Annotated in this window: 111 protein-coding genes and 4 pseudogenes (1 of these 115 running past the window's edge); 84 read left to right on the forward strand and 31 right to left on the reverse strand. The window is 49.9% G+C overall.

Annotated elements, in window-relative coordinates; translation table 11 throughout:
- The 8 genes from alaS to B5F07_RS06305 form a co-directional block, all read left to right on the forward strand.
- Nucleotides 1-2,115: the 3' portion of an alanine--tRNA ligase gene (gene alaS, locus B5F07_RS06270; RefSeq protein ID WP_087160425.1), read on the forward strand. Its footprint begins 525 nt before the window's first position; only the last 2,115 of its 2,640 coding nucleotides appear in the window; its start codon lies off the left edge, out of view; its stop codon occupies nucleotides 2,113-2,115.
- A gap of 145 nt (nucleotides 2,116-2,260) precedes the next feature.
- Nucleotides 2,261-2,437: a 30S ribosomal protein S21 gene (gene rpsU, locus B5F07_RS06275; protein WP_004054229.1), complete on the forward strand. Its 177-nt coding sequence runs from the start codon at nucleotides 2,261-2,263 to the stop codon at nucleotides 2,435-2,437.
- A gap of 237 nt (nucleotides 2,438-2,674) precedes the next feature.
- Nucleotides 2,675-4,009 carry an NADP-specific glutamate dehydrogenase gene (gene gdhA / locus B5F07_RS06280; protein WP_087160426.1) on the forward strand — a complete coding sequence of 445 codons (1,335 nt, stop codon included), beginning with the start codon at nucleotides 2,675-2,677 and terminating at the stop codon, nucleotides 4,007-4,009.
- A 275-nt stretch (nucleotides 4,010-4,284) separates the two neighbouring features.
- Nucleotides 4,285-6,906, forward strand: coding sequence for a cation-translocating P-type ATPase (locus B5F07_RS06285; protein WP_087160427.1), 2,622 nt, complete (start codon nucleotides 4,285-4,287; stop codon nucleotides 6,904-6,906).
- 76 nt (nucleotides 6,907-6,982) lie between these two features.
- Nucleotides 6,983-8,830, forward strand: coding sequence for an ATP-dependent zinc metalloprotease FtsH (ftsH, locus tag B5F07_RS06290; RefSeq protein WP_087160428.1), 1,848 nt, complete (start codon nucleotides 6,983-6,985; stop codon nucleotides 8,828-8,830).
- A gap of 131 nt (nucleotides 8,831-8,961) precedes the next feature.
- Complete coding sequence (locus B5F07_RS06295; RefSeq protein WP_087160429.1) at nucleotides 8,962-11,418, forward strand: cation-translocating P-type ATPase; 2,457 nt, start codon at nucleotides 8,962-8,964, stop codon at nucleotides 11,416-11,418.
- A 149-nt stretch (nucleotides 11,419-11,567) separates the two neighbouring features.
- Entirely contained in the window at nucleotides 11,568-12,350 is a 783-nt protein-coding gene (locus tag B5F07_RS06300) for a class I SAM-dependent methyltransferase (RefSeq protein WP_087160430.1), read from the forward strand.
- Nucleotides 12,351-12,498: 148 nt separating this feature from the next.
- The gene (locus B5F07_RS06305) at nucleotides 12,499-14,886 is read left to right on the forward strand and encodes a phosphoketolase family protein (RefSeq protein WP_087160431.1); all 2,388 of its coding nucleotides are present in this window, start codon (nucleotides 12,499-12,501) and stop codon (nucleotides 14,884-14,886) included.
- A 1-nt stretch (nucleotide 14,887) separates the two neighbouring features.
- Here B5F07_RS06305 and B5F07_RS06310 read toward each other — a convergent pair whose 3' ends face one another.
- On the reverse strand, nucleotides 14,888-15,952 hold the full coding sequence (locus tag B5F07_RS06310; protein ID WP_087160432.1) for an AraC family transcriptional regulator: 1,065 nt from the start codon (nucleotides 15,950-15,952) through the stop codon (nucleotides 14,888-14,890).
- A 66-nt stretch (nucleotides 15,953-16,018) separates the two neighbouring features.
- A complete protein-coding gene (gene fliB / locus B5F07_RS06315) occupies nucleotides 16,019-17,266 on the reverse strand; it encodes a flagellin lysine-N-methylase (protein ID WP_087160433.1) in 1,248 nt (415 codons plus the stop codon).
- Between the two features lie 180 nt (nucleotides 17,267-17,446).
- Here fliB and B5F07_RS06320 point away from each other — a divergent pair, with 180 nt between their 5' ends.
- From B5F07_RS06320 to B5F07_RS06330, 3 genes are all read left to right on the forward strand, one after another.
- On the forward strand, nucleotides 17,447-18,073 hold the full coding sequence (locus B5F07_RS06320; protein WP_087160434.1) for a DUF2975 domain-containing protein: 627 nt from the start codon (nucleotides 17,447-17,449) through the stop codon (nucleotides 18,071-18,073).
- The gene (locus B5F07_RS06325; RefSeq protein WP_087160435.1) at nucleotides 18,070-18,315 is read left to right on the forward strand and encodes a helix-turn-helix domain-containing protein; all 246 of its coding nucleotides are present in this window, start codon (nucleotides 18,070-18,072) and stop codon (nucleotides 18,313-18,315) included. The genes B5F07_RS06320 and B5F07_RS06325 overlap by 4 nt, the downstream gene beginning before the upstream one ends.
- A gap of 127 nt (nucleotides 18,316-18,442) precedes the next feature.
- Nucleotides 18,443-19,696 carry an MFS transporter gene (locus tag B5F07_RS06330; protein WP_162613059.1) on the forward strand — a complete coding sequence of 418 codons (1,254 nt, stop codon included), beginning with the start codon at nucleotides 18,443-18,445 and terminating at the stop codon, nucleotides 19,694-19,696.
- Nucleotides 19,697-19,707: 11 nt separating this feature from the next.
- Here B5F07_RS06330 and B5F07_RS06335 read toward each other — a convergent pair whose 3' ends face one another.
- On the reverse strand, nucleotides 19,708-20,760 hold the full coding sequence (locus B5F07_RS06335) for a helix-turn-helix domain-containing protein (protein ID WP_087160437.1): 1,053 nt from the start codon (nucleotides 20,758-20,760) through the stop codon (nucleotides 19,708-19,710).
- A 102-nt stretch (nucleotides 20,761-20,862) separates the two neighbouring features.
- Between B5F07_RS06335 and B5F07_RS22995 the strand changes: the two genes are divergently transcribed.
- The 27 genes from B5F07_RS22995 to B5F07_RS06470 all read left to right on the forward strand — a co-directional run bounded on the left by B5F07_RS22995 (nucleotide 20,863) and on the right by B5F07_RS06470 (nucleotide 48,012).
- Nucleotides 20,863-21,162, forward strand: coding sequence for a hypothetical protein (locus B5F07_RS22995; protein WP_242972446.1), 300 nt, complete (start codon nucleotides 20,863-20,865; stop codon nucleotides 21,160-21,162).
- A gap of 153 nt (nucleotides 21,163-21,315) precedes the next feature.
- On the forward strand, nucleotides 21,316-22,524 hold the full coding sequence (locus tag B5F07_RS06345; RefSeq protein ID WP_087160438.1) for a type I restriction enzyme HsdR N-terminal domain-containing protein: 1,209 nt from the start codon (nucleotides 21,316-21,318) through the stop codon (nucleotides 22,522-22,524).
- A 92-nt stretch (nucleotides 22,525-22,616) separates the two neighbouring features.
- A complete protein-coding gene (locus tag B5F07_RS06350) occupies nucleotides 22,617-23,057 on the forward strand; it encodes an AAA family ATPase (protein ID WP_087160439.1) in 441 nt (146 codons plus the stop codon).
- Between the two features lie 127 nt (nucleotides 23,058-23,184).
- Entirely contained in the window at nucleotides 23,185-23,403 is a 219-nt protein-coding gene (locus B5F07_RS06355; RefSeq protein ID WP_242972447.1) for a hypothetical protein, read from the forward strand.
- Nucleotides 23,400-23,750: a nucleotide pyrophosphohydrolase gene (locus tag B5F07_RS06360; RefSeq protein ID WP_087160441.1), complete on the forward strand. Its 351-nt coding sequence runs from the start codon at nucleotides 23,400-23,402 to the stop codon at nucleotides 23,748-23,750. The genes B5F07_RS06355 and B5F07_RS06360 overlap by 4 nt, the downstream gene beginning before the upstream one ends.
- Complete coding sequence (locus tag B5F07_RS06365) at nucleotides 23,747-24,310, forward strand: DUF6155 family protein (RefSeq protein ID WP_087160442.1); 564 nt, start codon at nucleotides 23,747-23,749, stop codon at nucleotides 24,308-24,310. Before B5F07_RS06360 ends, B5F07_RS06365 begins: the two co-directional genes overlap by 4 nt.
- A complete protein-coding gene (locus B5F07_RS06370; RefSeq protein ID WP_242972448.1) occupies nucleotides 24,307-24,888 on the forward strand; it encodes an O-acetyl-ADP-ribose deacetylase in 582 nt (193 codons plus the stop codon). Before B5F07_RS06365 ends, B5F07_RS06370 begins: the two co-directional genes overlap by 4 nt.
- Before the next feature lie 24 nt (nucleotides 24,889-24,912).
- The gene (mutM, locus tag B5F07_RS06375; protein ID WP_087160444.1) at nucleotides 24,913-25,806 is read left to right on the forward strand and encodes a bifunctional DNA-formamidopyrimidine glycosylase/DNA-(apurinic or apyrimidinic site) lyase; all 894 of its coding nucleotides are present in this window, start codon (nucleotides 24,913-24,915) and stop codon (nucleotides 25,804-25,806) included.
- A 90-nt stretch (nucleotides 25,807-25,896) separates the two neighbouring features.
- Nucleotides 25,897-26,826: an NAD(P)-dependent oxidoreductase gene (locus B5F07_RS06380; RefSeq protein WP_087160445.1), complete on the forward strand. Its 930-nt coding sequence runs from the start codon at nucleotides 25,897-25,899 to the stop codon at nucleotides 26,824-26,826.
- Between the two features lie 30 nt (nucleotides 26,827-26,856).
- Nucleotides 26,857-28,266: an MATE family efflux transporter gene (locus B5F07_RS06385; protein WP_242972449.1), complete on the forward strand. Its 1,410-nt coding sequence runs from the start codon at nucleotides 26,857-26,859 to the stop codon at nucleotides 28,264-28,266.
- Between the two features lie 74 nt (nucleotides 28,267-28,340).
- Nucleotides 28,341-30,728, forward strand: a complete 2,388-nt coding sequence (gene recQ / locus B5F07_RS06390; protein WP_087160518.1) for a DNA helicase RecQ — start codon at nucleotides 28,341-28,343, stop codon at nucleotides 30,726-30,728.
- The gene (locus tag B5F07_RS06395) at nucleotides 30,706-31,494 is read left to right on the forward strand and encodes a TraX family protein (protein WP_242972450.1); all 789 of its coding nucleotides are present in this window, start codon (nucleotides 30,706-30,708) and stop codon (nucleotides 31,492-31,494) included. Before recQ ends, B5F07_RS06395 begins: the two co-directional genes overlap by 23 nt.
- Nucleotides 31,495-31,599: 105 nt before the next feature.
- Nucleotides 31,600-32,280 (forward strand): SatD family protein, encoded by a 681-nt coding sequence (locus B5F07_RS06400; protein WP_087160446.1) that lies wholly within the window; start codon nucleotides 31,600-31,602, stop codon nucleotides 32,278-32,280.
- Nucleotides 32,273-32,524, forward strand: a complete 252-nt coding sequence (locus tag B5F07_RS23665; protein ID WP_087160447.1) for a DUF3307 domain-containing protein — start codon at nucleotides 32,273-32,275, stop codon at nucleotides 32,522-32,524. Before B5F07_RS06400 ends, B5F07_RS23665 begins: the two co-directional genes overlap by 8 nt.
- Nucleotides 32,484-32,882, forward strand: a complete 399-nt coding sequence (locus tag B5F07_RS22805; RefSeq protein WP_204248822.1) for a hypothetical protein — start codon at nucleotides 32,484-32,486, stop codon at nucleotides 32,880-32,882. Before B5F07_RS23665 ends, B5F07_RS22805 begins: the two co-directional genes overlap by 41 nt.
- 187 nt (nucleotides 32,883-33,069) lie before the next feature.
- Complete coding sequence (locus B5F07_RS06415) at nucleotides 33,070-33,618, forward strand: RNA polymerase sigma factor (RefSeq protein WP_087160520.1); 549 nt, start codon at nucleotides 33,070-33,072, stop codon at nucleotides 33,616-33,618.
- The gene (locus B5F07_RS06420) at nucleotides 33,615-34,298 is read left to right on the forward strand and encodes a zf-HC2 domain-containing protein (RefSeq protein WP_087160448.1); all 684 of its coding nucleotides are present in this window, start codon (nucleotides 33,615-33,617) and stop codon (nucleotides 34,296-34,298) included. Before B5F07_RS06415 ends, B5F07_RS06420 begins: the two co-directional genes overlap by 4 nt.
- A 182-nt stretch (nucleotides 34,299-34,480) precedes the next feature.
- Complete coding sequence (locus tag B5F07_RS06425; RefSeq protein ID WP_087160449.1) at nucleotides 34,481-35,653, forward strand: exonuclease SbcCD subunit D; 1,173 nt, start codon at nucleotides 34,481-34,483, stop codon at nucleotides 35,651-35,653.
- Nucleotides 35,650-38,856, forward strand: a complete 3,207-nt coding sequence (locus B5F07_RS06430) for an AAA family ATPase (protein WP_087160450.1) — start codon at nucleotides 35,650-35,652, stop codon at nucleotides 38,854-38,856. Before B5F07_RS06425 ends, B5F07_RS06430 begins: the two co-directional genes overlap by 4 nt.
- An 85-nt stretch (nucleotides 38,857-38,941) precedes the next feature.
- Nucleotides 38,942-39,481, forward strand: a complete 540-nt coding sequence (locus tag B5F07_RS06435) for a histidine phosphatase family protein (RefSeq protein ID WP_087160451.1) — start codon at nucleotides 38,942-38,944, stop codon at nucleotides 39,479-39,481.
- A gap of 31 nt (nucleotides 39,482-39,512) precedes the next feature.
- The gene (locus B5F07_RS06440; protein WP_087160452.1) at nucleotides 39,513-40,766 is read left to right on the forward strand and encodes a WYL domain-containing protein; all 1,254 of its coding nucleotides are present in this window, start codon (nucleotides 39,513-39,515) and stop codon (nucleotides 40,764-40,766) included.
- A 28-nt stretch (nucleotides 40,767-40,794) separates the two neighbouring features.
- The gene (locus B5F07_RS06445; protein ID WP_087160521.1) at nucleotides 40,795-41,703 is read left to right on the forward strand and encodes a WYL domain-containing protein; all 909 of its coding nucleotides are present in this window, start codon (nucleotides 40,795-40,797) and stop codon (nucleotides 41,701-41,703) included.
- Nucleotides 41,704-41,891: 188 nt separating this feature from the next.
- On the forward strand, nucleotides 41,892-43,409 hold the full coding sequence (locus tag B5F07_RS06450) for a DUF2828 family protein (RefSeq protein WP_087160453.1): 1,518 nt from the start codon (nucleotides 41,892-41,894) through the stop codon (nucleotides 43,407-43,409).
- Between the two features lie 19 nt (nucleotides 43,410-43,428).
- Nucleotides 43,429-44,643: an RtcB family protein gene (locus B5F07_RS06455; RefSeq protein ID WP_087160454.1), complete on the forward strand. Its 1,215-nt coding sequence runs from the start codon at nucleotides 43,429-43,431 to the stop codon at nucleotides 44,641-44,643.
- A gap of 161 nt (nucleotides 44,644-44,804) precedes the next feature.
- Nucleotides 44,805-46,289 carry an AAA family ATPase gene (locus tag B5F07_RS06460; protein ID WP_087160455.1) on the forward strand — a complete coding sequence of 495 codons (1,485 nt, stop codon included), beginning with the start codon at nucleotides 44,805-44,807 and terminating at the stop codon, nucleotides 46,287-46,289.
- Between the two features lie 51 nt (nucleotides 46,290-46,340).
- Entirely contained in the window at nucleotides 46,341-47,270 is a 930-nt protein-coding gene (locus B5F07_RS06465) for a NifB/NifX family molybdenum-iron cluster-binding protein (RefSeq protein WP_087160456.1), read from the forward strand.
- Nucleotide 47,271: 1 nt separating this feature from the next.
- Entirely contained in the window at nucleotides 47,272-48,012 is a 741-nt protein-coding gene (locus tag B5F07_RS06470; RefSeq protein WP_087160457.1) for a metallophosphoesterase, read from the forward strand.
- Nucleotides 48,013-48,020: 8 nt separating this feature from the next.
- On the opposite strand, the gene B5F07_RS06475 is transcribed toward B5F07_RS06470, so the two are convergent.
- Genes B5F07_RS06475 through B5F07_RS06485 form a run of 3 tightly spaced genes read right to left on the reverse strand, consistent with a single transcriptional unit; the run spans nucleotide 48,021 to nucleotide 51,171 of the window.
- Nucleotides 48,021-49,109: a DHHW family protein gene (locus B5F07_RS06475; protein WP_242972451.1), complete on the reverse strand. Its 1,089-nt coding sequence runs from the start codon at nucleotides 49,107-49,109 to the stop codon at nucleotides 48,021-48,023.
- A 53-nt stretch (nucleotides 49,110-49,162) separates the two neighbouring features.
- On the reverse strand, nucleotides 49,163-50,599 hold the full coding sequence (locus B5F07_RS06480; RefSeq protein WP_087160458.1) for an MBOAT family O-acyltransferase: 1,437 nt from the start codon (nucleotides 50,597-50,599) through the stop codon (nucleotides 49,163-49,165).
- Nucleotides 50,600-50,637: 38 nt separating this feature from the next.
- A complete protein-coding gene (locus B5F07_RS06485) occupies nucleotides 50,638-51,171 on the reverse strand; it encodes a hypothetical protein (RefSeq protein WP_087160459.1) in 534 nt (177 codons plus the stop codon).
- Between the two features lie 218 nt (nucleotides 51,172-51,389).
- Between B5F07_RS06485 and B5F07_RS06490 the strand changes: the two genes are divergently transcribed.
- A complete protein-coding gene (locus B5F07_RS06490; protein WP_087160460.1) occupies nucleotides 51,390-52,100 on the forward strand; it encodes a J domain-containing protein in 711 nt (236 codons plus the stop codon).
- On the opposite strand, the gene B5F07_RS06495 is transcribed toward B5F07_RS06490, so the two are convergent.
- The 11 genes and pseudogenes from B5F07_RS06495 to B5F07_RS06545 all read right to left on the reverse strand — a co-directional run.
- Entirely contained in the window at nucleotides 52,089-52,553 is a 465-nt protein-coding gene (locus B5F07_RS06495; RefSeq protein ID WP_087160461.1) for a low molecular weight protein-tyrosine-phosphatase, read from the reverse strand. The two genes, B5F07_RS06490 and B5F07_RS06495, sit on opposite strands and share 12 nt — an antisense overlap.
- A 162-nt stretch (nucleotides 52,554-52,715) precedes the next feature.
- Nucleotides 52,716-53,915 carry a site-specific integrase gene (locus B5F07_RS06500; RefSeq protein WP_087160462.1) on the reverse strand — a complete coding sequence of 400 codons (1,200 nt, stop codon included), beginning with the start codon at nucleotides 53,913-53,915 and terminating at the stop codon, nucleotides 52,716-52,718.
- A 225-nt stretch (nucleotides 53,916-54,140) separates the two neighbouring features.
- Entirely contained in the window at nucleotides 54,141-54,335 is a 195-nt protein-coding gene (locus B5F07_RS06505) for an excisionase (RefSeq protein ID WP_087160463.1), read from the reverse strand.
- Between the two features lie 14 nt (nucleotides 54,336-54,349).
- On the reverse strand, nucleotides 54,350-55,192 hold the full coding sequence (locus B5F07_RS06510) for an ATP-binding protein (protein WP_087160464.1): 843 nt from the start codon (nucleotides 55,190-55,192) through the stop codon (nucleotides 54,350-54,352).
- Nucleotides 55,189-55,923, reverse strand: coding sequence for a replication initiator protein A (locus B5F07_RS06515; protein WP_204248825.1), 735 nt, complete (start codon nucleotides 55,921-55,923; stop codon nucleotides 55,189-55,191). The genes B5F07_RS06510 and B5F07_RS06515 overlap by 4 nt, the downstream gene beginning before the upstream one ends.
- 133 nt (nucleotides 55,924-56,056) lie before the next feature.
- Nucleotides 56,057-56,445: pseudogene (locus B5F07_RS06520) on the reverse strand (cysteine-rich VLP domain-containing protein).
- Nucleotides 56,435-58,060: a relaxase/mobilization nuclease domain-containing protein gene (locus tag B5F07_RS06525; protein ID WP_087160465.1), complete on the reverse strand. Its 1,626-nt coding sequence runs from the start codon at nucleotides 58,058-58,060 to the stop codon at nucleotides 56,435-56,437. The pseudogene B5F07_RS06520 and the gene B5F07_RS06525 overlap by 11 nt, the downstream one beginning before the upstream one ends.
- Complete coding sequence (locus B5F07_RS06530; RefSeq protein ID WP_087160466.1) at nucleotides 58,032-58,430, reverse strand: plasmid mobilization protein; 399 nt, start codon at nucleotides 58,428-58,430, stop codon at nucleotides 58,032-58,034. Before B5F07_RS06530 ends, B5F07_RS06525 begins: the two co-directional genes overlap by 29 nt.
- Nucleotides 58,431-58,924: 494 nt before the next feature.
- Nucleotides 58,925-59,137: a helix-turn-helix domain-containing protein gene (locus B5F07_RS06535; RefSeq protein WP_087160467.1), complete on the reverse strand. Its 213-nt coding sequence runs from the start codon at nucleotides 59,135-59,137 to the stop codon at nucleotides 58,925-58,927.
- Nucleotides 59,130-59,354 (reverse strand): sigma factor-like helix-turn-helix DNA-binding protein, encoded by a 225-nt coding sequence (locus B5F07_RS06540; RefSeq protein ID WP_087160468.1) that lies wholly within the window; start codon nucleotides 59,352-59,354, stop codon nucleotides 59,130-59,132. Before B5F07_RS06540 ends, B5F07_RS06535 begins: the two co-directional genes overlap by 8 nt.
- Nucleotides 59,355-59,491: 137 nt before the next feature.
- Nucleotides 59,492-59,836: pseudogene (locus B5F07_RS06545) on the reverse strand (virulence-associated E family protein); the annotation flags it as partial.
- Between the two features lie 43 nt (nucleotides 59,837-59,879).
- Between B5F07_RS06545 and B5F07_RS06550 the strand changes: the two are divergent.
- A pseudogene (locus B5F07_RS06550) lies at nucleotides 59,880-60,260 on the forward strand (helix-turn-helix domain-containing protein); the annotation flags it as partial.
- Nucleotides 60,261-60,356: 96 nt separating this feature from the next.
- On the opposite strand, the gene B5F07_RS06555 reads toward B5F07_RS06550, so the two are convergent.
- The 10 genes from B5F07_RS06555 to B5F07_RS06600 all read right to left on the reverse strand — a co-directional run bounded on the left by B5F07_RS06555 (nucleotide 60,357) and on the right by B5F07_RS06600 (nucleotide 65,961).
- Nucleotides 60,357-60,902: an AAA family ATPase gene (locus B5F07_RS06555; protein WP_033126564.1), complete on the reverse strand. Its 546-nt coding sequence runs from the start codon at nucleotides 60,900-60,902 to the stop codon at nucleotides 60,357-60,359.
- Nucleotides 60,903-60,937: 35 nt separating this feature from the next.
- A complete protein-coding gene (locus B5F07_RS06560; protein WP_008981868.1) occupies nucleotides 60,938-61,447 on the reverse strand; it encodes a GNAT family N-acetyltransferase in 510 nt (169 codons plus the stop codon).
- A gap of 60 nt (nucleotides 61,448-61,507) precedes the next feature.
- The gene (locus B5F07_RS23265) at nucleotides 61,508-62,722 is read right to left on the reverse strand and encodes an AAA family ATPase (RefSeq protein WP_330397749.1); all 1,215 of its coding nucleotides are present in this window, start codon (nucleotides 62,720-62,722) and stop codon (nucleotides 61,508-61,510) included.
- A 13-nt stretch (nucleotides 62,723-62,735) separates the two neighbouring features.
- The gene (gene def, locus B5F07_RS06570) at nucleotides 62,736-63,194 is read right to left on the reverse strand and encodes a peptide deformylase (protein ID WP_033126562.1); all 459 of its coding nucleotides are present in this window, start codon (nucleotides 63,192-63,194) and stop codon (nucleotides 62,736-62,738) included.
- Entirely contained in the window at nucleotides 63,169-63,432 is a 264-nt protein-coding gene (locus B5F07_RS06575) for a helix-turn-helix transcriptional regulator (protein WP_008981865.1), read from the reverse strand. Before B5F07_RS06575 ends, def begins: the two co-directional genes overlap by 26 nt.
- A gap of 148 nt (nucleotides 63,433-63,580) precedes the next feature.
- On the reverse strand, nucleotides 63,581-63,958 hold the full coding sequence (locus tag B5F07_RS06580) for a TnpV protein (RefSeq protein WP_087160469.1): 378 nt from the start codon (nucleotides 63,956-63,958) through the stop codon (nucleotides 63,581-63,583).
- Between the two features lie 459 nt (nucleotides 63,959-64,417).
- Nucleotides 64,418-64,897: an MGMT family protein gene (locus B5F07_RS06585; RefSeq protein ID WP_087160470.1), complete on the reverse strand. Its 480-nt coding sequence runs from the start codon at nucleotides 64,895-64,897 to the stop codon at nucleotides 64,418-64,420.
- Between the two features lie 37 nt (nucleotides 64,898-64,934).
- Nucleotides 64,935-65,369, reverse strand: coding sequence for a hypothetical protein (locus B5F07_RS06590; protein ID WP_191404823.1), 435 nt, complete (start codon nucleotides 65,367-65,369; stop codon nucleotides 64,935-64,937).
- 14 nt (nucleotides 65,370-65,383) lie between these two features.
- Nucleotides 65,384-65,662, reverse strand: a complete 279-nt coding sequence (locus B5F07_RS06595; RefSeq protein WP_087160471.1) for a hypothetical protein — start codon at nucleotides 65,660-65,662, stop codon at nucleotides 65,384-65,386.
- Complete coding sequence (locus B5F07_RS06600) at nucleotides 65,659-65,961, reverse strand: DUF2089 family protein (RefSeq protein ID WP_087160472.1); 303 nt, start codon at nucleotides 65,959-65,961, stop codon at nucleotides 65,659-65,661. Before B5F07_RS06600 ends, B5F07_RS06595 begins: the two co-directional genes overlap by 4 nt.
- A 334-nt stretch (nucleotides 65,962-66,295) precedes the next feature.
- Here B5F07_RS06600 and B5F07_RS06605 point away from each other — a divergent pair, with 334 nt between their 5' ends.
- The 36 genes from B5F07_RS06605 (at nucleotide 66,296) to B5F07_RS22810 (ending at nucleotide 102,548) form a co-directional block, all read left to right on the forward strand.
- On the forward strand, nucleotides 66,296-67,504 hold the full coding sequence (locus B5F07_RS06605; RefSeq protein WP_087160473.1) for a D-alanyl-D-alanine carboxypeptidase family protein: 1,209 nt from the start codon (nucleotides 66,296-66,298) through the stop codon (nucleotides 67,502-67,504).
- Nucleotides 67,505-67,580: 76 nt separating this feature from the next.
- Nucleotides 67,581-68,243, forward strand: coding sequence for a deoxyribose-phosphate aldolase (gene deoC / locus B5F07_RS06610; protein WP_087160474.1), 663 nt, complete (start codon nucleotides 67,581-67,583; stop codon nucleotides 68,241-68,243).
- Nucleotides 68,240-69,133: a metallophosphoesterase gene (locus B5F07_RS06615; RefSeq protein WP_191404821.1), complete on the forward strand. Its 894-nt coding sequence runs from the start codon at nucleotides 68,240-68,242 to the stop codon at nucleotides 69,131-69,133. Before deoC ends, B5F07_RS06615 begins: the two co-directional genes overlap by 4 nt.
- Before the next feature lie 50 nt (nucleotides 69,134-69,183).
- The gene (locus tag B5F07_RS06620; RefSeq protein WP_087160475.1) at nucleotides 69,184-69,963 is read left to right on the forward strand and encodes a segregation and condensation protein A; all 780 of its coding nucleotides are present in this window, start codon (nucleotides 69,184-69,186) and stop codon (nucleotides 69,961-69,963) included.
- The gene (gene scpB, locus B5F07_RS06625) at nucleotides 69,932-70,501 is read left to right on the forward strand and encodes an SMC-Scp complex subunit ScpB (protein WP_087160476.1); all 570 of its coding nucleotides are present in this window, start codon (nucleotides 69,932-69,934) and stop codon (nucleotides 70,499-70,501) included. The genes B5F07_RS06620 and scpB overlap by 32 nt, the downstream gene beginning before the upstream one ends.
- A gap of 291 nt (nucleotides 70,502-70,792) precedes the next feature.
- Complete coding sequence (locus B5F07_RS06635; protein ID WP_087160525.1) at nucleotides 70,793-71,953, forward strand: D-alanyl-D-alanine carboxypeptidase family protein; 1,161 nt, start codon at nucleotides 70,793-70,795, stop codon at nucleotides 71,951-71,953.
- A gap of 178 nt (nucleotides 71,954-72,131) precedes the next feature.
- Entirely contained in the window at nucleotides 72,132-74,120 is a 1,989-nt protein-coding gene (locus B5F07_RS06640; protein WP_087160478.1) for a 2-isopropylmalate synthase, read from the forward strand.
- 234 nt (nucleotides 74,121-74,354) lie between these two features.
- Nucleotides 74,355-75,794, forward strand: a complete 1,440-nt coding sequence (locus tag B5F07_RS06645) for an acyl-CoA carboxylase subunit beta (RefSeq protein ID WP_087160479.1) — start codon at nucleotides 74,355-74,357, stop codon at nucleotides 75,792-75,794.
- 14 nt (nucleotides 75,795-75,808) lie between these two features.
- Nucleotides 75,809-76,591 (forward strand): OadG family transporter subunit, encoded by a 783-nt coding sequence (locus tag B5F07_RS06650; RefSeq protein WP_087160480.1) that lies wholly within the window; start codon nucleotides 75,809-75,811, stop codon nucleotides 76,589-76,591.
- 16 nt (nucleotides 76,592-76,607) lie between these two features.
- Complete coding sequence (locus tag B5F07_RS06655) at nucleotides 76,608-76,988, forward strand: biotin/lipoyl-containing protein (protein WP_087160481.1); 381 nt, start codon at nucleotides 76,608-76,610, stop codon at nucleotides 76,986-76,988.
- A 26-nt stretch (nucleotides 76,989-77,014) separates the two neighbouring features.
- Nucleotides 77,015-78,166 (forward strand): sodium ion-translocating decarboxylase subunit beta, encoded by a 1,152-nt coding sequence (locus B5F07_RS06660; RefSeq protein WP_087160482.1) that lies wholly within the window; start codon nucleotides 77,015-77,017, stop codon nucleotides 78,164-78,166.
- A gap of 18 nt (nucleotides 78,167-78,184) precedes the next feature.
- Complete coding sequence (locus B5F07_RS06665; protein WP_087160483.1) at nucleotides 78,185-79,600, forward strand: oxaloacetate decarboxylase subunit alpha; 1,416 nt, start codon at nucleotides 78,185-78,187, stop codon at nucleotides 79,598-79,600.
- A 135-nt stretch (nucleotides 79,601-79,735) separates the two neighbouring features.
- A complete protein-coding gene (locus B5F07_RS06670; protein WP_275533109.1) occupies nucleotides 79,736-81,520 on the forward strand; it encodes an aminopeptidase P family protein in 1,785 nt (594 codons plus the stop codon).
- Between the two features lie 64 nt (nucleotides 81,521-81,584).
- Nucleotides 81,585-82,568, forward strand: coding sequence for a MurR/RpiR family transcriptional regulator (locus B5F07_RS06675; RefSeq protein WP_087160484.1), 984 nt, complete (start codon nucleotides 81,585-81,587; stop codon nucleotides 82,566-82,568).
- Complete coding sequence (locus B5F07_RS06680; RefSeq protein ID WP_087160485.1) at nucleotides 82,561-83,802, forward strand: NAD(P)/FAD-dependent oxidoreductase; 1,242 nt, start codon at nucleotides 82,561-82,563, stop codon at nucleotides 83,800-83,802. Before B5F07_RS06675 ends, B5F07_RS06680 begins: the two co-directional genes overlap by 8 nt.
- 82 nt (nucleotides 83,803-83,884) lie before the next feature.
- Nucleotides 83,885-84,556: a (d)CMP kinase gene (cmk, locus tag B5F07_RS06685; protein ID WP_087160486.1), complete on the forward strand. Its 672-nt coding sequence runs from the start codon at nucleotides 83,885-83,887 to the stop codon at nucleotides 84,554-84,556.
- Complete coding sequence (ispH, locus tag B5F07_RS06690; protein ID WP_087160487.1) at nucleotides 84,553-85,407, forward strand: 4-hydroxy-3-methylbut-2-enyl diphosphate reductase; 855 nt, start codon at nucleotides 84,553-84,555, stop codon at nucleotides 85,405-85,407. The genes cmk and ispH overlap by 4 nt, the downstream gene beginning before the upstream one ends.
- Entirely contained in the window at nucleotides 85,388-86,473 is a 1,086-nt protein-coding gene (gene rpsA, locus B5F07_RS06695) for a 30S ribosomal protein S1 (RefSeq protein ID WP_087160488.1), read from the forward strand. Before ispH ends, rpsA begins: the two co-directional genes overlap by 20 nt.
- 293 nt (nucleotides 86,474-86,766) lie before the next feature.
- A complete protein-coding gene (rsxC, locus tag B5F07_RS06700) occupies nucleotides 86,767-88,086 on the forward strand; it encodes an electron transport complex subunit RsxC (RefSeq protein ID WP_087160489.1) in 1,320 nt (439 codons plus the stop codon).
- 17 nt (nucleotides 88,087-88,103) lie between these two features.
- The gene (locus B5F07_RS06705) at nucleotides 88,104-89,036 is read left to right on the forward strand and encodes an RnfABCDGE type electron transport complex subunit D (protein WP_087160490.1); all 933 of its coding nucleotides are present in this window, start codon (nucleotides 88,104-88,106) and stop codon (nucleotides 89,034-89,036) included.
- The gene (locus B5F07_RS06710; protein ID WP_087160491.1) at nucleotides 89,036-89,650 is read left to right on the forward strand and encodes an RnfABCDGE type electron transport complex subunit G; all 615 of its coding nucleotides are present in this window, start codon (nucleotides 89,036-89,038) and stop codon (nucleotides 89,648-89,650) included. Before B5F07_RS06705 ends, B5F07_RS06710 begins: the two co-directional genes overlap by 1 nt.
- Nucleotides 89,643-90,365, forward strand: coding sequence for an electron transport complex subunit RsxE (gene rsxE, locus B5F07_RS06715; protein WP_087160492.1), 723 nt, complete (start codon nucleotides 89,643-89,645; stop codon nucleotides 90,363-90,365). Before B5F07_RS06710 ends, rsxE begins: the two co-directional genes overlap by 8 nt.
- A gap of 22 nt (nucleotides 90,366-90,387) precedes the next feature.
- The gene (locus tag B5F07_RS06720; RefSeq protein ID WP_087160527.1) at nucleotides 90,388-90,978 is read left to right on the forward strand and encodes an electron transport complex protein RnfA; all 591 of its coding nucleotides are present in this window, start codon (nucleotides 90,388-90,390) and stop codon (nucleotides 90,976-90,978) included.
- Between the two features lie 12 nt (nucleotides 90,979-90,990).
- Entirely contained in the window at nucleotides 90,991-91,815 is an 825-nt protein-coding gene (locus tag B5F07_RS06725) for an RnfABCDGE type electron transport complex subunit B (protein WP_087160493.1), read from the forward strand.
- A gap of 71 nt (nucleotides 91,816-91,886) precedes the next feature.
- On the forward strand, nucleotides 91,887-92,243 hold the full coding sequence (locus B5F07_RS06730) for a NusG domain II-containing protein (protein WP_087160494.1): 357 nt from the start codon (nucleotides 91,887-91,889) through the stop codon (nucleotides 92,241-92,243).
- Between the two features lie 43 nt (nucleotides 92,244-92,286).
- Complete coding sequence (locus tag B5F07_RS06735) at nucleotides 92,287-92,778, forward strand: Gx transporter family protein (protein ID WP_087160528.1); 492 nt, start codon at nucleotides 92,287-92,289, stop codon at nucleotides 92,776-92,778.
- A gap of 56 nt (nucleotides 92,779-92,834) precedes the next feature.
- Nucleotides 92,835-93,446, forward strand: a complete 612-nt coding sequence (gene ruvA / locus B5F07_RS06740) for a Holliday junction branch migration protein RuvA (RefSeq protein ID WP_087160495.1) — start codon at nucleotides 92,835-92,837, stop codon at nucleotides 93,444-93,446.
- 33 nt (nucleotides 93,447-93,479) lie between these two features.
- Entirely contained in the window at nucleotides 93,480-94,484 is a 1,005-nt protein-coding gene (gene ruvB / locus B5F07_RS06745; RefSeq protein WP_087160496.1) for a Holliday junction branch migration DNA helicase RuvB, read from the forward strand.
- 66 nt (nucleotides 94,485-94,550) lie between these two features.
- On the forward strand, nucleotides 94,551-94,961 hold the full coding sequence (zapA, locus tag B5F07_RS06750; protein ID WP_087160497.1) for a cell division protein ZapA: 411 nt from the start codon (nucleotides 94,551-94,553) through the stop codon (nucleotides 94,959-94,961).
- 162 nt (nucleotides 94,962-95,123) lie between these two features.
- On the forward strand, nucleotides 95,124-97,604 hold the full coding sequence (locus B5F07_RS06755) for a U32 family peptidase (protein ID WP_087160498.1): 2,481 nt from the start codon (nucleotides 95,124-95,126) through the stop codon (nucleotides 97,602-97,604).
- A 39-nt stretch (nucleotides 97,605-97,643) separates the two neighbouring features.
- A complete protein-coding gene (locus B5F07_RS06760; RefSeq protein WP_087160499.1) occupies nucleotides 97,644-99,119 on the forward strand; it encodes an FtsW/RodA/SpoVE family cell cycle protein in 1,476 nt (491 codons plus the stop codon).
- Between the two features lie 37 nt (nucleotides 99,120-99,156).
- A complete protein-coding gene (locus tag B5F07_RS06765; RefSeq protein WP_087160529.1) occupies nucleotides 99,157-100,506 on the forward strand; it encodes a peptidoglycan D,D-transpeptidase FtsI family protein in 1,350 nt (449 codons plus the stop codon).
- A gap of 17 nt (nucleotides 100,507-100,523) precedes the next feature.
- Nucleotides 100,524-100,868, forward strand: a complete 345-nt coding sequence (locus B5F07_RS06770) for a hypothetical protein (RefSeq protein ID WP_087160500.1) — start codon at nucleotides 100,524-100,526, stop codon at nucleotides 100,866-100,868.
- Between the two features lie 6 nt (nucleotides 100,869-100,874).
- Nucleotides 100,875-101,900 carry a DUF2953 domain-containing protein gene (locus B5F07_RS06775; RefSeq protein WP_087160501.1) on the forward strand — a complete coding sequence of 342 codons (1,026 nt, stop codon included), beginning with the start codon at nucleotides 100,875-100,877 and terminating at the stop codon, nucleotides 101,898-101,900.
- 30 nt (nucleotides 101,901-101,930) lie between these two features.
- Nucleotides 101,931-102,347, forward strand: a complete 417-nt coding sequence (locus B5F07_RS06780; protein WP_087160502.1) for a GerW family sporulation protein — start codon at nucleotides 101,931-101,933, stop codon at nucleotides 102,345-102,347.
- A 63-nt stretch (nucleotides 102,348-102,410) separates the two neighbouring features.
- A complete protein-coding gene (locus B5F07_RS22810; RefSeq protein WP_191404661.1) occupies nucleotides 102,411-102,548 on the forward strand; it encodes a hypothetical protein in 138 nt (45 codons plus the stop codon).
- A 122-nt stretch (nucleotides 102,549-102,670) separates the two neighbouring features.
- On the opposite strand, the gene rpmB is transcribed toward B5F07_RS22810, so the two are convergent.
- Nucleotides 102,671-102,856: a 50S ribosomal protein L28 gene (gene rpmB, locus B5F07_RS06785; protein WP_087160503.1), complete on the reverse strand. Its 186-nt coding sequence runs from the start codon at nucleotides 102,854-102,856 to the stop codon at nucleotides 102,671-102,673.
- Between the two features lie 187 nt (nucleotides 102,857-103,043).
- Between rpmB and B5F07_RS06790 the strand changes: the two genes are divergently transcribed.
- From B5F07_RS06790 to B5F07_RS06820, 7 genes are all read left to right on the forward strand, one after another.
- The gene (locus B5F07_RS06790; RefSeq protein ID WP_191404674.1) at nucleotides 103,044-103,403 is read left to right on the forward strand and encodes an Asp23/Gls24 family envelope stress response protein; all 360 of its coding nucleotides are present in this window, start codon (nucleotides 103,044-103,046) and stop codon (nucleotides 103,401-103,403) included.
- A gap of 13 nt (nucleotides 103,404-103,416) precedes the next feature.
- Nucleotides 103,417-105,096 (forward strand): DAK2 domain-containing protein, encoded by a 1,680-nt coding sequence (locus tag B5F07_RS06795; protein ID WP_087160505.1) that lies wholly within the window; start codon nucleotides 103,417-103,419, stop codon nucleotides 105,094-105,096.
- A gap of 118 nt (nucleotides 105,097-105,214) precedes the next feature.
- Nucleotides 105,215-107,287 carry an ATP-dependent DNA helicase RecG gene (gene recG, locus B5F07_RS06800; RefSeq protein ID WP_087160506.1) on the forward strand — a complete coding sequence of 691 codons (2,073 nt, stop codon included), beginning with the start codon at nucleotides 105,215-105,217 and terminating at the stop codon, nucleotides 107,285-107,287.
- Between the two features lie 210 nt (nucleotides 107,288-107,497).
- Nucleotides 107,498-107,704, forward strand: coding sequence for an alpha/beta-type small acid-soluble spore protein (locus tag B5F07_RS06805; protein WP_087160530.1), 207 nt, complete (start codon nucleotides 107,498-107,500; stop codon nucleotides 107,702-107,704).
- A 169-nt stretch (nucleotides 107,705-107,873) separates the two neighbouring features.
- Nucleotides 107,874-108,443 (forward strand): 16S rRNA (guanine(966)-N(2))-methyltransferase RsmD, encoded by a 570-nt coding sequence (rsmD, locus tag B5F07_RS06810; protein ID WP_087160507.1) that lies wholly within the window; start codon nucleotides 107,874-107,876, stop codon nucleotides 108,441-108,443.
- The gene (gene coaD / locus B5F07_RS06815) at nucleotides 108,437-108,928 is read left to right on the forward strand and encodes a pantetheine-phosphate adenylyltransferase (protein WP_087160508.1); all 492 of its coding nucleotides are present in this window, start codon (nucleotides 108,437-108,439) and stop codon (nucleotides 108,926-108,928) included. Before rsmD ends, coaD begins: the two co-directional genes overlap by 7 nt.
- A gap of 2 nt (nucleotides 108,929-108,930) precedes the next feature.
- On the forward strand, nucleotides 108,931-109,512 hold the full coding sequence (locus B5F07_RS06820) for an ATPase (protein WP_087160509.1): 582 nt from the start codon (nucleotides 108,931-108,933) through the stop codon (nucleotides 109,510-109,512).
- Between the two features lie 5 nt (nucleotides 109,513-109,517).
- On the opposite strand, the gene B5F07_RS06825 is transcribed toward B5F07_RS06820, so the two are convergent.
- Nucleotides 109,518-110,516 carry a nucleoside recognition domain-containing protein gene (locus tag B5F07_RS06825; RefSeq protein WP_330397752.1) on the reverse strand — a complete coding sequence of 333 codons (999 nt, stop codon included), beginning with the start codon at nucleotides 110,514-110,516 and terminating at the stop codon, nucleotides 109,518-109,520.
- Between the two features lie 164 nt (nucleotides 110,517-110,680).
- On the opposite strand from B5F07_RS06825, the gene B5F07_RS06830 reads away from it, so the two are divergent.
- A complete protein-coding gene (locus B5F07_RS06830; RefSeq protein ID WP_087160510.1) occupies nucleotides 110,681-111,547 on the forward strand; it encodes a M23 family metallopeptidase in 867 nt (288 codons plus the stop codon).
- Between the two features lie 54 nt (nucleotides 111,548-111,601).
- On the opposite strand, the gene B5F07_RS06835 is transcribed toward B5F07_RS06830, so the two are convergent.
- On the reverse strand, nucleotides 111,602-111,832 hold the full coding sequence (locus B5F07_RS06835; protein ID WP_204248824.1) for a LuxR C-terminal-related transcriptional regulator: 231 nt from the start codon (nucleotides 111,830-111,832) through the stop codon (nucleotides 111,602-111,604).
- 7 nt (nucleotides 111,833-111,839) lie between these two features.
- Nucleotides 111,840-112,069 (reverse strand): annotated as a pseudogene (locus B5F07_RS22815) (hypothetical protein); the annotation flags it as partial.

Consider the following 112,069-nt stretch of genomic DNA (forward strand, 5'->3'; position numbering starts at 1 on the left):
AGAGGCGAAAAATACGGATGCGGCAAACCGGACTGCACGGTCGGCTGCGACTGCGACCGCTATATGGAGATCTGGAACAATGTATTCAGCCAGTTCGACAATGACGGAAACGGCAACTATACGGAGCTGAAACAGAAAAATATTGATACCGGAATGGGTCTGGAACGTCTGGCTTCCGTTGTCCAGGATGTGGATTCCATCTTTGATGTGGATACGATCAAGGCGCTCCGCGACCATGTCTGCCGTCTGGCAGGTGTGGAGTATGAGAAGGATTACAATACGGACGTTTCCATCCGTGTGATCACGGATCATATTCGTTCCGTTACCTTCATGATTTCCGACGGAATCATGCCTTCCAACGAGGGGCGGGGATATGTGCTCCGCCGTCTGCTGAGAAGAGCATGCCGCCATGGCAGGCTCCTGGGCATTTCCAAAGGATTCCTTCCGGAACTTGCCGAGACCGTGATTGCAGGTTCCAAAGACGGATATCCGGAACTGGAGGAGAAGAAAGAATTCATTCTCAAGGTGATTTCCAAAGAGGAGGAGCAGTTCAACCGGACTATCGACCAGGGACTGGGCATTCTCTCGGAGATGATTGAAGATATGGAGAAGAAAGGCGAGAAGACGCTGAACGGAGAAGACGCTTTCCGTCTGTATGATACCTACGGATTCCCGCTGGATCTGACGAAAGAGATTCTGGAAGAGAAGGGAATCGGTGTGGACGAGGAAGCATTCCGCGCTTCCATGGAGATCCAGAGGAAGAAGGCCCGTGACGCACGTGAAGTGACCAACTACATGGGAGCGGATGTGACAGTATACGAGTCCATCGATCCGTCTGTGACCAGTACATTTGTAGGATACGACAACCTTACATGGGAGTCTGATGTGACAGTTCTGACTACGGAGACAGAGCTGGCGGACGCTCTTTCAGAAGGAGAGAAGGGCACCATCTTTGTGAACGAGACGCCTTTCTACGCTACAAGCGGCGGACAGGAGGCAGATAACGGAGTAATCCGCACTGCGGAAGGCGAGTTCCGTGTCGAGGATACGGTGAAGCTTCTGGGCGGTAAGATCGGCCATGTGGGAGTTATGACAAAAGGCATGATCAAAGTGGGAGACAAAGTGACCCTGGAAGTCGATGCAAGAAAGCGCGCCCTCTCCGCAAGGAACCACAGCGCCACCCATCTTCTTCAGAAGGCGCTCAGAACCGTGCTCGGAACCCATGTGGAACAGGCAGGTTCCAGTGTAAATGAAGACAGGCTCCGCTTTGACTTTACCCATTTCTCCGCCATGACGCCGGAAGAGCTGAAGAAGGTGGAGGATATTGTAAACGAGCAGATCCGCAAAGGACTGCCGGTTATCATTAAGAACATGCCTATCGAAGAGGCGAAGAAGACAGGGGCGCAGGCGCTGTTCGGCGAGAAATACGGCGATATTGTGCGGGTGGTCAACATGGGCGATTTCTCCATCGAATTCTGCGGAGGAACCCACGTGAAGAACACTTCCGAGATCATGGCGTTCAAGATTCTCTCCGAGACCGGTGTCGCGGCAGGAGTGCGCCGGATCGAGGCACTGACCTCCGAAGGGCTTCTGAACTACTATGAGGAGACGGAGAACCGTCTGAAGAATGCGGCCCATCTGCTGAAAGCCACGCCGGAGAACCTGGGAGAGAAGATTACCCATATGATGGCGGAAAATAAAGCGCTCCACAGTGAAGTGGAGAGCCTGAAGAGCAAAATGGCACGGGATGCCGTGGGCGGCGTGATGGATCAGGTGAAGGAAGTCAAAGGAATGAAGATCCTGGCTGCACAGGTTGACGGTGTGGATATGAACGGTCTGCGCGATCTGGGAGATCAGCTCAAGGAGAAGCTGGGAGACGGTGTTGTCGTACTTGCTTCTGCAAACGAAGGCAAGGTCAGCCTGATGGTGACGGCAACAGACAGCGCTGTAAAGAAAGGCGCCCATGCGGGAAATCTGATCAAGGCGATCGCCGGGTGTGTCGGCGGTGGCGGCGGCGGACGGCCGAATATGGCACAGGCCGGAGGAAAGAATCCTGCAGGTATCGGAGAGGCTCTGGCGAAAGCGCCGGAAGTGCTGGAAGGGCAGATTCAGTAAAATCCTGTTAAAATCCCGCCTTTTTCGAGAAAAAAATGTTGACGGAAAAGAAAAATATGCTATAATCTTTTGTAGTGCAATAAATATACCCGAACAGTCGTATGATGCACAATACCAGGCTGGAGGGGAGGTTAGGTGTGAGACTATGTCAAATGTAATCGTTAAAGAAAACGAGACGTTAGATAGTGCCTTACGCAGATTCAAAAGAAACTGTGCGAAGGCTGGCATTCAGCAGGAGATCCGTAAAAGGGAACACTACGAGAAGCCAAGCGTAAGACGTAAGAAAAAATCTGAAGCTGCTAGAAAACGTAAATATAATTAATAAGTGCAGAAAAACAGGATGTCGTTCAAGGCGTCCTGTTTTTTGAATGAAGAAATTGCAGCCTGCCGGCGTGGTTTCCTGCAAATTCATCAAGATAAAGTGATAATACTGTAAAATGCTGAATTTTATGATTGACAAGGCTTCATTTTCCTTTTAAAATATACAGGTAGACAATGGTGTCGAAGAAGCGGGTAGATTGTCTGCCCGCTTCAATTTATTTTCAGGAGGTAGTTCAAAATGTCTTACGTTGATGAGGTAATTGATTTAGTCGTGAAGAAGAATCCGGCTGAGCCGGAGTTCCATCAGGCTGTAAAGGAAGTGTTGGAGTCTCTTCGCCCGGTGATCGAGGCGAATGAGGAGAAGTACCGCAAAGAGGCGCTTCTTGAGAGACTGACAGAGCCTGAGAGACAGTTCAAATTCCGTGTGCCGTGGGTTGACGACAACGGTCAGGTACATGTAAATACAGGATACCGTGTGCAGTTCAACAGCGCAATCGGACCATATAAGGGAGGACTTCGTCTTCACCCGTCAGTAAACCTTGGTATCATCAAATTCCTTGGATTCGAGCAGATCTTCAAGAACTCTCTGACAGGTCTTCCGATCGGCGGAGGAAAAGGTGGTTCTGACTTCGACCCGAAGGGAAAATCAGACAGAGAAGTTATGGCATTCTGCCAGAGCTTTATGACAGAGCTGTGCAAATACATCGGAGCTGACACAGACGTTCCGGCAGGAGATATCGGAACAGGAGCAAGAGAGATCGGATACATGTTCGGACAGTACAAGAGAATCCGCGGACTGTACGAGGGTGTTCTGACAGGTAAGGGATTAAGCTACGGCGGATCTCTCGTCCGTACAGAGGCTACAGGTTACGGCCTTCTCTACCTGACAGAGGAGATGCTCAAGCTCAACGGACAGGATATCGCAGGCAAGACTGTTGCAGTATCCGGTTCCGGAAACGTTGCTATCTATGCGACAGAGAAAGCGCAGCAGTTGGGCGCCAAAGTTGTCACAGTAAGCGACTCCAACGGCTGGGTATACGATCCGGAAGGAATCGATGTTGCAGCACTCAAAGAGATCAAGGAAGTAAACCGCGCAAGACTGACAGAGTACAAGAAATACCGTCCGAATTCCGAGTACCATGAGGGAAGAGGCGTATGGTCAGTGAAGGTTGACATCGCACTTCCGTGCGCAACACAGAACGAACTGCATCTTGAGGATGCGAAGATGCTGGTTGAGAACGGATGCATCGCAGTCGCAGAGGGTGCAAACATGCCGACAACCATGGAAGCTACAGAGTACCTGCAGCAGCACGGCGTTCTCTTCGCTCCCGGAAAAGCTGCAAACGCAGGCGGTGTTGCGACATCTGCACTTGAGATGTCCCAGAACAGCGAGCGCTTAAGCTGGACATTCGAGGAAGTTGACGAGAAGCTGAAGAATATCATGGTAAACATCTGCCACAATATGTCTGATGCAGCAGAAAAATACGGCTTCAAGGGCAATTATGTCGTAGGAGCAAACATTGCAGGATTCGAGAAGGTCGTTAATGCAATGGAGGCACAGGGGATCGTATAGGAATGTACCGATCCGGGGAATACTGTCACAAAGCAGTAAGAGTAAAGCCCTTATGTTAATGAGAAAAAATGATTGACAGATTCAGGAAAATCGTTTATATTATTTTTCAGATAAAAGGGAGTAACTTGCGCTTTGCAGTATTGAAGCGTTTGCGATATCGTCAGTACGATGGTTTCCATCCGTGTCGCGATTAAATGGTGAGACTTTTATTGCATGTAAGAGAGTGCAATAAAAGTCTCTTTTTTATTGCACCGACAGAAAAAAGGAGGATAAACATGAAAACTTACTATCAGTTGTCCGCTGAGGAGACGATGAAAGAGATCAACGGTTCCACGGAACCGCTCACGGACGAACAGGTCAGGGAACATCAGGAAAAATATGGTCCCAATGAGCTCGTGGAGGGAAAGAAGAAGACAACACTTCAGATTTTCCTTGAGCAGTATAAGGATTTCCTTGTGATCATCCTTATTATCGCCGCTATTGTCTCCGGAATTCTCGGAGATGCGGAGAGTGCAATTGTTATTCTTATCGTTATCACGATGAATGCGATTCTCGGAACCGTTCAGACGGTCAAGGCAGAACAGTCTCTGGCAAGCCTGAAGAAGCTCTCCGGACCGGAGGCAAAGGTGTTAAGAGGCGGTTCTGTTGTGCAGATTCCTTCTTCCGAGGTGACGGTAGGAGATGTGGTCATGCTGGATGCGGGAGACTATATCCCGGCGGACGGACGTATCATCGAATGTTCAAGCATGAAGGTCGATGAGAGTGCGCTGACAGGTGAAAGTCTCGGCGTAGAAAAGACAACGGATACGATTGAGGGCGAAGTGGCGCTTGGAGACCGTATCAATATGGCATACTCCGGAAGTTTCGTTACATACGGAAGAGGATCTTTCGTAGTAACAGGCATCGGTATGGACACAGAGGTCGGGAAGATTGCAAGTCTTCTGAAAACGACTTCCGAGAAGAGGACACCGCTTCAGATCAATCTGGATCAGTTCGGTCAGAAGCTTTCCATCCTGATCCTCATCTTCTGCGGAATTCTCTTTGGCGTCAGCATTTTCCGTGGAGACAATATCGGAGATGCGTTCCTTTTCGCAGTGGCACTGGCTGTTGCTGCCATCCCGGAAGCTTTAAGTTCCATCGTTACCATCGTTCTCTCCTTCGGAACCCAGAAGATGGCGCGGGAACATGCGATCATCCGGAAGCTGCAGGCAGTGGAAGGCCTTGGAAGTGTGTCGGTTATCTGTTCGGACAAAACAGGTACGCTGACCCAGAACAAGATGACAGTGGAAGACTACTATGTGGATGAGAGGTCCATCCGCGCAGATGATATCGACCTGGACGATGCGTCCCAGGCGAGACTGCTGATCAGCAGTATGCTCTGCAACGACTCCACCAATGAGGACGGAGTGGAGATCGGCGATCCGACAGAGACAGCACTGATCAACCTGGGTGTGAAGTTGGGACTTAAGACATCTGACGTCCGGGCAAAATACCCGAGGGAGAGCGACAATCCCTTTGACAGCGACAGAAAGCTGATGTCAACAAAGCATACAATGGAAGAGATCCCGACCATGATTGTAAAAGGGGCCGTGGATGTGCTTCTCGACAGAATGAACAAGATCTGTATCCGGGGAGAGGTACGTCCCATGACGGATCAGGACAGACGCAACATCGAGGAACAGAACCAGAAATACTCACGGGAAGGACTGCGTGTTCTTGCCTTTGCATTCAAGGAAGTATCCGACGAACTGGAGCTTTCGGTGGAAGATGAGTATGACCTGATCTTCCTGGGTCTCATCGCCATGATGGATCCGCCGCGTCTGGAATCCCAGGCTGCAGTTGCGGAATGTAAGAGAGCGGGTATCCGCCCGATTATGATCACCGGAGACCACAAGGTTACGGCTGCGGCGATCGCCAAGAGAATCGGAATCCTGAACGATGAATCCGAGGCCTGTGAAGGTTCTGTCATCGACAATATGTCGGACGAAGAACTGAAGGACTTCGTGGAAGGCATTTCCGTATACGCCAGGGTTTCACCGGAACATAAGATCCGTATCGTGCGCGCATGGCAGGACAAAGGCAATATCGTTGCAATGACAGGAGACGGAGTCAACGACGCTCCGGCCCTGAAACAGGCTGACATCGGCGTGGCTATGGGCATTACGGGAAGCGAAGTATCAAAAGATGCGGCTTCCATGGTCTTGACAGACGATAATTTTGCGACTATTGTAAAAGCAGTGGAGAACGGAAGAAACGTATACCGGAACATCAAGAATTCCATCCAGTTCCTGCTCTCAGGAAACTTCGGTGCGATCCTTGCCGTGCTGTATGCTTCGATCACGGCTCTTCCGGTACCGTTTGCACCGGTTCATCTGCTCTTTATCAACCTGCTGACAGACAGCCTTCCGGCAATCGCGCTGGGACTCGAGCCGCACTCCAAGGACGTGATGAATGACAAGCCTCGTCCGAAGAATGAATCGATCCTGACGAAGGATTTCCTTATTAAGATCGGAACAGAGGGACTTTCTATCGGTGTCACGACGATGATCGCGTTCCTGATCGGATATCACGGGGAGAACGAGCTCCTCGGAAGCACCATGGCGTTTGCAACACTGTGCTCGGCGCGTCTGTTCCACGGATTTAACTGTAAGTCAGACAAACCGGTTGTATTTACAAGAAAAGTGTTTAACAATATTTACCTGATCGGCGCATTCCTGCTCGGCATCGTGCTTATCACCTCAGTAGTCATGATTCCGGCCCTGCACGATATGTTCAAGGTACAGACGCTGACATTTACCCAGCTTCTTATCGTGTACGGACTTGCGGCAGTGAACATTCCGATCATCCAGCTTTTGAAGGCAGTCAGACTGGCATTAAAGAAGAAAAAAGACAGATAGGCAGCCGGCTACTGAAGAAGAAATTCCGGACTGCGGGATAATGCTGAGACTGTATGCCCTGTGAAGGAGGAATTGAATGAAACAGGTACAGAAACCCAAAAAACCGCTTATTTTTTATTACGTGATTGTCATCGTCATACTGCTTCTGCTGAACTGGTTCCTGATTCCGATGTTTACACCGAATCATATTACGGAAGTCGATTACGGAACATTTCTGACGATGGTGGAGAACAGAGAGGTTTCCAAGGTTGAGCTTCAGGGGGAGACAATTTATTTCACGGATAAGAGTGAAACAGCAAACTATTACGAGACTACGACTTTCGAGGACCCGGATCTGGTAAACCGTCTGGACGAGGCCGGATGCGAGTTCGGAAGAGTTGCGGAGGAACAGATGAACCCGATTCTGTCCTTCATCCTGTCATGGATTCTGCCGCTCCTGATTTTCTGGGGACTGGGACAGCTCCTGACAAGACAGCTCATGAAAAAGATGGGCGGGGGCGGCGGAGGCAATCCGTTCATGCAGTTCGGAAAGAGCAACGCAAAAGTATATGTACAGTCCACGACCGGAATCACATTTAACGATGTGGCAGGAGAGGACGAAGCGAAGGAACTGCTGCAGGAGATCGTCGATTTCCTGCACAATCCCGGAAAATATCAGGAGATCGGAGCAGTCTGCCCGAAGGGCGCTCTTCTGGTAGGCCCTCCGGGAACCGGAAAGACGCTGCTTGCAAAGGCAGTGGCAGGAGAGGCGGGAGTGCCGTTCTTCTCCATCTCCGGTTCCGAGTTTGTGGAGATGTTCGTCGGCATGGGTGCGTCCAAGGTGCGTGACCTGTTCAAGCAGGCGAACGAGAAGGCACCCTGTATCGTGTTTATCGATGAGATTGATACCATCGGAAAGAAGAGAGACAACCAGGGTTACGGCGGCAATGACGAGCGCGAGCAGACGCTGAACCAGCTCCTCACGGAGATGGACGGATTCGACGCCTCCAAGGGCGTTGTGATCCTGGCGGCAACCAACCGTCCGGACAGCCTGGATCCGGCTCTGCTGCGTCCGGGAAGATTTGACCGGAGGATTCCGGTAGAACTGCCGGATCTGAAGGGAAGGGAGGAAATCCTCAAAGTTCATGCCCGGAAAGTGAAACTGGGAGATGATATAGACTTTAATGCGATTGCAAGGGCGGCGTCCGGAGCTTCCGGCGCGGAACTTGCCAACATGGTCAATGAGGCTGCGCTGCGGGCGGTGCGGGAAAACCGCAAGTTCGTGACACAGTCTGACCTGGAGGAGAGTATTGAAGTCGTGATCGCGGGATATCAGAAGAAGAATAAGGTCCTTTCCTCCAAGGAGAGGCTGATCGTGTCCTACCATGAGATCGGGCACGCCCTTGTGGCGGCGCTCCAGACCCATTCCGCGCCGGTTACGAAGATCACGATTATTCCACGTACCTCCGGCGCTCTCGGGTATACCATGCAGGTGGATTCCGAGGAGAGAAACCTGATGTCGAAGGAAGAACTGGACAACAAGATTGCCACTCTGACCGGCGGAAGATGTGCGGAGGAACTGGTATTCCATTCCGTGACCACCGGCGCGTCCAACGATATCGAGCAGGCCACCAAGCTGGCCAGAGCAATGATCACCCGTTATGGAATGAGTTCCGAATTCGGAATGGTGGCCATGGAGACAGAGGTCAACCCCTATCTGGGCGGGGACAGCAGCTTAAGCTGTTCGCCTGAAACTGCGTCCGAGATCGACAGGATGGTTGTGGACACAGTGAAGAAAGCCTATGACAGAGCAATGAAGCTTCTGGAGGAGCATACGGCGAAGCTTCATGAACTGGCAAAATATCTGTATGAGAAAGAGACGATTACCGGCGAGGAGTTCATGATGATCCTGAACCGGCAGGAGCGTCTGGAAGATAAAAGTTAAGACTCTCGAAAGAAATCCAAAGATTTTCTTAGGATACTGGAAAATGAGGAGAAAGACTGATAAAATGTAGGAAATGCCCCGTGGAAGCACGGGGCAGGACTGTTTCATACAGAAAGGGAAGTTAGACAGATATGCCGGGAAGAAAGTTACAGAAGAGTACAGAAGAAACGAGAGACAGAAGGCTTCCGACGACGCGCTACAATCCGGATTACCGGAGCGGTCTTACCACACAGCAGGTGCAGGAGCACCGGCTTCACGGATGGACGAACCGCTCTGTGGATCCGCCGTCGAAGACCGTGCAGGAGATTGTCAGGGAGAACGTATTCACCTATTTCAACCTGATCTTTGCCATTCTGGCGGTCCTTCTGATTGTGGCAGGCTCGTTCAGGGATCTGACGTTCCTGCCCATTATCATAGCGAATACACTGATCGGTATCGGGCAGGAGGTGCGGGCAAAGCAGGTACTGGATAATCTGACCATGCTGAATGCGCCTCACGCTACGGTTGTGCGTGACGGGAAGAAGTCTGTTGTGGATGCGGAGGATCTGGTCATCGATGACATTGTGATCTTTAAGGCGGGAAACCAGGTCTGCGCAGATGCGGTTGTCTGCGCGGGCGAGGTCCAGGTGAACGAGTCTCTCCTGACCGGTGAGGCGGATGAGATTACGAAGCGCAAAGGTGCAAAGCTCATGTCCGGAAGTTTTATTGTCTCCGGACAGTGCCATGCACGTCTGGATAAGGTCGGGGAAGACTCCTATATCTCGAAACTGACTCTTCAGGCAAAGGAGATGCAGGAGGGGGAGCAGTCGGAGATGATCCGTTCTCTGGACAAACTGGTCAAGTGGGTCGGTATTGCTATCATCCCCATCGGGCTGATCCTCTTTTCCCAGGCATATTTCCTGCAGGATGAGACATTCCGCTCCAGCATCACCTCCATGGTGGCGGCAGTGATCGGCATGATCCCCGAGGGACTTTACCTTCTGGCAAGTGTGGCACTGGCAGTCAGCTCTGTCCGTCTTGCCCGGAAGAAAGTACTTCTCCACGATATGAAGTGTATTGAGACTCTGGCGAGGGTAGATGTACTCTGTGTGGACAAGACCGGTACGATCACGGAAAATACCATGAAAGTGCAGAAGGTCATAGAGACGGAGGAATATGATTCTGCAGAAATGCCTCCGCTGAACGAGATGATCGGCGATTTCGCCGCAGCCATGACGCGGGACAACATCACCATGGCGGCTGTGAAGGAATATTTTACAGCGGCTTCCGGAAAAAAAGCAGTTTCAAAAACCGGATTTTCCTCAGCTACAAAATACAGCAGCGTCACTTTTGAAGACGGGGTCTGTGTGATGGGCGCTCCGGAATTTGTGTTAAAGGAAAACTACGGGAACTATCAGGAGAAGATCACAGAACTGGCGGCTACCGGCGCCCGGGTCCTTGTGTTCGGGACTTACGACGGCGTAGCGGACGGCAAGCCTCTGAAAAAGCCGGTTACTCCGCTGGGATACATTCTTCTCGCCAATCCGATCCGGGAAGCGGCTCAGGAAACTTTCCGCTATTTTGCAGAGCAGGGCGTGGAGGTCAAAGTTATCTCCGGAGATAATCCGCTGACAGTATCAAGAGTTGCCTCACAGGCGGGGATTGAGAATGCAGACAGATATGTGGATGCTTCACAGCTGGATGACGGGACGATCGAGGACGCTGTGCTGAATAATACGGTGTTCGGGCGCGTGACTCCGGACCAGAAGCGGAAATTCGTGCGGATTCTAAAGGATGCGGGACATACGGTGGCTATGACGGGAGACGGAGTCAACGATGTGCTTGCCCTGAAGGATGCGGACTGCAGTATTGCCATGGCGTCGGGCAGCGAGGCTGCGGCGCAGGCGTCCCAGCTCGTCCTTCTGGAATCGGATTTTTCCTGTATGCCTAAAGTCGTGCTGGAGGGAAGACGGGTGGTCAACAACATTCAGCGTTCGGCAAGCCTGTTCCTGGTGAAAAATATATTCTCCCTGCTGCTGAGCCTGCTGTCGCTTGTGTTCATGTTTACGTATCCGTTGGAGCCGTCCCAGATCTCACTGATCAGTATGTTCACCATCGGTGTGCCGGCCTTCTTCCTGGCCATGGAGCCCAACAAGAACATTATCCGGGGCCATTTCCTTACCAATGTGTTCCTCAAGGCGCTTCCGGCGGCAATCACAGACGCACTGGCAGTTGGGGCGCTGGTAAAGTTCGGGGAGACGTTCGGCGTGGATTCTGCGGATATCTCTGTGGCAGCCACCATGCTTCTGGCAATTGTGGGATTCATGATCCTCTATAAGATCAGTGCCCCGATGAATGTGGTGAGAACAGTGATCCTGGGCGGATGCATTGCAGGGCTGATTTTCTGCAGCATCTTCTTAAATGACCTGTTTGCCATCACGGGAATGACCAGAGAATGTGTGATGCTGTTCGTTGTCTTTGCCATCGCCACAGAGCCGGTACTCCGGTATCTGACGCTCCTGGTGGGGAAGCTCCGGGAGCTTTATGTGAAGCTTAAGACAGAGGGAAAGGCAAAGATGTCAGAAGGGAAATTTGACTTTTTCGCATAAAAAGGAATATAATAACTTACCGGGATAGTATAATCGGCAGAGAAGCAGGTTATAACTATCCCGGTATTTGTTTTATTATCATGAACTTGAAAATACAGGCTTAAGATCCTTGCAGCTTTGCCTGGACAAGAAAGAGAGGATGATGGAAGATGATAGTAGAACACGGACTGATTTCTTTTTTACAGAAGTTTGACGAACAGCCGTTCCTTGTGAAACTGGGCGGCAAAGAGTACAGAATCGGCGAAGGAGAGCCTACATTTACAGTAAAATTCAACCGGGAGATCCCGTTGGGCGATCTTCTGAAAAGTACATCCATTGCCCTGGGAGAGGCTTATATGAACGGGGATCTGGAGATCGAAGGAGATTTATACGAGGCACTGGATCATTTCCTCGGCCAGATGGGGAAATTCTCTACCGACCAGAGCGCCCTGAAGAAACTGATGTTTACCTCCACCTCCAAAAAGAATCAGGAGAAAGAAGTGCGCAGCCACTATGATATCGGAAATGATTTCTGCCGGCTGTTCCTGGAGTGCGCCGACAAGGTGCTGAAAAAGGGCGGAGTATTCCTTCTGCATTTCATCAGCGCACTGAAGGAAAATCCGGGCGATGCGTGGATTAAAAAATATATCTTCCCCGGCGGAACGATACCGAGCCTGAGAGAAATGATCACTGCCATGGCAGATTACAATTTCCATACAATCGATGTGGAGAACCTGCGTCTTCACTATAACCGGACGCTGAGGTGCTGGAGGAAGAATTATCTGGAACACCTGGACGAGGTGAGAAAGATGTTCGACGAGAAATTCATCCGCATGTGGGAACTGTATCTGGCAGCATGCGCAGCTACCTTCCACAACGGGATCATCGACCTGCACCAGATTCTGATGACGAAAGGGATCAACAATGAACTGCCGATGGTGAGATGGTATTGATGACAGAATATAAGTCGCCACAGGTAACTTTTCTGAAAAAGAAACAGACGTGGGAAATTGCAGGCGGCGGAAAGATTGTCTAAAATATAACAAAGATAGGTACTATCAAACTAAAGAGAATTCAGATTATTTAAGGAGGACAGTCAGAATGTCAGATCAAAACATTGTTGAAAAGCAGCCGATCACAGAAGACTATCTGAAAAAGATGGACGCATACTGGCGCGCTGCCAACTATCTTGGTGCAGCACAGCTGTACCTGCTGGACAACCCGCTCCTTCGCGAGCCGCTGACCATGGATCATGTAAAGAAGAAAATAGTTGGGCACTGGGGAACTGTTCCGGGACAGAACTTTGTCTATGTACACCTGAACAGAGTCATCAAGAAATACGACCAGGACATGATCCTGATCTCAGGACCGGGACACGGCGGAAACTTCTTCGTTGCAAATACTTATCTTGAGGGAACTTACAGTGAAGTTTATCCGAATATCGGAGAGGATATGGACGGGCTGAAAAAGCTCTGCAAGCAGTTCTCATTCCCGGGCGGAATCTCAAGCCACGTGGCTCCGGAGACTCCGGGATCCATCAACGAGGGCGGTGAGCTCGGATACTCCATGGCTCACGCATTCGGAGCAGTATTTGACAATCCGGAACTGGTTGCTGCCTGTATCGTGGGAGACGGCGAGTCAGAGACAGGACCGCTTGCCACATCCTGGCAGTGCAACAAGTTCTTAAATCCGATTACAGACGGTGCGGTTCTTCCGATCCTTCACCTGAACGGATACAAGATCAGCAACCCGACGATCCTCGCACGTATCACACATGAAGAGCTGGAGCACTTCCTTGACGGATGCGGATGGAAACCGTATTTTGTAGAGATTGAGGATGACGGAAGCGATCACATGGCAATGCACAGAAAGATGGCGGATGCCCTTGACAAGGCCATGGACGAGATCAAGGCAATCCAGAAAAACGCGAGAGAGAACAACGATGCCACAAGACCGAAATGGCCGATGATTGTCCTGCGCACACCGAAGGGATGGACAGGCCCGAAGGTAGTGGACGGACAGCAGATCGAAGGTTCCTTCCGCGCACATCAGGTGCCGATCATGATGGACAAGCCGGAGCACCTTCAGATGCTGAAAGACTGGCTGATGAGCTACCATCCGGAAGAGCTCTTTGACGAGGACGGAAAACTGATTCCGGAACTCAAAGAACTGGCACCGAAGGGAGACAGAAGAATCGGATCCAATCCCCATGCGAACGGCGGAAAGCTTCTTCGCGACTTAAGGCTTCCGGATTTCCGCGACTATGCGGTAGACGTTCCGACTCCGGGTTCTGTGGAAGCACAGGATATGATCGAGCTTGGCGGATTCGTAAGAGATATCTTCAAACTGAACGAGGATGCGCATAACTTCCGTATCTTCGGACCGGATGAGACAATGTCCAACCGTCTCGGCAAAGTATTCGAGGCGACAAACCGTGACTGGAACAATGAGAAATATGATACAGACGAGTTCCTTGCACCGGATGGAAGAGTTATGGACTCTATGTTGAGCGAGCATATGTGTGAAGGATGGCTGGAAGGGTATCTGCTGACAGGACGTCACGGATTCTTTGCAAGCTACGAGGCATTTATCCGCGTGGTTGACTCCATGTGCGCACAGCATGCAAAATGGCTGAAGATCTGCAACCAGCTCCCGTGGAGACAGTCCATCGCATCCCTGAACCTGATCCTCTCCTCCAATGTATGGCAGCAGGATCACAACGGATTTACCCATCAGGATCCGGGATTCCTGGAGCATATTGCAAACAAGAAAGCAGATGTGGTACGCCTTTATCTGCCGCCGGATGCAAACTGTCTGCTGTCCTGCTTCGACCACTGTATCCGCAGCAGGAACTATGTAAATGTCATCGTTGCATCCAAACATCCGAGACAGCAGTGGCTGACGATGGAGCAGGCTGTGAAGCACTGCACCCAGGGCATCGGTATCTGGGAGTGGGCAAGCAACGACCAGGGAGAGGAGCCGGACATCGTTATGGCATGCTGCGGCGACACACCGACCCTTGAGACCCTTGCGGCAGTGACGATCTTAAGAGAAGCGCTTCCGGAGCTGAAGATCCGTGTGATCAACGTGGTTGACCTGATGAAACTGCAGCCGAGCACAAAGCATCCGCACGGACTGACAGATGCAGATTATGACGCTCTGTTTACAAAGGACAAACCGATCATCTTCGCATTCCATGGATATCATACACTGATCCATGAGCTGACATACAGAAGGACAAACCGCAATATCCACGTATACGGATATCAGGAAGAGGGTACGATCACAACACCGTTCGATATGCGTGTCCAGAATGAGATCGACCGTTTCCATCTTGTAAAGAACGCGATCAAATACCTTCCGCAGCTTGGAAACCGCGGCGCTTATCTGATCCAGAAGATGAACGACAAGCTTGTAGAGCACAAGCAGTACATTCATGAGTATGGTATTGACATGCCGGAGATCAGAGACTGGAAGTGGAATTTATAATTTATTTCTTAACCTTTTTACGGAACTGTGCCGGAGTAATCCGGTGCCGTTCCGTAAATATTTTATAGAAATATCCCTTATTGTGATAACCGATCTCGCGGGCAATCTCATCAATGGAAAGATCCGTGGAAAGAAGAAGGAATTCTGCCTTCTCCAGCCGCAGCGACTGGACGAACTCCGTGTAGGTGAGCCCGGTATGTGATTTCAGAAGCCGGTTGAAGTAGTCATCCTGAAAATGAAACTCATCGGAAAGCATGCGGATTGAGATGTTCCTCAGATGGTTCCTGATAAATCCTGAAATCTCCTCGTAGAGGATCCATGTCATCTCTTTTTTCAGTTTTTTTGACAGCGAAAATTCATACTGTGTGCTAAGAATTCTGAAAATACGCAGCAGAAGACCCTGACAGATCAGAGCGGAAGCCTCGTCGTGGCGGGAGAGCTCTTTTAAAAGAAAGGTCAGTGTCTGTTCCATCAGAGTGTCTGCGCCGCTTTCCTGGCGGGGGCGGAAATGGAGATACTGCTGAACGTTTTTCTGTGTCAGAAGGGCGGTATTAAAGAAAGAAGTGATGCCCTCTGTCCCGAGCCGGTTTTTCATCACATCATCGAAGATGTCAGGCGTAATCCCGAGAAATATAATCACGGCGGAAGAACCGTCAAGAATTTCCTGATGCAGACAGTTGCGGTCGATCAGACACAGTTCCCCCTGTGTAAATGTAAATTCATTTCCGAGTATCTTCTGACGGTATTCTCCCTCTGCGATATAGAAAAGCTCCAGGTATTCGTGGGAATGCATCTGAGTGCGTGTCACAGGAGAATACTCCGCGTAAAAAGTATAGGGGTATTCCCTGGGGACGATCGTGGCGGAGAGAGCGTGCGTTCCGTCGGTATCGTGGAGATCCCAGAGCAGTGCAAAGAGGTGTTCTCTTTCCGGCATGGGCCATGGTTTGCGTTCTTCATCCAGTGCGGAGTACTCCGGACAGAGGATGCGGAAACGGGATAATATTTCCGGCAGGTGGTCTGTATTGCCGGTATTGATAAGTTTACGGCTTAAATTCAGCAGTTCCATAATTGAATCTCTCCTTAATTCCTTTCTGGCTGTTACGGGAAAGAGCAGCCGACTCTGTAAAAGTTCTTACAGAAGAGAAAACAGGTTTTCAAGGCTGAATTTCGTTTCATTTCCCAACAGTTTTTCCATTTTGTATTTGTTGAAGTCCGAGTGTTCTACCTCCCGGGCATAACGGCATGCCGCATCCGTCAGAAGAACCGGACACTTTTCCGGGGACTCTGCCGGACACTCTCCCGGGATTTTCTGCACCGGTGTTCTGTTCGCACCGTCCGCAGCGCTTTTTTTCAGGCTGAGCAGAAAACGGGCGCGGGCAAGCTCGCGGATGAGCACGGTTCCGGCAAAGGAAAATTTCATCTTGCCATAAGCATTGCGGCTGTATACTGCGCCGCAGAAATAGGTAAAGATGAAATAGATCATGAGCTGTTCTGCCGTAATATCGGTGAAAATTTCCCGGAATGAATCCTCCTGCACCTGCAGGTCCGGGTCTGCTTCCGGGGAAGCTGCTTCCGCTTCCCAGAGAGCGGCGCGGGATTCCCGGAGATAAGCCTTCCAGTCCGGCTGCAGGACTTCCATCTGATTGAGGATCACGAACAGGCTGCCCAACGTTTCATCCCTCCGTGTATTCTGTCCGCTTTTTGCAGCTTTTTTTCCCAGCAACCGGAGACGGTCTGAGAACCAGGTCCAGAGCCTGGGGGAAGAATACCGCTCAAACAGGCTGTCTGCATCAAAAAGAGCGTTGCGGTCAATCCTCTCCTGCAGATCGTGGGCAAGAGAGAGTACTGCAGCCATACGGACTTTTATGGAATGCTCCCGGTTCTGCAGAATATCGATCATCAGGGAACGGGCGTCCGCCAGTTTGGTGAACAGAAGGAAGTCGAATTCCGGGTAAGTCTCATTTTTTCGCGGATTCTCCGCATGGAGAAAACGCACCGGCTCCCTGCATCCCAGGATCAACTCTGCTGCGGCAGGGCAGGAGAGCGAAAGAGAGATCTCCCGGAGCCCTTCAAACTCCTCAATATGCCGCGGGTAGGTTCGACATGTGCGGCAGAATGCCTTTTCTCCGCCGCCCTCCAGGTAGAGGTCGCAGAGGTTGTCCTCGTTTAAGAATGCACAGCGCCCGCCATACTGGCGGAATCGCTTTTCACTCCAGACGATCTCATTTTTCAGGCGGCTGCCAAGCGGACCTTTCGCAAGAGCGTAACGCCGCAACGAGGCGGGATCGATCTGGATCTGCCAGCCTGCACAGCAGGTTGCGGGACAGTCCTTGGCAAGACAGTGGAATTTTTTATAGTAATGCGGAACAGTATATTGCATGGATAAACCCCTTCTTTGATTTGATATACCTATTATAGAGGGAAAACGAAAGAAATTCAATGTGCAGGGAAACGCTTGTAAAGAAATTGAAGCGTCATATTAAATAATTAACGTAAAACATTAAATATTTATTGCACTATTAGAATGACTGTGATATCTTAGAATCAGGAGGTGAGCTGTATGAGGAGAATACATAAACTTGTCAATGAGAGGTATGCGAAGGCGGCTGCCGGATTTATGCGGTACGTCTGTTATGTAGTGATGGCGTTCTTTGTCGTGTGTCTTGTGCTGAGTATTATGGGGCGCCAGACCTTTCGGCTGCAGACCAGTACGGGATTTTATGAGCGGGCAATCTGTGCGGAGGAAGATCATGACTACAGCCTGCGGGGATTTACCGTGTCTTCTGATGATGAGATCTATGTCCGCGCCGATGCAGATGACCGGGTCGATCTGGCAACACGGATTGGTATCTCTCTTATGTATGCGTTCAAACTGATTCCGCTGTTTCTGGGATACCTGTATCTGAGCCGGGTCTTCAGGAACATAAACCGGGGAGAGATCTTTACCGGAGAGAATTCTTCCTGTCTGCTCTACTACGGACTGGTTCAGATTTTTGTGGCACTCTTTGTCCCGTTCATCAGCATGCTGATCTGTTCTGTCTCTAATCTTTTCTCCGGAAGTCTGCTGTCGGTTTCAACAGGCTCCAATGTGCTGAACGGTCTGTTCCCGGGCATTGCCTTTGTTGTTGCGGCTTACATTATTCACTATGGAATCTATTTGCAGGATGAGGTGGATCATACGTTATGATTATTATTCGATTGGACAGAGTTCTGGCGGACCGGAAAATGCGTCTCAATGAGCTTGCAGCGAAAGTGGGAATATCCAATGTGAATCTTTCCTATCTGAAAACAGGAAAGGTAAAGGCAATCCGCTTCAGCACCCTGGATGCAATCTGCAGGGTACTCAGATGCCAGCCGGGCGATATCCTGGAATATGCGGACGATGAGACAGAAGACCAGAGGGAAGAAGAGACAGGAGCACCGCAGTAAAGTATAAAACAGTAAATTTTGACATAAAATAAAGCACGTTGTATAATAGGCAGCGTGCTTTATTTTATGGGGAAGCCGTGGCAGGATATACATACGGAACATATATATGTGAAAAGAGATGGAAAACATGAAAAAATCTTCCTATTCAAAAGATATTATACTGGTCCTGACGGCCAGTTTTTTCTATATGGCAAGTCCGATGCTTGTCACGCCGCTGATTACCGGATTTACAGAAAGCATCGGAGGAAGCGCGGGGCTTATGGGAATTGTGGGAGGCATGATGAATCTGTGCTCCCTTGTGTGCCGCCCCCTGGCGGGCAATCTGGCAGACCGCATCAGCAAATACAGGCTGTCCCTGATCGGTGCTGTGCTGATGACTGCTGCCTGTGGAGGATATATAGCGGCTCCGAACGCTCTGATTGTAGTCGTTTCAAGGATTATAAACGGGGTGGGATTCGCCTGCTGTTCCGTGTGTATGGCTACCTGGGTATCCAATATGCTCCCAAGAAATAAGATCGGCTCCGGAATGGGGTTCTACGGGATGATGAATGCCCTTGCCATGGCGGTGGCTCCGGCCATTGGAGTCAGCGCGTTCCAGAGATTCGGATACCGGATTTCTTTCTGCATTGCCCTGGTATTTTCCATTGCGGTGATGATTGTGATCCAGTTCGTGGGAGATAAGGGGGAGCCGGAAAAGGCGGCAGATATGAAAGCGGGTCTGAAAGAGCAGGAGCAGGAAAGCGATGCGGGACTAATCATGGAAAACGCTGCAGGATTAATCAGGAAAAGCGGGAAACAGTTGCGGAAGGAAAACGGAATTCAGTTAGTCGATGTCAGAGTTCTGCCCATTGCCCTGATCATTATGCTCTTTGCCATTCCCTACTGCGCAACCCAGTCGTTTCTGGTGACCTATGCGTCTGTCCGGGAGATCAACGTTACGGTAAGCTTTTTCTTTCCGTCTTATGCGGTTATACTTCTGCTTTTGCGCCTTGTGCTGAAAAATTATTTTGACAAGCTGCCTTTCAAAGTATTTCTGGCAGGAAGCTCGGCATGTATGCTTCTGGCGATTTTGTGCCTTACGGTGATGAACAGCAATATTGTCATGTTTACAGGGGCATTCTTCCTGGCGGGCGGCTACGGAATCATGAGTTCTGTGTGCCAGTCCACTGCAATGCTCCTTGCAGGAAAAGAGAATCGGGGACTGGCAAACAGCACCTACTATATCGGCCTGGATCTGGGAATGGCCCTGGGACCGATGATCGGCGGCGCGCTTTACGGCGGTCTGGATATCCGGTGGTTCTACCCTGTTCTGATGCTGACTGTTCCCCTGGCGGTGCTGGTCTATCTGGCAGCAGGGAAACAGCTGCGGCAGAAGCAGTAGATATAGAGCTGTCAAAGATGTTTGAGCGTCTGTTCCAGTTCCGCGTATTCTTCTGAGCTGCGCAGGAAGGCGAAATCCCCATCTTCTGTTATCATCTCTTCTTTGAACAGGGCAAGAAGACGGTCTGACAAAAAGCCGGAATCCTCGCCGGAGAGATGACGGTAGAGCGGGGAATCCTGAGGCTTCCAGCGCCTGTTCATGAGAGGGAGCATTTCTTTTAATATTTTGATACATTCCCGGGAATCCTTACGGATAACGGAAAGCTGAAGCCGGGCGTTTAAGGGAATCCACTCTGCAACATGAAACAGACGGGAAACCTGTTCGTAGACGTCTGCAAAATAGCCGGCGTCTTTTTCCTCTCCGTTTTCTTTGAGGGCAGTTTCCATCATATACATGAGGGCGGTCTGGATTTCCGTGACGCTGTTCAGAACCTGACGTTCCCATAGTTTCTGTGACTCTTCATATTTCTCCTGACGGAAACAGAGGATTGCGAGCTGTTCGTCCACATTGATGGAAGAGGTCGGGAGAGAGCGGATCAGTTCTTCCGCCCGGGCAAAATCACCCCGGTTCCTGCTGCGGGAGATCAGCATCTGCAGGGCAAAATCCCGAATCTGCGGCTCGTGGCTTTCGGCAAGCTGCCCGTAATATTTCTCAAATGTATTCCTGTATACTGCCTCGTCATCCTTAATACCGTAGAGATACATAGCCCCTTCCAGATAAGAAATGACAGAGTAGATCAGTTTTTCGCAGCGCGGATACTCCCGAATCTTATCAAGACCTGCCTGATAAGCGGCTTCATAACCCTCTGACTCTGTGAGGGCGCCGAGACTGTCGACAAAATTCCGGATCTCCATATCTGACAGGTCCTCATTGAATGACATCAGCGTATTCAGGTCTGTCTTCAGCAGACGTGCAAGAGCGGGAAGAAGTGTGATGTCCGGATAGGCAGAGCCTTTCTCCCACTTGCTGACCGCGGGCGCGGATACGCCCAGATAATCTGCCACCTGTTCCTGTGTAAGTGATAATTCTTTCCGTTTTTCCCGGATAATCTGACCGATTTTCATTGTAAACCTCCTGTTAGAATATATGATGATATGTCGGCTTAAAAGGTGCCGTGTGGTATGGCTTTATGATAGCAGAAAACGAGCGGATGGGGCAATAGAGGGATGGTTAAGGATGGGGGAGAGAAAATTAACCGGGGGTTAACAGGTATTCTTCCAATTCAGAGGCAGGTGCAGTATAATAGTGCCAGTGACAAATCGGAACTGGTGGAGAAAAAGCGCAGCAGGCTTATTAGCGAGAAGTTCAAATATGAAAAAGATAAGAATAAAAATACTCAGCCGAAAGAGATCCGGCTGCAAAAAGCAAGGCAGTGGTTACTGAACTATAATGGAACACGGAAATACATGGTCAGGCACTACCGCAAGCTTTCGATGGTTTTTCGGATGAACGTTTTGCTTTTATAGCAGGGTATACGGAGGGCGGTGCTCCTTATGGAATCACATGGGAGGAACTTGGTCTGGAACCGTATGCCTCTGATGAGGAGCTGATGGAGGCTTATGAGCGTATGGATAGAAAGAGGGAGCAGAGGGTTGATACTTAAGAGGGCGTGATAGAACATGAAATATAATTTTTCAGACGAATCTCTTCCGGAAATCTTTATCAGAAACGGACGGAAATGTTATCTCGATCCGGTAAGAAAGAGGCTGATTTTTGTTACTCCGGAGGAAACTGTGCGTCAACAGACGATACATTATCTTATAGATAAACTGCATGTGCCGGAAAACATGATCCGGGTGGAAGAGCATTTATCCCATTATGGGATCAGATCCAAAAAACGCGCGGATATTATCATAGAGAGATATGAAAAAGCAGATCATACAATCCGTCCGCTTACATTAATCGAATGCAAAGCACCGGGGGTACTGCTCGGAGAGAAGACGGCAGAGCAGATGTTTATCTATGCTGATCTGATTGGCTGCGATTATGCGGCGATGACAGACGGAAGAGAACTGTTCTGTTACTACTATGATAAAGAAAGCGAAAGTTATAAAAGCCTGCGGGACATGCCGTCCTATCAGGAACAGCTTGGAGGCAGATATTCGGAAGAAACGGCAGCGACCATGCCTCCCAGACTGGAGTTAGCTGAAATTGACAGTAAAGATAAATGGAAAGAATATGGCGGGGCAGACATCGGGCTCAATACACCGAAAAGAATTGCAGTTCCCGCGGTGAACCTCTGGGAGGCGCTTCTGTATACGGAACATAAAATACGGACCGGTGAGTATGGGATCTTCCGGATGATCAGGGACTGCGGGATACGCCTGCTCTCTTATGGAAATGCATCCGGCGGGGGGTTCGCAGGACCGTACCGGTCGTTTTTGATCGAATACAAAAACAGTACGGAATTTGTTTCGCTGGGGATATCGCCTTATTTTACATATGCGCATCCGGAGATAGAGAAAACAATGTTGTGCGTGGGAATAGACAATGAGAAGACGACACATCATGCCCTGCAGCTCGTGCTTGATGATAATGTGGTCGTTGCAGGGACGAAGTGCATTTTCTATCACAGCGGAAAAATGGCAGTCGGTAAAATCGGCTCAGGGCGGCTGGATGAACTGAGGCTGTTTGTGGAAGAGCAGTACCCGGAAATCGCAGACGGAAGCCGTTATAATTTGGGGACACTGGTCAATGACCATCTGTGGAACCTGGATGAGGCGGACATGGAAAAATTCGTGGAAAATGTGATATCTTATGCACTGGTCCGGGATGAGTACAGAGAGTTTGTGAAGAACAAATATACGCGGGTTACATTGGATGAGTAGCAAACAGGGAAAAGCTGTGGTATACTGGATGAAATGAAAGGACCATAAACGGAGGTGACTGACATTGGCAATTAAATCGATAGAAATTTGTAATGGTATTTTACGAAAGTTTTAGGTTGGACTTCTGTGATGGGATTAATGTTCTGATTGGTGAAAATGGAGTTGGAAAGACAACAGTTTTAAAAATGCTTTATGCGGCATCTCAATGGTCGAACGAAACAGTTGATCGGACCAGGAAAAAACGCCTGCTTCAATTATTATTGGCACTGCAGAAGAACGGCATGCAGATTTTTATTGCTACGCACATTTATAATTTTGCCAAATATCTTGAAATACGACGTACGGATAAAGAGCAGGTTATGTTTCATAATTTGTATAAAAAGTATGAAGATGAAAACATGAGTTCCTCTTTGGATTACAGCGGACAGGATGATGCGATATACAGTCAGTCAGCATACCGGATGGAGGAGATTGAGAAAAATCACATTATGATCGCAGATAACAGGCTGCTTGATGAAGTATACGATATGTGAGGATAAAGTATGAGCGGTAGAAGAAAATGGGATCTACGGTATTGATTGTACAAAAGCTGTATGGGCGACGGACAGGATACATGAAGATTATCACGAAGCAGGAGTTCATCTTAAAGATGTCGATTTTTTGATTGAATATCCAAACGGAGATGTTACAACGCGAAAAAGACTGCGCAACAAGATTAAGACAGAACTTCCGTTTGTCCTGCAGGAGAATATAGGAGATGGCAGGAAACTTATTGAAAAAATAGATGTTGTCTCAATTCAGGAATGGAATGAGAACAAAGGCTATGGAGCATATCCGATAAGGAAACTGCCGGAAAACAGGAGTGATGTTACCGAATGACACAGAAAACGATCAGACAGGTTTTAAAATTCCGGGACGACCGCAGCTGGAGTCAGTTCCACAATCCAAAAGACCTTGCGATCTCCATCAGTCTGGAGGCTGCGGAGCTTCTGGAAGTATTTCAGTGGAGCGCGGAGGATACCCGGTGCGAGGAAAAGATGGACAGGATCCGGGAAGAACTGGCGGATGTGGTGAATTACTGCATCCTGATGGCGGACGCCTGCGGCCTGGATCTGGACGAGATCGTCCGGGAAAAGTTAAAGAAGAACAATGAGAAATATCCGGTCGAGAAGGCATATGGGAGTAAGGAAAAATATACAGAGCTGAAGGAGAAAGGAAAAGCATGAAACGGGAAATGACAATTCCGGCACTGAAAAAGAGACTGTCGGAAATGGAAAGGAAGGAACTGGAACAGCTGATCTGCAGTTTATATAAACATGTAGATCTGGCAGAGAAGAATATCAATTTGTACATACTGGGCAAAGATTATGGACGAAAACTGGTGGGACAGTATCAGGAAAAATTGGATGAAATTTTCTTTCCAAATAATATGATCCGTGCAGGATTTTCTGTCAGATGGGCAAAAAATGTGGTTTCAGAGTTTAAAAAGATATGCCAGGATCCGGAGCTGACAGCAGAATTAAAATTGTATTATGTCGAATGTTCTGTAGAATTCACCAATACATTTGGGGACATTAATGAATCTTTTTATGATACGGCATGCGATATGTTCCATGATGTAATGGAGACTGTATCAGAAAACGAGGAGTTGTTTGAGCAATGGCGTGACAGAATCCGAAGAATTATAGATGAATCCGACGGCATCGGTTGGGGATTTCATGATTTTCTTGTAGATGAATATTACAGGATTCCATGGATAGAAGAAATGGAGGAAGAGGAACAGTGACAGATAAACTATATTCATCTGTTCGTTTTGAAACAGAGTTTCGTGCCATTCCCGGTGATATCACAAAGATCACAGACGTTGATGCTATTGTAAATGCGGCAAACACGAGTCTTCTGGGCGGCGGAGGTGTGGACGGAGCCATCCACAGGGCAGCAGGGCCCCAACTTCTTGCGGAGTGCCGCACCCTTCATGGCTGCAGGACGGGAGAGGCAAAGATCACGGGCGCTTACCGTCTGCCCTGCCGGTATGTGATCCATACGCCGGGGCCGGTCTGGCACGGGGGAGACAGAGGCGAGCGGGAACTTCTTGCATCCTGCTACCGCTCCTGCCTGGAACTGGCTGTGCAGAATGGGATCCACAGGATCGCATTTCCGTCGATCGCCACAGGCGTCTACCATTTTCCACTGAAAGAGGCGGCAGAGATCGCTGTGGCGACGGCAGAAGAGTTCGTGAGGACGCATCCGGACAAACTGGATCTCATCGAGTGGGTTCTCTTTAGCGACAGTTCTCTGCAGGCATATGCAGAAGTAATCTGCGGGGATGCGAAAACGGAAGCAGAAAGAAAAGCGGAAAAATAAGAAGCAGGAAAAGGGAGGAACATTATGCCGGAATTACCGGAAGTGGAAACTGTAAAATCGGTGATCGCGCCGCAGATCACAGGCTTGAAGATTAAAGAAATCTGTGTCCGGACTCCGGGGATCATCGCACATCCCGGTCCGGAAAAATTTGTCAGGAGGCTGACAGGACAGAAGGTCTCTGGAATGTCGCGAAGAGGGAAATTCCTGACGATCCGGACAGAGTGCGGTGACCGGATCGTTCTCCATCTGCGGATGACCGGATGCCTTCTGGTGACTCCGGGAAAGGCTGCAGAAGAGTGCGGTGAGAAGGACAGGAAAAAGTATTGCGAAGAATATCCGGAAGAAAAGCACACACATCTTATTTTCCGTCTCAGTGAAGAGAAAGAAGGCGTACAAAAAGAACTGCGTTTTTCGGATATGAGGCGCTTTGGACGGTTCTGGCTGTTAAGAGACGGGGAAGAGGATACATATACAGGGATGGAAAAACTGGGACTGGAGCCGGAGGACAAGGAGCTGACGGCTGAATATCTGCGCGCACATTTTGGGAAGAGCAGAAAAGCGGTGAAGACATGCCTGCTGGATCAGAGTGTGATCGCCGGCATTGGAAATATTTATGCCGATGAGATTTTATTTACAGCAGGGATCCATCCGGCACGGCCGGCGAACAGTCTGCTGGCAGATGAGTGGGAGAGTCTTGCTGAGGTTATCCCGGAGCGGATCGCATATTTTATCGAAAAGAACCGGATCACACCGGAAGAATATCTGGAGACAAAGGGACAGGACTACCGGAACACTCCGTATCTGCAGGCATACGGACATGAAGGAGAGCGGTGCCCGGTCTGCGGAAATGCATTCTGCCGGATGGTGGTGGGCGGAAGAGGGAGCACCTGCTGTCCCCGGTGTCAGAAAAGTGAATGATATAAAAGAAGATTACAGGAGTGCGATACAGAAGTAAAAGCCTGCAGGAAAACTTCGTGCAGGGAATGGGGCGGGAAGGAGAAAAATGATATGGAAAATACAGTTAGCAGGAAAGAAAAGATACGATTCAGGAAACTGACTGCCATTCAGCCGGTTTCACTGCTTCCTGAGACGAAAGAAGCAGTGAAAGAGTTCTGCGAAGAAGCAGTATTTTATGATACGGAACCGGTAAGCGATGACGAGGTTATAGAGCGGATCGGAGATTCGGACGCCATATTTGTCAGCTATACCAGACCGATCGGGGCAAATGTGCTCTCAGAGTGCCCGGATCTGGAATATATCGGGATGTGCTGCAGTCTCTATTCAGAGGCAAGCTCCAATGTGGATATCGCCTATGCGCGGGAACACGGCATCAAAGTAACTGGGATCCGGGACTACGGCGATGAGGGGGTGGCTGAATATGTAATTTCAGAACTGATCCGCAGGCTTCACGGGAGCGACGGGGAAGCGCCTCTCATGGGAGAGATATCTGAGGTGTCCGGGATACGGGCGGGGATGCTCGGGATGGGAGCAAGCGCCCGTGCTGTGGCGAAAGGTCTATCGGCATTCGGAGCAGACGTCCGCTATTACAGCCGTACAAGAAAGCCGGAACTGGAGGCGGAAAAAGGATATGTTTATCAGGAACTTCATGACCTTCTGAGGGAATGTGACGTGATCTGCAGCTGCCTGAGCAAAAATGTGACGCTTCTCTACGAGCCGGAATTTGAGATCCTTGGAGAAAACAAGCTTCTCTTCAATACAGCGCTCAGTCCCTGCTTTGAACTGGAGGCTATGGAAAAGTGGATGAAAAAGAAAAATACGTGGTATTTTTGTGATACCTTGATGGGACTGGGAGATGAGAGACTTTTACAATACAAAAACGTGCGGTGCCAGAAGCGCTCTTCCGGTATGACACGACAGGCTGTGAAGAGACTGAATGAGAAGGTGCTGGAGAATCTGAAAGAATATCTCCGGACATGATTTATAAAAAATTATGAAGGAATAAGACGAATGAAAACCAAACCAGACAACAAAACCGAAGTATTTGAAACGCTCCCCATCCCCCGGGCGCTCCGGGTGATGATCTTCCCGGCAGTAATCAGCCAGCTTATCGTGCTGATCTACAATATGGCAGATACGTTTTACGTGGGACAGACGAACAATCCCTATATGGTGGCTGCCACATCTCTGATCCTGCCTGTATTCAACATTACACTCTGTCTGGCGGGACTTGCCGGAGTGGGCGGCGGCGCTTTGATTTCCAGACTGCTCGGGGAACGAAGAGAAGACGAGGCGCGCAGGGTGAGTGCCTTTTCCCTGTATCTGGGGATACTGATTGCAGCGGTATTTTCCATCGGGATGGGCGTGTTTATGCGGCCATTGCTGGAACTGCTCGGAGCAGGGGAAAATACATATGAATATGCCAGTCAGTATGCGCTCTGTGTGATTGTGGCAGGCGGAATACCGACTGTGCTCTCAAATGTACTGTCGAATCTGATCCGCAGCATCGGCCGTTCGAAAGAGGCAGGCGCGGGAATTATCCTGGGCGGGGTTCTGAACATTATCCTGGATCCTCTTTTTATGTTTGTGCTTCTTCCGGACGGATATGAAGTGCTTGGCGCGGGAATCGCAACGTGCCTGTCAAACTGTATCGCCTGTATGTTTTTCTTTTTTGTACTGTTCCGGATGGGGAGGCAGTCCGGACAATCAACGATCACCTTCAGCCTGCGTGCAGGAAAGCCGCAGAAGGAGAGCGTCACAGCCGTGTTTGCAGTAGGGATTCCCTCTGCTATAGCGACACTTCTCTTTGACCTGGATTATGTGGTGATCGATAAGTTGATGGTTTCCTATCACGATCTGGCGCTTGCGGCTGTCGGGATCGTCCTGAAGGTGGAGCGTTTCCCTCTGAATGTGGGAATCGGGATCTGTCAGGGAATGATGCCCCTTGTGGCATATAATTACGCGGCAAAGAACCGGAAAAGGATGGAGGATACAGTCCGCCTTTCCAGAATGACCGGACTGGTGATCGCGGGAATCAGCATAATTCTGTATGAAATATTTGCTGCTCAGTTTATCCGCATCTTTATTTCGGATGCACAGACGATAGATCTGGCAACGAATTTCCTGCGGATCCGGGTTCTCGCCACGCCGCTGATGTTCTTAAGCTTTTTTACCGTGTATCTTTTCCAGGCTTTTGGAAAAGGAAAGATTTCTCTGTTTCTGGGAGTGATGCGCTGGCTGGTGTTTAATATCCCCATGCTCTTTATTTTAAACGGGATTTTCGGAATGTACGGGATTGTCTGGTCACAGGTTACCGCAGATATTCTGACTGTAGCGCTGTCGTTCTATGTGTATCACAGGTTTGGACCGAGATGGGATGATGAAAAAGAACGACATAGGATGAAGAAAAACATAAGATGAAGAAAAATATAAGATGAGAACATAAGATGAGAAAATGAGAAGAACATACATGAATGGAGAGGAAAAATCAGCAGATGTCAGAAGAAAGATACAATGCCATAGACCGGAACAACGATATAGATCAAAACAAAATAGTACAAAGCGAAAAGATTCTTAAGACATATTTCGGCTACGACTCCTTTCGTCCCGGGCAGGAGGAGATTATCGGCCAGATCCTCTCCGGCAGGGATGTCCTGGCAGTCATGCCTACCGGTGCGGGAAAATCGCTATGCTACCAGATTCCCGCGCTTCAGATGCCGGGGATCACGATCGTTGTGTCGCCTCTGATTTCTCTGATGATGGATCAGGTCAAGGCGCTCAATGAGGCGGGAGTCCATGCAGCTTATATTAACAGCTCACTGACGGAAACACAGACGGCAAAAGCTCTCGAACTGGCAAAAAACGGGAGATACAGGATCGTATATGTGGCACCGGAGCGGTTGGAAACGCCACGGTTCCTTGATTTTGCCTGTCATGCGGAAATATCCATGATCACGGTGGATGAGGCACATTGTATTTCCCAGTGGGGGCAGGATTTCCGGCCCAGTTATGTGAGGATTCTTGATTTTATCAGATGTCTTCCTGTTCGTCCGGTCGTTTCCGCCTTTACGGCAACGGCGACGGAGCGGGTCCGGAAAGATATCCGTTCCTCCCTGGGACTGGAGCATCCGTTTGAGACAGTGACGGGATTCGACCGGGAGAATCTTTACTTTGAAGTACAGAGGACGAAGGATAAGAAAAGCAATATTCGCAGCTATCTGGAGAATCACAGAGAGGAGAGCGGCATTATTTACTGCGCCACGAGGAAAGGTGTGGACGAGCTTTATCTGTATCTGGAAAATGAAGGATTTTCTGTGGGGCGTTATCATGCGGGCATGGGCGCGGATGCGAGAAAAACAAGCCAGGAAGATTTTATTTACGACCGGGTGAAGGTGATGATTGCCACCAATGCGTTCGGTATGGGAATCGATAAATCAAATGTGCGCTATGTTCTTCATTACAATATGCCCCAGAGTATGGAAAATTATTATCAGGAGGCAGGACGTGCGGGACGCGACGGGGAGCCTGCAGAGTGTATCCTGTACTATTCGCCTCAGGATATTGTGATTAACCAGTTCCTTCTGGATAATAAAGAAAATTATCAGGAGTATACAGGCGAGGAACTGCGTGTGATTCAGGAGCAGGATGCGCTGCGCCTGCGGAGAATGGAAAACTACTGTACGATGACGAAATGTCTGCGCCGGTACATTTTGAACTATTTCGGGGAAGAGGCACAGGAGACATGCGGAAACTGTTCCAATTGTCTGACAGAATTTGAGGAGATGGATGCCTCGGAAGCAGCAAAAGATGTGATCCGTTGTGTGAAAACCAGTGGACAGCGCTTCGGACTGAACATGATTGCCGGCACTCTGCTTGGTGAGAATACGGCAAAGATCCGGAACTACAGGATGGATGGAAATCCCGTTTATGCAAGGCAGAGCAAACTGGGGCAGACGCTGGTCAAAGAAGTGATCCGCACCATGCTGGAACAGGGATTTCTTACGCAGACAAAGGACAAGTATGCACTTCTGAAACTGACAGGAAAATCTGAACAGCTTCTGGAATCGGAAGAACCGTTCCCGATCTCTTACAGGAAAGAAGAGGAGAAGAATTTCGCCAGATCATCGAAGAAGAAATTCGCCCAGACAGCAGATCTGACGGAGAAGGGGAGAGAACTGTTCGAGGAACTGCGAAAACTGCGGGCTGAGCTTGCAAAGAAGAGGTCTGTTCCGCCCTATGTAGTAGCTTCCGATAAGACGCTGCGGGACATGTGTCTGCGAATTCCGCTTACTGAGGCGGAAATGCTGAATGTAAACGGGATGGGCGAGAAAAAAGTAAAGCAGTACGGCGCGGTGTTCATGGAAAAGCTGATGGAGATCACCGGAGGAGACAGAGAAGCCTGGGGAGCGGATATGACGCTCATAGAGGAAAACGGTACAGATGCGGCAGAAGCGGGTGGCAGAGAGGGGCAGACGGATGGATCTGAAGGCGGTCTTTCTCCACTGACGGAAAAGAAGAGAAAAGGGAAGAAAGAGGCATTTCACCTGACGGAGGAGATTCTGGCAGGGATTACTTACTCTTCTGAAACCACGATCAGTGATTTCGTTGCCATGATCAATGAACTGCGGGACGATAAGCAGATGAAACGGCTGACCATCAAATCCCTGACGGAAGAGCTTCTGGGAGAAGGAATCCTGGAGAGAAGGTATGAGGACGGTTATACAAGAACGGTTCTGACAGAGAAAGGGAAAGAAGCCGGGATCCGCGTGGATGTGAGGATGAGTGCAAAGGGGAATCCTTATGAGGTGATGATGTACTCGGAGAAGGGGCAGAGACATCTTGTGGAGCTGATGAAAAAAGATGAAAGAGCAAAGAAGAAATAAAATGCAGTTAAAGTGCCTGGACTTAAGGGTTCTGAACCGGGACGTCATCAAATATATTGCCATGTTTACCATGCTGTTAAATCACATTGCGAACATATTTCTGACGCCGGGAACCATCTCACATATGCTTCTTGTGGATATCGGATATTTTACAGCACCGGTGATGTGCTTTTTTCTGGTGGAAGGGTATCGTTATACTCATTCTAAAAAACGTTATGCCCTGAGGCTTTTCACTTTTGCTGTTATCTCAGAGTTCCCATTTTGTCTGGCATTCTCAGAGACATTTAACGGAGTGAGGGGAATCTCTTTCTGCGGGTTCAACATGATCTTTACTCTGTTTCTTTGTTTCTGCATCCTGCTTGTCCGGGAATATGTTATGGATGTGGGGATGAAAATGCTTCTGATTGCCGGACTGGTGATCTTTTCCCTGTTTTCTGACTGGGCGCTCCTGGCTCCGGTGTTTACCCTGCTTTTCGCATGGGCAGGGCAGGATCGGGAGAAGATAAAGCGGGCCTTTGTGATCGGTACGGCTTTGTTTGCGTTTTCCAGGTTTATGCCGGGAGCGGACGGGGCGGAAACACTGGCCAGTCTCGGAGAAGCGCTGTTGGCAGCAGGCGGCGTTGCCCTGGCGGGAATTGCGATTGTCTGTTTCTACAACGGGAAAAGAATGGAGAGAGGCAGGCTGTTTTCCAAGTGGTTTTTCTACCTGTTTTATCCGGGACATCTGTTGGTACTGGGGATGATCCGGATATGGGGACTTGTATAAAATATTCATATTTTTATATATATTTTTAAAATATAGACAAAAATATGAATAAAACTTGATTATTCGTTATTTCTGCTATATATTATAATTGTAGGAGGAGCGGATATGAGAGAGACAGGAAGCGTTAGTTTGTTTGTGGCCATCATCGCAGATATTAAGGATTCGAGGCACCTGGAAGAGCGAAAGAAAGTTCAGGAAAAACTGCGGGAAATACTGGATTCTTTGAACAGAAAGTACGAAAATGATATTGCAGCAAAATTTCTTATCACACTTGGAGATGAATTTCAAGGGCTTCTGCGCGGAGGCGAAAATGTTCTGAATATCATAGAGGAAATTAAGATGAATCTGTATCCGGTCAGGATGCGTTTTGGAATCGGAATCGGAAGCATCATAACAGATATCAATGAAGAAATGGCTCTGGGAGCGGACGGACCGGGATATTATTGCGCAAGGGAAGCTGTTGAGGTCCTGAAAGAGCGGGAAAAAAAGAACAAGGCGGTTCCGGCGGATATCTGCCTGAGAACGGAAGAAAATGATCACGGAAAAGAAGTGTTAGTTAATACAGTTTTTGAGCTGATGTATGTGGTAGAAAACGGTTGGACGAAACGGCAGAGAGAGATTATATGGGACATGCTGCTGTATCAGGATGGACAGAGGAATACAGCGGCCAGGCTCCAGGTTTCACAACCCACGGTTCAGAAAGCTCTTGCATCAGGAAACTATTATACTTATGAAAACGCCCTGAAAAATGTAGCAGGAATACTTGGAGATATACGAAATGATTAAATCAGTCTTTCTTATTCTATTAGGTGTGCATCTCCTTGGAGATTTTTATTTTCAGACGCAGAAAATGGCGGGCAGAAAGCGGATCAGGTTTTCGGGTACGCTCTTTCACAGTGCAGTATATGCCGTAACTGCGTGGATACTTTGCGCTGTTTTTATACCGGGGATGCAGTGGTCATATATCCTGGCGTATGAGGAATCTGACGATGACGGAATTCTGCAATACAGGGATCATCGCACTGTTTGAGGCGTTTGATCTACCGGGGATGACGGTTGTCAGATGGGCTGTGATTCTGCTGCTGATCCATAAACCGGCGAATATCCTGATTTCCAATATTCTTTCCGGATACAGGCCTTCGGACAAAATGAATCCTGATGTAAACGACAGAAATGCAGGGAGGATGATCGGAACACTCGAAAGAATTATTATGACGATTTTTCTTTCCATCAGCCAGTATTCCGCAGTAGGACTTGTGCTGACGGCAAAATCAATTGCCCGGTATGACAGGATATCAAAGGATCAGGCATTTGCCGAATATTATCTGTTGGGAACGCTTTTGAGCACGATTGTTTCCATAGTTGTCTCTCTGTTATTTCTTGCGTGAAATCCGGTGCGGCATTTGAGAAACGCTGTACCACAATCCGATCACAGGTCTGTTGACATAGGGGTGCGTCGTCTGATGCACCTTTTTCTATTGTATCCATTAATTTTGAAATGTTTAAAAATTTTTATGGATTTTTTGTAACATTAAGCAATTACGTGAGTTAATAAGGTGAAGGGGGGTGAAAGGCGTGGACTTTGAAGAAATCTACCGCTCCTGTTTCCGGGATGTTTTCCTCTATCTGCGGGGGCTTGCCCGGAATAAGGAGACTGCCGAGGAGATGGCTCAGGAGACGTTTCTGAAAGCGATGCGGGCTCTGGATACATTTGACGGATCAAAGGATATTAAGGCATGGCTGTTTACGATAGCGAGAAATACTTATTACACATACCGCAGACGTCAGAAAATCTATGTGGATGAAGAGCCGGACGAGAATACTGCGGATCCCAGGGCGGACTTTACAGAGAAACTTGCGGATGAAGAGAGCGCCTTTCGTGTCCACCGGTTTCTGCACGCCATGGAGGAGCCATATAAGGAAGTCTTCACTCTGCGCGTGTTCGGGGAGATGCCCTTTGAGCGGATCGGGCTCCTGTTCGGGAAAAGCGCCGGTTGGGCACGGGTGACATTTTACCGGGCAAAAAAGCAGATCCAGGAATATATGGCGGAGGAAGAGCCGTCAGGAGCAACGGAGAGAAGCATGGAAAAACAGAAATGCAGGAAAGAAGGTGACAGATCATGAAAAAAAACACTTGTAATATTATCCGGGATATTCTTCCACTTTATCTGGATGAGGTGGTGAGTGAGGATACCCGGGAGATGGTAGAAGAGCATCTGCAGACATGTGAAGCCTGCAGGCGGGAGGCAAAACTGATGAAAGCAGATGTGGTGCTTCCGGTCAATCCGGATGTGAGAATGAGCGAGAAGAAAGAACTGAAAAAATTCCGCTCCCTTTTCCGCCGAAAAAAGGTTATCGTTTCGCTGTTGTCGGCTGCGGCGGTTCTGGCCGTGATAATTGGAGGATACAGCTGGATGAATCTGAAGACAACGGTGATTCCCTACAGCAGTTCTCAGATTGCAGTGAAGGAAGTTGACGGCGAACTCTATGTATACTACCGGGGGGAGATTATGAAAGGAACAGTTGGATTTGACCCCCAGACGGTAACCATCGACGGGGAAAAGAAGACCATTGCGGCGTTCTATTTCTATTCTACTCCATGGTCACAGTATGTGGAGCCTTTCTTTTCCCGGATCATTGGAGAAAGAGGAGGCGAAAACCAGAGTACACTGGTACAGGTACTTGGAAGGGCAGACGAGATCGATGCGGTGTATTACGGGGAATTTGAGATGAATATGAATGAGCCCTGGAAGGAGATAATCCGTTCTGTTACAGAGGAATGTGAAGTGATATGGGAGAGGTGAGCCGGTATGGCAAAGGCGAAGTATATTCTTTCTTTTTCTGGGACTGTGGGTCCAGAGAGAATATTATGATGCATCTGAACTCATAAGATCTATAGTACCCCTTTTGCCGGTTCTGTGTTATATTAATTATCAGGTGTTAGACAAAAACAGAAACCGGTCCAACCGGGAAAGGAGTACTGACCATGAAGTTTTTTCATCTTTCCGATCTGCACATCGGCCTCCGGCTGATCAACCGGGATCTTCGGGAAGACCAGGAATATATACTGAACCAGATCACAGAGGCGGCATGCCGGGAGAAGCCAGACGCCATCGTCATTGCAGGGGACATTTACGACAAAGCGGTTCCTTCCGCAGAGGCGGTGGAATTGTTCGATCATTTTATCGCAGGATTGAGAAAGAACCTGCCGAATACGGAGGTGATGCTGATCAGCGGGAACCATGACAGCGGACCGCGGGTCAATTGTTTCCGCAGTGTTCTTTCAAAGCAGCAGGTTCATATGATCGGACTGCCGCCCCAGAGGGAGGATGAGTTTATTGAGAAAGTCACGCTGCAGGACGAATACGGCGGCGTGAATTTCTACCTGCTCCCCTTTGTGCGTCCTTCCATGATCAAGGCGGTGGTGGGCGTAGATGAAAACGGCAATAATCTTTCCTACAATGATACCGTACACCGCATGATTGAACGGGAGGGAATCGACCGGTCTCAGAGAAATGTGCTTGTGAGCCACCAGTTTTACCTGCCTGTAGGAAAACAGGCGGAGGATGTAGAACGGATGGATTCGGAGATCCGCACCGTAGGAAATATTGACGAGGTAAGCGGAGATATTCTGCAGCAGTTTGACTATGCGGCTCTTGGGCATATCCACAAGCCCATGAAAGTAGGGGATGAGTTCCACCGCTACTGCGGGACGCCCCTTGCATGCTCGGTGAGCGAGGCGGGACAGCAGAAAGGCATTGTTATGGTGGAAATGCGGGAAAAAGGAAATGTCACCACCTGTGTCCTTCCCCTGACACCCCTGCGGGAAGTAAAGGTTATCCGGGGAAACATGCGGGATGTTCTGGAGGAAGCGTGCGACGATTATGTGACTGTGGTGCTGACAGACCAGGTGGATCTGGATGTATTTGACATGCAGGACCGGCTGCGCAGCGCATTTCCCCATCTTCTGGAGATCCGCAGGGAAACGCTGCGGAAAGCGGACTACTCCAGAGAGTACAGCGTGCAGCAGGAGCTGGATCCCTTCGAGCTGTGCTGTGCATTTCTGAAAGACATCGATGAAGAGGAAAAGGCGGTTCTCCGGGATGTGATCAACACGATTCAGGAAACAGACGGCGGACAGGAGGTGGCAAAGCGATGAGACCGGTCAGACTTACCATGCAGGCATTCGGCTCCTACGGAAGACAGACGACCATTGATTTTGAGGCGGCAGATCAGAATCTTTTTCTTATCACCGGGGATACCGGGGCTGGAAAGACCACGATCTTTGATGCCATCGTCTTTGCTCTTTACGGGGAAGCAAGCTCCAGTACGAATAAGAAAGACGGCACGGAACTGCAGAGCCAGTATGTGGACAGCAGTGTACAGCCATTTGTGGAGCTTACATTTACAGAAGGACGGGGAGAAAATATCCGGGAATACACAGTCCGCCGGGTGCCCAGACATATCCGCCCTCTGAAACGCGGCAAGGGAGAGAAGGAGGAGAGCGAATCCGTTTCTCTGATCATGCCGGATGGAACGGAGTATCCGCCCAAAGAAACGGATCAGAAGCTGGAGGAGATCATCGGGCTTACCAAGAATCAGTTCATGCAGGTGGCCATGATCGCCCAGGGGGAATTCATGGAGCTTCTGCGGGCAAAATCGGATGACAAGAAAGTGATCTTCCGCAGGCTCTTCCATACGGAACTCTATCAGAAAATCGTGGAGGAACTGGCAGGGCGTAGGAGAGAAAAACAGAAGGATATCGCGCGGATCCGGACGGAATGCCAGACCGAGGCAGGACATATCGTGATACCGGATATGAGCGATACTGAAGAAAATTTCACCTGCGAAAACGCCGCGCGCCTGGAAATGTTGAAGAAGCGGATCATTTCCTCGGACAGGCTGTCCGTCTCAGACATGGAACAGCTTCTCGGAGAACTGCGCAGACTGTGCGATTTTCTGAAAAGCCGTACAGATAGTATTTCCCGGGAGTACGACGGGGCAAATAAAGAGTATCTGGAAAAGCGCGACGCTTACAACAATGCCCTGCAGCTTATCCGCCGTTTTGAGGAACTGGAACAGGCGGAGAAGGATCTTGCGGAGTGCGCGGATCTTGCGGAGAAAATGAAAGAGATTGGGAAAATAATTGCAGAGATCCAGGCGGCGTATGAGATTCAGGCAGTTTATGTGCGCTTTGAGGATGCTGAAAAGACCGTTTGGGAGATGAAGAAAAACCTGGAAGAACAGGAAAAGCAGATCCCCGGGCTTGAGGCATCTTATCAGAAAAATGCAGAAAATGAAATACATGCGGCAGAACTGCTGGAGCAGGAGAGCCAGTCTTTTACCCGGATTTCAGAGCGCGTGGAGAAAGCTCTGGATGTACTCTCAAGGATACGGAAGGCTCAGGAGCAGGTGAAAAAATCTGCCCGGGCACTGGATAAGGCAGAAGCGGAAAATAAAAGCGCTTCGCAGGCGGTCAAATCATTGGAGGAAAATGAAAAAATGTGGCGTGCCCAACAGGAAAGGCTTGGGGACGCGGAGGCACAGCTTGTCCGCTGGCAGGCGAAAAACGACAAGGCTTCAGAGATCGCCGGGGAGATTGCGGAGACGGAAAAATTGCAGTCCGAAGCAGAAGTTCAGCGGCGGAAGGCGGAGAAGGCCGGACAGATCTTTGTCCGTGCCAGTGAAGCATATGAGAAGAAAAATGAAGAATATGAAAATGTGCGCAGGATTTTCCTGAATACCCAGGCAGGATTCCTTGCCAGAGAGCAGCTCCGGCCCGGAAAGCCCTGCCCGGTCTGCGGTTCTCTGGATCACCCCCATCCCTGTGAGCTTTCGGAGGAACACCGGGATCTGAACCGCGAGACCGTGGATTTACTTGGAAAAGAAGCGGAGACATACCGGAAAGAGCAGGAGAAAGCGGCGGCAGACTCCCGGGCTGCTGCAGAGCTGCTCAAAGAGAAAGAGACGAATCTGAATACAGCCCTGGAGAAACTGAAACTCAGAATGAAAAACGGGGATGAGGAAGAATTTTCTCTTGAGAGGATGAAGGAAAAATTATCTGTCTGGAAACAGTCTCTGGTAAAGGAAGGATCTGTTATTCAGGAAAATGTCCGTGCCTTCCGGCAGCTTCAGAAGCAGCTCCGGCAGGTGGAAGAGGAAAAATCCCGCCGGAAAGAAAAGGCGGATCAGGCAGCACAGAATCTGATGCAGGCACAGGCTGAACTTGCAGGTGCCCAGGCAGAACTGAAAAGCCTGGAGAGTTCCCGGGACTTTGCGACAGAGGCGGAGGCATCCCACGTTCTGGCAGAGGCAAAACAGAAGAAAGATCAGGCGCAGGCTGCTTATGACCATGCAAAGAAAGCAGAACAGAGTGCAAAATCAGCTCTGGAAAATGCCCGTACACTGACAGAGCGCTATAAAAAGGAGCTTCCCCTGCAGGAGGAGACATGCGGGAAACGCCGGGATGAATATGAAAGTGTGATGACAGAGAAGGATCTGACTGAAACAGAGTGGAAAGATCTGACGGAGAAATATGAACGAAGTGAGACGGAGCGCCTGCAGAAGAAGATCGACGCTTACAACCAGAAGAAAACGGCTGCAGAGAGCCGGAAAGCCCTGGCAAAAGAAGCGATTGCTGATCAGAACCGCCCGGAACCGGAAGAGATCCGGGCAGCGAGGGATGCTGCGGAAAAACGTATGAACAGTCTGAAACAGGAACTGGAGACTGTCAGAACAGACTATAAAGCGGACGAGAACGTTTACCAGGCGCTTGCGCCGAAGATGGAAGAACGGGCAGAGATTATGGCAGAACACAAACGTCTGGATGACCTCTACAGCCTGCTTTCCGGAAACGTCACCGGTGCCCGTATGGATATCGAAACCTATGTACAGCGTTATTATCTTCAGCGGATTCTGTATGCGGCAAATGCAAGATTCCTGGACATGTCGGCAGGACAGTTTGAACTGCGGATGAGGGATATTGAAACAGCAGGAGCCGGGAAAAACAGGGGGCTTGACCTGATGGTTTACTCCAATGTGACCGGGAAAGAGCGGGAAGTGCGCACTCTCTCCGGCGGCGAATCGTTTATGGCGGCGCTGTCCCTTGCCCTTGGAATGGCTGACCAGATCCAGGAGAGCGCAGCGTCTGTGAACCTGGACGTCATGTTCATCGATGAGGGCTTCGGTTCTCTGGACGAGCACTCCCGGGATAAGGCAGTGCGGGTGCTCCAGGAGATGGCGGACGGTTCGAAGCTGATCGGGATCATCTCCCATGTGACGGAGCTCAAGCAGGAGATTGAGGATCAGCTGATTGTACGGAAGGATGAGGAGGGGAGCCATGTCAGGTGGCAGATCAGTTGAGATGTATTAGATATATAGGTTGGAGACTGGACGAATGTACGGAGTTGGAAATATTTGATTTTACATAGGAGGAACTGAAAAGCTGATGGGACATTTTTATTTTATCAGACATGGTCAGACGGTATGGAATGTTGAAAACAAAATCTGTGGCGCCACAGACATTCCGCTGACACAACTGGGACATGAACAGGCGATTGAAACTGGGAAAAAGATTGTTGAGGAAGGAATAACAGCAGATGAAATACTCTGCTCACCTCTCATCCGCGCGTCGGAAACAGCAAGACACATTTCGGAAATTACAGGGATCCCGATGCGTGTGGAACCGCGACTGAAAGAGCAGAATTTTGGAAAATGGGAGTCCACGCCGAGAGATGGCGCGGAGTTCAAAAAGGCAAAAGAATATTTCGCATGCAGTCACGGCAACGGCGAGTCCACTCTGCGTCTGGCACAGAGAATTTATAATCTTCTGGATGAACTGAAGGCAGAATCAGATGAAAAAACGTATATACTCGTAGCCCATAACGGAATTGCAAGAGTTGTGCAATCCTATTTTACAGATATGACCAACGAGGAATATGCTGCTTTCGGGGTGAAAAACTGCGCGGTAGTACGATACGATTTTTAGAATAAACGAAGGAAGAAGTTGGAGGTACCCCATGCCCTACAATGAACTTCTCAAAAATTTCAGCAAGATCCGCGATTACATGCGGGATTTCTACATTTACGGCTTCCGCACCCGTTCTGATTTCGGCGGGAAGATCAAAAGCGCGCGAAGCTACGACAATGAGCGCCGCCGGGTGGAGAGCTGGCTGGGCGGCGTTATGTCATTCCGGCGGGAGGCAGCGGGAAAGAGTGTGTTTCTGTCCGTGGACAACCGCACGGTTCCTCACAATCCCCTTTATCGGGCGTTCCGGACGAAAAGTTTTACAGACAATGACATTATGCTTCATTTTTACATACTGGATATCCTGTCGGATGGAGAGGCGCTGTCTTTCCGGAAGATCGCGGACCGGATTGCAGGGGAATATTTGTCTTATTTTGATGCGGCAGAACCGCCGGATGACTCTACCGTGCGCAACAAGCTGAAGGAATATATCGCGCTTGGTTTGTTGAAGATGGAGCGCAAAGGCCGGGAAATGCTCTATTCAATAAATCAGGAAAAATGGAGTCCGAAAGCCTGGCAAGACGCCCTGGCGTTTGCTTCCGAGGCAATGCCTCTGGGGGTGGTCGGTTCCTTTCTTCTTGACCGGTATGAGAAGAACCCGGAGTATTTCAGCTTCAAGCACCACTATCTGTTCGGCGCACTGGATGCGGAGATCCTTGAGGAACTGATGCTGTGCCGGAGGGGGCGAAGGCGTGCAGAGATTACTTTCCGGGCAAGGAGGAGTGAAAAGGATATGCAGGCAGAAGTTTTTCCGCTGAGGATTTATGTCAGCACCCGCACCGGGCGGGAGAATCTTCTTGCCTATAATTATCAGATCAGAAGACCGGGCATGTACCGGTTGGATCACATCCGGAAAGTGAAGGCGCTTGATTCGGAACCCGACTATGAAAGACTGGAGAGAGCAGGACGAAGTTTTGCAGAATATCTCTGGGGCACTTCATCCGGACCGGAAGGCAGCCGGGAGACCGAACACGTAGAGATGACACTGTACGTGGGAAAAGAGGAGCGTTTCATCGTGGACCGGCTGGAACGGGAGAAGAGAAACGGAACTGTGAGCAGGCTGGATGAAACCACGTATCTATACCAGACCGATGTCTATGACGCCCAGGAGATGCTTCCGTGGATCCGTACATTTACCGGGCGGATTATCCGTCTGGAATGTTCCAACGATTCAGTTGTCAGACGGTTTTATGACGATTATGCTCAGATGCAGCAAATGTATGAAACGGAAGCGGCAGATATATAAAGCGGGAAATGAAACGGAGGTGATTCCCATGGTGTTTCATGAAATATACGGGACCTATTACCAGACAGTTTCCGATATTCTGAAGGAGGCAGTGCAGGGAGAGATAACCGCTGAAAAAATCCGCCGGATCATCCGCGACAGAGCTTTTGAGGAGAGCAGTATCACAATCCCCCAGGCGCTGACAGACCAGTGGCACATTCTGACCAGTGACGGAAGAACACCGATCCGACATGTACCCCGGCTGCCGCTGACAGATCTTCAGAAGATGTGGATGAAAGCTCTCCTTCTGGATCCGAGGATCCGTCTGTTTGATCCGCCGCAGGATGAACTGGAGGATGTGGATCCTCTCTTTGAACCGGATTTCTTTTTCTGTTATGACCGGTATTCCGACGGGGATCCTTTTGAGGAGGAAGAATACATAGAACATTTCCGCCTGGTTCTTCTTGCTCTCCGGGAAAAAAGAAAGATGGAGATCGTGTTCCGCGGGAAGCAGGGAAGGCACAGACAGGTATATATCCCGGACCGGCTGGAGTACTCTTCCAAGGATGACAAGTTCCGGCTGGCCGCCCATACAGAGGGGCATGTTCCCTATATGATCAATCTGGCACGGATCCGGCAGATTGCCCTTCTGGAGGAGGTAAAGCCGGATGAAGCAGAGGCTCCCCCGGAGAAGAAAGATATGGTCATCATGGAGCTGACGGACGAGCGCAACTCCCTGGAACGTGCTATGCTTCATTTTTCAGATCTGGAAAAGGAAACGGTAAAACTGGATGATCTACATTACCGGATTACCCTTTCCTACCGGAGGGAGGATGAAACCGAGCTGCTGATCCGCATCCTCTCTTTCGGCCCGACAATCAAAGTGACGGCTCCGGATTCTTTTATCCGCCTGATCCGTCAGAGACTGAACAAACAGAAAAGTTACGGACTTAAGTGAGAGTTCGTAACTTTTTTTCCATGATAAGTCCCTTTTTAGCTGCTACAATGAAGTCATCCCGAAAGGTACCGACAGCAGAAATAAGATTCAGGAAGATTATGGAATGTCTGCCGGTTATACCGCAGAGGAAAACGAAACGGTACCTTGTCACGGGATAACGGAAAAAGAGCAGAAGAGGAGGAGTTTTGATGTTGAACAGTCTGAAAAAAGAAGCGGGAATAACAAGAACAGAAAACGGGGCGGCGACATACCTGTCCACCGGATCCGAATGTCTGGATCTGTTTGCAGCAGCCGGAGCCCTCCGCTCTGCATCAGAAGAAGATATGATCCGCCGTTTTATCCGTGCTTATGCCGAGGATGCTGCACTTGCGGTAAAAATACTGTTTTTTGCCAGAGATATCCGGGGCGGGCTTGGCGAGAGAAGAACGTTCCGCGTGATATTCCGCTGGATGGCTGACCACGAGCCGGAGTCCGTCCGCAGGAATATTCCATGGGTTGCAGATTACGGAAGATTTGACGACCTGCTGGTTCTGTTGGGAACGGCGTGTGAACCGGATATGGTGTCCTACATAAAAGAACAGCTGAAAAATGACCTGGAGGTGCTGGAAGGAAACGGTCAGGTTTCCCTGCTTGGCAAATGGCTGCCCTCTGTAAATGCATCCTGCCGCAATACGGTAAAAACAGCAAAGAAACTTGCCCGGCTCCTGGGAATGAGCGAGGCAGAATACCGGAAAACATTGACAGTATTGCGCGCACGGATCCGGATTATTGAAAATAATCTCCGGGAGAAGGATTATACATTTGATTATGAGAAACAGCCGTCGAAAGCGCTGTACAAATATCGGAAGGCGTTTCTGCGAAACGACCGGGAGAGGTATGTCCAGTTCCTGGAAAAAGCGTCGGAAACATCCGGAACCATGCACACAGGCACACTCACACCGTATGATGTGATATCCCCGTTGATTTCTGCGTACGTTGGAACGGCATTTTGGGAAGAAAAGCGGCCGGAACCGGTATTTTCAGAAGAAGAGCGCCGTGCCATGGATGTGACGTGGAATGCGTTGGAAGATTTTACCGATGATGGAACAGGAAAAAGCCGGAACAGGAATGCCCTGGCTGTTGTGGACGGTTCCGGTTCCATGTACTGGGGAGGAAAACCCCTCCCGGCGGCTGTGGCACAGTCGCTTGGAATTTATTTTGCCGAGCACTGCAAAGGTGTGTTTCACAATCATTTTATCACGTTTGGAGCCAGACCGCAGCTGGTTGAGGTAAAAGGAAGGGACATTGTGGAAAAAGTGCGCTACTGTATGCAGTTTGACGACTGCAGCAATACGGATCTTATGAAGGTCTTTGAACTTCTGATCCGGACGGCGGTAAAATACCGGATTCCGAAAGAAGAGATGCCTGCAAGACTGTACATCATTTCAGATATGGAATTTGACTGCTGTCAGAATGTTTCCGTGACGAATTTCCAGGCTGCCCGGGAGCTGTTCCGGGAACATGGATATCAGATCCCGCAGATTGTTTTCTGGAATGTGCAGAGCCGGAACATTCAGCAGCCTGTCAGGGAGAATGAACAGGGCGCGGTACTGGTATCCGGGTGCAGTCCGCAGATCTTCGGCCTGCTGAAAAATGACCGGCTGGATCCCCGGCATTTTATGCTACAGGTGCTTTTGTCTGAGCGGTATGAGAAAATTACGGCATAAAGTCAGAAAGGGAAAAATCATGTTTGAGATAAAAGGGAAAGTAAACACTGCCCTCTGCTATGCGTCCCTGGTGGAAGAGGAGGCAGTGGAGCAGATCCGCCGTATGTGCGATTATCCCATAACGGAGGGGTCGCGGATCCGGATTATGCCGGATGTACATGCCGGAAAGGGATGCACCATCGGTACTACGATGACGGTTCGGGACAAAGTTGTGCCAAATGTTGTCGGCGTGGACATCGGATGTGGGATGTACACGGTGAAACTGGCGGAAAAAGAGATAGATTTTGAAAAACTGGACGAGGCGGCGCACTTCATCCCCTCCGGGAAAAAGGTATGGGAAGGAAGACAGGAGCGGTTTGATCTGCAGGAGCTTTGCTGCTACCGGTATCTGAAAGATTCCAAAAGACTTCAGCGGAGCCTGGGGACTCTCGGGGGCGGCAATCATTTCATCGAGGTAGACCAGGCTTCCGACGGGACGAAATATCTGGTGATCCATTCCGGCAGCAGGAATCTGGGAAAACAGGTGGCGGAGCTGTACCAGAAGCTTGCCATAGATCTGGATAAGGGAATCGGCGAGTATCTCGAAGCCAGAGAGGAACTTATCCGTACCTATAAAGAGCAGGGGAGAAGAAAAGAGATCCAGAACGCCTTAAAAGAGTTGAAATGGGATCAGGAGCAGAAGCAGTCAGAGATTCCGGAAGACCTCTGTTTCCTTTCCGGAAAATATATGGAGGAATACCTGCATGACGTGGAGATCTGCCAGAGATTTGCCGCGAGGAACCGGGAGAAGATGGCGGAGATTCTCCTCTCACGGACCGGGCTTCATGCAGTGGAGGCGGAGGCGTTTCATACAATCCACAACTACATTGACACAGAGGAGATGATCCTGCGGAAAGGCGCAATCGCAGCCCATGCCGGTGAGAAAGTACTGATCCCCGTCAACATGCGCGACGGTTCCGTACTTGCTGTGGGAAGGGGGAATCCGGAGTGGAACTACTCTGCACCTCATGGGGCAGGAAGAGTGATGTCGCGGACGAAAGCGAAAGAGACACTGGACATGGAGCAGTACCGGGAGATGATGGAGGGAATCTATACTACATCTGTTAATGAGAAGACACTGGACGAGGCGCCCATGGCATATAAGGCGCTGGGGGACATTATTGATGTGATCCATGAGGCTGTGGATGTAATCGAGGTACTGAAACCGGTTTATAATTTCAAGGCATCAGACTGAAAGGTTTTTCGGAACTAAATAGAATATAATTGTTATAAGAGCCTGTTATGTGATAGAATAGGTGTGGCAGTGAGGAGAAAGATTTTTCTCCTGCTGTCATAACATGAATTACATAACAGGCTCTTTTACGGAAAGAGAATAAGAAAACAGGGAGGAAATTTATGCCGGTTTACGACTTTAACAATACACCGGAGCCGTCGAAAGAGGCTCAGTGTACGTATGAAATATTTTTTACCAGTGAGCATCAGGCGTCGGCGGAGCATCCGATTCTGGTTCTGGACAACAGTGCCGGAGCATTGCGGCATCACACCAACGGGATATTTAGCAATCCCATACGAAAGACTGCATTTGAATGTAAAAGTGAGGAGGGCACGGTAAGCGCGGATATCCGGAAGATTGATGCAAGGTTCGTGAGCCTTTTAAAATGGCTCGGTGAAAACCACATCAATGTGCGGCTCTCCGGAGCGGACATGCCGGACGGATACGCGGTCTACAAGATCCGCGAGACGGCTTTCGGTACAGGCTCAAAGCTTTCGGCGGAGGATGGATTTCTGCAGTATATGATTGAGCGTCTGCTCTCAAGCGACGCCCCGCCGGAAGAACTGCCGGACGAGGAAGAAGAGGAGAGCGGCGACCGGATGAAGATCACAAGCATCCAGAGCATTACGGATTTCCTCAACTGTGCGGGAAGAACTCTGCCTGACAACATCCGCCTCTGGGCCAGGAGAAATCTGGCAGTAGCCCGCTCCAATGAAGTGTCGGCGGAGGAGAGACGTCATGCTCAGAGAGCCCTTTCCATTATGCTGAACATTCAGTGGAAGGGCAATTATTTCCCGCCGGTTGACCCGGATGAGGCGCGCAGGATTCTTGACGAGGAGCTGTACGGGATGGAGCGGGTGAAACAGCGGATTATCGAGACGATTATCCAGATCAACCGGACCCATACGCTTCCTGCTTACGGACTGCTGCTTATCGGTCCTGCCGGGACGGGAAAATCACAGATTGCCTATGCGGTGGCGCGGATTCTGAAGCTGCCCTGGACGACGCTGGACATGAGTTCCATCAGTGATCCGGAACAGCTGACCGGAAGCTCCCGGATCTATGCCAACGCCAAGCCGGGGATCATTATGGATGCGTTTTCCATGGCGGGAGAGTCCAACCTGGTGTTTATCATCAATGAACTGGACAAGGCTTCTTCGGGAAAAGAACACGGGAATCCCGCGGATGTGCTCCTGACGCTGCTTGACAATCTCGGATTTACCGACAATTATATCGAATGCATGATTCCCACGGTGGGTGTCTATCCGATTGCCACGGCCAACGACAAAGACCAGATCAGCGCTCCGCTTATGTCGCGTTTTGCCGTGATTGAGATCCCGGATTATACTGTGGAGGAGAAGAAAGTCATTTTCTCCAGATATGCGCTTCCGAAAGTGCTGGGAAGGATCGGCATGCGGGAGAACGAGTGCACGCTGACAGAAGACGGGCTTGATGCTGTGATAGAACTTCACAGAAATACAAGCGGGATCCGTGACCTCGAGCAGGCTGCTGAACATCTTGCGGCAAATGCACTGTACCAGATCGAGGTAAAACATGTGAAGAAAGTGGTGTTTGACCGGAAGATGGTGCAGGAGCTGTTAGGCTGAAGTTTAAAATAGCAAATGAAGATAGTAATAGAATCAGAGAAGGAGAAAAAAATGAAAATCGCAGTAACTTATGACAATGGAAATGTATTTCAGCATTTTGGAAGAACGGAGTTTTTCAAAGTATACGAAGTTGAGGACAATAAGATTGTTTCCAGTGAGATAATTGGTTCCAACGGCACCGGACACGGAGCTCTGGCCGGGCTTCTGGCGGACCAGTCTGTGGATGTGCTGATCTGCGGCGGTATCGGCGGCGGAGCCCAGGCAGCTCTCGCTGAGGCGGGGGTAGAACTGTGTGCCGGGGCACAGGGGAATACGGACGAGGCAGTAGAAGCCTACCTGAAAGGGGAACTGGTATCTTCCGGAGCGAACTGTGATCATCATCACGGGGAAGGACACTCCTGCGGGGATCATGAGGACGGACACGGCTGTGGAGGCCATGGAGAGGGACATTCCTGCGGAGGACACGGAGACGGACACTCCTGCGGCGGTCATGGGGAAGATCACTCCTGCGGAGAGAATAGCGGAGAAAACGACAGCTCCCACGCAGCCCTGACAGGACGCAATGTGGGAAAAACGTGCCGTACCCATTACAGAGGTACATTTAATGACGGCACACAGTTTGACTCTTCCTATGACCGCGGAGAGCCGCTGGAGTTCGTCTGCGGTGCCGGTCAGATGATCCGCGGGTTTGACGCTGCGGTGGCTGACATGGAAGTGGGGCAGGTAGTGGATGTTCATCTGATGCCGGAGGAGGCTTACGGCATGCCGGATCCCAATGCGGTCTTTACAGTAGAGATCGCGCAGCTTCCGGGCTCGGAGGATCTGACAGTGGGGCAGCAGGTCTATCTGTCCAACCAGTACGGACAGCCTTTCCCGGTCAAGGTAACGGCAAAGGAAGAGAAGACAATCACCTTTGACGCCAACCATGAGATGGCAGGAAAAGAGCTGAACTTCCGCATTGAACTGGTGGAAGTGAAATAGTATGGCACTCTATGCACTGGGTGATCTCCATCTCAGTTTTCAGGTGGATAAACCAATGGATGTGTTCGGCAGTGTCTGGAAGCATCACGAGAGGAAGATAGAAAAATATGTCAGGAAAACGGTAAAGGACGAAGACACTCTCGTCCTTACCGGAGACCATTCCTGGGGCAGGAAACTTCCGGAGTGCCGGGAAGATCTGGCTTTCATCGAAAATCTTCCCGGACGAAAGATCCTGCTCCGCGGGAACCATGACATGTTCTGGGATGAAAAAAAGACACCGGTTCTGAATAAGGAATATGAAGGGCGGCTTTTTTTTCTCCAGAATAATTTTGCCGTCTATAAGGATTATGCTCTGGTGGGGACGAAGGGGTTCACTTTTGAAGGACCTTTCTACCTGGACCGATGGGGGAATATTACGGGTTGGGATGAGGAGAGGGAAGCGCATGCAAAAAAACTGGTGGACCGGGAAATGAAGCGCCTCCGGGAGTCTTTCCGAAAGGCAGAAGAGGCGGGATACCGGAAATATATCATGTTTCTCCACTATCCGCCTACGAATATCCTGGAAGATACATCTCCGTTTACAGAGATCGCGGAAGAGTACCATGTCCACACGGTTGTGTATTCCCACTGCCATGGGGAAAGCCGGTTCGGAGACAGCATCCGGGGCGAATACCGGGGCGTGCGTTATATGCTCGTGTCCGGGGATTATCTGAACTTCCGCCCGGCGTTGCTTCTCGAGTAAAATTCAGCTTATTTCAGCGTGGAACTGTTATTCAGCAGCAGGGTACTGTAGAGCATCAGTACATCCTTTCCGGAGAAATCTACGAACTGCCCCAACAGTTCCGGGCTGATATAGCGGATGTCAATGAGCGTCACCCGGGAATAATCGCGGACGAGCAGTGGGATAATACTGCTTCCGAAAGAATCCCGGAAGACGATCAGCTCTTTCCCTTCAGGGGCATCCGGATTCTCGACGATCTGGAGCGCGCGGGCGCCGGAGAGAAACACATCGTACAGATCTTTGCTGTCCAGTTTGCTCATGTCATAGACTTCCGTGTATTTTTCGCTTTCGCAGTCATATACCCTGCATTTGTCAAGAAGATCATTTTTCAGAACTGTGATATGATCCGGCTCCAGGGGCAGAGCCGCCTGTCCGCAGTACACGCCGTAGAAAGGGCGTGAGAGTGTGACAGGGGTAAAATCTTCCTCCGCAGGAGAAGCAACGCCAAGCGCCTCGCAGAGCCGGGATGCCGCAGGGAACAGGGACTCCTGTTTCCAATGGGTATCTGTCCGGTAATAATCGTCTGCAGAGAGGACGTCCGTCAGGTCAATGTGCTCTGCCCAGGGCACTCCCTTACGTACCATGGAAAAGAGCGTTCCGTAATCCATGGAGAGCTGCCCGCAGGTTTCCGCCAGGTAATAATTCTTATCCGGAATAACTGCCATATAGACCCGGGAATCCGCAAGATAAGAGTCATGCAGATATTCAAACCGTTCCAGGGCGTAAGAAACAGAGCCTTCCCGAAGCGGATATTCCTGCCGGGATGCCTGCCCTTTGGAAAGATAAATGCCGTTGTTGTCCTTCTGCCCCAGAACATAATAAGAAACCTCTGCCTTGACAGAGCGGAAGGCGTCACGCAGAGGAAACTGATCCACGGCATATGCTTCAAAATCACTGATAAATTTTCCGCTTAAGAAACTCTGTGCCGTAAAATCGGGCATCTGCGCCAGAGAGCGGCGCTCTGCATCGGAAAATTCCCGGGACGGAGAGAACCAGACCGCTCCGGTAAGAACTGCCCACAGTATCATCACAGGGACAGCGTACCATATCTTTTTCATGCGCACCTCCTCGAAAAATTTCCCATGAAATATCTCATATTAAAACAGACGATTTAAAATCTGAAATACAGAAACGGACTGAAAGATCCGTCTGCCAGATATCCGGTGCAGACGATCAACAGTCCTGCCATGGCGAGCATCTGCAAAATCCCTGAAAATACCGATGCCGTCCCTTTTAAAATCCGCAGGGCGGACTTCCGCACAAGCGGAGTGGAGCCGATGACGCCCAGGAGAAAAAGCAGGGCATAGCTTCTCAAGTAGTACAGTGTTTCACCGGAAACGACAGGCAGTCCGCCGAACCCGAACATACAGGCAAAATCCGATCCCGCCTGGGAGAGGCTCCCGGCATTGAAGAGCACAAATCCGAGCATCACTGCCAGCAGTACATAGCAGTGGCGGAGACAGGAAGTGATTATCTTTGCTGCCGTTTTTTTATCCGGATTTACAGGCGGATTTACAGTAAATCTTTCAGCAAATTTCTCAATCAGGAGCAGCACGGCGTAAAACAGCCCCCACAGTACAAAATTCCAGGCTGCTCCATGCCAGAGCCCGGTGAGCATCCAAACCACAAGGATGTTGAACACCCATCGTTTTCTGCTGACCCTGCTGCCGCCAAGAGGAATGTACACATAATCCCGAAACCAGGTGCCCAGACTGATGTGCCAGCGGCGCCAGAATTCAGTGATGCTTCCGGACAGATAGGGATAGTTGAAATTCTCCAGGAACCGGAAGCCGAGAATCCGTCCGAGTCCGATGGCCATATCCGAGTAACCGGAAAAATCAAAATAGATATTCAGGGTAAATGCTGCGGCATACATCCAGTAAAAGAGCACAGAAGGCTCGGAACTTTCGCGGAACAGGCGGATCAGCAGGGCAAAGCTGTCTGCCAGGATGACCTTCTTTCCCAGGCCCGTCAGGAAACGTTGAAGTCCCAGAGCCGCATCTTCCCAGCTGTGCGTGCGTCTGTCAAGCTCCCGCGCCACGTCCACATAGCGGACAATGGGACCGGCGATGAGCTGTGGAAAGAGGGAGACATAAGTGCCGAAGCGGATCAGATTTCGCTGTGCCGGAACCTCTCCCCGGTAAACGTCGATCGTATAACTTAATGACTGGAAAGTATAGAAGCTGATGCCGACAGGAAGGGCGATTTTCAGCAGCGGAAGCCCCAGACCGGCGACAGTGTTAAAACTGCTGATGAAGAAATCTGCATATTTGAAGATTCCCAGCAGCCCCAGACCGACCGCAGCAGAAAGGATCAGCCAGAATTTCTTCTGCCCCTGCGCCGGTGCATGTTCTATGGCAAGTCCGCACAGATAAAATAAAAGGATGGTAAATACCATCAATGCAAGAAGACGCGGTTCTCCCCAGCCGTAGAAGAACAGGCTGGAGAGAAACAGAACCACATTTTTCCATTTCCGGGGACTGAGAAAATAGATCAGCAGTACCCCGGGAAGAAAATAGTATAAGAACGGGATGCTTGAGAAAACCATGAAAGGCTCCTTTCAGACTATTGTCAGGTCGTGGTTTATCAAATCACGAAAGCCAGTTCCGCGCCCACGACATTCTGGAAGGCGTCCACAAAAGACTGGGACGTAAGTCCGGTATTGCTGTCCAGCATGATCAGCATGACCGCATTGCCATAGCCTGCAGCCTGCATTTCATCCGCTCCCACGCAGATCCACTTGCGCGGGTCAACGCCGTCTTTCATGGACTGGGCAACGTCCTGGATGTCCGTATCGGCTGCCGTTTTCACCAGAACCAGGGAGAAAGCAATAGATCCGATCATGGGTTCATATACAGCAGCATCCGTGATAGCGTCGGCACTGTCCAGACCGGTAAAGCTTTTCAGAGTCAGAAGCCCCTGCTCACTGGTATCACTGAGATCCAGTACTGTAGTTGCCCCCATAAACTCCACCGGGCATTCTGCGATGATTTTTTCTACAAGCTCTTCCGCCGTGCCATCTACGGTAGCTGCAGATGCATCTCCGGTTTTACTGCTGCAGCCTGTGACCAGAGCAGCGGTCATGACGAGAACCAAAATCGTTGAGATCAGTCGTTTCATATATTTTTCCTCCAAATATCTGCCAGATTTTTCAGACCATAATCAGCAGGTCTGTCTGTGCCCGGAGAGATCATATACTCTGCGGGCTTTTCTATTATATGGGATTCCATGGAGGGAATCAAGGGAAATATAAAAGATTAAAGCTGATTGACTTTTTCCATTTCCTGGCGTATATTTATCCGTGGGAGTAAATGGGTAAATTAATAAGGAGGTCATGAATGAAATCTCACACTTATTATGATATTTTAGGTGTTTCCAGAGATGCGACTTTAGAAGAGATCACGACTGCGAAAAATGCACTTGCCAAGGTGTATCATCCGGACGCGAATGTACATAAAGATATAGATACCACTGCTTTCATGCAGGAGATACTGGAAGCATATCAGGTGCTGTCCAATCCCGAGAAGAGAAAAGCGTACAATCAGGAGATTTTCGGTGAGACCAACCGGGTGTTCCGGACGTTTACGCTGAAGCCGGAAAAAGAAGACGAGAGTGAGGCCTCTTTCGTCACATACTGGAATGCGGCAAACCGGCTCAATGAGACACTTCAGAAAAGTATCCGCCTGATGGAGCGGGAGGCACAGAAAAAAACGCTTCCTCAGCGGATTTTCAGAAAAATGGGGAAGAAGGAGCGGGAAGAGACTTTCCGCACCCAACAGATCGAAGAACTTTCCATGCAGGCAATCCGCTGTATTACGGTTCTTAAGATGGCGGGAATCCCCATGGAATACTGGCAGCCGGATGCCATGAACTGGGTACTGATCCGTTGGGGGCAGAAGCAGACAACAGATTTCCATATCCTTTTTTCACGGTATGACGCTTTTATTGAGCAGAATAAAACAAATGCGGAAAAGCTGAAACTTCGTTCCCGGTCCAGACAGTACCATAATAATTTAAAAAAACTGCTCTCCTACGCACTAGAGGCGTAGGAGACATTCTTCCAGGAGGGCTTCACAGCCCTCTTTTACATCTCTGTAAGTGACGTCAAAATTTCCGGTGTACCACGGATCTGCGATGTCATCCCCTTTTCTGTCCGTAAAATCCAGAAGTTTCGATACTTTTCCGTCAGGATCCCCGTTTCCGAGAATCCGCATGATGTTGCGGATATTCCATGAATCCATGCCGATAATGTAATCGAACCTGTCGTATTCCTCCGCGCGCATCTGGCGGGCACGGTGATCCCCGCATGGAATCCCCTCGTGACGCAGTTTCCTGCGGGTGCCGTGATGGGGCGGATTGCCGATTTCTTCCCGGCTGGTGGCCGCCGAGTCGATGTAGAATGAATCAGCAAGCCCGGCTTTGTTTACCATATTCTGAAAAACGTATTGTGCCATTGTTGACCGGCAAATATTGCCGTGGCAGACGAATAGTATTTTTATCATATCTCTTATATCCCTTCAAAAGCCTTCAAACCTTGATATTTCGGGCTTTCCGGCGCTTTTTTCAATTTTTGTGTTTTGCCCCAAACCTACGCTATTCTTCGTAAATCTACGCAGATTTACGGGCAAATGGTGTAGTAAGTGGTGTAGTAACTTGGTGCGCTTTCAACCTGATTTTCTCCGCTTTTCTGGCGTACCAATATTCTTGAAATCAATGATTTTCGCCATCTGCTCCGCCGCCCGGTCATAGCTGGCGTGGGTGTAGACATTCAGCGTTACTCCCACATCAGAGTGTCCCATCACATACTGTAAGGTCTTTATATCCATACCGGCGTTTGCCATATTCGTACAGAAAGTATGACGGAACACATGAGGCGTGATGTGCGGCAGCGGCTTATCCGGGTACAGCTTTTTATACTTTTTCATCGCCCAGCGCATTTCATTTTCGATATGTAACGCTACCTTGGGCTTGTCGTCCTTATCCAGCAGAAGAAAGCCGCTGTACCCGTCTACAATGATTTCCGTCTTTATCTTCTTGCGGCGTTCAAGGATATTGTTCAGACTTTGATAGACTTCCTCTGTCATGGGAATAAAGCGGCAGCCGCACTCCGTCTTGGTTTTCTCAACATAATACTTTCCGCCCCGTTCCCGGACAAGCTGGTGGTCTACCCGGATTCGCCGGTTTTCAAAATCCAAATCACTGTTTGTAAGGCCACAAAACTCACTGACACGCATACCCGTTCCCAGCAGCACGACAAATTCATCATAATACTTGGTATAGGTTTTGTCCTCCCGGATAAAGCCCATCCAAATCTCCTGCTGTTCCTCCGTCATGGCAATCCGCTTCTGTGAGTCATTGGGAACCACGTCCACTAATTTGAAGTCAAAGGGATTTCGGCGGATAATATCCTCGTTGTATGCCATCTGAAAAGCGGGTTTCACAACGCCCCTGACGCTGGTAATGGTGCTGTACCCTTTCCCGTCACTGTGGAGCTTCATAATCCACTTTTGCGCGTCTGATACCCTAATATCCCTTATCTGCCGGTAGCCAAAATCTTCTTTCTTAATCAGGTTCAGAACAAAATTGTAACCGACTTTGGTATTGTAGCGCACGCCCTGTTTCAAGCTGATATAGCGTTCCACAAGGGCAATCACGGTTGCCTTTCCAGCAGCATAGTCAATCCCTTCGTCAAGCTGCTTCTGGATTTCTTTTTCCTTTTCCCGCAGTTCCTTCAAATCAGAGGAATAGATGGTCTGTCGCTTACCTCGAATGTCTGTATAGCGGTACTGATAAATCAGGTCTTTTCTCTGGCTCTCTCCCGTCCGCAGGATTCTTCCTTTATGGTCTTTGCGTTTCTCGGACATTGTCAAACTCCTTTCCGTGATGGAAAGAGCCTTGATATGACACAATGATTGTATCATATCAAAGGCCGTTTTCCCATCACAAATTTTCACGAAAGCTACGAGCCGGGGCGGATGGTAACGATATTGTCTGATGAGAGTTTACTCTCAAGCAGACATATATCGTTGCCAGACGTTAGGGCGACAGCCCGTGACCTCACAGCCATTGGCTGTGAGGTTCCCGGCACATTAAATGGAATACTCCTGCTCAATGTATTGGTCGAACAGGCGGCGTTTTATCAACCGTTTGTTTCCTACCCACAAAACGAACCGGCAATTCTGTTCACTGGTTAAATCACGCAGCTTGTTGATACCAATTCCCGAATACGCCGCAGCTTCTTCTAAGGTCAAATTACTCTTTTCCCAAATCGGGACTTCTTTCATAGGCAATACTCCTTTCAGTCGGTAATCAGTTTCTTCATGCTCTCCATTTTCCGCTGCGCGGTTTCCTGCCGTAAGTTGTCGCCGGTAAAGCGTACCGGGACGCACATGGAAAGCAGCCGGTCATAAATCCGGGAATGGGCGGTGTCCTCCGGGTTCCGCAGGTCGTCCAGCGTGAGGTTGGTCGTGACGATCAGCGGCTTACCGCTACGGTAACGGCTGTCAATCACATTGAAAACCTGTTCCAGCCCGTATTCCGTCCCGCGCTCCATGCCGAAGTCGTCAAGGATAAGCAGCGGGTAGCGGCAAAGGCGGGAAATGTACTCATTGCGGTTCTCGAAGCTGGCGGCAAGGTCGTTGAGGATAAGGGCAAAGTTCGTCATGTGGACGGGGATTTCCTTCTCCATGAGGGCGTTTGCGATACAGCCCGCAAGGTAGCTTTTCCCGGTTCCCACACCGCCCCAGAACAGGCAGCCGATATTGTCGGCTCGCATATCCTCCCAGTGTTCCACATACCGGCGGGCAATCCCGGCCTGCGGGTTCCTGCCGTTGTCGTTCTCAAAAGTCCAGTCCCGCATGGTGGGGTCGGTAAAGCCCCGGCGTTTCAGTTCTTCCACGGTGTCAAGGTGCCTGCGCCGCTTCTCGGCGGCCTCCCGTTCCTCGCGGGCGGCTCTCTGGCAGTCGCACTCTGCCGGGTGGCGGTCACGGCCAAAGATAGCGGCCTTATCCGGCGCAAAATAGGCTTCTTTCGGCTTGCGGCACTTGCCGCAGTACAGTAAACCGTCCTCGCCGGTGTAGTCCTCCGGCTCCGGGGTGCTGGTCGTCATATTCTCCAAAACAGCGTTGATTTCGTTTTTCATAAACTCTCGCCCTCCTTGCATGAGTAGTCTGGTATGCCCTTTTTCGGGGCTTCCTTTTTGTCGTTCCCCGCCCATATCCGCAGGGCGGCGGCATAGTTCTGATAACTTTTCCCGTTGGCGGCAAGGTAGCGGCTCATTTCCTCGATGAACCGTTCCAGCCTGTCGGGGTACTCTGCCTGCAACTCGTCGTATTCGGTCTGTGACAGAAAAATATTCTGGTATCGGCCATAGGGCGCGGGCGGCTCCCCACTCACTCCCTTTGTTTGGCTCTCTGTAAGGTTGTTTATATTAGTTTGGTTAGGGGACGGTTTTCCGACCATCATAAGGTCGGTTTTCTGACCATTAGTAGGACGGTTTTCCGGCTCTATGAGGGTCGGATTTCCGGCCATCAGTTGGTCGGAAAACTGTACCTGTGGCACTCGCGGCACTTTGACATAAAGCCGGTTCGGTGCGGAGAAGCCGCCCCGTTCCCGTTCCAGCAGTCCCGCCATGTCCAGTTCATTAAGCGCCCCCTTTATGGTGGTGCTGCCTTTATCCAGTATTTCGGCTATCTCCGCGATGGGATAGATAATATATATCCTGCCCTCGTCGTCCTGCCACTTGTTCTTCTGGGAGAGTGTGGAACGGTCTAACAGCAGCGAATACAGCAGCTTGGCGGTCTGGGAAATCTCCATTTTCAGCAGGAAACGGGGGTAGGGCAGATAGATAGGCAGCGGCGTGTCTGCCATGATATAATCAGCGATAGTATCACCTCCCTGTGTTTCGGGTTGATTTTTGGGTTTTGTCACGCCTTAGAACGGCGTTTCCGGGGGAAAAGGATAAATGTATCGCGTACCCTTTGACACCCTCGGAAAAAGCCTTGATTTATGCGGGTTTGAAAGGCTCTAAAGCGTGACATCTCTGCCTTTGTTTCCGCTTTCTCTCGGCGGCTTTGATTTTCTTCATGCGTCCGGCGCAGTCGGGGCAGTATTTTCCCCGGTTGGATTTGGGGACAAATGACGCCCCGCAGACGGCGCAGCGTTTCCAGCTCCCCCCGGTACAAGAGGGCTGCGGCCAGCTCCCCGTCAAGGGGCAGGACAGCCACACGGAACCAGCGGCACATGAGGGAAAGGGAAATGCCTTGGACGCACACGCAAGGCTCCCCGTCGTCCAGCAGCAGGCAGTTCCCCCCCGTCGTAGTTACAGCACTCATGTACCAGCCGCCGCGCCCGCCGGTGCTGGCGGTAGTCCATGCGGGGCAGGTTATCGCTCATGGCTCTGCTCCTTTCTGCGGTGGGGTTCCTCCCGGCGCAAAATCTGGTCGATGTTCCGCTTGACGGTCTGCAACTCCTTGAACCGCTGTTTCTGTTCGTGATAGGTGTTATACAGGCCGTCTTTCTCGGAGATAAGCTGCTCGATCTCGGCCTGCAACGCTTTCCGGGCGGGCAGCTTGGTAATGCCATGCGCCTTGAAATACCGGGCGGCGGCTTCGGCTATGATAAAGTCACTCTCATTTGCCTGTCGGTATGCGGCGCGGGCTTTCTCGGATTTCTGCGCTTTCAGCCCGTCGCGGGCGGGCTTAGTCTTGGCATAGGCAAGTACCTGTTGCTGCAACTCCTTTTTCCCTTGTAGCTTTGTTTCCAGCGTTTTCAGCTTGCCGCTGGTCTGGCACATTTCCTGATAGGCGGTATCGACGGCGGCTTCTAACTGCTCCGGGGAAGTGAAGCCGTATTCCTGATACACATTCAGCGTCGCGGCCATTTGTTTGAGGTTGTGCATGGTCGCCCAGCGTTCATAGCCCTGGCCTTTGCCCTCGGCCATTTTCTGCTCAATGTCCACAAGCCGCTGCACACCGTCCTGTTTCGGGGCGGTTTTTGGGGCTTTTGTGGGCTGTATGCCGGTTTTCCCATGCCGGGGGTATTCGGGTATGGCTGCGGCCTTTTCTGCGGCTCTGGCGGCGTTCTGCTCCAAAACGGCAAGGACGGCGGCGCGGTCAAAATCGTCGCCCAGCTTCCGGGCGGTAATGGGCTTCGTCCTGTCCGGCGTGAGGTAGGACAGCCGCCCCCGGCTCTCCTTGACGGTCACGCCCTCCCGCAGCAGCAGAGAGGAAAACTCGTCAAAGCTGGCGGCGGTGGCAAGGGCTTTCCGTATGACCTGCCGCAACTTCTCCTTGTTCGTTTCAAACTTGGTCTGCCGGGGCGTGATACCTCCTGCAATCATGGGGGCGTTCTGCTTGTCCAGCGCGGCCTGTCCCTTTTTCTGCGCCCAATACTCCCGGTCGGTTACGCGGTTCTTGCTGCCGTTCAAGAGGTCGATTTGGTAAAGCCCCTCCCGGTGGCACATCTCCATGACTTCGGATTTGAAGTAGCGCAAAGCCGCGTCGGTACAGCGGTGCTTGCAATCGGCCTTTGTGTCGGCCGGCCTGTCCATGTAGGGCAGGAACGGCACTTCCTCAATCCGCAGGCTGTTAATGACGATATGCACATGAATGTTGCCGCTGTGGTTATGCCCGTCCGGATGGGTGCATACAAGGGCTTGGTGGCCGGGGAAATGCTCGGCGCAAAACTTCTCGCCCAATTCCTGCGCCCGGTCTACGGTCAAGCCATTGTCCGGGCCGTCCCGTGGGTCAAAGCTGATGATATAGTGGTGGCTTTTCACATCTTCCCGCCGCTGGTTCTTCCCATAGCGGAGATTTGCCCGCATACAGGCCACGGCAAAATCCTCCCCGCCGCAGTTCAGCGTGGACAGCCGGTAGTCCTCGCGGGGGATAAGCCTGCCGGTTTCATCAAGGACGGGCTTCATGGTAAACTCGTCATGCTCGAAAAGCAGGTATTGTTCGGCGGCTCCGTAGTCGGCGTTTTTAGAGTTGATATGCTTGAGTGTTGCCAACCGCGTCACCTACTTTCCTGAGGACTTCATACTTGAGGGCGGCAAGGTCGGCTATGGCGGCGCGTACCTCGTCGGACAGCGCATGGTAGGGTGCGCCGTACTCGTTCAGATACCGGGCTATCTGGTTGAGGTTGCCGCCGATCCTGCCGTACTCGGCGGCCAGCGTCCCGACAGCGGAGAGCAGTTCGTCATTGACCGCCGACACATGGATAACGGGGCGTATGGTCGCCCGCCGTATTGCCTGCCGGAGAAATTCCGACTGGCTGATACCATAGGGCGCAAGCCGCGCTGTGAAGTCAGCGTATTCATCTTCGGACAGCCGGGTTTTCACAACGCGGCTGCGGTGGAGTGTGTTGTATTTCTTTCGCATGGTCGTGACCTCCTTTCTTGCCGCATGAGTGCGGCGGGGATAAGCGGCGAAAGCCGCAAAGCAGGGTTTGGGGAAGGCACTCCCCAACAAGTTTCCCGCGAGGGGCAAAACCGCAGAATTGCGGATTTTGGCACCGTGGTAGAAACTTGCTCTTTGTAAGCCGCAGACTGCCCCTGTTCGGGTTTTCCGTACATAGAGCGAACGGGGCGGGGCTTTCAGCCCGCTGTTCGCGGCCTTTTTCTCTTTTCGCCAAAGATACAAATGAAAAGCCGCCGTCTGCCCGCTGGCCGGGAAAAAATTCCCCCTTTCACTCCCTACAACACCGCGTTTTGAAATTTGCCAAATATCGGGGCAGAAAAAATTTCCCTTCACCCACTACTACACCCGGCAAGGGGGGGTAAATGGCCGGGAAGTCAAACAGGCAGAAAAAAAGCAGCAAATCTTTTCAGACTTACTGCTTTCGGTGTTCGCCGGTGACGGCTGGTATTTAATTTTTACGGCTTGTCCGGCGGATAGTCGAACCGAAACTTGAACAGCGCGGCAATTAACCGCTGCTTCACATAGTCCTCAACTTCGCCGTTGACCTGTCCATTCATTTTGGAGAAGTGGCAGATATATCCGGCGTAGTGGGACAGGACGGCGTTCACGGCTTCCGGGTCTCCCTCATGGGCTTTAACGATTGTTTCATAGGAGAGCGGTCTACTCATGGGAACGCTTCTCCATTATCCGTCGTAGCCGTTGCAAGCCAAGCTGGATATGCCGTCCTGCTGTACTGCGTGACCGGCCCATACACGCACCGATCTCCCTTTGCGACTGGCGCAGGAAATAGTAACGGAAAATTTCTTCCTGCTCTTGCTCTGACAGACAAGAGAGGGCGGCAGCAAGTGCCTCGTCGCTTAACAAGGCGGTCTGCTCGCAGACCATAAAGAGATATTCTTCTATCTCGCGGTCAACATGCTGCGGAATAGTGGTCTGCTGTCTAATAAGTTCTTGTGTGTTACTTTATGGCACATGAGCATTTACTCAAGGCACATATTTACCCACATACAACAAGCGACGATATTGAGATAGTCCCGGATGGGATGGTACTTGTTTTCATTCGCTACAATCCCGATGGCGTTATCAATCTTTTTCTCATTGGTAAGCCCATAGGTTTCTTCCAGATAAAGAAGCAGATACTTCATGTCCGTATCGTTCAGGACTGTGCTTTCCCTGTGGAAGCCGATGGGCTTTATGATGTCCTTGCGGTCGGTCAGGATGTTGTATGCGATAGCCCCGGAAAGCAGCGGGTCACGCTGGAATACGGTCAGGCAGTTCCGTATGCTCTGACGGACACCGCCTTTCTCGGTAGTTTCCAGTCCCGCCTTGATTTCCTCAACGCTCTGGGGCGGCTGCATGGCGTTCATGGTGTTTTTTAGTTCTTGCTGCGTCTGCGGCTGCAAGCTCTGCCATGAAATCATTGAACGGTATCGCCCCGGCGAAGATGACCCACATTTGAAGGTGCTGCAAGCTGCCCATATCAGCGATGATGAGTATTTCAGCCACATGGTTCTGGATGACCTCAACCGGATTATCCGGGATATTCGGGAAGCCCACAAAAAGGACAGTGAGAGTGCGCCCCAGACCACTGTTGCCGATGAACTGAAAGAAAATCTGGAAGCGGTCGAAAATTTCAAGGGCAGCCAGGATGAAAAGTTGGTTGTCCTTTACTGCAAGCAGCTCGGCATCAACTATAAAAATCTGTCAGACGAAGAATTTCGCTGGCTGATTCGGATTCTCAAAAAATCAAAGAAAATGGGAACGCCTATCAGCCAGAGGAAAAAAAGGTAAGGAAAAACCGCTGTTGCATGGTTTGTTGGCTCCCATGTAGCAGCGGTTTGTGCTGTGGTTATTCAGTTGAAAATCAGAATGGCAAACTGGAATTGTCTAAAATAGTAAAGCCGTACCGCTTACGATTTTTTCTTTTACTGCTGAAACAGTATCTTTGATTGAGTGCGCAGTTGTATCTATAACATTTAATTCATAGATTCCTAAATTAGAAAATTGTTTCCACATTGTTTCAACTAATTCAACATTTGTTTCTCTATCTAACTTTGAGCGTTCGATAGCTCGCTTCATAGTTTCTTCTTTACTTGCCCTTAAAACGATATAGTGTACTTCATAATGCTCTTGAACAATGTTGAGCCACGGCTCTAAAAACCACGGTCCTACAATGCCATCTACAATTACATCATATCCACCACGAACATATCGCTTCGCAGCTTCTAAAAATGCTTCAATGACAACCAAATTTTGCTCATTTGATTCTGGCAAATGTGGTGGTATTGCCCCTTTACTCAAATAATGGTAAAAGTCATCTGTGTGCATATGCACAGACTTTTCTAAATCTGATTCTTTTGCAACAGCAGATGCCGTTGTAGTTTTCCCTGTTCCCGGCGAACCTGTGATTACAATAATTCTACCTTGATTCATCTATGTTTTACCTTCCCAACTTCTAATTTTTTACATCATATCCCAAAAGCCTTGTCGTACTCAATAACTCCATTTAATTTGTTTTGACTTCCGTTAAGATTAAGTGCCATAAAACTTTCATCGTCAACTTCAAATGGCGCTTTTATTCCACACTCACTTGCCGGAATATATCCTGCCTTTGGATAGTATTTGGAATGTCCCAAAACAACTGAATATTCATATCCCAATTTATGTGCTATACTGTGTCCTTCTTTCATCAAAGATAATCCGATTCCCCTGTTCTGATAATCGGGTAATACAGAAAGAGGGGCAAGCGCAAGAACCTCAACCCCTTGAACAACTGCTTTTGTAAAAAGAATATGTCCTACAATTTTTTCGTCCTCGACAGCAACAAGAGAAAGTTCCGGAATAAACGATTTGCTTTTTCTTAACGCAGCAACTAAGTTCTGTTCATTTCCATCTGTATATTCAGCATTTTCAAATGCTTCTTTTACAACATGATATACCGTATCATAATCTTCTGGTCTTTCTTGTCTTATAATCAAAATAGATACCTCCATAGTTTTAAGTTTTTTTACAATTACAGGAAATAGCAAATCTACTATCTACCTCTCAATTTTTATGGCTCTGACAATGATAATATCCGGGATTTCTTTATTAAAATAGCATTCTTCGTAAAATCCGTCTATGACAAAACCAGTATCAAAACACAGATTAAAAATATCCTGTAAAGAACGATGATAATAACATTGTTTTTGTGGCTGTCCTTCAATCGCAATATCGTAATAGCTGTGCGGCGTCATATATTTTTCTGTAAGCGTTACAAAACAGGGGTGCTGTGTCGCAAATACAAATACTCCGTTATCCTCAAGCAATTTATAAACAGAGGTAAAAAGCGGCTTAATGTCTGTAATATCCATGACCGCCATGTTTGAGACTGCTTTTGTAAATGGCTTATTTCTTTTTAATGCCATCAGACTTGTTTCATTCGTAGCGTCTGCTACACAAAACTCAATGTGATCAGCATACCGTTTTTGGCGCTTTTTTGCCAGTTCCACCATTTTTTCACTATAATCAAAAGCCAAAACAGAGACAGCTTTTTCTGCAAGATATGCAGAATAATTTCCATTCCCACAGGCAATATCTAAAATATAATCTGTTGGATCAGGATTTAGAAGCTCTGTTACTTTTGGACGGACAACTTCTCTGTGAAAATCATTTGATTCATCCCCCATTGAACAATCCCAAAATTCAGCGTTCTGATTCCAGATTGCTTTACTTTCTTCTTTTGAATACTGTATAATATCCTCTTTCTGCAAAATTACTTTTTCCCCTTCGCCGCATGGCTCCTGAAATGCGTGATAATGATGTTCCAATATTTCATCTGTTATCACAAACGGCGAATTGGCATTTAAGACCTGATTTCTTTTATATAGTCTTTTTTGCAAAAGCTCCTTACTGGCTTTCATATAGACAAGTTCCGTTTCAGCGCCTGCTTTTTGGATCAGCTCTTTATAAAAATTCCGATTTTCCTTACTCCAGAAACTAAAATCAATCACAACGTCTTTTCCCTGCTGAATCAGGGACAGCAGCTTTTTTTGAAGCGCAGCCTCCACCTGCTCTGACAATTTTTCATATTGTTCTTCCGGATAATCAATTCCCTTTCTCCCATAAAGTTTCCACATTTCTTCATCAATGGAAAGTCTGATATATCCTTCCTGTTCTTTTTTCTTGGCGTAAGTAGTCTTTCCAGAACCACATACGCCGCACATCATAATAACTTTGCTCATAAAACTCCTTTTCTTTTTCCGAAACGGCATCTATCAATTTGCACTACACAACAGAAAGTTCTTCAATCGCTTTATCTAAAAAAATCATACCGTCCAGATGTTCCAGCTCATGGCAGAAGCATTTTGCCATTTCATCTTCTCCGTCAACTATAATTTCCTCTCCATATTCATTGAGTGCCTGAATCGTGACCTTTTGTGGACGAATTGTTTTTACAAAACGGTTCGGGAAACTAAGGCATCCCTCAACACATTCCTGCACACCGCTTTGGCTTATCATTTTCGGATTTACAAGTTTTAATCGTGTATCGTTAAAATCAATGACAACCAACCGTTTCAAAACGCCAACCTGATTTGCTGCCAGTGCAGCTCCATTTTCTGTTTCATGTAATGTATCAAGCATATCATCTAAGAGCTGCCTGATTTTATCATCAACTTTTAGGACAGCTTTACATTTTTTTCTTAATATAGGGTCGCTGTCATAACGAAGAAATCTTGTTGCCACTTTTTACCTCCTGTCTGCTGCTGTCAGCTCTTGATTTTCTCAAACTTACATCAAATAAAAATACCTCCTCAATGGCACACTCAAATACTTTAGAAATATCATATGCAAGCCAGATAGATGGTTCAAATTTTTCTGTTTCTATGGCATTTATCGCCTGCCTTGAAGCTCCAACCAGTTCTCCTAATTGCTCTTGCGTCAGCCCTCGCTGTTCTCGCAATTCTTTTATTCTGTTTTTCATAGTTCCTCCAAAAGTAAGGTTAACATTACAACAATTATATATATTTTTTCTTGTAATGTCAACCTTACACCCATTTTCTGTTACACAAATATTTATAAAAACAGGAAACGATACCATGTTTCAGATATCGTTTCCCTATATCATACCCTTATGAATAGATCATCTCATGCAGAACAATTTCTTCTGCCCGGTTACGGATGTTATTGCAACGCTGCACCCATTCCATTTGAGAAGTACGCTTTAATTCCTCTGTCACGCCCTCGGTAGCTTTCATCTGCTCCATGATAGTGTCTAACCGTTCCTGTGCCTGTTCGTTCAGGTCTGCAAGATATGTCCACAATTCTCCGGTCAGTATCAGTGTGTTCAATCTGGCTGGGTGGACTTCTCTTAAATATTCCCGGTGCATCCGTCCGTACTTTCCGATAGGACGGTGTTCCTCCGGCAGCTTCAAATCTGGGATATAGTAATCTCCGACAAGGATATAATCAATTCCGTTTTCTGTTATTCTTGGTTTCAATTCGCTCATATTTTTAATCTCCTCATTCTGGCTTATTTTTTGCAAGTCTGACTCTCCAGAAATATTGGTAAATCATTGGTAAAATTGAGAATGAAACATAAGAACTACTATTTATAGAAGTATTTAAGACGATTTGAGACTTTTTATTCTGAACAGTAAATCCTGCCATGACATACGAATAGTATTTTTATCATATCTTTTATATCCTTTCCTCTTTTTTGGCGCTGTTCTTCAGCACATAAGGGATACCCAGGAGGGTGTTTCATAAGCCTTCAAACCTTGATACAATCGGACATTAGCAGTTCGATTGACATGTATTACGGGCTTTCCGGCGCTTTTTTCAATTTTTCTGTTTTTCCCCAAACCTACGCTATTCTTCGTAAATCTACGCAGATTTACGGGCAAATGGTGTAGTAAGTGTTGTAATAACTCGGTGCGGTTTCAACCTGACTTTTTCAGACTCACTACTTAACTCAAATCAAAAAGAACGCTTTCATAGTCCTTTACGAAATACTTTATATTTGTGCGTCCTTTCTGAATAATTGTGTGCCCTTCTGCTTCTAGCTTTTCCTTCTGTGCTTCTACACCGCCGGGATATTTTGCGTTCAATTCCCCGTTTGCCTTTAAAGTTCGCCAATATGGGGTTTCATCTTCGGAACGCTGGTAACTCGCCCATGCTGCAATAGATACAAAAATCCCGGCTGTGATAGGCTCTGTGAAATCCGCCCCATTCAGTTCAGCAAAATATTCACGGATTTTTCCGACAGTGATTACTTTGCCATAAGGAATTAGTTTCATCACCTTGTCATAGTCGATTGGTGGGGCAAAGTACATTCGGTTTCCGCCATATTTCTCAATGCTTTTCTGGTCGGTAATGGTTTGAAATTTAGGCATATCCTTGCTATCGTGTAGCATGGCATTAAAATCTTTTTTATCTTCATTCGCCATCTCTCAACACCTCCTGACCTAATTATAATGATATAGGCTATTTCATGCAATGAGACGGTTTGAAAATCAGCTTGAATTTTTTGCCTGATATTGGATATAACTCAACGGTCAAAGCGAAACTTGAATAGCACGGCAATTTTGCAAAAGGCATTGAATGTGTACTGGATATGCACTTTGGGTGGGCTACAATGTCTTTTGCTTTCATGCGTTCCATTTCCGCTTGTTTTATTTTTCGATATTTGTCTCGGCCTGTTCCCCAATCTCCGAAAAACAGAGTGTTTAAAATGACGAATGGGAACAAATATCTCGTTTCCAGGGGAATCCGACCACTGGCAAAAAGACAGATCGTTCCAACAAGAATTAGGGCGGGAATGATTCCGCCCCAAAGAGGGCTTTCTAATTTCGTACACAAAAGGTATTCAGCAATTAAAAGTATCGCAGCAACAATAAATCCAATAAGTAATTCAGACATTTTCAAAACTCCTCTCAGTTAATATCTTTTGCCTTCATTTTTTCAATTTCTTTTTTCCTGGCTGCCATCTGACCTTCAATCCAAAACAGAATGAAAATAAGTGTCGGGAAAACAATCATTTTCCAGTCTTCACCGAAATTGATTTTCCCGTTGGAAAATAAGAAGATGAGCAGTGCGATCCACAAAAGCGGAATTATGCCGCCTAAATACCAGAATTTGGGGCTTCTTCGACACAACCAGACGTGAAATATGATGATAATAATTGCAGCAATCAGTGTAATGACCGTATTCATGATGGTTTCTCCTTCTCCTGCTTATATTTTTCAATAATGATTTTCGCGGTTTCCAGATCAATCCGGGAGTCAACTGCCAATCCTTTGATGAATGCTGAAAATGGCTCTTCTTCCTTCTGGTCGCTCAGTTCAATTTTCTGAATGAGTTTATCCAGTCTGAGCCGGACTGTCGGATAGGAAACTTCATACAAACGTGCAATCTCTTTCAATGAACCTGATTTCAAAACGAAGTTCTTTAGAAAGGCTGCGTCCTCTGGCTCCAATGCCAGTATCCACTGAGGGATTTTGTCTATTTCCAAATCAATTCTCCTTTCTTATTGTTTTTAATAATATTAAATATAACATAAATAAAATTAAAGTCAATAGAAAAGTATAAATAATTTTTGAGAACGTCGATGATGTATTTATTGACATAAAGAAAGCGCCGATACTCCTTTATAAGAAGAATACTTTTCGTGTCTGCCAAACGGCGGATTTTCGTCTTTTATCGTAATACAGCAGAATGTCCTGTTTTCTGGGCGTCTTTAGCAAAGCTGTTTTCTCCCTGTTTTCTGCGATTTACTGTTCGATGTCATAATGGGCAGTGCCGGATACTATATTAGTAACAGACGATTAGATTTGGGAGAGAGTGCAATGAAAAAAGTTCTGGCATGGATTCTCAGCTTTGTCCTTATGTTCGGATGTATGGGAATTTATCCGCAGAAAGGAGCGACAGCATCTGCCGAAGGCGATGCAACTGAGGAGACGCAGGAGACATCCCCTGCGGTGGAAATCAGTGCTCCGTCCGCCATCCTTATGGAAGCTTCCACAGGCACGGTTCTTTATGAAAAGGATGCCGATACGCCCAGACCGCCTGCCAGTGTAACCAAAATCATGACCATGCTTCTGATTTTTGAAGCGCTGGAGCACGGGGATATCGGTCTTCAGGATGAGGTGACGACCTCGGAGTACGCGGCTTCCATGGGAGGATCCCAGGTGTTCCTGGAGCCGGGGGAAGTGCAGACCGTGGAGACGCTCCTGAAATGTATTTCCGTAGCCAGTGCGAACGATGCCTGTGTTGCCATGGCTGAGTACATATGCGGAAATGAAGAAGAGTTTGTACGCAGGATGAATGAGCGGGCAAAAGAACTGGGAATGGAAAATACGAATTTTGTCAACTGCAACGGACTGGATGCAAATGGGCATGTGACCAGTGCCCGTGATATCGCCCTCATGTCCCGGGAGCTGATTACGAAACATCCGCAGATCCGGGATTACTGTATGATCTGGATGGAGAATATTACCCATACGACAGCAAAGGGAACATCTGAATTCGGTCTGACCAATACAAATAAACTGGTCCGTCAGTACGAGTATGCCACCGGACTTAAGACCGGTTCCACGGGAGAAGCAAAATTCTGTGTTTCTGCCACCGCTGAGAAGAACGGCGTGGAGCTGATTGCGGTGATTATGGCTGCGGAAAATTCCAAAATCCGTTTTCAGGACGCCGTCACTCTGCTGAACTATGGATTTGGAAAATGCCAGCTCTATGAGGACAGTGAAATGCCCCGGCTCGAAGAGGCAGAAGTGAAGGGAGGAGTAAGAGAGAGCGTCCCCCTGGAGTACAGCGGAACGTTTTCTTATCTTGACACATCGGGTGCCAACCTGAACCAGATCGAGAAGAAAGTGGAAATGAAGGAAGATATTTCCGCACCTCTGAAAAAGGGTGACGCAGTGGGGAGAATTGTCTACACACTGGAAGAAACCGAGCTTGGAAGCGTGGACATCATTGCCGCAGAGGATGTGGATAAGGCGGGGTTTACGGATTATTTCAAGAAGGCGGGAGATGCATGGCGTCTGTAAGAAAAACCTCTTGTCGCAGGCGGGGAAGATAGACTATAATAGAAAAAGTACAGCGGAGAATAAGAGGAGGAACAAGATGGATTACGCAAAGATGATCGACCATACACTGCTGAAGCCTGAGGCTTCTAAAGAGCAGATACGGAAACTGTGTCAGGAGGCGGAAAAATATGGATTTCACTCGGTATGTGTAAATTCCAGTTACGTTTATTTCTGTGCACAGCTTTTGAAGGATACGGATGTAAAGGTCTGCACAGTGATCGGATTCCCTCTGGGGGCTGCTTCGACAGCGGCAAAAGCTGCGGAGGCAAGAGCTGCTGTCGATGACGGGGCAGAGGAACTTGACATGGTGATTCATGTGGGCATGATCAAGAGCGGCGACTGGGATTATGTAAAGCAGGACATTGCCTCTGTTGTGGAGGCGGCGGGCGGCAAAGCACTGGTGAAAGTGATCCTTGAGACCTGTCTTCTGACAGATGAAGAGAAGGAGAAGGCGTGCCTGATATGCAAAGAGGCCGGAGCGGATTTTGTAAAGACGTCCACCGGATTTTCAACCGGAGGTGCAACGGAGGAAGATGTGGCGCTGATGCGGAAGACAGTGGGGGCGGATATGGGAGTGAAGGCTTCCGGCGGAATCCGTTCCATTGAAGATGCACAGCGCATGGTGCAGGCAGGGGCGGACCGGCTGGGGACGAGTTCCGGTATTGCCATAGCTGAAGCTGCCGGGAAAGAGGAAGCATGAAGATCATTATTCTGACGGCGGTAATCGTTGCGGTACTTCTGGCACTGGTGTTGGAAATTCTGCGGGAACAGCATTTTTTCCGTGTCACTCACTACGAGATCCATCCGGACGGGCTTGCCGGCATGAGGCAGGATATCCGGATTGTATTTTTAAGCGACCTTCACAATCATGTATACGGGGAGAAAAATGATGTCCTGTTTCGCGCAGTGATGAGGGAAAAGCCGGATCTGATTCTCATTGGAGGTGATATGCTGGTCGGAAAGCCTAAGGCATCGCCCCGCCCCGCACTTGAATTTGTGAGAAAGCTGCCGGAGATCTGTCCGGTTTTCTATGTCAACGGGAACCATGAACAGCGGATGAAGGAATTCCCGGAAAAGTACCGCTCTTCCTATAGAAAATACAGGGAAAGCCTGGAACGCTACGGCGTTGTCTTTCTGGAGAATCAGTGCAGGCAGCTTTTTATGCGGGGGAGAAAACTGACGATCATCGGTCTCGAGCTGCCTCTTGATTCCTATAAAAAATTCCGGAAATATCCGGTGGACAGGAATACGGTGACGGATTGCCTGAGAGGATGGAGAAGCAGGGACATCCGGGAAAAGACAGGGAGCGATTACCAGATCCTTCTCGCACATAATCCGACTTACATGCATGCATACAAAGAATGGGGCGCGGATCTTATCCTCTCCGGCCATCTTCACGGCGGGATTGTCCGTCTTCCGCTGATTGGTGGTGTGATTACGCCGCAGGGCTTCCTGTTTCCAAGATACTCAGGCGAGATGAGAGAAGAGAACGGTCAGACGGTTGTTGTGAGCAGGGGACTGGGTACGCATACAATCAGACTGCGCCTTTTTAATATGCCGGAGGTTGTTGCACTCACCCTGAAAGGGTAGTATAATATAAGTTCGATGCCTTTTGGAATATTGCTTTTCGGGGAGAGACTATGGGAATACCGGTGAAACTGGAGGTGTTCGAAGGTCCGCTGGATCTTCTGCTGCACCTGATCGACAAGAATAAAATCGATATTTACGATATACCGATCGTGGAGATAACCAATCAGTATATGGAATATATCCGCAATATGCAGCGGGAAGACATGAATATCATGAGCGAGTTTCTCGTCATGGCGGCGACGCTTCTGGATATCAAGTGCCGGATGCTTCTTCCCAAAGAAGTGACGGAAGACGGGGAGGAAGAAGATCCGAGGCAGGAGCTTGTGGAGCAGCTCCTTCAGTATAAAATGTACAAATATATGGCCTATGAGCTCAAGGAACGGCAGACGGATGCGGACTGCGTCCTGTACAGAAAGCCTGAGATCCCGGAGGAAGTCCAGGAGTATGTGGAACCGGTGGATCTGGATCTGCTTCTCGGAGATCTCACCCTGGCGAAGCTGAACCGCATTTTTAAAGATGTGATGCGCAGGCAGACGGACAAGATTGACCCGGTGCGCAGCAGATTCGGGAAGATCGAGAAGGAAGAAGTGACACTGTCTGACCGTTTTGACCACATACATGAATATATGAAGACACATCAGCGATTCAGTTTCCGCCAGCTTCTGGAAGAGCAGAAGAGCAAGATGCAGATCGTTGTCACGTTTCTTGCGGTTCTCGAGCTGATCAAGGTGGGGGAGATCCATGTGGAACAGGAACATATATGCGGAGAGATTATGATTGAAAGGACAGGAAAGACGAATGGAAATAGAGAAGCTGCAGGGGGCGATTGAGGCTATCCTCTTTACGATGGGGGACTCCGTGGAACTCTCGAAGATCGCCGCTGCCATTGAGCATGATGAGGAGACGACCAGAAAGCTCATACATAACATGATGGACCGGTATGACGAGGAGAACAGAGGAGTCCGGATTATTGAGCTTGACAATGCGTTTCAGATGTGTACGAAAAAGGAAATGTACGAATACCTGATCCGCGTGGCAAAGCAGCCGAAGCGGTATGTACTTACCGATGTCCTCCTGGAGACGCTCTCGATCATCGCCTATAAGCAGCCTGTCACAAAAATCGAAATTGAAAAGATACGGGGCGTCAAATCGGACCATGCAGTGAACAAGCTTGTGGAATACGGGCTGGTGGAGGAGACCGGCAGGCTGGATGCGCCGGGACGGCCGCTTCTTTTCGGGACTACGGAAGAATTTCTCCGCCGTTTCAGCGTCCACTCCCTGGATGAGCTGCCGAGGCTGAACCAGGAGCAGATAGAGCATTTCAAGGAAGAAGCGGAAGATGAAGCCCAGCTCCGTCTGGATATCTGACCCTGGCCGGGGTACCGGCCTCGCAGGATTTCCGGCCTCGCAAGATTTCCGGTCTGGCAGGATTTCCGGCCTGGCGGAATCTCCGGAGTGCAAACCTTGTTCTAAGCGGGTCCCTTCGGACATAGATTTTAAAGAAATCTGCATGACAGGGGACGGCCGGAAGTGAAATACTCTGAAATAAAAAAGAAATGGAGAGCAGTGAGCGCGCTTTGTGCGTTTCTGTGCATACTGACAACAGGAAATACGTGGATCCCTGCATCTGCGGAGACACCGGGCCGGGTGTCCGCGCAGATGGCAGGGGCGTTTTTTCGGGAGGTGCAGACACAGGAGACGGAAGAGATCCTGCCCTCCCAGTTATACGCCCAGTCGGCAGTTCTGATGGATGCGGACACAGGGCGTATTTTATTTGCAAAAAGCGGACAGGAGGAGCGGCCCATGGCCAGTACCACCAAGATTATGACCTGTATTCTTGCCCTGGAACTGGGAAATCCGGAGGATGAAGTTACAGCCAGCGCCAACGCGGCAGCCCAGCCGGCGGTAAAGCTGGGGATGAGCCAGGGACAGAGGTTCCTCCTGAAGGATCTTCTTTTCTCCCTGATGCTGGAATCCCACAATGACAGTGCAGTTGCGATTGCAGAGCATATCGGAGGCAGTGTGGAGGGCTTTGCGGAGAAGATGAATCAGAAAGCAAAAGAGATTGGATGCATGTATACATATTTTATAACACCCAATGGACTGGACGCGGAGGATGAAAACGGCATCCATCATACTACGGCGGAAGATCTTGCACAGATCATGCGTTACTGTATCATGCAGTCGGAAGAAAAAGAGATGTTTCTTGAGATTACCTGCACTTCCTCTTATTCCTTCAGCGACTGTGACGGAAATGGAAACTACAGCTGTACGAATCACAATGCATTTCTGAATATGATGGAAGGCGCCCTGTCGGGAAAAACAGGATTTACTGCCGACGCAGGATACTGCTATGTGGGGGCGCTCAGTCAGGATGAGCGGACGTTTATCGTGGCGCTTCTGGCGTGCGGCTGGCCGAACAATAAAGGTTATAAATGGGCGGATACAAGAAAGCTGATGGAATACGGACTGGAAAATTACTCATATAAGGAAATCGATGCAGAATCGGGACAGTTTCAGATTCCGGTTCCGGGCGGTTTCTCTGGCGGATTCCCCGATATGGAAGGGACAGAGCTTCATGTTACAACCCGGTCCGAACCCTTCCGGCTTCTGCTGAAATCCGGAGAGGATGTGCGTGTTGATTATGAACTTCCGGAAGAACTGGAGGCTCCTGTGAAAGAAGGAACACGAGTGGGGACAGTGGTATACAGCATTGACGGCATCCGGCTTAGGGAATACCCGGCGGTCGCGGCGGAATCGGTGGAAGAGCGGACGCTGGATGTGTGTGTGAAATATATAGAAGAGAGCTTTCTGTTGTAAATGTGTATCCCGTAAAGCTGTTTTACGTGTAAAAACAGAGTTGTTTTGACAGGTGACATTAAAATAGATCAATTAAAATGATTAATTTTACCACTGGTATAATACTAAAACCTATGGTAGTATAGGTGAGAATAAAATAAAGCAATCAAATTGATTAAATATAAGGAGAGGTACTGTTATGGAAAACTGGCAGAAGTATGAAAAGAGTTATTTTATGCCGCCTGAGCCGTGCTACGACTGGGTGAAGAAAGATTCTATTGATAAGCCGCCGATCTGGTGCAGCGTTGACTTGAGAGACGGAAATCAGGCGCTGATCGAGCCCATGAGTCTGGATGAGAAGCTTGAGTTCTTCCAGATGCTTGTTGATATCGGATTCAAGGTAATCGAAGTCGGATTCCCGGCTGCATCCGAGACGGAGTTCCAGTTTATGAGAACACTGATCGAGCAGAACATGATTCCGGACGATGTTACGGTTCAGGTGCTGACACAGGCGAGAGAACATATTATCAAGAGAACATTTGAAGCGGTAAAGGGCGCACCGCATGCAATTATACATGTATACAATTCCACATCTGTTGCTCAGAGAGAGCAGGTGTTCCGCAAAAATAAGGAAGAGATCAAGAAGATTGCCGTGGACGGCGCGAAACTTCTGAAACAGCTTGCAAAGGAGACTTCCGGCAACTTTACTTTTGAGTACAGCCCGGAGAGCTTCCAGGGAACAGAGGTTGACTATGCTCTTGAAGTGTGCAACGCAGTTCTCGATGTATGGAAACCGACGAAGAACAACAAGGCGATCATCAATCTGCCGACCACTGTGGAAAATGCAATGCCTCATGTGTTTGCAAGCCAGGTAGAGTACTTCAACAAACATCTGCTTCACCGGGAGAATGTGATCCTCTCCCTTCATCCCCATAATGACCGGGGATCGGGAATCAGCGATGCGGAGCTTGGCATCCTTGCAGGCGCGGACCGGATCGAGGGAACTCTGTTCGGAAACGGCGAGAGAACCGGAAATGTGGATATTATCACACTTGCCATGAACATGTTCTCACAGGGTGTTGACCCGGGACTTGACTTCTCCAATATGAGCGATATCTGCGAGGTTTACGAGCGGGTGACAAGGATGAAGGTTTCCCCGAGACAGCCCTATGCGGGAGAACTTGTCTTCACGGCGTTCTCCGGATCCCATCAGGACGCCATCGCCAAGGGTATGGCCTGGAGAGAGGAACACAGGTGCGAGAAGTGGAGCGTTCCCTATCTTCCCATCGATCCGCAGGACGTGGGACGCAGATACGACTCCGATGTTATCCGCATCAACAGCCAGTCCGGAAAGGGCGGCGTAAACTACATCCTCAAGCAGAGCTTCGGCATCAGTCTGCCGGAGAAGATGAGAGAGGAAGTCGGCTATCTCGTAAAAGACGTTTCCGACAAGGCGCACAAAGAGCTTACTCCGGATCTGGTTTATCATATTTTCGAGGACCACTATATCAATGCAAAACCGGTGTTTACGGTAGATGAGTGCCACTTCAGACAGGAGGACGGCATCATCGCGGAGGCTTCCATCCACCATAATGGGAATACGCGCAAGATCACCGGAGTAGGAAACGGACGTCTCGATGCGGTGAGCAACGCGATCAAGCATTATTTTGACGTAAGTTACGAACTGGCATTTTACGAGGAGCATTCCCTTACAAAAGGATCTTCTTCAAGAGCAGTGGCGTATGTTGGCGTGATCTGCAACAAGAAGCGCTACTGGGGCGTAGGCATTGACCCTGATATTATCAAGGCGTCCATCGAGGCTCTTGTTGTGGCTGTAAATAAGATTCAGGAAGTGGCGGAATCACAGAATGTAAAGGATGAGAGACTTCTTGAGATTACGAATTACATCTATGCAAACTACAAGGATGTGACACTGGATGACCTGGCGGAGAAATTCTTCCTCTCCAAGCCCTATCTCTCGAAGTATATCAAGGAGAAATCCGGTATGACTTTCGGGGACATTCTGAAGAAAGTGAGAATGAAAAAAGCACGCGCCATGTTGAAGAGCAGCAGCGCCACGGTGGAGAATATCGCGGAGTCTGTCGGATACCAGAATGTGGAACACTTTAACCGCGTGTTCAAAAAGATGTACAATATTACGCCCGTGCAGTACCGGAACCGCAAATAAATTCCCCGCCGGTCCGGGAAAAGACGGGATGGGGAAAGAACAGAAAACCCGGACAGGAGTCCTTACGGATGACTGTCCGGGTTCTGCTATGTGAAAAACTTGTCAATTATAGGCAATTTTGAATTGAAATTCAGAAATCTCTGTTATATACTAGAATAGGCAGAAATTTTGGTTTACAGTAAGAATTCTTTATTATTCTTGCACAAACAAATATAAAAAATGGAGGGCTAGAATATGAGCTACAATGCAACAGGAAACTCAGCAAGCAGAAGAATTGCCACATTGCTTGATGAGGGGAGCTTTGTTGAAATCGGCGGTGCTGTTACTGCCAGAAGTACTGATTTCAACATGCAGGAAAAAGAGACTCCATCCGACGGTGTTATCACCGGATACGGAGTAATCGACGGCAATCTTGTATATGTATACAGTCAGGATGCCGCTGTTCTCGGCGGTGCCATCGGCGAGATGCACGCAAAGAAGATTGCGAATATGTATGACATGGCAATGAAGATGGGGGCTCCGGTAATCGGGCTGATCGACTGCGCCGGAATGAGACTGCAGGAGGCGACTGATGCGCTTGAGGCGTTCGGAAGTCTTTATTACAGGCAGACCATGGCGTCGGGAGTTGTTCCGCAGATCGCGGCAATCTTCGGCATGTGCGGCGGCGGACTCGCGATCGTTCCGGGACTTGCTGATTTCACATTTATGGAAGAAAAAGAAGGAAAGCTCTTTGTGAACTCTCCGAATGCTCTGGAAGGAAACGAGGTTTCCAGATGCGATACTTCAAGCGCACAGTATCAGAGCGCAACCGCCGGACTGGTAGACGGAATCGGCACAGAGGAGGAGATCCTCGGACAGATCCGCAGCCTTGTCTGCATGATCCCGGCTAACAACGAAGATGATTCTTCCTATGAAGAATGTAATGATGATCTGAACCGTCTCTGCGATGACATTGCAGGCGCTGTGGAGGATACTTCCATTGCTCTTTCCAGAATCGCAGATGACCAGGCGTTCTTCGAAATCAAGAAAGACTATGCAAAAGACATGGTAACCGGATTTATGAGACTTAACGGGATGACAGTGGGAGCAGTTGCAAACCGCACAAAAGTATATGGCGCTGACGGCGCGGAAGAGGCTGCATATGACTGTGCCCTGTCCGTTGACGGATGTAAGAAGGCTATTGATTTTGTGAATTTCTGCGATGCATTTTCCATTCCGGTTCTCACTCTGACGAACGTGGCCGGATATGCCGCTACAGTGGAATCCGAGAAGAACATGGCAAGAGCGGTTGCGAGACTGACCTATACTTTTGCCAACGCTACAGTGCCGAAGGTAAATGTCATTGTAGGAAAAGCTTTCGGAAGCGCTTATATCGCCATGAACAGCAAATCCATCGGCGCAGATATGGTTTACGCATGGCCGTCTGCGGAAATTGGAATGATGGACGCGGATCTTGCGGCGAAGATTATGTATGCGGATGCAGATGCCGCAACGATGAAGGCAAAGGCAGACGAGTACAGAGAACTGCAGTCCAGTCCGGTATCAGCGGCGAGAAGAGGCTATGTTGACGCGATCATCGAGCCGGCAGATACAAGAAAATATGTGATCGGTGCATTTGAGATGCTGTTCACGAAGAGAGAGGACCGCCCGGATAAAAAGCACGGTACGGTTTAGTGAGGTGAGGCGAAGTGAAGAAAAGAATCAGTTTATTGGGAATTGTCCTCATCCTTATATTTGCTTTTACAGGATGCAGCAGTTCCAATACAGTGGAGTATGACCAGACACAGCTGGAACAGTACGCTGAGTTTATCATCCAGAATTTCAGTGCGATGACAGACGAGCAGCTGGATTCCTTTGAAGACATGTCAGAGTTGGAACTCGATCTGACGATGCTCAATGCTGGCGTCCCGGTTTCAGGAGAAAATTTCCTGAAGATGATCGACGCCTGGCAGGCAGCGGAAGATGAGTGCGGCGAATTCATCGGTGTTGACGGAAACTATACGGCTGAGGTGACAAATGACGGCGTGACCCTTTCCGTGGAGGCTGAGTATGCAGACAGAACTGCGACCATTGATTTCGCATTTGACAATGAGCTGAACATGGAGAGCATTACAGTAGGCGCGGATTATTCTACGGGAGAGATCCTTCAGAAAGCCGGTCTGAATACGATTCTCGGTATGGGTACCGTATTCGTTGTACTGATCTTCCTGTCCTTTGTCATCTGGCTTCTGAAATTTATTCCGGTCCTTGAGAAGAAGTTCCGGAAAGCTCCGGCTGCAGCAGAGCCGGTGAAGGCTGAGACGCCTGCGGCGGCTCCGGTACCGGCAGCGGTTCCGGCAGAAGCGGCAGCGGAAGATGATTCTGAGCTTGTGGCAGTGATCGCAGCAGCGGTCGCAGCGGCAGAGGGAACATCTGTTGACGGATTTGTTGTGAGATCAATTAAGCGAAGAAAATCAAATAAATGGAATTAACCAGGAGGATTGGAAAATGAAAAACTATACGATCACAGTAAATGGAAATGTATATGACGTAACTGTAGAGGAAAAGGGTGCAGGCGCAGCACCGGCACCGGCTGCAGCTCCGAAAGCGGCACCGGCTCCGGCTCCGAAGGCAGCACCGGCACCGGCTGCGGCTCCGAAAGCGGCAGGCGCAGGAAAGATCCAGGTGAAAGCAGGCGCAGCCGGAAAAGTATACCAGATCCCGACGACAGTGGGACAGAGCGTACAGGCGGGCGATGCCGTGGTTATCATCGAAGCGATGAAGATGGAGATCCCGGTTGTTGCACCGGAGGCAGGAACGATTGCAAGCATTGATGTCGCTGTAGGCGATGCGATTGAGGCAGGAGCAGTTCTGGCGACATTAAACTAGTTATTACTGACCAGGAGGTTTGAAAAATGGAATATATTTCAAATACGCTGGAGAATCTTGTGGAGCAGACCGCATTCATGAACCTGACGGTCGGAAACCTGATCATGATCGGTGTTGCCTGCCTCTTTCTCTATTTAGCGATTAAGCATGGGTTTGAACCCCTGCTGCTTGTTCCGATCGCCTTCGGTATGCTGCTCGTCAATATCTATCCTGATATCATGATCAGCCCCGAAGAGGCGTCAAACGGCACAGGCGGACTTCTTTACTATTTCTATGTACTTGACGAATGGTCCATCCTTCCGTCTCTGATTTTCCTCGGAGTCGGAGCGATGACCGATTTCGGACCGCTGATTGCGAACCCGAAGAGTTTCCTTCTCGGCGCTGCGGCTCAGTTCGGTATCTTTGCCGCATACCTTGGCGCCATGGCGATGGGATTCTCCGACAGGGCGGCTGCGGCAATCTCCATCATCGGTGGAGCTGACGGCCCGACTTCTATCTTCCTTGCAGGAAAGCTGGAGCAGACTGCGATTCTCGGACCGATTGCGGTGGCGGCTTACTCGTATATGTCACTTGTGCCGATTATCCAGCCGCCGATTATGAAGCTCCTTACAACAGAGAAAGAGCGTAAGATCAAGATGGAGCAGCTCCGTCCGGTTTCCAAACTGGAGAGAATCCTCTTCCCGGTTATCATCACCATCGTTGTGTGCGTGATCCTTCCGACGACAGCTCCGCTGGTTGGTATGCTTATGCTCGGTAACCTGTTCAAGGAGTCCGGCGTTGTAAGACAGCTGACAGATACAGCCGCAAATGTCCTGATGTATATCGTTGTTATCCTTCTCGGTACTTCCGTAGGTGCTACAACGAGTGCTGAGGCATTCCTGAACATGGATACGATCAAGATCGTTATCCTCGGTCTGGTTGCGTTCGCATTCGGTACGGCTGCAGGTGTCCTGTTTGGTAAACTGATGTGCCTGGTAACAAAGGGCAAGGTCAACCCGCTGATCGGTTCTGCCGGTGTGTCAGCCGTTCCTATGGCAGCCCGTGTTTCCCAGAAGGTGGGATCGGAGGCTGACCCGACGAACTTCCTTCTGATGCATGCGATGGGACCGAACGTGGCCGGAGTTATCGGTACGGCAGTCGTGGCCGGAACCTTTATGGCAATCTTTGGCGTTAAGTAATAATTGGAGGATAAATAAATGGCAGAAATTGAAAAAAAACCGGTTAAAATAGTAGAGACCATTCTGCGTGACGCTCATCAGTCCCTGATCGCCACCAGAATGACAACAGAGCAGATGCTGCCGATCATCGACAAGATGGACAAGGTGGGGTATCATGCTGTAGAGTGCTGGGGCGGTGCTACATTTGATGCGTCCCTGCGTTTCCTGAAGGAAGATCCGTGGGACAGACTGCGGAAATTCCGTGACGGATTCAAGAACACAAAACTTCAGATGCTGTTCCGCGGACAGAACATTCTGGGATACCGTCCGTATGCAGACGATGTGGTTGAGTATTTCGTACAGAAATCTGTGGCAAACGGAATCGATATCATCCGTATCTTCGACTGCCTGAACGATATCAGAAATCTTCAGACAGCAGTTACGGCAGCTAATAAAGAGAAGGCTCACGCACAGGTCGCAATGTCCTACACACTGGGTGATGCCTATACGCTGGATTACTGGGTGGACCTGGCGAAGAGAATCGAGGATATGGGTGCCAACTCCATCTGTGTAAAGGATATGGCAGGACTTCTCTGCCCGTATCAGGCGACAGAGCTTGTGACAGCACTCAAAGAGGCGGTAAGCATCCCGATTGAGATGCATACGCATTATACGTCAGGTGTTGCTTCCATGACCTATCTGAAGTCAGTGGAGGCGGGAGCTGATATTATCGACACTGCAATTTCACCGTTTGCCCTGGGAACATCCCAGCCGGCTACCGAGGTAATGGTTGAGACATTCAAGGGAACGCCTTATGATACCGGACTGGATCAGAAGCTTCTTGCAGAGATCGCGGATTACTTCCGTCCGATCAAGGATGAAGCGTTAAAGAGCGGTCTTCTCAATCCGACCAATCTTGGCGTGAATATCAAGACTCTTCTGTATCAGGTGCCGGGCGGAATGCTCTCCAACCTGACCTCACAGCTCAAGGAGCAGGGTGCAGAAGACAGATTCTACGATGTGCTTGAAGAAGTGCCGCGCGTCCGTAAAGACCTGGGCGAGCCGCCGCTTGTTACACCGTCATCCCAGATTGTCGGAACACAGGCAGTGCTCAATGTCCTTATGGGTGAGCGCTACAAAGTTGCCACAAAAGAGACAAAGGATATCCTGGCAGGAAAATACGGCGCGACTGTGAAACCGGTAAATCCGGAACTTCAGAAGAAGATTCTCGGCGACGATGCGGAGATTATCACATGCCGTCCGGCTGACCTGATTCCGAACGAGCTTGACACATTAAGAAAAGAGTGCGAGCAGTGGATCCAGCAGGATGAGGATGTGCTGACTTATGCACTGTTCCCGCAGGTTGCTGTCGATTTCTTCAAATACAGAGAGGCGCAGCAGACGAAGGTGGACGCTACGGTAGCTGACACAAAAGACGGAGCATATCCGGTATAAAGCGGGAGTGAAAGCGTATTTTCGCGGACAGATACAGAGAGCGGCGCGCTTTCAGATATAACTGAGACAGAACGGATCAAAGAAGAGAAGTTCTGTCTCTTCTTTTGATTTTCGGTGAGAAGAGGAGGAGTTCAGGTGACAGTTTCTGATAAGACGGCTCTGCTCCGCAGGGAGATGGAGCGGGAAGGAATCGATATCTACATTGTGCCAACGTCTGATTTTCATCAGAGCGAATATGTGGGGGATTATTTTAAGGCAAGAGAATTCCTGACCGGATTCACAGGTTCGGCGGGAACGGCGGTGTTCACCAGGGAGAAAGCCGGACTCTGGACGGACGGGAGATATTTTCTCCAGGCGGAGGAGCAGCTCAGGGGAACAGGTATTGAACTGTACAGAATGGGAGAACCCGGAGTGGAAACAATACCGGAGTTCCTTGCCTGCGAACTTCCATGCGGCGGCTGTCTCGGATTTGACGGCAGGACAGTGGGAAATGCCGAGGGCAAAGAATATGAGGCGGCAGTGGAACAGAAGTCGGGCAGAATAGTCTGGGAATATGATCTGACGGACCGGATCTGGAAAGACCGTCCCCCTCTTTCGTCAGAGCCGGCATATCTTCTTGATATTGCACAGACAGGGGAAAGCGCGGCATCAAAACTGGGACGTCTGCGTGAAAAAATGAAAGAGGAGGGGGCTGATGCCCATGTGATTTCCAGCCTGGACGATATTGCGTGGCTCTTTAATATCCGCGGAAATGATATCAGGTATTGTCCTCTTGTGCTCTCTTATGCTATAATCACGCAGGATCAGGCAGTGCTTTTTGCTGATCCCCGGAAATTTGACGGCGTTGTGAAGGAAGCGCTTGAGAAAGTCAATGCTGCGGTCCGTCCCTACGGTGAGATTTACGATGCGGTCCGGAAAATCGCAAGCGGCAGCGTCCTTCTTGACCCGGAGCGGACCAGTTATGCCATGTACCACGCAGTTCCTGCAGGATGCAGAATCCTGGAGGCGCAGAATCCCTGTGTTCTGATGAAGTGTATAAAAAATGACACAGAGGCGGAAAATATCCGTCAGGCCCATATCAAGGACGGGATTGCGCATACAAGATTTATGTACTGGCTGAAGAAAAATATCGGAAAGATCCCCATCACGGAGATTTCGGCGGCGGAACAGCTCCGCAAATTCCGGGCGGAACAGGACGGGTTCCTGGGTGAGAGCTTTGAGCCGATCTGCGCATTCGGTCCCCATGGAGCCGTTGTACACTACAGTGCGACGGAGGAAACGGATGCAGTGCTCAGGAAGGGCTCTCTGTTTCTGACGGACACCGGAGGACACTACAGGGAGGGATCTACGGATATTACAAGAACAGTGGCGCTTGGAGATATTCCGCAGGAACAGAAGGAACATTTCACCCTTGTAGCAAGAGCCATGCTCCGTCTGGCGGACACGGTGTTCCTCCACGGGTGCAGCGGCGCTACTCTGGACTGCGCCGCCCGGCAGGTCCTGTGGAAAAAGCGGCTGAATTTCAATCACGGTACCGGTCACGGCGTGGGATACCTTCTCAACATACATGAGGCGCCCATCAATTTCCGATGGAAGGAAGGAAAAGCTCCGGCGCAGGTGTTCGAGAAGAATATGGTGATCTCAGATGAGCCCGGAATCTATATCGCAGGCTCCCATGGAATCCGCCTGGAGAATCTTCTCCTTGTCCGGGATGATGAGAAAAATGAGTACGGACAGTTCATGAAGTTTGAGACGCTTACGCTTGTCCCGCTGGATCTGGACGCCCTCTGCCCGGAACAGATGACGGAAGAAGAGCGAGAAGTGCTTAATGCATATCACAGGAGGGTGAGGAATGTCATAGGACCTCATCTCTGCCTGGAAGAGCGGCGGTGGCTGGAAGAGTACACCAGGCCTGTCTGAATCTGCAAGGTCTGAAACATGCCGCCACGAACAGAAAAATACAGAAGCAGGTAACGGTTTTATTATGGAAGCAGCAGAAAAAAATATTAATGAACTGATAACGCGGATGGAATCCAGATATCCGAAGATGAGCAAAGGGCAGAAGCGTCTGGCCGATTATGTCAGGGAGAATTATGACAAGGCGGTCTTCCTCACGGCTGCCCGGCTGGGGGAGATTGTCGGCGTCAGCGAGTCCACGGTGGTCCGGTTTGCCACGCAGCTGGGATACAAGGGGTATCCCGGCTTCCAGAAAGCCCTGGAGGAACTGGTGCGCAACAGGCTGAACTCGATTCAGAGGATGGAAGTCACCTATGGCAGGATCAGCCAGAGCGAGATCCTTGAGACGGTGCTCCAGTCGGACATTGAGAAGATCAAGCTGACCCTGTCTGCCATTGACCATAAGGCATTCCGTCTGGCGATAGACACACTGCTTGACGCCCGCAAGGTCTATGTGATCGGAATCCGCAGCTGCGCCCCGCTTGCAGAGTTTCTTGGTTTCTACCTGAATCTGATCTGCGAGAATGTGACCGTGGTGCATACGAACAGTGCAAGCGAGATCTTTGAGCAGCTGATCCGCATCAATGAGTCGGACGTGATTATCGGTATCAGCTTTCCGCGGTATTCCATGCGCACCCTGAAAGCGCTGGAATTTGCCAGCAACCGCAAGGCGAAGGTGATCACTCTGACGGACAGCATACACTCTCCCATGAACCTGTATTCTTCCTGCAATCTGATTGCCCGCAGCGATATGGCGTCTATTGTGGACTCCCTGGTTGCGCCTCTGAGTGTGATCAATGCGCTGATTGTAGCACTCTGCATGAGAAAGCAGAAAGAAGTGGTGTCCACTCTGGAAGAACTGGAGAAGATATGGGATGAGTACCAGGTCTACAGCGGGGATGAATTGAATCCCGTGAGCGGCACATTTGCAGTGCGCAGGGAAAACGGTGAGGAAACGGAACAGGAAGCAGAGACAGAAAGGGAAGAGAAGGCGGTGGATCAGGATGAGTGACGGAAAAGGCAGGGTGCTTGTTGTCGGAGGCGGAGCTGCGGGGATGATGGCTGCGGTTATGGCAGCCCGAAACGGAAAAACAGTCCGGCTCCTTGAGAAAAATGACAGGCTGGGAAGAAAGCTTTTCATCACCGGAAAAGGCAGATGCAACCTGACAAACGCGGCGGACACGGAAGATCTGTTCCGGGCGGTGGTCAGCAATCCGAAGTTTCTCTACAGCAGTTTTTACAGTTTTACCAATGAGCAGACGATCCGGTTCTTTGAAGATCTTCATGTAAAGACCAAGGTAGAGAGAGGCGGCAGGGTGTTTCCCCGGTCAGACCATTCCTCCGATGTAATCCGCGCCCTGGAGCGTGAGATGTCCCGTCTGGGGGTGGAGGTTTCCCTGCTGTCGGAAGTGAAGAAAATTACAGTGAAGGACGGCAGAGCGGCAGGTGTGGAGCTCTCTGCAGGAGAACGGATCCCCGGCAGTTCCGTGATAGTGGCGACAGGCGGGATTTCCTATCCATCCACCGGTTCTACCGGGGACGGGTACCGGTTCGCAGGCGAGAGCGGACACACAGTGACGGAACTTTACCCGGCTCTGGTCCCGATGGAAGTGCGGGAACCGTTTGCAGGAGAACTGATGGGGCTTTCGCTCAGAAATGCGGGGATCCGGATTACGGATGGAAAGAAGAAGCTGTACGAAGAGTTCGGCGAGATGCTTTTCACCCACTACGGGGTAAGCGGACCGGTGATATTAAGTGCCAGCAGCATTGTAGGAAAACGGCTCAGGGACAGGGAACTGACGCTTCATATTGACCTGAAGCCGGCACTTACGGGAGAACAGCTGGACAGGAGACTGCTCCGGGAGTTTGAGGCGAATCACAACCGGCAGTTCAAGAATGCTGTAGACGGTCTTTTCCCGGCAAAGCTGCGCCCGGTTATGGTGGAGCTTTCGGGCATCCTGCCGGAGAAGAAAGTCAACGAAATCACGAAGGAGGAGCGTCAGAACTTTGTCCGGCTGATCAAAGATTTCACCATGACGCTGACGGGGCTTCGTGGATACAGTGAGGCTATCATTACAAAGGGCGGCGTTTCCGTAAAGGAGATCGATCCGGGAACCATGGAGTCGAAACTGGTGGAGGGGCTCTATTTTGCCGGAGAGGTGCTGGATCTGGATGCACTGACCGGAGGATACAACCTGCAGATCGCATGGTCCACAGGATACCTGGCAGGGATCAGCGCGCAGTAGGAGGGGAACGTCCTACAGGCAGACCCCTCTGGCAACCGCGCAGGCGCGGAAGAGACTACAGAACAAAAGGGAGGAAAAATGAATGGGATATAATGTTGCGATTGACGGACCGGCAGGAGCCGGGAAAAGTACCATTGCGAAACTTGTGGCAAAGGAGAAGGGCTATATCTATGTAGATACCGGCGCCATGTACCGGGGGATGGCGATTCATTTCCTGAAAAAAGGGGTCGATCCCGATGACCGTGAGGCTGTCGCAGAGGCATGCACCGATGCGGATGTGTCCATCGGATATGAGAACGGCGTTCAGCAGGTTTATCTGAACGGCGAGAATGTGACGTCCATGCTCCGCACAGAGGAAGTGGGAAATATGGCGTCCAGGACATCTGCAGTCCCGGCGGTACGGGAAAAACTTCTGGAACTCCAGCGCTCCCTGGCGGCGGAGAAGGATGTCATTATGGACGGAAGGGACATCGGGACCAATATCCTTCCCAATGCAGATGTGAAAATTTATCTTACGGCCAGCGTGGAGACACGGGCAAAGAGAAGATATGATGAACTTGTCGAAAAAGGGGAGAAATGCAGCCTCGAAGAGATCGCCCGTGATATCCGGGAGCGTGATGAGCGGGATATGACAAGAGAAACAGCACCACTAAAACAGGCGGAAGATGCGGTTCTGGTGGACAGTTCCAATATGAGCATTCAGGAAGTGGTGGACACGATCTGCAGCTACTGCAGGCAGGGGGAAGCAAAATGAAAGTAGTGCGCGCAAAGACAGCCGGATTCTGTTTCGGAGTAAAAAGAGCAGTCGATACCGTTTACAGTGAGGTGGAAAAAGCGGCAGGAGAGAAAATCTACACGTACGGTCCCATTATCCATAACCAGGAGGTGATCCGGGATATGGAAAACAGAGGCGTGGCTGTTCTCCGGTCGGAGGAAGATCTGGACCGGGTGTCGGAGGGAACCGTCATCATCCGTTCCCACGGCGTGGCAGAGGAAATCTATGAAAAGCTGGAGAAAAAGGGAGTCCGCATTGTAGACGCCACCTGTCCTTTCGTCAAAAAGATACACAATATCGTAAAAGAGAACAGCAGAAAAGGGAAGCATATTGTGATTATCGGCAACCCGGAACACCCGGAAGTACAGGGGATCCGCGGCTGGGCGGGGGAAAAGGTAACAGTGATTCAGAGCGCGGAAGAGGCGGAAAATTTCCGGCCCGGGGAACAGGAAGAAGTCTGTATAGTCTCCCAGACGACATTTAATTACAATAAATTTAAATATTTAGTTGAAATTATCTCGGAAAAGAGTTATGATGTAAGTGTTTTAAATACAATCTGCAATGCTACAAAGGAGCGCCAGACGGAGGCTCTGAGTATTGCGGAGACGGTGGATGCTATGATAGTGATTGGTGACAAACATAGTTCCAATACCCAGAAGTTATTTGAAATATGCCGCGGAGCATGTAACAATACGTACTATATACAGACACTTGACGATTTGGATTTGAATCAATTAGGGTCAGTGGAAACAGTAGGTATTACAGCAGGGGCATCCACGCCCAACAATATAATTGAGGAGGTTCAAAATAATGTCAGAATTATCTTTTGAACAGATGTTAGACGAATCATTTAAAACAATTCATAACGGAGAAGTGGTCGAAGGAACTGTCATCGATGTTAAGCCGGATGAGATCATCCTTAATATCGGTTATAAGGCTGACGGAATTATTACAAGAAATGAGTATTCCAATGACCAGTCTCTGGATCTGACGACAGTTGTTTCAGTAGGAGATACGATGACGGTCAAGGTTCTGAAAGTGAATGACGGAGAGGGACAGGTTCTTCTTACATATAAGAGACTTGCCGCAGAAAAAGGAAACGAAAGACTCCGTGAAGCATACGAGAACAAAGAAGTTCTCAAAGCTACTGTTACACAGATTCTGGGCGGAGGTATCTGCGCTACTGTTGAAGGTGTCAGAGTGTTTATTCCTGCAAGCCTTGTTTCAGATTCCTATGAGAAGGATCTCGGAAAGTATGAAGGACAGGAGATCGAATTCGTGATCAGCGAGTTCAATCCGAGAAGAAACCGCGTGATCGGCGACAGAAGACAGCTTCTTGTTGCAGAACGCGCTGAGAAGCAGAAAGAACTTTTTGCAAAGCTTAAAGTCGGCGATACAGTGGAAGGAACTGTTAAGAATGTAACAGATTTCGGAGCATTTGTAGATCTGGGCGGTGTTGACGGTCTGCTCCACATCTCAGAGATGTCCTGGGGAAGAGTTGACAATCCGAAGAAGGTATTCCACGTAGGGGATCAGCTGAAAGTGCTTGTGAAGGATATTCACGATACAAAGATCGCACTCAGCCTGAAGTTCCCGGAGACAAATCCGTGGGTTCACGCTGCTGAGAATTTTGCAGTCGGCACAATTATTACAGGAAAGGTAGCCCGTATGACAGATTTCGGAGCATTTGTTGAGCTGGCTCCGGGAGTGGATGCTCTTCTGCATGTTTCTCAGATTTCCAGAACACATGTTGACAAACCGTCAGATGTTCTTTCTATCGGACAGGAGATTACGGCAAAGATCGTAGACCTGAACGAGGAGGAGAAGAAGATCAGCCTGAGTATGAAAGCACTTGAGGAGGATGATGCGGATTACGCAGATCATTCCGAGGAGTAAGCTGAAGTACTGCAGCGGTGAAAAGAGAGTAAGGTCAGATAAAGATAAAAATGAAAAAGCAGCGAGCAGCTGCTTTTTTATTTTTATCTTCAATTCAGACTTTTTTGTAAAAAATGTACAATGATTCGTTAAAATTGCGACAAGCTGTTCGCGGAAATGTGCAATTTTTCCTGCTGAATTACTGGATTTTACAGCTGCTTTCTAGTACAATAATAGTATTGCGAGAAAAGAGAAAACAGACAGGGAAGAGGAAAAAGCCCTTATCTGTAACAGGAAAGGAAGGAAGAAATATCATGGGACTGCTGACATTCAAGGGCGGGATCCATCCGGATGATGGAAAACGCTTTTCAAAAGACCAGGCGATCAGACCGATTGTCCCCAAAGGTGATCTTGTCTATCCCCTGTCCCAGCACATCGGTGCTCCCGCCAACCCGGTTGTGAAGAAAGGGGATCACGTGCTGAAAGGGCAGAAGATCGCGGAAGCGGGAGGTTATGTATCTGCGCCGGTCTATTCTGCTGTCTCCGGAAAAGTAAAAGGACTGGAACAGCGTTTTACTCCGACGGGAAACAGGGCAGAGTGCATCGTTATCGAAAATGACGGAGCATATGAGGAGATGTTATATGATCCGGTGCGCCCGGTGGAACAGATGAGCTCCGACGAGATCCTTGCAAAGATCGGTGAAGCAGGCGTTGTGGGGATGGGCGGAGCAGGATTCCCGACAAAAGTGAAGCTCTCTCCGAAAGAGCCGGACAAGATTGAATATATTATCGCCAACTGTGCGGAGTGCGAACCGTATATCACCGCGGATTACAGGAGGATGCTTGAGAACACGGAGGAACTGGTGAGCGGGATGCGGGTGGTTCTCTCTCTTTTCCCAAATGCGAAAGGAATTTTTGCAGTGGAGGATAATAAAAAGGACTGCATTGAAAAGCTGGAGCAGGCGGTGATGGAAGAGCCCCGCATGGACGTGAAGGCACTGGCGACGAAGTATCCCCAGGGAGCCGAGCGGCAGCTTATCTACGCAGTGACGAAGCGTGCCATCAATTCGTCCATGCTTCCGGCGGATGCAGGATGCATCGTGGACAATGTAGAGACGCTGATCGCCATACATACCGCGGTTGTGGAGGGCAAACCCCTCCTGGAGCGTGTCGTCACCGTAAGCGGCGATGATGTGGAGTCTCCGGGCAATTTCCTGGTGCCGCTGGGGACCAATCACAGAGAGCTGATTGAGGCCGCAGGCGGTTTTAAGGCGGATCCGGAGAAACTGATCTCCGGCGGCCCGATGATGGGATTCGCCATGGTGAGCCTGGATGCCCCGGTGACCAAGACTTCCTCGGCAATCCTGGCGTTTAAGGAGGATATTGTATCGAAGAATCCGGAGACGGCATGCATCAACTGCGGCAGATGCGTGGAGGTATGTCCCAGCAGGATCATCCCGTCCCGGCTTGCCGACTATGCAAGGCGCCATGACGAGGAATCGTTTGTCGCCATGAACGGGCTGGAATGTGTGGAGTGCGGCTCCTGCAGTTATGTCTGTCCCGCAAAGCGGCAGCTCAAACAGGCAATCGGTTCCATGAGGAAGACAGCTCTGGCCAACAAGAGGAAAAAGTGAGAGAGGTGACGTGAAACGTGAACGAGAATTTTAAAGTGTCAGCTTCGCCGCATATCCGCGACAGAATAAAAAGCAGCAATATCATGCTTATGGTAGTCATCGGACTTCTGCCTGCAACGATTTTCGGAATCTGGAACTTCCGCCATGAAAATGCCTGGATTCTGGTTGCAGTCACAACGGCAGCGGCGGTGCTGTCAGAATACATATACGAGAAATTAATGCATAAACCGGTAACGATCAATGATTTCAGTGCTGTGGTAACAGGACTTCTCCTGGCGCTGAATCTGCCTCCTACGCTTCCCTGGTGGATGGGCGTGGTGGGCGCTGTCTTCGCGATTATTGTAGTAAAGCAGCTCTTCGGAGGACTTGGACAGAACTTTATGAACCCGGCTCTCGCTGCAAGGTGCTTTCTGCTGATCTGTTTCACCGGACAGATGACCTACTTTGTGTATGACGGTGTGACGGGGGCTACGCCCCTGGCGCAGCTGAAGGCAGGAGAGGCGGTCAACACCATGGATATGCTCCTCGGGAATATCCGTGGAACGATCGGTGAGACTTCTGTGATCGCTATCATGATCGGGGCCATGTTCCTGCTCCTGATGGGAGTGATTGACCTGACGATCCCGGCGTCCTACCTGATTTCTTTTGCTGTGTTTATTGTGATCTTCGGCGGACATGGCCTGGATCCCCAGTATATTACCGCCCATCTCTGCGGAGGCGGCCTGATGCTTGGCGCATGGTTTATGGCGACAGATTATGTCACCTCGCCGATCACCACAAAAGGCCGGATACTCTACGGTATCTGCATGGGGCTTCTCACCGGCCTGTTCCGGCTTTTCGGAGGATCGGCGGAAGGGGTTTCCTATGCGATCATCATCAGCAACCTTCTTGTTCCGCTGATTGAGAAGATTACACTTCCAAAACCTTTCGGAAAAGGAGGCGAGAAGTAATGAATAATATTATTAAAAATACGCTGATCCTTACTTCCATCACCGTTGTATCGGGGCTTCTCCTCGGAGTTGTCTATGGCATCACCAAGGAACCCATCGCAGCGGCCCAGGAGAATACGAAGCAGGAAGCCTACCGCACGGTTCTGCCGGATGCGGCGGAATTTGAGACGGATGATAATTTTGACGCTGCCGCGGCGCAGACACTTCTGGAAGAAAACGGCTACTCCGCCGACGAGATCACCGAGGTTGCGGAGGGTCTGGACGCAGGCGGAGAGACAGTGGGGTATGTGATCAATGTCACGTCGAGCGAAGCATACGACGGAAGCCTGTCCCTGTCTGTTGGAATCGCCTCCGACGGCACGGTTAAGGGTGTTGAGATGCTCTCCATAAGCGAGACGGCAGGTCTTGGAATGAAAGCGGATGAAAGCGAATTCAAGGATCAGTTTAAAGACAAAAAGGTAGAATCCTTTGCCTATACGAAATCCGGTGGGGACGGGGACAACATGATCGACGCCATCAGCGGTGCGACGATCACCACAAACTCCGTGACAAATGCAGTCAATTCCGCACTGGTGTATTTTCAGAACGAGTTAGGAGGCGGTGTCAGTGAATAAGTGTACAGAGAGAATTTATAACGGACTGATCAAAGAGAACCCGACCTTCGTTCTCATGCTCGGCATGTGCCCCACCCTTGCGGTCACGACTTCGGCGACCAACGGGATCGGCATGGGACTCTCCACAACGGCGGTTCTGATTATGTCAAACATGCTGATCTCCATGCTTCGGAAGATTATTCCGGATTCCGTGCGAATGCCGGCTTTCATTGTTGTTGTGGCATCCTTCGTGACTATTGTGGATTTTCTCCTGGAGGGATTCCTGCCGGGGCTGTACGACTCCCTGGGGCTTTACATACCGCTGATCGTGGTAAACTGTATTATCCTGGGAAGAGCGGAGAGCTACGCATCGAAAAATCCGGTGCTGCCGTCCATCTTTGACGGTGTGGGCATGGGACTGGGATTCACCTTCGGTCTGACCTGTATCGGTATTGTCAGAGAACTGATCGGAGCGGGACAGATCTTCGGCGTCCAGGTTATGCCGGACTCCTACGTTCCGTTTACTATTTTTGTCCTGGCGCCGGGTGCTTTCTTTGTGCTTGCCGCCCTGGTGGCACTGATGAACAAGATCAAGAGAGCAGCGGCGAAGAGAGGCAAACCGATGCCCGAAGCAGTGGGATGCGGCGCCGGATGCGCTTCCTGCCAGAACCGTACAGCCTGCGGGGGACATCTGATCAGACCAGAGACCGCAGACGGCGGAAAAGAGAAAGAATAGGAGGGACAGAGATATGGGAGATTTGCAGAATTTACTTCTCATTGCAGTCGGATCTGCTTTTGTAAATAACGTTGTGCTCAGTCAGTTCCTCGGTATCTGTCCGTTTCTCGGAGTATCCAAAAATGTGAAGACTGCCGCCGGAATGGGCAGCGCCGTGGTGTTCGTCATCACGATCGCCTCTTTTGTGACCGGGCTGATCTACAAGTTCATCCTCGGCAATAAGAATATCATGGGAGGAGAACTGGAATATCTGAACACCATTGTTTTTATCCTTGTGATTGCCGCTCTGGTACAGTTTGTGGAGATGTTCCTGAAGAAATCCATGCCTTCGCTGTACAACGCCCTGGGCGTGTATCTGCCGCTGATCACGACCAACTGTGCCGTGCTCGGTGTGGCGCTGACCAATGTGGAGAGCGGATACGGACTTCTCACCGGTGTGGTAAACGGATTTGCAACCGCATTCGGTTTTCTGGTATCCATTGTCCTGATGGCGGGAATCCGCGAGAAGATCGAGCACAATGACATCAGCGAATCGTTTCAGGGAACCCCTATTGTCCTTGTGACAGCAGGGCTGATGGCGATTGCGTTTTTCGGATTCTCAGGTTTGATATAGGAGGACTGTGGCATGAGTATAACAGGAATTATTTTAGCTGCTGTGATTGTCGGCGGCACAGGTTTGTTCATCGGCGTCTTCCTGGGAATCTCCGGCAAGAAGTTCGCAGTGGAAGTGGACGAGAGGGAGGAAGCTGTCCTGGAAGTCCTTCCGGGCAACAACTGCGGCGGATGCGGATATGCCGGGTGTTCCGGACTGGCTGCCGCGATTGTGGCAGGTGAGGCGGAGGTCGGCGGATGTCCGGTCGGCGGAGCGCCGGTGGCGGAAAAGATCGGAAAGATCATGGGCGTGGACGCAGGCGCCCAGGAGAGAAAAGTCGCTTTTGTAAAATGCGGCGGTACCTGCGAAAAGGCAAAGAATGAATATGAGTATTACGGAATCAGAGACTGTGTGATGGCGAACCAGATGCAGGACGGCGGGGCAAAGGGCTGCCAGTACGGCTGCCTGGGATACGGCTCCTGTGTGAGCGCCTGCCCCTTTGACGCCATTCACATAGTAGATGGCATTGCAGTAGTGGACAAAGAAGCCTGCAAGGCATGCGGAAAATGTGTTGCCGTCTGCCCGAAGCATCTGATCGAACTGATCCCCTACAAACAGAAGACCTTTGTGCGGTGCAACTCCAACGAGAAAGGGAAAGCACTCATGGATGTCTGCCAGGTCGGCTGCATCGGCTGCCGCCTCTGCGAGAAGAACTGTGAGGCAGGAGCCATCACGGTGAACAATTTCCTGGCCCATATTGATGCGGACAAATGTACCAACTGCGGCGTCTGCGCCCAGAAGTGCCCGCGCGGGATCATCATTCCGGGAGGAGAATCGGCCCGCCGGATATCCGGATGAAAAATACATATGGTTGCACAATAAAAACGGGTGTGCTATGATATTGCAGGTAAATGGGGTGACGCGGCGCTATGAAGAAAAATGACTGGATTCTCGGAGGCGCTGTTGCAGGAGCTGCAGTTCTGCTGCTGCTTTTTCAGTTTCTGCGCGGCGCCGGCAAAGCAGAGACTGTGGCTGTGACAGTGGACGGAGAGCTTTACGGCACATATGCCCTTTCGGAGGATCAGACGGTAGATATTAACGGGACCAACCGTCTTGTGATCCGGCACGGAAGTGCATGGATGGAATGGGCAGACTGTCCGGATCAGATCTGCGTGAATCACAGCGCTGTTTCCCGGGAAGGCGAGAGTATTATCTGCCTTCCGAACAAGGTTGTCGCGGCGGTTCGGGGATCGGAAGAGACGGGCGTTGACGCTGCTGTACAGTAAAGTGTGCAGAGATTCGGGAAATCCGGCAGAAAGAGGGAAGAAGTTGAAGAACAGAGCAGCGTATTTTGGCGTGTTTACGGCACTTGCCCTGATTTTGAGCTACATAGAGTCGCTGATTCCCATCCATTTCGGCATTCCCGGGGCAAAGCTCGGACTGGCGAACCTGATCATTGTGATCGTTTTATACCGGACGGGATGGAGAGATGCGCTGCTGCTGTCTGTTGTGAGGATTGTCCTTTCCGGTTTTATTTTCGGCAATCTGTTCGCTGTTGTCTACAGTCTGGCGGGAGGAATCTTAAGCCTTGCGGTGATGGCGCTCCTGAAAAAGAGCAGTGCTTTCAGCGTGGTGGGGGTGAGCCTGGCGGGCGGTGTATGCCATAATCTCGGACAACTCACAGTTGCCATGATTGTCGTGGAGACTTATCAGGTGGGGTACTATTTCCCAATGCTTCTGATCGCGGGTATGGCGACAGGGACTGTGATCGGGATTGCAGCCGGGGAAGTGCTCCGGCGGATTCAGAATATCAGAATTTAGGTTTTCTGAATTTAGCGGAAAGCGGATTTGAAACAGAAACGGAAAAGGGGAACAGGATGATTTCATATATCAGAGGAGAACTTGCGGCTGTAGAAGATCAGAAAATTGTTGTGGATGTGGGCGGCGTCGGATACGGGATATTCATGTCACGGCAGGCGATTGCCCTGCTGCCGCCATCGGGAAACGAGGTAAAGATCCACACCTATCTCAATGTAAAGGAGGATGCCCTGCAGCTCTATGGATTTCTGACCAGGGATGATCTGGAGATCTTCCGGCTGCTGATCGGAGTCAGCGGGATCGGCCCCAAAGGAGGGCTTAATATTTTGTCCTGTCTTTCTCCGGACGAACTCCGTTTTGCAGTGCTGTCAGGGGATGCAAAGACGATCTCCTCCGCTCCAGGGATCGGGAAGAAGACGGCGGAGAAGCTGATTCTGGAGCTCAAAGACAAGCTGAATATCGAGGATGTGCTGAACCGGGCAGCCCACGGGGACGAAGTGGCGCAGACCGGCCAGGAGAGCGCGGCGGAAGGCATGCAGGCAGAAGCAGTGCAGGCTCTGGTCGCTCTGGGGTACGGAAGCGCGGAAAGCCTGCGCGCGGTGAAGAAGACTTCTGCGGACTGCGCGACGGTTGAGGATGTGCTGAAGGAAGCTCTGAAGTATCTGTTTTAAGGCGGAAGAAATATGCAAGGATGACGGACAAGAATGGGAAAACGAATCATTACCACGGAAAATCTGGAAGAAGATATCAAGCTGGAGGGAGAGTTAAGGCCCCAGCTTTTAAAGGATTATATCGGTCAGGAAAAAGCGAAGAAAACACTGCAGATCTATATTGAGGCGGCGAAGGCGAGAGACGAGGCGCTTGACCATGTGCTGTTTTACGGACCGCCCGGACTGGGGAAGACGACCCTTGCGGGGATCATAGCGAACGAGATGGGTGTGCACATGAAAGTGACCTCCGGACCTGCCATCGAGAAGCCCGGAGAGATGGCGGCGATCCTCAACAGTCTGCAGGAGCATGATGTCCTTTTTGTAGATGAGATTCACCGTCTGAACCGGCAGGTGGAGGAAGTGATGTATCCGGCCATGGAAGACTACGCCATAGATATCATGATCGGGAAGGGCGCGGGAGCCCGCTCCATCCGCCTGAATCTCCCGAAGTTTACCCTTGTAGGCGCGACCACCAGGGCGGGCATGCTCACAGCGCCGCTACGGGACCGTTTCGGAGTTGTGAACCGCCTGGAATTTTACACGGATCAGGAGCTCAAGACCATTATCCTGCGCTCGGCAAAAGTGCTGAATGTGGAGATCGAGGAGGAGGGTGCCCTGGAACTGGCAAGGCGCTCCCGAGGGACGCCCCGTCTGGCGAACCGGCTCCTGAAAAGAGTGAGGGATTTCGCCCAGGTCAAGTACGACGGGGTGATCACCAGAGAAGTAGCCAATTATGCTCTTGATCTTCTGGATGTGGACAAGTACGGACTGGATCACATTGACAGGAGTATCCTGCTGACCATGATCGAGAAGTTCCAGGGAGGCCCCGTGGGGCTTGACACCCTTGCCGCGGCCATCTCGGAAGATGCGGGAACCCTGGAGGATGTGTATGAGCCGTACCTGCTGAAAAACGGATTTATCCAGCGCACACCGCGGGGAAGAGTGGTGACCGGACTTGCCTATTCGCATCTCGGGATCCCCGCCCCGCAGGTTTCATGAAAAAAACAGTTGGTTTTTGCTGGTAAATAGTTTATAATAGCAGGTAAGAAACACGAGGAGGATGCTATGAGTTCAGCAAAACATTATACAGAAGTATTGATCGGGGGAAAGGTATATACTTTAAGCGGATTTGAAGGCGAAGAGTATCTACAGAAAGTATCTTCCTATCTGAACCATAAGATAACAGAGTGCGCCAACAGTGAAGGCTACAGGAAACAGAGCGCCGACACAAGGAACGTGCTCCTTGCCCTGAATATAGCGGACGATTATTTTAAGGCGAAGAAGCAGGGGGATTCCCTTGAGAATGATATCGAGTTGAAAGACAAGGAGATGTATGATCTTAAGCATGAGCTGATTTCAGCACAGATCAAGCTTGAGAATGTGGAGAAGGAGCTTGCCAAGATGAAGGAGGAGAACAACGACCTTCAGATGCAGATCGTGAAGCTCGAGACAGAGATGAAGAACCGCAGAAGATAGGGGCGGCAGTGGGCAGCCGCAGAAGATCGCGGATGCAGGCAGGTGTAGGCCATACATATAGTTTAAGAAATAACATGGGCTGTCAGAAACGACAGCCTATTTCATTAACTGCCGGATATCCGGCAAAACAGAAAAAGGAGAGACAGCGACGGTCTGGGTTTTATGAAGAAAGAAAGAGAAAGACAGGTTGAGATTCTCTCACCGGCGGGATCTTATGCAAGTTTCCGGGCGGCTTTAAACGCCGGGGCAGATGCCGTATATGCCGGGGGAGAACGTTTTGGCGCACGTGCGTATGCGGACAATTTTACACAGGAGGAGCTTATCACGGCAGTGAGAGAGGCGCACCTGTTCGGGAAAAAGCTGTATCTGACAGTGAACACGCTTTTGAAGGACAGTGAGATGGACGGGCTCTATGACTATCTGCTGCCGTACTACGAAAACGGACTGGACGCGGTGATTGTCCAGGATGCAGGTGTGTTTGCCTGTGTCAGAGAGTGGTTTCCCGATCTGGATATCCACGCCAGCACGCAGATGACCATAACAGATCTGTATGGCGCAAAATTTCTGGAGGAGCAGGGGGCGTCGAGAGTGGTTCCCGCCAGGGAACTCTCTCTGAAAGAGATCCGCAGGATCCGTGAGGGGTCGAATCTTGAGATCGAGTGCTTTGTCCACGGTGCTCTGTGTTACTGCTATTCCGGACAGTGCCTGTTAAGCAGCATGATCGGAGGAAGGAGCGGGAACCGGGGACAGTGCGCGCAGCCCTGCCGTCTGCCATATACGACAGGCGGGGAGAAAAAGTATTTCCTGAGCCCGAAGGATATCTGTACGCTTGAGCTGATCCCGGATATGATCGAGGCCGGGATTGATTCGTTTAAGATCGAGGGGCGCATGAAGAAACCGGAGTATGTGGCGGCGGTGACTGCCATGTACAGGAAATATGCAGACCTCTATATGGAAAAAGGAAGAGAACACTTCCATGTAGAGAAGAAGGACCGTGAGATGCTCATGGATCTTTACAACCGTGGCGGCTCTTCCACAGGGTATTATCAGATGCATAACGGGAAAGAGATGATGTCTCTGGAACGCCCGAACCATACCGGGGTTCCGGCGGTGGAAGTCCTGTCCCAGAAGGGCAGGGAGGTTATGGGGAAATCTCTGACAGAGCTGAACCGGGGCGATGTGATCGGAATTGGCGGCGAACGGTCGGACTATACTCTGGGAAAAAGTGTGAAGGAGGGAGAGCGGATTTCTTTTCTTGTCCCCGGTAAAACCAGGATGAGAAAGGGAGAAGTCCTGTTCCGGATTCGGAACGGATCTCTGATCGAGGAGATAAAAAGCAGATATGTGGACGGAATGAAACAGAAGAAGATCAGCGGCTTTCTCAGCATGTGCGCCGGAAGCCCGGCGAGCCTTACCGTGGTCGATGGGGAGATTTCCTGTACAGTCTGCACCGGAGAGGCAGTGCAGAAGGCAGAGAGAAGCCCCCTGGAAGAAGAGCAGGTCCGCTCGCGGATGATGAAGACAGGGAACACTCCCTTTTCTTTTGAAACACTGGAAATTTATATGGAGGACGGCGTGTTCCTTCCGATGCAGCAGCTCAATCAGCTCAGGCGCAGCGCTCTGGAACAGCTAGAAGAGGAGAATTGCGCCCGGTTCTTCCGGAAGAATGCCCGCCTGTCCTGCACCGTGGAAATGGCCGCCAAGAGAGACCAGGGGAAGGAAGACAGGCAGCATACAGAGATTCCCGTCACAGTTCTTGCGGAGACGGTGGAACAGCTGGAAGCGGTGGCGCAGTATATAGAGGAAGAATCTGCACAAGCTATGAGGGAAGCCGGGAAGGAAGATCATGGCACTGCAAAGGTGAAAAGAACATGCAGGCTCTCGCGGGTCTGTCCGGACTGTCTGATGACAGATGATTTTTTTGAAAATGAGAAAATCCTCCATATTCTGAACCGTGTGAGGAAGGCCGGGATCGGTGTGTTTCCCGCTCTGCCGCGCATTTTCCGGGCGGGGATGGAAAAATGGTTTGAGAAGGCGGTAAGCCTGGCAGGACAATTCCCGGCAGACGGTTTTCTGATCCGCAATTACGAGAGCTTCTGGTTCCTCAGAAAACATGGATTTGACAAAACGCTCGTCTTAGACCATAATCTATATGTGTTCAACCGGTACGCGAAACAGTTCTGGAACAGGCTGGGTGTATCCATGTATACCGCTCCGGTGGAACTCAACGCCGGAGAACTTGGAACCCTGGGCATAGATGACGGGGAACTGATCGTATACGGGTATCTTCCGGTTATGGTATCCGCCCAGTGCGTCCGGAAAAATTCTGCCGGCTGCACGGGAAAGAACGGCACCATGAAGCTCACGGACCGGTATGGAAATACATTTCCGGTAAAGAATTACTGCCTGCCGTGTTATAATATTATCTACAATACAGTCCCTCTCTGGCTTGGCGGACAGATGAAGCAGATTCGTGAGCTGGCCCCGCAATCTGTCAGGATCCAGTTTTCTGTGGAATCAGGAGAGGAAGCCCGCGCAGTGCTTGAGCGGATGGGAGAAGCTCCCGGAAAGTTCCGGAAGAAGGCATATGCAGACGGGAGGGCAGAGTACACGACAGGGCACTTTAAAAGAGGAATTATATAAAGATATTCATATCATATAAGAATATAAAGCAGGTGAAAGATGGTCAACATAATCATACAACTATCAAAATATATCATTATCATTCTGATGGCAGCGTATACCTTCTCCTGTTTCTCAATCTTCACGAGAAGTTATGAGGACGAGGAGAAGCGTGTGTTGGTACGTCAGGACGTGCTGATTTTTCTGCTGCAGTTCGTGGCGTTCGGGGCGATGTACCTGGCAGCTGATGACATCCGCATCCTGTTTATTTATGCGGCACTGGCTGTAGTGCTTCTGGCTGTGATTCTGCTCTATAATCTGATCTACCCCAATGTATCCAGGCTGGTTGTCAATAACATGTGCATGCTGATGACTGCGGGGATGATCATGATTACACGGCTCTCCTACGACAATACTACGCCTTACGGCAGCGCGCTCCGGCAGCTTGTGTTTATCATACTGGGGGCGGCATTCGGTCTGGTTGTGCCGGTGCTGATCCGGAAACTGAAATTCCTGGATCAGTGGACATACGTGTATGCGGCGGTGGGAGGCGCGGCACTGCTTGCTGTTGCGCTCTTTGCCGGAAGGTCAGGCGGGGCAAAACTGAGCTTTGACCTGAAGATTTTCAGTGTCCAGCCGTCTGAGTTTGTGAAGATTCTGTTCGTCTTTTTTGTGGCGGCAAGCCTGAAGAAATCCACAGAGTTCAAAAATGTGGTTGTGACTACTGCCATTGCGGCAGCCCATGTGCTGATTCTTGTTATTTCCACGGATCTGGGCGCGGCGCTGATTTTCTTTATTGTATATCTGGTCATGCTCTATGTGGCGACCCGGCAGCCTCTTTATGCGGTGGCAGGGATCGGAGCAGGGTGCGCGGCGGCAGTGATCGGATACCACCTCTTTTCCCATATTGCCGTCCGGGTGGCAGCCTGGCAGGATCCCTTTGCGGCTTACAATGAAGGGGGATATCAGATCGCCCAGTCACTGTTTGCCATAGGAAGCGGAAGCTGGTTCGGCACCGGTCTTTTTAAAGGACAGCCGGATTCGATCCCCGTGGCGGAGACTGATCTGATCTTTTCGGCGATTACGGAAGAGATGGGAGTAATCTATTCGCTGTGCCTGATCCTGGTATGTGTCAGCTGTTATGTCATGTTCCTGAACATTGCCATGGAGCTGAGAAACCAGTTCTACAGACTGGTTGCCCTGGGGCTTGGCACCTGTTATATTTTCCAGGTATTCCTTCAGATCGGCGGAGTGACAAAGTTTATTCCGCTTACCGGACTGACGCTTCCGCTTGTGAGCTACGGAGGGAGCTCCATGCTCAGCACAATGATCATGTTCGGCATTATTCAGGGCCTGTATATTCTGAGAGAGGATGAAGAGGAGCAGCGGGAAAGAAAACGAGAAAGGGAGTTGAAAGATGAACCGGGAAGAACGTCCAGGCAGAATACAGCAAAACAGAAACCGAGATTCGAGGAAGTCCCAAAACAGAGGACGCGGCAGAAGCAGAGAGCACGTTCGAAACAAAGAGTTCGCTAGGGTTACGTATTTCTTTGTGGTCCTGTTCATTGCCCTCATGGCATACATTGTATATTTCACTGTGGTGCGGGCGCGGACTGTCGTGAACAGCCCCTATAACCAGCGCCAGGAGGCATTTGCCGAGACCGTGATACGGGGCAGGATCACGGACCGGAATGGCAATGTCCTTGCAGAGACCGATGTGGCAGAAGATGGAACAGAGACGAGAAATTATCCCTACGGAGATGTGTTCGCCCATGTAATCGGCTACAGCGATCCGGATTACGGGAACACGGGACTTGAGTCGGTTGAAAATTTTGAACTGCTTACTTCCAATGCTTTCTTTGTGGAGAAGATCCAGAATGAGTTCAGCGGTGAAAAGAATATGGGAGATACCGTGGTGACTACCCTGGATGCGGATCTGCAGCAGGCGGCTTATGATGCGCTCGGCAGTTACAAGGGAGCTGTTGTGGTTATGGAGGCAAGTACCGGACGGATCCTCACGATGGTGTCAAAGCCTGCATATAATCCAAATACTATCGCGGCAGACTGGAGCACACTGAATTCGGACAGCGACAACAGTCCGCTGTTAAACCGGGCCACCCAGGGCTCCTACGCTCCGGGATCCACCTTTAAGATCGTCACCACGCTGGCGTTCATGAGACAGAACAGCGGATATGCGGACTACACCTACGACTGTACCGGAGCGATTACCCGGGATAATGTGACGATCCACTGCGTCAACAACTCTGTCCACGGACATGAGGACCTGAGAAGTTCGGTGGCAAATTCCTGCAACTCATCCTTTGCAAATATCGGTCTGTCTCTGGATATCGGTAAATACCGGGAAACGGCGGAGGATCTTCTCTTTAACAGTGCGCTTCCGAGCGTGCTCAACTATTCCCGGAGTTCTTTTGCTCTGAATGAGGATTCGGATACTGCGGAGATCATGATGACAGCCATGGGGCAGGGGAAAACAATGGCAAGCCCGTATCACATGGCGCTCATCACCCAGGCAATCGCGAACGGAGGAACTCTGATGGAACCCTACCTTGTGGACAGTGTGACGAACTATGCGGGAACACAGATCCGCAGAAATGTGCCGAAAAGCTATGCACGGCTTATGACTTCCGCTGAGGCGGCGCAGCTGAAGGAGTATATGACTGCAGTGGTAGAGGAGGGAACAGCCTCTGTGCTCAGCGGCAGATCCTACACGGCGGCAGGCAAAACCGGAACGGCAGAATACAGCCAGTCGGACAGCAGCCGGACGCATTCCTGGTTTATGGGATTTACCAATGTGGATAATCCGGACCTGGTGATCTGTGTGATCACGGAGGGATCTGACGGCAGCGCCGGCGGGAAGGCTGTGTCGATTGCAGGAGAGATCCTGGATTCCTATTATAATTAAACCGGGAGACGAGAGGCATGCAGGTTAGATTCTACTGTGATTTTACAGTCAGTGACATCTGGCAGAATAAAAAACAGAAAATAATGGGAAAACTGAAAAGAAAACGGCTTTTGCCCCAGGCTTTCATCGTTGCCCTTTCCCAGGGAGAACAGAATCATCTTGAAATTTTTTCCGGCGTTCTCCTGCGTCAGCATGTGTATGACCACGCGGAGCTTTTCGTGGTGGCGGTGACGGAAGGCTACATGGAAGCTCTGTCTTTCGTGGAGCAGCTGACAGATCAGGTGTTCCAAAAGACGGGCGGGGCAGATATCCGCGGATATATCCTGGCGCGCCAGGAGGAGTATGAAAGAACAGGACGGTAGAAGAGTATGCTGCTACATATCTTATTGTTGATCTTGAAAGTACTTGGGATCGCCATACTTGTGGTGATCGGCCTTGTTCTGCTTGGTCTCGTTGTGCTTGTCCTGACGCCTCTGAGATATCAGATCCGTGCTTCCGCACACGGAAGCTTTTCAAGTGTAAAGGCGGACGGAAGAATTTCCTGGTTTTTCCACCTGATATCCGGGGAATTTTCTTATGCGGACGGCACATTGCGCTGGAAAATGCGCGCCGCGTGGAAGCGGTTTTCAGACGGGGACGATGGCGCGCCGGAAAGCCCCCATGGGGCCGGGAAGAAGCCTCCGAAGGCGGAGAGCTCCCGTGCGGCAGGAGGAAGGCCTCCGAAGACAGAGAGCTCCCGTGCGGCAGGAGGAAGGTCTCCGAAGACAGAGAGCCCCCATGGGGCCGGGAAGAAGCCTCCGGAGGCGGAGAGCCCCCATGGGGCAGGAGAGAAGTCTCCGAAGCCGGAGAAGCCTGCTGCAGCCGGGATACAGGCTCCGGAAGCCCGGAGAGAGCCCGCAAAGCAGCAGTCATCACAGAAAACAGAGGAAAAATCGTTCTATGAAAAATGGACAGAGAAGATCCGAAAGAAGATTGAAAAGATAAAATATACATTTCGCCAGTTCTGTGGTAAGATAAAAGCGTTGATGAGAAGGAAAGAACGGCTGCAGAAGTTTATTGAGAACGAAGTTCACAGGAAAGCGTTTTCCCGTGCGGTCCGGGAGGCGAAACGGTTTCTGGGATTCCTGAGACCGGAGAAGCTGGAAGCAGAGATCGTATTCGGTCTGGAAGATCCGGCTGAGACAGGATATATTCTGGCACTCATCAGTATGATTTACCCCTTGATCGGGGAATATACCGTTATCAGACCGGATTTTGACAACCAGGTTCTGAAGGGAAAACTGGAAGCGGCGGGAAAGATCCGCCTGCTCTACGGACTTGTTCCCGCATGGAATCTTGTCTGGGATAAAAATGTGCGGATCACTTTCCGCCATATAAAGAAATTCAGGTTTTAGACAGACCGGTCAGTAAGAGGAGGATAAAAGATGTCTGAAGAAAAGAATATTTTTAAGGCTACAGTGGAGTCGCTGTTCAAGGGAATGGACGGAATTGTATCATCGAAAACCGTGGTGGGAGATGCGATACACATCAATGGAACAATTATTCTCCCTCTTGTAGACGTTTCATTTGGAATGGGTGCCGGCTCTTTTACTGCGGACAAGAAGGAAAAAGGAATGGGCGGAATCGGCGGGCGGATGTCCCCGAGCGCGGTAATTGTGATTCAGGACGGAAGGACGAAGCTTGTCAATATCCGGAACCAGGATACCGTCACAAAGATTCTTGACATGCTCCCGGATCTGGTGGACCGGTTTACAGAGAAGAAAGAAGAGCGGATGACGGAGCGGGATGTGATGGATATCCTCGATGCCGACGAGAAAGATTCTTCGAAACAGACGGAATAATCTGCGGGAAAACGGAATAGAATATAACAGAATAAAAAAGGAAAAATCAGGGGAGCGGCGGATATGAAAAAAGTCTGTGGATTTGCACTGTTCTGGATCGCAGTCGGTATGTTTGTCATGATGCTGCTCCCGAATCTCATATGGGGCGTGATCCTTACGATTCTCTGCCTTATTTTCGGGTACCGCCTGTTCTGCTGCTGAAATTTAAGAGAAATGGCTGCCTGAAACTGAAAAAGGAAAATAAAAAAACTGCCGGCCGGCTGAAAATATCAGCTTTCTCCGACAGTTTTTTCCGTGTCATTTTCTCTGTGTTTCCCGGAAGATTAAGCGCGCTCTACACGTCCTGATCTTAAGCAGGATGTACAAACGTACATTTTCTTAGAGCCGCCTTCTGTCTTAACTCTGACAGACTTCACATTTGATTTCCACATCTTAGGTGTTCTTCTATGAGAGTGACTTACATTGTTACCAAAATGAGCACCCTTTTCACAAATAGCACATTTAGCCATGACTGCACCTCCTAACAATCTGAACTGGTCATATAGACTCATAACAATGCTATTCTAGCAGAAAGAGATTTCTATTGCAAGTATTTTTTAAAAAAATCGAATCTATATTGTAAAATAAATAAAGAGATAGTATAATAATCATGTTATTTGTGGCAAAAATCCAATAGAGAACTGGAGGTAATATATGATGAAGGGAAGTATGAGCACGGATCTTGGAATCATTACGGTTAATCCTGAAGTAATTGCCAAATATGCGGGATCGGTTGCGGTGGAGTGTTTCGGAATCGTGGGAATGGCCGCAGTGAATATGAAGGACGGACTGGTGCGGCTCTTAAAGCGGGACAGCCTCACCCACGGAATTCAGGTTGAGATTTCGGATGACAATGCCCTTACCTTGAACTTTCATGTCATCGTAGCGTATGGAGTGAATATTCTTTCTGTTTCTGACAACCTTATGAGTAATGTGAAATATAAGGTGGAAGAGTTTACCGGAATGAAGGTAGAAAAAATAAACATCTTCGTAGAAGGTGTGAGAGTGATTGATTAAGGAGGACCCTGACGTGGCTGTGAAAACGATAAATACGGAGATGCTCCGAAAGATGTTCCTTGCCGGGGCAGCAAATCTGGAAGCAAAAAAAGAGTTCATTAATGAATTGAATGTTTTTCCGGTACCGGATGGAGATACAGGTACGAATATGACGCTGACGATCATGTCGGCAGCAAAAGAGGTGAATGCTCTTGAGCATCCGGATATGGTTTCCATCGCGAAGGCTATCTCTTCCGGATCGCTGAGAGGGGCAAGAGGAAACTCGGGTGTCATTCTCTCCCAGCTTCTCCGCGGATTTACAAAAGAGATACGGGAATATGAGGAGATCGATGCCGGGATTCTGGCAAAAGCCTGCGAGCGTGCGACTGCGACGGCGTACAAGGCTGTCATGAAACCGAAGGAAGGAACGATCCTGACCGTAGCCAAGGGAATTGCCCAGAGAGCGGAAGAGCTTGCGGAGACGACGGAGGATCTTGAGGAGTTTATCCCGGAAGTGATCCGTCATGCGGAGGAAGTGCTGCAGCAGACTCCGGAGCTTCTGCCGGTGTTAAAAGAGGCTGGGGTTGTGGACTCCGGCGGACAGGGACTTGTAGAGATCCTGCACGGGGCATACGATGCATTTCTCGGCAAAGAGATTGATTACACGGCAGTAGAGTCTGCAGCCGGCACCCGGATGGTCAAGCCGGACCAGCAGGCGGAGACAGATATCAAGTTCGGCTACTGTACCGAGTTTATCATTATGACGGAGAAAGCGTTTGCAGAGAAGGACGAGACGGAGCTGAAAGCCTATCTGGAGTCCATCGGCGATTCCATTGTATGCGTGGCGGATGATGATGTCGTGAAGATCCATGTCCACACAAACGATCCGGGTCTGGCGATCCAGAAAGCCCTCACATACGGGCAACTCTCCAGAATCAAGATTGACAACATGCGCGAGGAACATCAGGAGAAGCTGATCCGGGATGCGGAGAAAGTGGCGGCGGAGCAGGCTGCAAAGGCGAAAGCTTCCGCGCAGGAGAAGAAGGAGCCGCGCAAGGCAACCGGGTTTATCGCGGTATCTATCGGAGACGGCATGAATGAGATCTTCCGGGAACTGGGCGTGGACTATATTATCGAAGGCGGTCAGACCATGAATCCGAGTACCGATGATATGCTGACAGCGATAGACCATGTGAATGCAGACCACATTTTCATCCTGCCGAATAATAAGAATATTATTCTGGCTGCCAACCAGGCGCAGTCCCTCACCAAGGATAAGGATATCCTGGTTGTGCCGACAAAGACGGTTCCCCAGGGGATTACTGCGGTGATCAGCTTTATGCCGGAGGCGGATGTGGATACCAATTTTGACGCCATGAAAGAGGCGATCGGCAATGTGAAGACCGGCCAGGTTACCTATGCGGTGAGAGATACGCATATTGATGACAAGGAGATCCATGAGGGCGATATCATGGGAATCGGGGATGCAGGAATCCTCTCGGTGAGCCAGTCGGTTGATGAAGCGGTCAAAGAGATGCTCGCCCAGCTTGTGGACGAGGATTCCGAGCTTATCAGCCTGTATTACGGACAGGATGTGCTGGATGAGGATGCAGAGAAGCTGGCAGGAGAGATCGGCAGCATTTATCCGGATGTAGATGTGGATATTCACTCCGGCGGACAGCCGATTTACTACTATGTGCTTTCTGTAGAGTAGGAGATTTGTCTGCCGGGCAGAGAATTCGACAGAATAGAACAGTTAAAAAAGCGGGACGCTTTTCCGACAGGAGGAGGGTCCTGATTTTTTCAGAAGAAATCCGGAAAGAGGAGACGGTATGGACATTTGGAGCAGTGTTGGAAAACTTAAAGGAATCGGGGAAAAGACGCAGAAATTGTTTGAAAAACTGGGTGTGCGCACTGTGGCGGATCTGATCCGTTTCTACCCGAGGACCTATGAGATCTACGAAGATCCGGTTCCGGTCTCGGAGGTTACAGAAGGCAGGGTCTGCACAGTGACGGGAGCTGTTTTCGGAAGGATTCAGGTGTCCGGGAGTCAGAAGATGCAGGTGACCACTCTTTATCTGAAGGATCTGACCGGCACGCTGAAAGTCATCTGGTTCCGCATGCCTTTTCTCAGAAATACGCTTGGACGGGGCGGGGCGCTTACACTTCGGGGGCGCGTTGTCAGAAAGCGGGACGGACTTGTGATGGAACATCCGGAGATATTTTATCCGGCGGCAAAATATGAGGAGAAGAAAGACTCCATGCAGCCGGTTTATCCGCTGACCGCAGGGCTTACGAACAACGCAGTGACTAAAGCGGTGCGCCAGGCGCTGGAAACAACGGATAACGGAAGAGGTGACGCCCTGGATATTCTGCCGGAGAAGATCAGCAGAAAATATGGTTTCATGTCTTACGCTGAGGCAGTGCACAGAATCCATTTTCCGGAAAACAAGGATGCGTTTGTCCTGGCAAGAAGGCGCTTTGTATTTGAGGAATTTTTTGAGTTTATTCTGGCTCTGCGGACAATGAAAGAGTCCAAGAAACGCTCCGGAAACGGGTTCCTCATCCGTGAGCAGCCGCGGATTGCACAGTTCCTGGAACAGCTTCCCTACGAACTGACCGGAGCGCAGAAAAAGGTGTGGGATGAGATCCGCCGGGATATGGAGGGAGAGTATGCCATGTCCCGTCTTGTTCAGGGGGATGTGGGTTCGGGAAAGACCATCGTCGCTTTTCTGGCCCTCCTTCTGGCGGGGCTGAACGGATACCAGGGAGCACTGATGGCTCCCACGGAAGTGTTGGCAAGACAGCATTTTGAAAATATTACCGGCATGCTGGAACAGTATGATCTTCCGCTTAAGGCAGTGCTTCTGACCGGATCCATGACGGCGAAGGAAAAGCGGGAGGCATACGGACAGATCGGGAGCGGGGAGGCGGCCATCGTGATCGGAACCCACGCGCTGATTCAGGAGAAGGTGGCCTATTCGGATCTTGCCCTGGTGGTGACGGATGAACAGCACCGGTTTGGCGTGCGCCAGAGAGAAGCTCTGGCGGGGAAGGGAAAGACGCCCCACATTCTGGTGATGAGCGCGACTCCCATTCCCCGGACTCTTGCCATTATCCTGTACGGTGACCTGGACATTTCCATTATCGATGAAATGCCGAAGAACCGCCTGCCCATAAAAAACTGCGTGGTGGATACCGGATACCGGGAGAAAGCCTATGCATTTATGAAAAAGCAGGTGGCGGAAGGACGCCAGTGCTACATTATCTGCCCCATGGTGGAGGAGAGCGAGAGTCTGGAGGCGGAAAATGTCATCGATTATCAGGAGATGCTCGCCCGGGTTATGGGAAATACCGTCAGGACTGCATATCTGCACGGAAAGATGAAACAGCAGGAAAAAGACGAAATCATGGAAGCTTTCGGAAGAAATGAGATCCAGATTCTTGTCTCCACAACTGTGGTGGAAGTGGGAATCGACGTGCCTAATGCCACAGTTATCATGATTGAGAACGCGGAACGCTTCGGCCTGGCACAGCTCCATCAGCTACGCGGCCGGGTGGGAAGAGGAAAATACCAGTCTTACTGCATCTTCATGACCGCCTCGAAGTCCGATGAGACAAAGGAGCGCCTGGATATTCTGAACCATTCCAACGATGGGTTTTTCATCGCCGGTGAGGACCTGAGACTCCGTGGTCCCGGCGATCTCTTCGGCATCCGCCAGAGCGGAATCATGGATTTCAAACTGGGCGATATCTTCCAGGACGCCGGGCTTTTAAAGGCTGCGTCCGAGGAAGCAGATCTCCTGCTCCGTGAGGACCCGAACCTGGAAAAACCGGTGAACCGCAAACTTGCCGAATCCCTGAAAAATTATGTGAAAGATGAACTCCTCGCCGCTACACTGTAAAGAATTTCTATGAATTTCCAGTGTAAAACAGAAAAGACTCCATATACTAACATCGTAACACAGACGAAAACAAAAAGCAGATGTATGATAACCGGCTGCATTAAAGCGGCAGATTACATACAGATGCAGCCGGTTTTCGGAAGTGTTGCAAAAACACATGAAAACGCAGCGGTTGTGATGCTGCGAAGATGCAAAAGGAGGAAAAAGATCATGGCAAGTCGTTCATCGAACAGAGCAGCTGTGCCTGAGGCAAAGGGCGCGCTGGACAAATTCAAGTATGAGGTAGCCAACGAGCTGGGTGTACCGTTAACAGACGGTTACAACGGCGACCTTACCTCCAAGCAGAACGGATCTGTTGGTGGTTATATGGTCAAGAAAATGATCGAGCAGCAGGAAAAGCAGATGGCAGGCAAATAACAGAAGCCGTAAAAGTTTTCCTTTCCGGGAAACTTCTATGACAGCCTGAATCGGGAAAAAGCGTCCGGGATTGACCTGGACGCTTTTTTCTGCTAAAATTTCACCATATGTTATGTTTCTGCAGCTGCCGGAAAAGCGGCATATACAGAAGAAATGGAGGTGCCGTACTATGAGAGTGATTGCGGGGAGCGCGCGCAGCCTGAGGCTGAAGACGCTGGAAGGACTTGAAACGCGGCCGACTACGGACCGGATAAAAGAGACACTTTTTAATATTATCGGACCGAATATTCCCGGCTGCGTCTTTCTGGACCTCTTCGCAGGGAGCGGAGGCATCGGGATTGAAGCACTGAGCCGGGGGGCAAGAGAGGCGGTTTTCGTGGAGAAGAATCCGAAGGCCATGGCATGTGTCAAAGAGAACCTCCGATTTACGCGGCTGGAGTCAAAGGCGCTGACTATGACATGCGACGTGCTGGATGCCCTGTACCGTCTGGAGGGTGAGAAAGTGTTCGACTATATTTTCATGGATCCTCCCTATGACAGGGAACTTGAGAAAAATGTGCTGGACTATCTTTCCGGCTCGGAACTTGTCTATGAAGATACAACGGTCATCATTGAGGCGTCGAAAGAGACGGATTTCTCCTATGCGGAGGATATGGGATTTACCGTTCTGCGCGAGAAAGTATATAAGACGAATAAACATGTTTTCTTGGAGAGAGCAGGAAAGGAAGAGATATGTTGAGAGCAATCTATCCGGGGAGCTTCGACCCGGTTACATACGGACACCTGGATATCATCCGCAGATCCAGCCGGATTATGGACGAATTAATTGTCGGAGTATTGAATAATAAAGCGAAAATGCCGTTGTTTTCTGTAGAAGAACGTGTTAAAATGTTAGAGGAAGTGACGAAAGAACTGCCGAATGTAAGGATTATTCCCTTTGACGGTCTTCTGGTTGATTTCGCTTCGCGCATGGAAGCGGACGTGGTAATCCGGGGACTGAGGGCGATTACAGATTTCGAATATGAACTGCAGATGTCACAGACGAATCATAAACTGGAACCAAATGTCGAGACCATGTTTCTGACTACGAGTATAGAATATTCCTATTTGAGTTCCACCACAGTGAGGGAGATTGCTGCTTTTGGGGGAGATCTGTCACAGTTTGTGCCGGAGGCAGTTGCTGTGGAACTTAAGAAAAAGATGAATGCAAAAAGGAGAGTGTAACAATGAGCAGCCGTATTGAACAGATTATTGAAGAAATCGAGGAGTATATCGACAGGGACTGTAAGTTCCAGCCGCTCTCTACAACGAAGATTATCGTGAACAAGGAGCATCTGGATGAACTGCTGAGAGAACTGAGGATGAAGACCCCCGACGAGATCAAGCGGTATCAGAAGATTATCGCGAACCGCGACGCGATCCTTGCAGACGCGAAGGCGAAAGCGGACGCCATGATCGAGGAGGCGCAGGTACAGACGACAGAACTTGTCAGCGAACACGAGATTATGCAGCAGGCATATGCCCAGGCAAATGAGATTGTCACACAGGCAACGGCCCAGGCACAGGAAATTATCGACAACGCCACAGCGGATGCCAACACCATCCGGATCGGGGCGATCCAGTACACAGACGATCTTCTTGCCAATGCGGAGAGCATTATCGGACATACACTGGACAGTTATACAACCAAGTATGACGGGCTGATCAACTCCCTGCAGGAGTGTTATGATACGGTGCGCTCTAACCGGGCAGAGCTGGTGATTCCGGACGAGAATGAAGATTATTCTTCTCAGGACAGCGGAAACTGACGGTTTCAGAAAAAAATCATTATATAGAGTAATGCCAACAGACTGGCTGCCCCTGCGGCAGCCAGTTTTTGTATTATGTACGGGAAAATGGAAAGTCCGGTGCCCTGAATCATGCACTGTGTCTGGGCTGCTGAACAGAAGCCGCCGAAAGCGGTCAGTCCCAGAGCAGCGCACCAGGCGGCTGCGGTGCAGGAGATGTTCTGTCGGATCAGCAGGATGCCGTTGGTGACTTCCAGGGTGGGAGCTGCTGCCAGAAGAAGCGGACTTTCCCCGGGAAGCTCATCCAAAAGAGCAATGAGGACGGAAAACAGGATGATATAACCGCCCACCTTTACGATTCCCTCGAAGCTGTTCATCATGGAGGAATCAAAGGTCTGGAAATTGAAATGCTCCCCGGAACCTGCCTGGCTGGCAGGCGAGGTGTCCCGGAAACAGGGAGCGCCTTGCAGGTAATATTTGCGTGTGAAGAGGCTTATCAGAACCGGGGCTGCCGTGAGGATTACCAGGGAGGGGAGAGAAAGCTTTTCCTCCCCGAAGGTTTTCCAGACGAGAAAATTCAGAATAAAGACCGGGCTCGTGTTGTTGCAGAAAGACAGGAGATACCTGCCTTCCTGAAGGGAGATTCTGCCGCTTCGGATCAGGTCAGCGGTCACTTTGGCACCCATGGGGTATCCGCAGAGAAAACCTGCCAGAACCGCGAAGGCGCCGTTTTCCGAGACTCGGAACATCCGGCGGAAAGGTCCGCCGATCACCCGGGTTATGAGATGAAGACCGCCTGTCGAGAGCAGAAGCCCGGTGATCACCATGAAAGGAAAAAGCGTGGGAAATACAACCTGATACCAGAGAAGAAGGCCTTCTGTGGCTCCGTTAAATACTGCTTTCGGAAAAAGAAGCATGGCGGCAAAAAGGGCGGTCACAAGAAGCCCGTAAGGAAAGCTTTTTAAATTCTGATTTCTGTTCTCTTTCTTTTTCTTATTCATTCTGCTTTTTATCAATTGATTCATCCGTTTCCCCCGCCTCTCCTCTGCCCGGATACTGCGCCTGCCCTGTTTACGCTGTCTGCTGTTTCTTTGCCCGGTGCTGTCTTTTTTCAGGTTATTTCAGGTATATGTGGAAAGCATGGAATTTATGAGACTCACATATAGTAAAAGAAAAAAGGCATTTTTTCATGAAGCAGCTGAACATAAAGCATCTGAGAATATACATGATCCTTCTTTTCCTTTTCCTTCTTGCCGCAGGGATTGGGATTCCCCGGCTCCGCTATTTGAGCGAGGCTTCGCGTCTGACAAAAGATACGGTGCGTCTGGCAGAGTTCCGCAGCCAGCCCATGCCGGGAAAAGAGATGGGAGACCTGTCGGAGATACTGACCGAACTGAGGTGTGCAGACTCTCCTGGAGAGCTGCTCGGCATCTACTGGCTGGAGAGCAGTTTCGGTCAGGAAAAGACGGGGAAAAGTCTGGAAGAAGGAAGAGAGAACCGGAAGCGGTGGGAGACGAACCCCGCCTGGAGCGCCTACCTTTCCGCCTGCTGTGCTGTCTGGGACGATCTGGAATATTTTCCGGTGGCGCAGGAAGACCCGGAAGGAGCTTTGAACGTGACGTTCGAAGATTCCTGGATGTACGGCAGAAGCTATAAGGGCGAGCGGGGACATGAGGGGACGGACCTTATGCCAGAGACCAGTGAACGGGGGTATTATCCCATCGTCAGCATAACCGACGGTACGGTGGAAAGTATGGGCTGGCTGGAGCTGGGCGGCTGGCGCATCGGGATCCGCGCACCCCGGGGCGGTTACTTCTACTATGCCCATCTGGATTCCTACGCGGATCTGGAAGTGGGAGATTCTGTGAAGGCAGGGGATCTGCTCGGATTTATGGGAGATACGGGCTACAGCAAGGTGGAGGGGACGACAGGAAATTTCCCGGTACATCTGCATCTGGGAATCTACATCAATTACGAAGGGGAGGAAATCAGTGTGAATCCCTATCCGGCGCTGAAATATGTGGAGGACAGGAGAGTCAGTATGGTGCATCGATAGTGAGAACGACAAACCGGTCTGGAGGTTTTCTCCCGGACCGGTCTGCTGAAAGGATCAGTGATTCGATACCAGATTTTTTTCCGGAATATTCCGGACGGTGGCTTCATCCACTTCAAGGTCATCCGCAATCTCTGCAGTTGACTTGCCTTTGGCACATTTTTTCATTATCTGTTGAGTAAGAAGCTGTTCTTTTCCCTGCTCAATTCCTTTCTTTATCCCTAGCTCTTCTACATAATCACTTAAATTGCACATCAGATTCATCTCCTCTCCCATATTACTTTCCATCGGTATATCAAATTCCCGTTCCAGATACCGGATTTTTAATTCTGCTGCCATATCCGGCGAAAGCAGAACTCCCAGCATCTTTGTCAGACGGTTGCCTTTCTTTGAATTCTGTTCCCTTCTGAGCCGAGATCATCCGGGCTCCGTAGAAAATGCCACGGGTCATAAGAGAGTATCCGGGATGAAAATCCTTCTGGGCTTCTACGTTAATAATCAGCTTGATCTGACGTTTCATGCGGG

This window comes from Lachnoclostridium sp. An169 (assembly GCF_002160525.1).
Lineage (GTDB): Bacteria > Bacillota > Clostridia > Lachnospirales > Lachnospiraceae > Mediterraneibacter > Mediterraneibacter cottocaccae.

What these genes read in the sequence shown, in the direction of transcription:
- B5F07_RS23665 (WP_087160447.1), top strand. Translation starts at nt 32,273, where the DNA reads ATGATTAAATCAGTCTTTCTTATTCTATTAGGTGTGCATCTCCTTGGA.
- B5F07_RS06635 (WP_087160525.1), top strand. Translation starts at nt 70,793, where the DNA reads ATGGCAGGGGCGTTTTTTCGGGAGGTGCAGACACAGGAGACGGAAGAG.
- B5F07_RS06345 (WP_087160438.1), top strand. Translation starts at nt 21,316, where the DNA reads ATGAAATATAATTTTTCAGACGAATCTCTTCCGGAAATCTTTATCAGA.
- B5F07_RS06505 (WP_087160463.1), bottom strand. Translation starts at nt 54,335, where the DNA reads ATGAAAGAAGTCCCGATTTGGGAAAAGAGTAATTTGACCTTAGAAGAA.
- B5F07_RS06575 (WP_008981865.1), bottom strand. Translation starts at nt 63,432, where the DNA reads ATGAAAAACAGAATAAAAGAATTGCGAGAACAGCGAGGGCTGACGCAA.
- B5F07_RS06470 (WP_087160457.1), top strand. Translation starts at nt 47,272, where the DNA reads ATGGCACTCTATGCACTGGGTGATCTCCATCTCAGTTTTCAGGTGGAT.
- cmk (WP_087160486.1), top strand. Translation starts at nt 83,885, where the DNA reads ATGGGATATAATGTTGCGATTGACGGACCGGCAGGAGCCGGGAAAAGT.
- B5F07_RS06780 (WP_087160502.1), top strand. Translation starts at nt 101,931, where the DNA reads ATGTCTGAAGAAAAGAATATTTTTAAGGCTACAGTGGAGTCGCTGTTC.
- B5F07_RS22995 (WP_242972446.1), top strand. Translation starts at nt 20,863, where the DNA reads ATGGTTAAGGATGGGGGAGAGAAAATTAACCGGGGGTTAACAGGTATT.
- B5F07_RS06435 (WP_087160451.1), top strand. Translation starts at nt 38,942, where the DNA reads ATGGGACATTTTTATTTTATCAGACATGGTCAGACGGTATGGAATGTT.
- rpsA (WP_087160488.1), top strand. Translation starts at nt 85,388, where the DNA reads ATGTCAGAATTATCTTTTGAACAGATGTTAGACGAATCATTTAAAACA.
- B5F07_RS06385 (WP_242972449.1), top strand. Translation starts at nt 26,857, where the DNA reads ATGAAAACCAAACCAGACAACAAAACCGAAGTATTTGAAACGCTCCCC.
- B5F07_RS06585 (WP_087160470.1), bottom strand. Translation starts at nt 64,897, where the DNA reads ATGGCGAATGAAGATAAAAAAGATTTTAATGCCATGCTACACGATAGC.
- B5F07_RS06455 (WP_087160454.1), top strand. Translation starts at nt 43,429, where the DNA reads ATGTTTGAGATAAAAGGGAAAGTAAACACTGCCCTCTGCTATGCGTCC.
- B5F07_RS06425 (WP_087160449.1), top strand. Translation starts at nt 34,481, where the DNA reads ATGAAGTTTTTTCATCTTTCCGATCTGCACATCGGCCTCCGGCTGATC.
- B5F07_RS06495 (WP_087160461.1), bottom strand. Translation starts at nt 52,553, where the DNA reads ATGATAAAAATACTATTCGTCTGCCACGGCAATATTTGCCGGTCAACA.
- B5F07_RS06640 (WP_087160478.1), top strand. Translation starts at nt 72,132, where the DNA reads ATGGAAAACTGGCAGAAGTATGAAAAGAGTTATTTTATGCCGCCTGAG.
- B5F07_RS06380 (WP_087160445.1), top strand. Translation starts at nt 25,897, where the DNA reads ATGGAAAATACAGTTAGCAGGAAAGAAAAGATACGATTCAGGAAACTG.
- rpsU (WP_004054229.1), top strand. Translation starts at nt 2,261, where the DNA reads ATGTCAAATGTAATCGTTAAAGAAAACGAGACGTTAGATAGTGCCTTA.
- B5F07_RS06285 (WP_087160427.1), top strand. Translation starts at nt 4,285, where the DNA reads ATGAAAACTTACTATCAGTTGTCCGCTGAGGAGACGATGAAAGAGATC.
- B5F07_RS06645 (WP_087160479.1), top strand. Translation starts at nt 74,355, where the DNA reads ATGAGCTACAATGCAACAGGAAACTCAGCAAGCAGAAGAATTGCCACA.
- B5F07_RS06530 (WP_087160466.1), bottom strand. Translation starts at nt 58,430, where the DNA reads ATGCGAAAGAAATACAACACACTCCACCGCAGCCGCGTTGTGAAAACC.
- rsmD (WP_087160507.1), top strand. Translation starts at nt 107,874, where the DNA reads ATGAGAGTGATTGCGGGGAGCGCGCGCAGCCTGAGGCTGAAGACGCTG.
- B5F07_RS06615 (WP_191404821.1), top strand. Translation starts at nt 68,240, where the DNA reads ATGAAGATCATTATTCTGACGGCGGTAATCGTTGCGGTACTTCTGGCA.
- B5F07_RS06335 (WP_087160437.1), bottom strand. Translation starts at nt 20,760, where the DNA reads ATGAAAATCGGTCAGATTATCCGGGAAAAACGGAAAGAATTATCACTT.
- recQ (WP_087160518.1), top strand. Translation starts at nt 28,341, where the DNA reads ATGTCAGAAGAAAGATACAATGCCATAGACCGGAACAACGATATAGAT.
- ftsH (WP_087160428.1), top strand. Translation starts at nt 6,983, where the DNA reads ATGAAACAGGTACAGAAACCCAAAAAACCGCTTATTTTTTATTACGTG.
- B5F07_RS06535 (WP_087160467.1), bottom strand. Translation starts at nt 59,137, where the DNA reads ATGAGTAGACCGCTCTCCTATGAAACAATCGTTAAAGCCCATGAGGGA.
- B5F07_RS06605 (WP_087160473.1), top strand. Translation starts at nt 66,296, where the DNA reads ATGAAAAAAGTTCTGGCATGGATTCTCAGCTTTGTCCTTATGTTCGGA.
- B5F07_RS06310 (WP_087160432.1), bottom strand. Translation starts at nt 15,952, where the DNA reads ATGGAACTGCTGAATTTAAGCCGTAAACTTATCAATACCGGCAATACA.
- B5F07_RS06725 (WP_087160493.1), top strand. Translation starts at nt 90,991, where the DNA reads ATGAGTATAACAGGAATTATTTTAGCTGCTGTGATTGTCGGCGGCACA.
- B5F07_RS06540 (WP_087160468.1), bottom strand. Translation starts at nt 59,354, where the DNA reads ATGGTCTGCGAGCAGACCGCCTTGTTAAGCGACGAGGCACTTGCTGCC.
- B5F07_RS06665 (WP_087160483.1), top strand. Translation starts at nt 78,185, where the DNA reads ATGGCAGAAATTGAAAAAAAACCGGTTAAAATAGTAGAGACCATTCTG.
- B5F07_RS06350 (WP_087160439.1), top strand. Translation starts at nt 22,617, where the DNA reads ATGGTATTTTACGAAAGTTTTAGGTTGGACTTCTGTGATGGGATTAAT.
- B5F07_RS06680 (WP_087160485.1), top strand. Translation starts at nt 82,561, where the DNA reads ATGAGTGACGGAAAAGGCAGGGTGCTTGTTGTCGGAGGCGGAGCTGCG.
- B5F07_RS06765 (WP_087160529.1), top strand. Translation starts at nt 99,157, where the DNA reads ATGGCATACATTGTATATTTCACTGTGGTGCGGGCGCGGACTGTCGTG.
- B5F07_RS06305 (WP_087160431.1), top strand. Translation starts at nt 12,499, where the DNA reads ATGTCAGATCAAAACATTGTTGAAAAGCAGCCGATCACAGAAGACTAT.
- ruvB (WP_087160496.1), top strand. Translation starts at nt 93,480, where the DNA reads ATGGGAAAACGAATCATTACCACGGAAAATCTGGAAGAAGATATCAAG.
- B5F07_RS06660 (WP_087160482.1), top strand. Translation starts at nt 77,015, where the DNA reads ATGGAATATATTTCAAATACGCTGGAGAATCTTGTGGAGCAGACCGCA.
- B5F07_RS06420 (WP_087160448.1), top strand. Translation starts at nt 33,615, where the DNA reads ATGAAAAAAAACACTTGTAATATTATCCGGGATATTCTTCCACTTTAT.
- B5F07_RS06300 (WP_087160430.1), top strand. Translation starts at nt 11,568, where the DNA reads ATGATAGTAGAACACGGACTGATTTCTTTTTTACAGAAGTTTGACGAA.
- B5F07_RS06465 (WP_087160456.1), top strand. Translation starts at nt 46,341, where the DNA reads ATGAAAATCGCAGTAACTTATGACAATGGAAATGTATTTCAGCATTTT.
- B5F07_RS06675 (WP_087160484.1), top strand. Translation starts at nt 81,585, where the DNA reads ATGGAAGCAGCAGAAAAAAATATTAATGAACTGATAACGCGGATGGAA.
- rsxC (WP_087160489.1), top strand. Translation starts at nt 86,767, where the DNA reads ATGGGACTGCTGACATTCAAGGGCGGGATCCATCCGGATGATGGAAAA.
- B5F07_RS06360 (WP_087160441.1), top strand. Translation starts at nt 23,400, where the DNA reads ATGACACAGAAAACGATCAGACAGGTTTTAAAATTCCGGGACGACCGC.
- ruvA (WP_087160495.1), top strand. Translation starts at nt 92,835, where the DNA reads ATGATTTCATATATCAGAGGAGAACTTGCGGCTGTAGAAGATCAGAAA.
- B5F07_RS06825 (WP_330397752.1), bottom strand. Translation starts at nt 110,516, where the DNA reads ATGAATCAATTGATAAAAAGCAGAATGAATAAGAAAAAGAAAGAGAAC.
- B5F07_RS06320 (WP_087160434.1), top strand. Translation starts at nt 17,447, where the DNA reads ATGAGGAGAATACATAAACTTGTCAATGAGAGGTATGCGAAGGCGGCT.
- B5F07_RS06580 (WP_087160469.1), bottom strand. Translation starts at nt 63,958, where the DNA reads ATGAGCGAATTGAAACCAAGAATAACAGAAAACGGAATTGATTATATC.
- B5F07_RS06595 (WP_087160471.1), bottom strand. Translation starts at nt 65,662, where the DNA reads ATGAATACGGTCATTACACTGATTGCTGCAATTATTATCATCATATTT.
- B5F07_RS06510 (WP_087160464.1), bottom strand. Translation starts at nt 55,192, where the DNA reads ATGAAAAACGAAATCAACGCTGTTTTGGAGAATATGACGACCAGCACC.
- B5F07_RS06730 (WP_087160494.1), top strand. Translation starts at nt 91,887, where the DNA reads ATGAAGAAAAATGACTGGATTCTCGGAGGCGCTGTTGCAGGAGCTGCA.
- B5F07_RS06655 (WP_087160481.1), top strand. Translation starts at nt 76,608, where the DNA reads ATGAAAAACTATACGATCACAGTAAATGGAAATGTATATGACGTAACT.
- ispH (WP_087160487.1), top strand. Translation starts at nt 84,553, where the DNA reads ATGAAAGTAGTGCGCGCAAAGACAGCCGGATTCTGTTTCGGAGTAAAA.
- B5F07_RS06710 (WP_087160491.1), top strand. Translation starts at nt 89,036, where the DNA reads ATGAATAATATTATTAAAAATACGCTGATCCTTACTTCCATCACCGTT.
- B5F07_RS06555 (WP_033126564.1), bottom strand. Translation starts at nt 60,902, where the DNA reads ATGAATCAAGGTAGAATTATTGTAATCACAGGTTCGCCGGGAACAGGG.
- B5F07_RS22810 (WP_191404661.1), top strand. Translation starts at nt 102,411, where the DNA reads ATGAAAAAAGTCTGTGGATTTGCACTGTTCTGGATCGCAGTCGGTATG.
- B5F07_RS06775 (WP_087160501.1), top strand. Translation starts at nt 100,875, where the DNA reads ATGCTGCTACATATCTTATTGTTGATCTTGAAAGTACTTGGGATCGCC.
- B5F07_RS06485 (WP_087160459.1), bottom strand. Translation starts at nt 51,171, where the DNA reads ATGAAACGACTGATCTCAACGATTTTGGTTCTCGTCATGACCGCTGCT.
- B5F07_RS06325 (WP_087160435.1), top strand. Translation starts at nt 18,070, where the DNA reads ATGATTATTATTCGATTGGACAGAGTTCTGGCGGACCGGAAAATGCGT.
- fliB (WP_087160433.1), bottom strand. Translation starts at nt 17,266, where the DNA reads ATGCAATATACTGTTCCGCATTACTATAAAAAATTCCACTGTCTTGCC.
- B5F07_RS06445 (WP_087160521.1), top strand. Translation starts at nt 40,795, where the DNA reads ATGGTGTTTCATGAAATATACGGGACCTATTACCAGACAGTTTCCGAT.
- B5F07_RS06295 (WP_087160429.1), top strand. Translation starts at nt 8,962, where the DNA reads ATGCCGGGAAGAAAGTTACAGAAGAGTACAGAAGAAACGAGAGACAGA.
- B5F07_RS06830 (WP_087160510.1), top strand. Translation starts at nt 110,681, where the DNA reads ATGAAGCAGCTGAACATAAAGCATCTGAGAATATACATGATCCTTCTT.
- B5F07_RS06400 (WP_087160446.1), top strand. Translation starts at nt 31,600, where the DNA reads ATGAGAGAGACAGGAAGCGTTAGTTTGTTTGTGGCCATCATCGCAGAT.
- B5F07_RS06805 (WP_087160530.1), top strand. Translation starts at nt 107,498, where the DNA reads ATGGCAAGTCGTTCATCGAACAGAGCAGCTGTGCCTGAGGCAAAGGGC.
- coaD (WP_087160508.1), top strand. Translation starts at nt 108,437, where the DNA reads ATGTTGAGAGCAATCTATCCGGGGAGCTTCGACCCGGTTACATACGGA.
- B5F07_RS06365 (WP_087160442.1), top strand. Translation starts at nt 23,747, where the DNA reads ATGAAACGGGAAATGACAATTCCGGCACTGAAAAAGAGACTGTCGGAA.
- B5F07_RS06760 (WP_087160499.1), top strand. Translation starts at nt 97,644, where the DNA reads ATGGTCAACATAATCATACAACTATCAAAATATATCATTATCATTCTG.
- B5F07_RS06460 (WP_087160455.1), top strand. Translation starts at nt 44,805, where the DNA reads ATGCCGGTTTACGACTTTAACAATACACCGGAGCCGTCGAAAGAGGCT.
- B5F07_RS06500 (WP_087160462.1), bottom strand. Translation starts at nt 53,915, where the DNA reads ATGTCCGAGAAACGCAAAGACCATAAAGGAAGAATCCTGCGGACGGGA.
- B5F07_RS06490 (WP_087160460.1), top strand. Translation starts at nt 51,390, where the DNA reads ATGAAATCTCACACTTATTATGATATTTTAGGTGTTTCCAGAGATGCG.
- scpB (WP_087160476.1), top strand. Translation starts at nt 69,932, where the DNA reads ATGGAAATAGAGAAGCTGCAGGGGGCGATTGAGGCTATCCTCTTTACG.
- B5F07_RS06770 (WP_087160500.1), top strand. Translation starts at nt 100,524, where the DNA reads ATGCAGGTTAGATTCTACTGTGATTTTACAGTCAGTGACATCTGGCAG.
- B5F07_RS06330 (WP_162613059.1), top strand. Translation starts at nt 18,443, where the DNA reads ATGAAAAAATCTTCCTATTCAAAAGATATTATACTGGTCCTGACGGCC.
- mutM (WP_087160444.1), top strand. Translation starts at nt 24,913, where the DNA reads ATGCCGGAATTACCGGAAGTGGAAACTGTAAAATCGGTGATCGCGCCG.
- B5F07_RS22805 (WP_204248822.1), top strand. Translation starts at nt 32,484, where the DNA reads ATGACGGAATTCTGCAATACAGGGATCATCGCACTGTTTGAGGCGTTT.
- zapA (WP_087160497.1), top strand. Translation starts at nt 94,551, where the DNA reads ATGAGTTCAGCAAAACATTATACAGAAGTATTGATCGGGGGAAAGGTA.
- B5F07_RS06395 (WP_242972450.1), top strand. Translation starts at nt 30,706, where the DNA reads ATGAAAGAGCAAAGAAGAAATAAAATGCAGTTAAAGTGCCTGGACTTA.
- B5F07_RS06440 (WP_087160452.1), top strand. Translation starts at nt 39,513, where the DNA reads ATGCCCTACAATGAACTTCTCAAAAATTTCAGCAAGATCCGCGATTAC.
- B5F07_RS06590 (WP_191404823.1), bottom strand. Translation starts at nt 65,369, where the DNA reads ATGTCTGAATTACTTATTGGATTTATTGTTGCTGCGATACTTTTAATT.
- B5F07_RS06475 (WP_242972451.1), bottom strand. Translation starts at nt 49,109, where the DNA reads ATGAAAAAGATATGGTACGCTGTCCCTGTGATGATACTGTGGGCAGTT.
- rpmB (WP_087160503.1), bottom strand. Translation starts at nt 102,856, where the DNA reads ATGGCTAAATGTGCTATTTGTGAAAAGGGTGCTCATTTTGGTAACAAT.
- B5F07_RS23265 (WP_330397749.1), bottom strand. Translation starts at nt 62,722, where the DNA reads ATGCCGTTTCGGAAAAAGAAAAGGAGTTTTATGAGCAAAGTTATTATG.
- B5F07_RS06790 (WP_191404674.1), top strand. Translation starts at nt 103,044, where the DNA reads ATGAAGGGAAGTATGAGCACGGATCTTGGAATCATTACGGTTAATCCT.
- gdhA (WP_087160426.1), top strand. Translation starts at nt 2,675, where the DNA reads ATGTCTTACGTTGATGAGGTAATTGATTTAGTCGTGAAGAAGAATCCG.
- B5F07_RS06450 (WP_087160453.1), top strand. Translation starts at nt 41,892, where the DNA reads ATGTTGAACAGTCTGAAAAAAGAAGCGGGAATAACAAGAACAGAAAAC.
- B5F07_RS06480 (WP_087160458.1), bottom strand. Translation starts at nt 50,599, where the DNA reads ATGGTTTTCTCAAGCATCCCGTTCTTATACTATTTTCTTCCCGGGGTA.
- B5F07_RS06430 (WP_087160450.1), top strand. Translation starts at nt 35,650, where the DNA reads ATGAGACCGGTCAGACTTACCATGCAGGCATTCGGCTCCTACGGAAGA.
- B5F07_RS06820 (WP_087160509.1), top strand. Translation starts at nt 108,931, where the DNA reads ATGAGCAGCCGTATTGAACAGATTATTGAAGAAATCGAGGAGTATATC.
- B5F07_RS06835 (WP_204248824.1), bottom strand. Translation starts at nt 111,832, where the DNA reads ATGGAAAGTAATATGGGAGAGGAGATGAATCTGATGTGCAATTTAAGT.
- B5F07_RS06755 (WP_087160498.1), top strand. Translation starts at nt 95,124, where the DNA reads ATGAAGAAAGAAAGAGAAAGACAGGTTGAGATTCTCTCACCGGCGGGA.
- B5F07_RS06620 (WP_087160475.1), top strand. Translation starts at nt 69,184, where the DNA reads ATGGGAATACCGGTGAAACTGGAGGTGTTCGAAGGTCCGCTGGATCTT.
- recG (WP_087160506.1), top strand. Translation starts at nt 105,215, where the DNA reads ATGGACATTTGGAGCAGTGTTGGAAAACTTAAAGGAATCGGGGAAAAG.
- deoC (WP_087160474.1), top strand. Translation starts at nt 67,581, where the DNA reads ATGGATTACGCAAAGATGATCGACCATACACTGCTGAAGCCTGAGGCT.